Below are 83484 nucleotides of genomic sequence, written 5' to 3'. Positions count from 1 at the left end.
TTGATGAGCATGAAGATCTCGTCCTCGCGGGTGTGCATGTGGAACGGCGGCGCCTCGCCCTTGGCGACGTCGAACCTTCCCACGGTGAGCCGGCCTTCCGTGGCCTTGCTGTCGAGGAGGACGGAGAACGTGCCGCCGTCCAGCCATTCGAGGGTCTGCTGCTGTTCGCGCTGGGCCAGGAAAGCCATGGACATGACGCGGATCCTTACGTAAGTGGGTGCCCTGGAAGAGCAATTCCGGTACGTGGGGGCATGACGAAGCGGCAGTGGAAGAGCCCGCTGACGCCGAGGCTGCTCGGGGCGGAGGCGGGCATGAAGGAAGGGGACAATGCCGCCGATGTCGTGCCCGACCAGGCGGACCGGGCCCGTCAGCCCCAGGACCTGGAGCAGCTCGTGCGCGTCGCGCGCCTGGTTGTCCTTGTCGTAGCCGGTCTCCGTGATCGCCGAACCACCTTTACCACGCAGGTGGTTCGCCGGTGTACACGCGGTCGGCGAGGGGGCGCGACGTGTACCGCTCCTGCTGGTGCCGGGTGACATGGGCACTGGGCAGTCCAGGGCGCCGGGCGGGGCGCAGGCCAGCCTCCAGCTCCACTCCCCGCCCGGCCGTCATGTCGGGTGGTGGCGGCGACTGGTTCAGCTCTGGGGGAGTAGTTCCATGACGATGCCGATCATCTTGCCGCCCTTGTCGGTGGTCCAGTTCTCGGCGAGTTCGGCGAGGAGCTGGTTGGTGGAGGTGATGGTGGCGCCGGCCTTGTCCATGCGGCGGACGGCGATGTCATCGGCGATCTTGGACGGGGAGCCTCCGGCGTCGGCGACGACCTGGACGGGGTGTCCCGCCTCAAGGGCGGTGAGGGTGGGGAACACGGTGCAGACGTCGTTGGTGACGCCGGCGATGATCAGGTTCGTGCGGCCGGTGGCCTTGACGGCGGCGGCGAAGTTCTTGTCGTCGAAGGCGTTGACGACGCCCTGGCGCTGGACGCGGGCGGCGAACTCCTTGGGTGCTATCTCGGCGAGCTCGGCCAGCAGGGGGCCCTGGGCGTACTCCTCCATGGACGAGGTCAGCACCAGCGGCATGTCGAGGGCCTTGGCGGCCTTGGCCAGCGCGAGGGCGTTGGCCTTCATCTCCTCGAAGGCGATGGAGCCGACCCAGCTCATGGTGCCGACCTGGTGGTCGATGAGCAGCATGGCGGTGTTCTCGGTGGTGAACGCCTCACCGGTCTCTACGGACATGACAGGCCTCTTTCGGGAGTGTGGTGCTGTGCTGGATGTGGGAGTGGTGGGAGCGGATCAGTCGATGGCCCCACAGGTGATTCCGGCGATCGGCGGGATTGCCCGGCCGATCGGTCTCCATTCGCTGGCGTACGCCCTTGGAGCTGTTTTCCACCGGTTTCACAACCCGGCTCCGGCCTGGCCGGGTGCCCTTCCGCCAGCCATCGTGCTCTTCGCACTCGCTCCTCGCACCTCGGGAAGGGACTGTCGCGGGAGGCGGGGTTGGAACGCGCAGGCTCCGTCCGGTGTCTCAAGGGGGCGCTGGATGTAGGCGTGTTGGCCGGTTAGCCACGCTCCGTTCGGCTGTTGCGACGAGGAGGCGAGGCTTGGTCTTCTGGTACTGGGTCCGGTTGCCGGGCTGGGCATGCGACCGCCTCCTGTCGAGGCGACCACTCCTGTCGTATTCATGATCGTATGAGTCCGCTGTTGGCGATGAGTGTCTGGCCGGTGATGAATGCGGCGTCGTCGGAGACGCGGAAGGAGAGCATTGCCGGTGAGGTCCTCGGAGACCTGCGGTCGCCGGATGGCCTGCATCTGGGGGGACGGCCTTGAACAGGTCGGCCGGTCCGGCTTCGGTCGTGGCTGGTTGTGTGGACCATGCCGGGGGTGATGACGATCCGGTCCCAGCCCTGCTCGCGCATGCCCGGGGTGAGGTCGGTCTGCACGGCGACGGCCCGGCCGCCCATGTCGTGGATCTCCTTGACGGCCGGGGTGGCGTTGGCCCGGTCCGGTACCGCGACGGCTGCGATCTGGCGGCCAGTCCGAGGACGTAGGCGCGACCGATCCCGCCGACGGCTCCGGTGATCACGGTGGTCCGCCTCTCATGCCGCCCAGTCACCGGTCGCCTCCGGCAGCAGTACGGCCGGCTCCGCGACGAACGCGACAGACCACGGCGCCGCACAGGTAGTTTCGATGCTCGCGGGGCAGACCTTGATCGAATCGGACATGGTGACTCCTTGGGGGATCAAGCCCGCGTCGCCCTCCACGGCGCGGGATGCGGCGGCCACTCGGTCGGCACTCGCGTCCTCGGGGCGGGCGCGCCCCCGTCGGAACCGTGCCGGGAGGCGACCGGTGTCGCGGCAACCGCGGTGCCAGGGAAAGCAGCATCTGCAAGCACGGCCGGGAGCTGTGCCCGGTCCGCATCCATGGCATCGCCTCGTTCCATCGGGCCTGCGGACAACTGCGCATGTCGGCTTCGCATGACCCTTACTGTGAATACACACTACGCTCATGCGTGTGCTTCTGGCCATCTATCCGAGTGGCATGAGGAGCGCAGTACGGCACCCCCGAAGTGCTATCTCACCAGGTGCCACCTGCGAGATTGGCCAATATTGACACCCGCATGGCGAGCGAGCGAAAAGGCGTCTAGCTTAGCAAAGTGTGTGCATTCTGAGCTGAGCTTCCAAGGCTTCAGCTCCGTGACGCTTCGGAAGCCCCCAGGGCCTCTACAAGAAGCACCACTGACTTATGCGCGGAGCCACCCTCTACTCGCTCCACCTGCTGCTGGACAAGCACGCCGGAGACGTCCTTGAGCTGGTCGACGAAGTCGCCGAGCGCGTCCAGCTCTAGGCGGGGTGGCGGTCGGCGACCCTCGGCACATCGAGGAGATCACGGTGATTCCGCGAGCTCCCGGCGGTGTCCAGGAAGTGCCCGCCATGCTGTCGCGCCTGCTGGAAGCCGACACGGTGATCGTGTCCGATGCGCACGATGCGGTGTGCTGGGCGCTGTCCGAGCAGACCGACCTTCCCGCCTGCGCCCGCGGTCGCGCCACCTGTCCGTGTGAGACCTTGCCAACCGATGCGGCGGATCCACCGCACGCCCTCGCGGTGCCTCCGCGCTTGGCGACGAACGAAACGACCCCCTCCGGTCCGGGGATGCCGCGGCCCGATCGTGGTGAGCCGGGCGTACGGCACCTGCCCGCTGCCTGCCGCTGCTGGTGCGTGGCCGTGCCACGTTGCGTCTGCTCTCCTCGTCTGCTCTCCTCGTCCATCGGGCAGGTCATTCTCGCCTACCTGCCCGGGAGCCTCACGGACGAGGTGCTGGGGGAGGGGCTTCGAGGCACCTACATTCGCTTCTTCGCTGTGAACGACCCCCCGTCTCCGCGTGCCCCTTCGCGAGCGCCTCCAGCTTCGCGATCCGGCTGATCACGCCCGGATCGCGGAGCTGAAGGCGTAGGTGTCCGGCAACCTCATCGGCTCCGCCGCCCTCCACGTCGGCTGGGCGGATCGGCGATCAAGATCCTGCAGAGCTGAACGGAGCGGTCAGCCCCCGTACGACCAGCCCAGACTCAGGCCACCGTCGATGACGAGCGACGCCCCCTGCAGGTAGCGGGCATCCTCGCTCGCCAGGTAGACGGCAGCGGCGGCGACCTCGTCACTGGCTCCGATCCTCCCGGCCGGGATGCCCGTGACAGCGTGCGCGAGCATCGCGGGATTCGTCGTGATCGGTTCCGTCGCCGGGGTGTCGATCAGTCCAGGCCTGATCTCGTTGAAGGTGATGCCCGACCTCCCGTACTCCAGCGCCCAGGTGGTGGTCAGAGCGCTGATGGCCGCGTTCGCGGCGCGGTAGGCGGCCGCGCCGGGATACGGCTTGGGATTGGCCGACACGGTGATGACCCGTCCCCAGCCCGCCTCGCGCATCGACGGAATCGCTGCGGCCGTACAGAAGAACGCGCCTTTCAGCTTCGTCGAGACCACGGCGTCCCATCGCTCCTCAGAGAATTCCTCCGAGGGGCCGACGTCGAAGATCCCGGCCGTGTTCACCAGGATGCCGACCCGCCCGAACCGGTCGACGACCTGCTCGATCAGCCGACGGCCTTCGTCGACGTCGCTGACGTCGGCCCGGACGAACTCGGCTCCGATCGCTTCGGCGGCCGCTGTTCCCCTGCTCTCGTCACGCGCACCGATGACGACGCGGGCTCCCCGCGAGGCAAGGGCCCGGGCGATCGAGAGCCCGATGCCCGAGCTCCCTCCGGTGACGACCGCGGTACGGCCGGCCAGTGCCCCCTCCCGGTCCGACAGTGTGCTCTCCACGGCGGCTCCTTCCGTCGTCTCGCCGTCAGACCAGTGCGCCATTGACCCGTACCGTCTGACCGCTGACCCACTGGCCGTCGGGCCCCGCCAGGAAGGCGACGGCCGCGGCGATCTCCTCGGGCCGGCCGAGCCGGCCGAAGGGCGACGAGGCCTCCATGGCGCCGCGCATGTGCCCCGACGTCGCCCGGAAGCCCTCGGTGTCGGTCGCCCCGGCGGCGATCGCGTTGACGGTGATCCCGAGCGGTCCGAACTCCTTCGCGGCGATGGCTGTGAGGGCCTCCCCCGCGAGCTTCGCGGGAGTGCCGAGTGCCGTGCCCGGCAGCAGCAGCGACGTCAGGCTGGTGGAGATCGCGATGATCCGGCCGCCCGGCTTCATCGACTTCGCCGCCTCCTGCATCATCACGAACGGCGTCACGAAGTTGATGGTGACGTTCTGCCGGATCTCCTCCGTCGTGATGTCCGCGAGAGGCCGCGCCTCCCCCGCGCCCGCGTTGTTCACGAGCACGGCGATGGGGCCGAGGGTGTCGATGACGGTTTGCACGACCCCCCTCATCCGGTCGGGGTCGGCCGCGTCCACCTGGAGGGCGAGGGCGCGGCGCCCGCTCGCTGTGACGGAGGCGGTCGCCTCCTCGGCCGCGGCGGTGTTCCCCTTGAACGTGAAGGCGATGTCGAAGCCGTCCTCGGCCAGACGCTCCACGACGGCGCGGCCGATACCGCGCGAGCCGCCCGTGACGAGTGCGACGCTCATCTCGTGCCTGCCTCGGTGCCGGGGTCGGCGGGCGACTCCCAGAACGCGTCCCACGCGGACACGTCGGCGAAGTGATCCCAGATCTCGACCGCACGGCCGTCGACGAACCGCCAGATCACGCAGATCATCTGCGCCTGATCGAGGCCGGCTACACAGACGCGCGCCAGCCGGCATGCACGCAGTGCGGCCGTCTGCGCTTCCTGGCCCACCTCGTTCCCGGCGGTCGGATCTGTGAAAGCTGCGGGGCCTCGGCCCTCGGCTGTTGGCCAGGCGGGAGGTGACTGTTCCCAGTTGTTGGTGAAGGGTGACACTCCAGGATTCAGCGTCTGCACCGAGGCGCCGGTGCCCCGTGGTGTGAAGCTCACGGCCAAGCCGTCCCTCCGCCTCGAGGTCGTCGCCCAGCGCATACGTGATGTCGATGCTGCGCTCTACGCCGGCATCAGGTGACGCCAGGACAGCTGAAGTCGGCCTGGGGAGCACGGGAAACCGGCTCCCTGGGTGCGCGAGGTAAAGCGCGTCTGTGAGTGTCGTCTTGCCCGCGCCGTTCGCACCGATCAGCACACTGAACCTGCCGGGAAGGTGACAGCTCATTGGAGTCTCTGCGCTCGCGCGCAGACCGCTCACTTCGACGCGGCTCAGATGCATGGCTGATCCCCCGATCGGCTCGGTCACTCTGCGAACATCATCGCTCAGAAATGTGCTACACAGGGCCTCCTTTGATCGTGGTGCTATCTCGGTGGCTGCTGGAGGTCACCTGCTCCGACCGCACACGGCAGCGACCAGGTCTGGAGGCGCAGCATCAACTCCTGGGACCGCTCCTTCGCGGCCACCCAGGATCGCGCGCGCCGTCTGGACGGGCTGCCCGAGGCCTGAGCGATGTGGTGGCCACCCTGCTCGGCGAGCTAACGTGACCTTTGCGCGCGCGTTCTGGCAGGCGGCCAACTCCTGGGTAAGGGACGCCTGTTCCGCCTCAACGGCGGCGAGCTGCCAGTACATCTTTTTCGTCACACAGTCTGTGAGGTAGGTGCACCGGTCGCCTGGGAACGAGGGCAGCCACTGGGCCGGGTCTCGGTTCCCCCTCGATCTATTTGTCGCCGCCGATACCACCCGCAGGGACCGCGGATCACCGACTCGTTCGCGTAGCGCTCCCGCCCAGCCGCAGACCACGTCGAAGTGCCGGAGTTCCAGGCTTCGGCCATCGGCACGACGCGGTGGATGTCTAGCTTGTGCGCGTCGTCCGGGCAGGGGGCGACGGGGCCGTTTGGTCCGCTACTGGTCCGGGAGTATTCGCTTGAGACGCCAATCGTGGCGGGAGGTTGTGAGGTGATCGCGGAGAGTAGCGCAGGTGCAGAGGTTGCCTGGAGCGGAACGGAGTCTCCAGGCAACCGTGAGCGATCTTCGCGGAGCGGACGCCTACCTCTCTGCCGCCCGCAGGCGCTGGGCCGCCGTGTCTCCGCGCCGACCGACCGGTACGACACCTGTCGCGGCGCCGAGGCCGTATGCGGGCATGTCGACGTACACCGATTCGTAGGAGCCCGCCGGGACGATGAACGTCTCGTGCCAGATACCCACATGACCTTTTCCGGCGCGTGCTCGCCGGTTGAACTCCGTCCACGCGGGCCGGTGTTCCTTGTCCTGCTGGTGGGCGTAGGCGAGGAGCCGCTCCTTGTCGGTCCAGTACTGGACGACGTAGAAGTCCCGGAGGCTGCCGTAGAGCACCTTGTAGCCGAGAAGCCCGCTGCCCTTCTCCTCCGACAGCTCGCGCAGCATGCGTGGCATCGACATGAATGCCGGAAACCAGCTGGAGAATGCTCGCAGCCGGTTGATCCGTAGCCCTATGTGGAAGACGACGATGTCGCCTTCGGCGGCGGCGGTGTTGCGCCCCGAGACCACTTTCTCGGACATGAATCTCCTCCTTTCTCCCTCGCGTTGGCTCAGTTCATTGCCGGACCAGTGAGCGGGACTTCGCACGGATCACCCAGAAGTGGATCACCAGCCCGACACCCCAGCCGAGAATCGACCACAAGGGCCAGAAGAATCGGTCAGGGGTGAGGATGCCCCACAGCACCACCTGGGCCAGATTGGCGACGACGTACCAGAAGAGATGGATCCGCAGACCCCACCTCATGGCCTTTTCGCTCTTGTGCATGTTCCCTCCCATGGATCATCGGACTGTTACTGCGTGAGCGTCTGCTCCTGCACGGCTGTCTCGATGAGGCCCACCGTCGCGCCCGGCCGCGAGACGAACACCATGTGCGAGGCACCCTCGACCACCTGGGTCTTCGCGCCGGAGCGCTGGGCCATGAACTCCTGCGTCGCCGGTGGGATGATCCGGTCGGCGCCGCTGATCAGGTTGTAGCTCGGGATGGTGTGCCAGGCCTGCGGACCGGCGGCGGGCTCGCCCAAGGCGGCGCCGGTGGCCGGGCGCTGGGTGATCGAGTAGAGGGCGGCTTCCTCTGCCGACACGTCGGCGGCGAAATGGGGATGGAAGACCTTCGGGTCGATGTAGAGGTCGACCTGGCCGTCGGGCAGCGGCACAGGCTTGAGGGACTCGCCCACGGTGCTGCCCGGGAACTTCTCGACCAGTGCTTGCGCGCTCTCGCCCGTCTCCGGCACGAACGCCGCCAGGTAGACCAGTGCCTTCACGTTCGCGTTTCCCTCGGCGGCAGTGGAGATGACTGCACCGCCGTACGAGTGCCCGACCAGCACGATCGGTTCCTCGATGCTGTCCAGCAGTGCTTTGACGTGTGCCGCGTCAAAGGCGAGCCCTCGAAGTGGATTCGGCGCGGCGATCACTGAATAGCCGTCGGCGACAAGCCGTTTGGTGACGGTGGTGAAGCCGCTGCTGTCGGCAAAGGCTCCGTGTACGAGCACGATCGTCGGTTTCCCGTTCAGCATGGACCAGCCTCTCCTCGGGCGTGCGGATCGACGCAAAGCTATGGCGTCGCACTGGACGGGGATTGAATGAGGCCGGCACCTGGTTCCGGGTGGGCTTCACTGATCATTCAGTCGACGTCAAGCCGGTCCGGCCAATCTGAGCGCCTCGGAGGACAGCTGACTGGGGGGTGCCGATGGTGTCGGACGAGGAAGCCGATGTCGTGGTGATCGGGTCGGGTATGGGCGGCCTCTCGGCGGCGCGCGCGATCGCGCAGTTCGGCGGGAAGCGGGTTCTCGTCCTCGAACAGCACTACACGCTCGGCGGGATGACGCACGAGTTCTCCCGCGCCGGGCGATACCGCTTCGGCACCGGGCTGCACTACATGAGCGCGGACGCCGGCCCGTTCCTCGGGTTCATGACGGACGGACGGGCGCAGCTCTGGCCGCTGCCGGACGAGTACGACGCGCTGCACTTCCCGGGGTTCGACTTCGCCGTACCCGCCACGAAGGAACGGCTCCGGGCGCGTCTGAAGGAACGGTTCCCCGACGAGGCCGACGCGATCGACGGCTTCTTCCGGACCACACGCCGGGCCATGGCCGGGCTGACCGCGCGCAATGTCCTCGCGTCGTTCCCCGCCGGCGTACGGAAAGCGGGTACGCCCGTCGTCGAGCGGCTCTTCCCGTCGGCGTACCGGTCGTTGCGGGACCAGGTTGCCCGCAGTGTCCGCGATCCGGAGCTGCGGGCCGTGCTGGCCGCGCGATGGGGGCTCTACGGCACTCCGCCGGCGTCGAGCGCGTTCGGCTACCACGCGGCGGTCCCGCTGACCTTCTTCATGGAGGGCACCGCGCATCCCGTGGGCGGTCCGCAGGAGCTCAACCGGGTCGTTCTGGAGATCCTCGCGCGGTACGGCGTGGTGCTGCGCTCCCGGCAGCGGGTCCATGAGGTCGTGGTCGAGGGGGGCAGGGTGGCCGGTGTCGACGTCGAGGACACCGCCAACGGCCGCCGGTACCGGGTGCGGACGGACACCGTCGTCTCGGCGGCCGGAGTGCGCAACACGTACGCCCTGATCGGGAAGAGCCACGAACTGGCGGAGCTGCCCGCGGAACGGTCGGCGGTCATGCTGTTTCTCGGGCTGGACCGGTCGCCGGCCGAGTTCGGGCTGCGCGGCGAGAACCACTGGTTCATGCCGGATCTCGACGAGCACGACAGCGTTCATCGCCCTTTGGGGCAAGGCACGCTGTACGTCTCGTTCGCGTCGCTCAACAACCCCGCCGCCCGGTTCCACACCGTGGAGCTGCTGGAGATCGTCGACCCCAAGGTGGTCGACCAGTGGCGCGGGACCCCCGAGCACGAACGGCCGGACAGCTACCGGAAGTTCAAGGACGAGCTGACCGAACGGCTGATCGCCCGCCTGGAGGAACGCTGGCCCGGCTTCCGGGAGACGATCGCCTTCGCGGAACTGGCGACGCCGCTGTCCTTCGAGACCTACCAGCACAGCGTGCTGGGTTCCTTCTACGGGCTCGCGGCGACTCCCCAGCGGCTGCGCTCCGCGCGGGCGGGATGCCGTACGCCCGTCAAGGGGCTCTTCGTCGCCGGGCAGGACGCCTGGGGCTCCGGTGTGGTCGGGGCGCTGGCAGGCGGGCTGATGGCGGCGAACGCGGTCCTCAAGCCCCGGCAGCTCGGGACGATGTGGCGGGCCATCCGTTCCGGCGGGGTGACCCGGGACCCGGCCCCGCCCGGGGAAGGTCCCTGGGAGGGCTATCTGCGCGTGGCCGGTGTCGAGGCGCTGACCCCGACGGTCCGGCGGATCCGCCTGGAACCCCTGGCCGGGGGCACTATGCCGTTCTCGTTCGCCGCCGGACAGTACCTGAAGGTCGAACTGCCTGTCGCCGTCGAACCGATCGAACGCTCGTACTCGATCTGCAGCGGCCCCGGGGAGAACGGCTTCGTGGAGATCGCGGTCAAGCACGAGCCGGACGGGCTCGGTTCGGGTTTCCTGCACGAGGAGCTGGAGGTCGGGCTCGCGCTGCGGGTGAGCGGTCCGCACGGCGAGTTCACCTGGCGGCCGGGCACCGGGGAGAAGGGCACCGGCGAGGACGGCACGCTCCTGCTCATCGCCGGGGGCGTCGGCATCACCCCGCTGATGAGCGTGCTGTACGCGGCGGCCGACGCCGGTCACCCGGGGCGGATCGTGCTGCTGGCGAGCCACCGGACCCGGGACGAGGTGCTGTTCGAGGCGGAGATCTCGGCGCTGCGGGCCCGGCTGCCGGGGCTGACGGTGTCGGTCTTCACGACGGACCGGCAGGGACGGATCGGCCTCGACGAGCTGCGGCCCCATGCCGGTCCGACGACCCGGGTGCACCTGTGCGGGCCCGCGTCGATGATGAGCGACCTGATCGGCCGTCTGACGGAACTGGGGGTGCCGCGCGAGGCCGTCCGCACCGAGGCGTTCGTGTCGGGCCGGAGCAGGGAGACCCGCCGGGAGAAGGCCCACGCCATCGCCGTCGCCGCCGCGGCGGCCGGTGTCACCGAGTTCGTGATCGGCACGGCCGACGGCACCCCGGCGTTCGTCTGCGGCCCCGGGCAGTCCGTCCTCGACGCCGCCAACGCCGTCGGCGTCCCGTTTCCCCAGTCGTGCGGCGAAGGCGCCTGCGGCACCTGCCGGGTGCGGGTGCTCTCCGGCGCCTACGAGACCGACACTCGGGGGATGTTCTCCGCCGACGAACTGGCGGCTGGCTGGCGGCTGGCCTGCCAGACACTGCCCACCGAGGACCTGGTGATCGGTCAGTAGGACGGGCCGGCCGCAACCAAAACGGCGGGCGAGGCCGACGCGGCGCTCGACCGGGCGGACCCGGTCATCGAAACGTACGCCGAGAGCCTGCCGTTTCTGCTGCGGGCACGGGTGTCGCGGGCACGCGGTGAACCGGTCGCCACCCTCCGCGCCGTCGCCGAGCGGGCGCACGCACCGTCCGAGCCACGTCGAGAACCCGGCCCGCGCTCATCCGCCATCACGTCGGAGAGCAGTTCGTCCAAAGGGCGCCGGGCGGGACGGGTTCACGTCCTGCTGAATTGGCGTCGCCCAGCGGTCGCCTCAGCGCATGGACCCAGGCTGCGAAGCAACCGTAAAATGAATATGCCGCAGCCGATCGTGGTCGGGCCGTGAGTGGGGGGTAGGGGTGGGCATGGCTTCATCCGGCGGACATCTGCGTCTGCAGATTCTCGGTCCGTTGCGGATCTGGCGGGACGGCGTCGAACTGGACCCCGGGCCTCGGCAGCAGTCGCATCTGCTCGCGGTGCTGCTTGCCCGCGCGGGCAAACCGATCAGTACGAGCGAGTTGGTCGACCTGATCTGGGCCGAGGACGTCCCGGCGTCGGCGGTGAACATTCTCCAGAAGTACGTCGGCGCGTTGCGACGGCTGCTCGAGCCGCTGCTGCCCGTCCGCGAAGCCGGATCGTTTCTCCACCGTCGCGGCAATTCCTACCTTTTCGCCGCCGGCCCTGCCACGCTGGACCTCGTCGCCTTCCGAGAACTCGTCGATGCCGCCGGGGCCGCGCTGACTCGGCACGATCACGAAGTGGCCCTCGATCACTACGTCGGAGCGCTCGGGCTGTGGCACGGCTCGGCGGGCGACGGCATCGCCGACGGGACAATCGCCACGACGGTCTTCGCCGCACTCGACAACGAGTTCTACGACGCGTGCACGACGGCGGCTGAGCTTGCCGTGTCGATGGGACAACCGGAGCGGGTGCTCGCGGCTCTGCAACTGGCCGCGTCGATGGCACCGTTCAACGAACCCGTGCTGGCCGGTCTCGTCGGCGCTCTCGGCGCCGCCGGACGCCAGGCGGAGGCGCTGGCGGTGTTCCGGCAGGTCCGCGACCGGCTCGCCGACGAACTCGGCATCGACCCGGGTCCGGCACTGGAGGACGCACAGCGGCGGATACTCACCCAGCTCCCGGCGCCGCCGCCGGTGCGGGAAGCGGACGAGGAAGTCGGGCGGACCACGGCGGCCACCTTGATCGGTCGGACCGAGGAACTCGCCATGCTGCGGCGCATCGTGGAGCGCGCACTCGCCGGCGACACCGCGATCGGCGTCGTCGAAGGCGAACCGGGCGCGGGCAAGACCCGGCTGCTGGAGGAGGCCGCCGCCGTGGCGGGCCGGCTGGGAGCACTCACCGTCTGGGGCTCCTGTCTGGAGGGCGACGGGACACCGGCGATGTGGCCGTGGGAGCAGGCACTGAGCCAGGTCGTCCACAGCCTGCCCGTTCCGGCGAGCGAACAGTGGCTCACCGGCGGGCTGGGCAGCCTCCTCGCGGCGCGGGACGACGCGACCCGGGAACTTCCCGACGGCAACGCCCAGTTCCGGCTGTTCGAACAGGTCGTCGCCCTCGTCGGACAAGCCTCGGCGCGGCGGCCGACACTGCTGATACTCGACGATCTCCAATGGGCCGACGCCACCTCCCTCCAGTTGTTGCAGCACCTGGCGGGACGGCTGCCCCACGGCACCGCGCTCATCGGCGCGTTACGCGACCGCGCACCCACACTCGGCTCGGACCTCTCCCGGGTGCTGGCCGCCGCCAGCCGGCTGCCCGGTCACCGGAGGTTCCGGCTCGGTCCGCTCGGTCCGGCCGACGTGGCCGAACTCGTCCGTCACGAGGCCGGCCAGGATCCCGGCGACGCCGTCGCCCGCGCCATCCATGCCCGTACCTCCGGCAATCCGTTCTTCGTCCGTGAACTGTCCCGGCTTCTCAGCGGGAACGGCGCGATCGGCGACGGCGACACGTCCGCCTCGGCCGGGGTCCCGTCCACCGTCCATGACGTCGTCCGCGACCGGATGGCCGGGCTCGACGATCGCGCCCGCGACCTGCTGCGTGTGGCCGCGCTCATCGGTCGCGACGTCGACCTCAGGCTGCTGTCCCGTGCCACCGGTGTGGACGTCGCGGACTGTCTCCACCGTCTGGAACCGCTGCATACTCTCGGGCTGCTCGAACCCGGGCCGAATGACCCGTCCTCGCTCCGCTTCGCGCACGACCTGGTGCGCGAGTCGGTCTCCGAGACCGCGTCCAAAGTGCAGGTCACGCAGCTGCATCTGCGTGTCGCGGACGCGCTCGAACAGATCCATGCCGACGACGAGGACGTTGCCGAACGCCTCGCGTACCACCTGTGGGCCGCCGGCCCCCTCGCCGAGCCCGTGCGCGTTGCGGAGGCGCTGATCCGCGCCGGGCGCCGCGCGGCAGCCAAACTCGCCTTCGAGTCCGCCAACCGACAGCTGCGCTCCGCCGTACAGGTCACCCGGGCTTCCGGACTCATGGAACTGGAGTTCTCCGCCCTCACGCTGCTCGCCATCGTCGTCAGACGACACGCGGGGTACGACGCCTCCACGTTCGATCTGCTGGAGCGGGCCGAGTACCTGGCCACCGCCCTCGGCCGGGAGGCGGAGGCCGCCGACTTCCTCTTCATCCGCATGATGGGTGCCTACACCTCCATCGAGAAGGGCCGTGGGGAGTTGGCCCGCCGACTGCACGAGCTGGGTCAGGTGTCCTCCGATCCGGCCGTCCGACGCTACGGCCGGCACGCCTGGGGCCTGCATCAGTGGGACATCGGCAACATCGGCGAGGCGTACCGGTCCTTCACCAAGGAGGATGTCGCCGCCGTCGGCGGCACCGTGGCCCCGGACGAGGAGACACCGCTCCGGCGGGACGGCAGCATTCCGGGGGAAGGGCCCGGCTGGCGGGCGGTCATGACTGCGCTGCACGGTGATGTCGACGTGGCGCTGGCTTTCGTCGACACCTGGGACACCCCGGGGGACCCGTACGCGGCCTCGGTCTGGGTCTACTACACGACCATGATCACTTCCATGGCAGGGGACGCCGAAGCGGCACGGCGAGCCGGCGAGCGGTGGGCTGCCGTCGGCTTCGTGCGTCTCCGCTCCCACATCGACCTCTACATCCGGCAGTTCTGGTGCTGGGCACGCGCCCTCACCGGCGAGAATCCGGCCGGCGCCGCGACCGAGGCCGAGGAACTCCTGACCGCCCACCTGCTCGACCCGCCGCAATGGGGCATCGCCTACCACTACGCGCTGATCGCCGAGATGTGGCTGGCAGCCGGATCGCCCGATCGGGCCGGAGCCGCTCTCGACCGAGCCGACCAGGCGATATGGGACTTCGGCCAGCGTTACGCCGAAGGGCTCCTCCTGCTGCTGAAGGCGCGTCTGCTGCAGGCCCGCGGCGCACCGCACCCCGCTGTCCGGGCCGCCGTCGAACGGGCCCGCACGCACTCCACCGCACGCGAGGCGCACCTGTTCGCACGGCGGGCCGAACAACTCTCCCAGGACCTGGAGGCACCGCATGACCGCAGATCCTGACGTGGAGCAGAGCGGGCTGACGGCCCTGGCCCGTGGGCTCTCGGCGCCGAAGGGCTTCGTCGACGCCAGCTTTGCCGCACCCGCCCCCGGAACGATTCGCCTGCTGGGCGGCATCCCCGCGCCCGAGGCTCTGCCGGTCGAGGAGATCGGCAAGGCATCGGCCCAGCTGTGGCAGGCCCCCGACGCCGCGACGGCGAGCCTGCAGTACACACCGGCGCGCGGATCCGCCGCGCTGTGCGACTGGATCGCGCGACGGGAGGGCGTCGACCCGAGCCGGATCGTGGTGACGAACGGTGGCATGCACGGCCTCTCCCTGGCGGTGCTGACCGTGGTCGAGCGCGGTGCCACCGTCGCGGTGGACGATCCGGTGTTCCCGGGTTTCCTGTGGGCCTTGGAGGTGTCGACGACACGGATCCTGCCGGTACCGGTCGTGGCCGACGGCTTTGATGTCGAACACCTCGCCCGGCGGCTCGCCACCGGCGCCCGGATCGCCGCCGCCTACACCGTGCCCGACTTCCACAACCCCGCCCAGGTCAGTCTCTCCGCGCCGAAGCGGCAGGCACTGATCGAGCTCGCCGAGCGGTACGGCTTCTACGTGATCGTCGACAATCCGTACCGCGAACTGCGCTTCGGCGGCCAGGACCAGGGCGTCGCGGCCTTCAACCAGTCGGATCGGGCGATCCACGTCAACACCTTCACCAAGACCCTCGGCCCCGGCTGGCGCGTGGGCTGGCTGGTGCTGCCCGACCATCTCGTGGACCCGGTGACCCGGCTGCGCAACCGCCTCGACGTCCACACATCCTCGGTGACCCAGGCGATCATCGAACGACTGCTCACCGACGACGTCCGGTTGTTCGACCGGATCGTGAGCGGCGCGACCGCGCTGTACCGGGAGCGCGCCGGCGTGCTGGTCGACGCCCTGCGGGAACAACTCCCGGGCGCCCTCCACGTCGTAGCCCCCGAAGGCGGGTTGTTCCTCTGGCCGCGGCTCACCGACGACTCCGTGGACCCCGCGGCGCTGTTCCGGCGGGCGGCTGCCCACGGCGTGGTCTACCAGCCGGGCGAGTACTTCGCGGCGGACCCCCGGCAGCGATCCTCGGCCCGGCATCTGCGGCTGTCCTACAGCGACCGCACCCCGGAGGAACTGCGGGAGGCCGTACGCCGGTTGGCCCTGGCTTTCTGAAGACACCCCTACCGCGGATCTCCTGGAGGCGTTCATGACCGACGTTCGGCTTCCCCTGCGCGCACTCGTCCCGTTCGCCGCCGGTTCGGTCGGCATGGGCATCTGGGTCACCGTGCCGGGCATCTTCCTGCTGTACTTCCTGACCGACGTCCTGGCCGTGCCACCGTCCGTGGCCGGTATCGCGCTCCTGCTGCCGAATGTCGCCGACATCGTGACGCACCCGTCGGTGGGCCGGCTCTCCGACGCCGACTTGGCTCGCACCGGCCACCGCCGGAGACCGATGCTGGTCGGCTGTGTCGTGGTGCTCGCCTTCGTGGCCCTGTTCGCCGTGCCGTCGGATCTGCACGGGACGACCGCCGCGATCTGGGTCTCCGTGGCGTTGGTCGTCGGCAACCTGCTCTACTCGCTCTACCAGGTCTCCTACCTCGCCACACCGGCCGACCTGGGTATCGGCTACCACGAGCGGACCCGCCTCATGGGCTACCGCGGTGTCGTGATCATCGTGAGCGTCCTGCTCGCCGGAGTGGCCGCGCCGCTGGTCGCCGGGGACGATCCGAGCGTCGGCGACTACACGAGAATGGCCCTGCTGCTCGGCGCGGTCATGCTTGCGGCGATGCTGGTCGGTATCACCGGTGTCGCCCGCCTCAACCGGGCTGCGCCCGGCACTCCGACCCCGCCGGGGCACCGCGGCGGGCTGCTGGTGGCGCTGCGCGACCGGCAGTTCCGTGCGCTGACCGCGTCCTATCTGACCGTCGCGATCACGATGAACCTGGTACTGGCCGGCATGCCGTACTTCGCCGAGTACGAGCTGGGCCGCTCCTCCCTCACGTCCGTGCTCATCGCGGCGTTCATGGCGCCGGCGGTCCTGACCACGCCCCTGTGGGTATTGGTGGCCCGGCGTCTCGGCAAGCAGCGCAGCCTGCTCGTCGCCCAGGCCGCGTTCGTGGCCGGCTCGTTGGTGCTGGCCCTGGGCGCCGCGGCCGGCCTGCCCCTGCTGATCGCGGCCGTGGCGGTGCTGGGCGTCGCGTTCGCCGCGATGCAACTGATGCCGCTGTCGATGGTGCCCGACGTCATCGCCGCCGCCGGGCCGGCCGGTAGCGCCAGTGCGGGCAGTTACACCGGCGTGTGGACCGCCGCCGAGGCCACCGGCGGCGCGTTGGGGCCGTATGTGTACTCGGCCTGCCTGGCCGTGGGCGGGTTCGTGGCCAGTAGCGCGGGCGAGCACACCACGCAGTCCTCCGGCGCGCTGGCGGCCGTCCGCTACGGCTTCACCCTGGTGCCGGCCGTGCTCATGACGATCGCCGTTGTGCTGCAACGCCGATACACCCTGGACGAGCACGCCCATACGGAACTGATAGTGAAGCAGCCCCTGTAGGGCGCCCGGAATTCTGTTCAGTGCCCGTCAAGTAACCGGCTCTACGTTCATCAGCGAGAACACCGGATACCGAAGGGCATACATCGATGACGACAACTCGCCGGGGGCTGTTGGCCGGATCCGCCGCCGTCGTGGTGGGCGCCGCGCTCGACGCACCCGCCGCGCAGGCACACACCACGAGCAAGCCCACCGTGGTCCTCGTACACGGCGCGTTCGCCGACGCGTCGGGCTGGAACGGGGTCGCCTCCCGGCTCATCCGCGACGGCTATCCGGTCGTCGCACCGCCCAACCCGCTGCGTGGCGTGGCCTCCGACTCCGCCTATCTGGCCGGCATCCTCGCGACTCTCAGCGGCCCGCTCGTCCTCGTCGCGCACTCCTACGGCGGCATCGTCGTCACGAACGCCGCGACCGGCAACCCGAACGTGAAGGCCCTGGTCTACGTGGCCGCGTTCGTGCCCGATCAGGGGGAGACGCTGCTGGGCCTGCAGACGAAGTACCCGGGAAGCAGACTCAGCGAGGCGGCGCTGGACTTCCGTCCCTACGGTGAGGGCCTCGTCGACGGCTACATCAAGAAGGAGTTCTTCCACGATGTGTTCGCCGGGGACCTGCCCAAGGCGACGACCGAGCTGATGTGGGCGGGCCAGCGGCCGGCGGACGTGCGCACCCTCGGGGAGCCGTCCGGCGCCCCGGCCTGGAAGACCGTTCCGTCCTGGTACCTCGTGGGCCGCGACGACCAGGTGCTGCCCCCGGCGGCGCAGCGGTTCATGGCGCGCCGGGCCGGCGCACACACCTTCGAGGCCGACACCTCACATGTCGCGATGATCGCGCGGCCCGCGGCGACGGCCGCCCTCATCAAGCGCGCCGCGCGCTGACACCAGGAGGGGGCTGAGATGTCGATGTTCGAGAGGCTGGGGCGGACGATGGTCCGCCGACGGTGGTGGGTGATCGGCCTGGCCGCGGCCTTCCTGGTGTTCGGCGGCATCTGGGGCACGCGGGTCTTCGGCTCGCTGACCACCGGAGGGTTCGACGACCCGGCTGGCCAGAGCTCGCGCGCGGCCGCACGTGCCGAGGCGACCCTGGGCCGGACCGGCAACGACGCGGTGGTCCTGTACACCAGCCCCGGTACGACAGTTGACGACCCGGCGTTCCGGCGAGCCGTCACGGAGACGCTCCAAGCGCTTCCCCACGACGTGGTGACCCGGACCGTCACCTATTGGAGCACCGGCAGCCCGGCCCTGGTCAGCCACGACCGGCACGCCACCTACGCGGTGCTGACCCTGGCCGGCGACGACGAGGCGCAGCGCGGCGAAGAGCTGGACGAGATCGAGAACGAACTGGCCGCGCCCGGCCTGCGGACCCAGGTCGGCGGCGCCACCACGGTCGACCGCGACATCCGCGAGCGGGTCGCGGCCGACATCGCTCTCGCCGAGACGATCTCCATACCGGTGCTGCTCGTGCTCCTGGTCGTCGTCTTCGGCAGCGTGGCCGCGGCGAGCCTGCCGCTCGCCCTCGGCGCTCTGGCCATCCTCGGAGCGTTCACCGCGCTGCGCGGGATGACCTATCTGACCGACGTCTCGGTCTTCTCGGTCAACGTGGTGACGATTCTCGGGCTGGGCCTGGCGATCGACTACGGCCTGTTCATGGTCGGGCGGTTCCGGGAGGAGAGCGCCCGCGGGCTCGGCGTCGAGGACGCCGTCGCCCGCACGATGGCCACCGCCGGCCGTACGGTCGCGGTCTCCGGCGTCACCGTCGCCGTCTCGTTGGCCGGACTGCTGATCTTCCCGATGGCCTTCCTCCGCTCGATGGGCCTCGGCGGTCTGTCCGCGGTCGTGGTGGCGATGGTGGCGGCACTGACCGTGTTGCCCGCCCTGCTCGCCGTCCTCGGCCCCCGGGTCGAGGCACTCGCGGTACGACGGCTGCTGCGCCGTCCGCCGCCGGCTCTCCCGCGGGACGAGGTCGCGCACGGGTTCTGGTACCGCCTCGCGCACAGCATCATGCGCCGCCCGGTCGTCTACGCGACCGGGGTGCTCACGGTCCTGCTGCTGGCCGCCGCGCCGTTCCTGCGCGTCGAGTTCGGCGGCATCGACCCGAGGGTGCTGCCGACAGGTACCGAGAGCCGTGTGGTCTCGGAAGCCATCGACCGGGACTTCGTCCAGAACGGTCAGGTGCCGATCGAGGCGATCGTGACCTCGTCGGACCGGGCCGCTCTGGAGCGCTACGTCGACGCCGTCCAGGCTGTCGACGGGGTGTCCGGAGCCGAGGTCACGGGTCGGTCCGGCGACGTCGCGAGGGTCACGGTCAGGTACCGGGGCGACCCCATGTCGCCCGAGTCGCGGGATCTCGTGAGCCGGATCCGGGCCGTACCGGCACCACCGGGAGGTGAGGCGCTGGTGGGTGGCCAGACCGCGCAGTTGGCCGACCAACTCCACGCCGTGGGGCGTCTGTTGCCCTGGATGGCGCTGATCATCGGCGGCGCCGGCTTCGTCCTGCTGTTCCTCGCCTTCGGCTCCGTCGTGCTGCCGGTCAAGGCGATCGTGATGAACATCCTGTCGCTCGGCGCGTCGTTCGGCGCACTGGTCCTGATCTTCCAGGACGGCCATCTGTCGGGTCTGTTGAACTTCACCTCCACCGGGACGCTGGAGGCGACCCAGCCGATCCTGGTACTCGCGGTCGTGTTCGGGCTGTCGATGGACTACGAGGTCTTCCTGATGTCCCGGATCCGCGAGGAGTACGACCGGACCGGCGACAACACCGCGGCGGTCGCGGTCGGGCTGCAGCGCAGCGGCCGGATCATCACCAGCGCCGCGCTGCTCATCCTGGTCGTGATCGGGCTGTTCTCCATCTCCGGAATCACGTTCATCAAGCTGATCGGGGTGGCGATGCTCATCGCCGTCCTGGTGGACGCGACGATCATCCGGGCGCTGCTGGTACCGGCCACGATGCGTCTGCTCGGAAACGCGAACTGGTGGGCGCCGGCGCCCCTGCGGCGCTTCTACGCCCGCCACGGCCTCCGGGAGGGCGACGACCCGCCCCCCACGCCTGATCCCCGTCCCGCACCGGCCCGTACGCCGTCCGACTGACCCTCCTGCCAAGGACGAGACGAGGCGAGACGATGCATCAGCGCGCATACGACAGCCAGTGCACTGCCGCGGAGCAGCGGCACACCTCCGCGAAGTCGCCCATCAGGAATCCGAAGCCGACGTTGTTCGCCCTGGCGTTGGGGACCTTCGCGATCGGCGCCGGCGAGTTCGGCAGCAACGGCATCATCCAGCTGTTCGCGTCCGATCTCGATGTGTCCGTTCCGGTCGCGACCTACGCGATCACCGCGTATGCCTTCGGGGTGATGATCGGCTCTCCGGCGATCACCCTGCTCGCCGCCCGGGTCAACCGGCGCACTCTGCTGCTCGGCCTGATCGGACTGTTCCTGGTCGGCAACGGACTCTCCGCCCTGGCATCGGACATCGCGTCGTTCGTCGTCTTCCGGTTCGTCGCGGGCAGCGTGCAGGGCGCGTTCTTCGGCGCCGGGGCAGTCGTCGCCGCGTACGTGTACGGGCCGGGCAAGGGCGGCAAGGCGTTCGCCACCGTGATGGGAGGACTTACCGTCGCTACCATCGCCGGGTCGCCGCTCGGCACCTTCATCGGCCAGCACGCCGGCTGGCGCGTCATGTACGGGACCGTGGTCGCCGTCGGCCTGCTCGCCGGAGCCGCCCTGATGGCCTGGCTGCCGCGCACCGATGACCTGCGCGGCAGCTCCCTCACGGGCGAACTGGGCGCCCTCCGGCGGCGGGGCGTCTGGCTGATGGTCACCGTCGCGGCGTTCGGCATCTCCAGCATCTTCGCCGTCTACACGTTCATCGGCCCGTTCGTCACCGACGCGGCGCGGCGGGACGCCTCGCTCATCCCGATCGCGCTCGCCGTCTTCGGCCTCGGCATGGCGGTCGGCAACCACGTCGGCGGACGTGTCGCCGACCGGTACGAGAACCGCGGTCTGATCTCGGGCTATGGCGGTGCTCTGGTGTTCCTGGTGCTGATCGGTGTGGCAGGCGGCAACCTGGTGATTCTGCTGCCCTGCCTGTTCGGCGTCGGCGCGACCATGATGTTCGCCATCCCCACCATCCAGGTCCGGTTGACCAGCTTCGCACCGGACGCCCCGACCCTGATGGGAACGCTCAACCTGGCCGCCCTCAACCTGGCCAACTGCCTCGGCGCGATCGGCGGCGCGGTCGCCCTCGACGCCGGCTGGGGGACCCTGTCCACCGTGTGGGCCGGCTTCGTCCTCACCACCGCGGGTCTGCTCCTGTACGTCATGACCGTCGCCCGGGTGAAGCCGGCGCCCGTTCCGGTTCGCGTCTGAACAACTTGACTCGTCCGGTCGATCTCGTCGTGGTGGGCGCCGGCCCGGCCGCCAAGAGCGCCCGCATCGGGAACCATCGGGGCTTCCCGCACGGAGTCAGCGGCGAAAGGCTGAACCGTCTGGCGATGGTCCAGGCGCTCACGTTCGGTGTACGGATCCACTCGCCCTGCGCGGTGGCCCGCCTGGACCTCTCAGGGGAGCAACGGCCGGCCGTCCCGCTGGGGGACGGCGCACGCATTCGGTGCCGTGCGGTGATCGCCGCGAACTGGGCGCACTACCGGCACCTCGACCTGCCGCGACGGACGACTTTCGAGAGGTCCGGTTGCGTCCGGAACGCCACGACCGAGCTGGACGTCCGAGGCCTTGAGTTTGGTCCGCTCCTGGTCCGGGACGGATCCGTTTGGAGCTCTGACAGCAGCGCTAGGTGTTGAGTTGATGACGGAGAGTGGCATCTGTGTCCGGTTGCCTGGAGCGCAACGACGCCTCCAGGCAACCGACTTCAGACTCTAGAAGAACCCAAGTTTCTTCGGGCTGTATGAAACAAGGAGGTTCTTCGTCTGCTGGTGGTACAGGCGGTACAGCCTTCTGACCAGCAAGGATGTCGGTCCGACGGGTTCAATGTGGGGAGTTGGCCCGCGTATGGTCCGGATCTTGGTGGTAGTGAGGCGTGTTGTACCGCGGTGGTTCGGTTGGTAGCAGGGGACAGACGGCGAGCGAGATGAGGCGTGATACCTCGGCGCGCATGGCCGTCTTGGACGGGCCGAAGGGGTGTTGGGGGCCGCTGACCCGGCGAAACCTGGGGATGATTACTGGGCGGGTGGCTGCGATGCGGTGGTTCTGGAAGAAGGCGATCGTCGCGATGGCCTGCTGGAGTGTTTTCTTGCCGGGCGATGCTCAGGCGTCGGTGATTGGTTGTGAGGTGGGGGCGGGTGCTGGGATCTCTGGAGCGCTTTGTGGCCTCCCGCGGTCGGGACGCGGTCTGGAAGGTCGGCGGCGGTGGCCCACTGCTGATCGTGGACCGGACCACTCTGGGCGATGGCGCGATCCGGTCCCACATGGCACACGTAGGCAAAGCCCGTCTCAGGGCGTCCAGCCAGTCCAACCCGAGTATTTGCGTCCAGTTCGGGACCGTTGGGCGGGAGGGTGTCTATGGGGTTGGTGATTCGCCCGTGACACGAGGACCTCGTCCGTTGAGCGCGACGGATCGGTGGCCTAGCGCTGGTGTTCGACCAGTTGGCCGAAGAAGTCGTGGAGCATCGCCGGAGCTGCGCTGAGGCCAAGCTCATGGCCGCCGAAGCGGTAGACCTGGTACCCCTTGAGTCGTAGAGATCGGTCCTCGGACACCATCTTTGAGTAGAGCCGTGGCGATGCCATGTCCCCTTCGGAATAGTGTTGCTGGCCGTCTACCTCCACGACGATCCGCACTCCGCGGGGGAGGAGGAGCAGGAAGTCCATGCGTTCACGGCCGAGGACGCTGTCTCTGCCTCCGCGTTCCAGGCGGGTTCGCGGGTCCAGGTGCAGGTACACCTGCGGGATCAGCGCGGGGTAGTGGGCTCCGGTCCCGTCGATCGGGTAGCGCCGACAATAGGCGCGGAACACCTTCCGCTCTGGGGACACCCATTCGGGCCGCTTTGGATCGCGGTGAAGCGACGCCGACAGCCGCTTGTAGAGTGCGCGGCCTACGTCCTGATCGGTTGCGTCCTCCGCGAAGGGCGCATGAGTGCGCCACCAAGTGATCAAGTCGCCCCAGGTCAGGCCGGCGGCTCCGAGGGCCTGGTCGTACTGGAGGCAGAACTCGCCGTTCTTCACCAACAGGACGTCGTTGTTGATGGCGTCACCGAGAACGAACTCCGGCTTGGGGCCATCCGCGGCGAAGAAGAGGTTCTTCATGGCCCCGGACACCCCGGCGCCGACCGAACGGGCGGTGAAGACCTGTGCGTTGCTGATGGTGTCCACGGCGGTGAGCTCGTAGCCGTCGTGGGCCAGGGTCTCGTTCATCCAGGCGCGGAGCCTTTCGACCTCGTCGGCGTCGGTGCGCACCGCCGGGTGCAGCATCTCGGCCAAAAAGCGCAGGAGTTCGTCGTCGCCGTCGGCGAGAGCGAAACGCTCGTCGCGCCAGATCCAGTCGGCCTCCCAATCGTCCGGATCGAGGATGCAATGGTGGCCAATGTCCTCGGCGGCGGTGACGTGCTTCGGGTCGAGGCTAGGCAGGTTGTTGAGGTCGTACAAACGCTCTAGGAACTGCAGTTCGTCAAGGGTCCCCCACCAGGCGGTCGGAAGGCCCTCGCGCAGTCGCCGGCGGGTGACCTCGGTAATGCGGTGCGAGGACACCCGGCCCGGTGCGAGATGAGGGTGGTAGGCGTCCAGCTTCTTCAGCACGGGCTCGAAAATGCGGCCTAGGTAGCTGCGACGGGCTTCGTAGCTGTCGCTCATCCCCTGCTGCTTCCAGAAGCTCTTGAAGCTCTTGAAGTCGCGGAACGGAAGCTCTAGGGGCGTCTTCAGGCGCCGGAGGACTCCGGTGAGGGACCTGAGGAGGAGGGCGATCTCGTCGTCATCAAGCCGCTGGCCCCCGCTGGTACCGAACGCTTCGAGTTCGGTCCAGGCGATGCGGGCCAAGGCGTATGCGGCGTCCAGATCGGTCACGTCGTCCAGCGCGGTGGTGCGAAGGCGCTCGATCCGCACCGTAGCCAGGCCGGTCCTCGTGAAGCTGAAAGGCGCTGTGCCGACTGGCCGTTCGACGAGGAACTGAAGATTCACCACATCGCCATTCTCCGATGAGGGCGGCGACGAGGAGGCCCAGTGGGCAAATTCGACGCGCCAATAGTCCAGATCTGTTGGTTTTCGGTACCGACCGGATGTTGATCGAGGAGTCAGCTGGGGCGGCTTGTCAGCAGCCTGTCGCCCAACGCATCTCTTCTAGGTACTCCTGCTGGAGGTCGCCGAACTCCTGGAGGGCACCGGAGTAACCCGCTTGGAGCAGCCAGGCCAGGTCGTGGACCTTGCGGATCTCGTCGTAGAAGTTGATATTCGTCTGGACAGGGCGTGCAGGTCTGCTAGCCGTACCTGCGCCGATGTGGGCGTAGCGGAAGGTCTCCCCGGTCTGGTCCATGTCGTCGAGCCACTGGAGTGTCGCGAAGGACTCCGGGTCGATCTTGTTGTTCGGCGCTTCAAGGTCAGCGATCAGGCCAAGGTAGCGGTTCAGCCGTTCGGTCAACTTCCTGATGCTGTGGCTGTCCTCGCGCAGTTTTTCGTCGATCCGGTCGGGTCGAAGATTCTCACCACGGGTGTCGTACTCGCCGCGACGGATGATGATGGCGGCCTCCCGGATCAGCCCCTTCAGGCTCAACTCCACGCTGTGCCGGTAGTTGTAGTAGATCGGGATCGGGAGGGAGTCGTCGGGGCCGTTCTGGCTCCACTCCGTTGCCGAGAGCTCGGCTACACGCAGGTATCCGCCAGCGATGACGAGGTCATCCTCGTGCCGACCGCCGATGACTGCGATCTCGTGAGCGGGCCACTTGGGCCTGGGGAGGTCCATCTCATGAGCATGGACCTCCCCAGGTCGGGATACCACCGGATTCCGTCTCCGGTCAGATGCCGGGTGACCAGGCTGCGTGGCAAGTGGGCTCGGGTTTGAGCCACGCCTCGATCTCGTCCGCCTTGGTGGTGCTGTTGCCTCGACTGTCGAGCACCTTCGATGTGATGAAGGAGGTGGCATACTGCGACGTGATTCGGACGTTGTCGATGATCGAACCGTTGGTCGGTGCAGCGGAGATGCGGATGAAGGCACCTCTGAGCCGCTCGAAGTAGCTGTCGAGCAGGGCCTAGCCCTTCTTGCGGTAGGGGGCAGGCAGGCGAACCACTGGCAGACTCGTTTGCCCCGCGCGAAGTCGCATCACAACGTCATCGGTCAGCACGCTGGCACCCGTGCCGGGATACATGTGCTGCTCTCGACCATCGGTGGCCATGCCACCTAGGCCAAGGACTAGAGCGGGAAAGCGCTGCCGCGATCGCATTCTTACCCGCGGTCTCCCTCGATTCGGGGACATCTCGTGCGGTCAGAGGGATGATGGATGGGATCGCGAGGCTCTGAGCCTCGGCCTCTTGCCGCGAAGTGTTGGGAGTCCAGCCCAGATGGTCCACGATGCCGCGTATCACTGGCCTCCGGAGCTCATGGCGCTGCTGACCGACACCATCCCTCTGCTCTGCCGGAGCAAGGACGACGTTGTTAACTTCCTGCGCGGTGCGGGAACCAGCGAGGCTCTCCTTGGCCGCATTCGTGAACAACTCGCGCTCGATCGTGGCGTCGTGAGCAAATACAAGATCACGCGTGACGTCATCGGCCAGCTGAATGAGCAAGGCGATCAAGGTCTCGGCGTGCGCAGAGCGCTGCTGCGTAGAGTCACTGAGTTCGACGACTTCTCCACCTGTTGGCCCGACGACCAACTCAAGGCCCGCGGTCTCGTTGCGCAGATCCGCGACGTCGTCGGCGTAAAGGACTCTTTCACGCGCATGCAGCAGGAACGCGATCAAGAGCGCGAGGCCCACGTGGCCGCTCGCCGCGCTACCGAGGACAAGCTGCGACGTCGAGGCGCACTCTATGCAGACCTGCGGACACAGATCTCCAACCTCTTCGGCATGGAGGACACGCACAAGCGTGGCCTGGAACTGGAAAGCCTCCTCAACCGCATCTTCTCTCTGGACGGTATCGGCATCAGGGAGGCGTTCACGCTGCGACTAGAAGACGGCGAGGCAGCCGAGCAGATCGACGGAGTGGTTGAACTGGACGGCCAGATCTACCTAGTTGAAGTGAAGTGGTGGGCCAAGCCGCTGGACATTAACCCAATTAGCCGCCACCTGGTTCGGGTCATCAACCGAGCCGGTGTCAGCGGCCTCATGATCTCGGCGTCCGGGTACAGTTCGCCCGCGGTACAGGAGTGTGAACGCTTCCTCGTTCACGGGGTCATGGTGCTGGGTGAGCTCCGCGAGCTAGTGCTGCTCCTTGAGCGTGAGGAAAGTCTCGGATCCTGGCTGCGTCAGAAGACCCGGATGGCGAAACTCGAGCGGCGCCCCTACGCAGTCCTCGACGTCGACTTTTAAGGTGGCCGTTCCAGGGCGGCCGCGCCGAGTCTGAGCGTCCATGTGCGTCGCGAGTTTTCCTGTGGGCGCGTCACGGGGCGGGTGCCGGAGTGCGTTGGCCTCAAGGACGCCCTAGTCCCGGGCCGGGGACTGTCCTGATTTTCGCGTGTGCACCGGTCTGAGCCCTGGGTATCAGCTGGGGTTACGTCCACTGGGACAGGGTCAGCCAGCGTGCTTGAGCGTGGTGGACTGAGGGGAGGCCCCTGCCGTCATCTGTTCGCGCGTACCGGAAGGGAGTGTCTGACGTCAGACACTCTTTTGCGCGTTGGAGGCCGTCGAATTGCAGGCAGCTCACTGCGCCTGTGGCGGGTTCCGTGTGGGCTAGTAGCCACGGAGCCAAGGACAGCAGGGTGCCTTCACGGGACGCGAGGATCGGCTGTCCCGTGATCACCGGCGTAGGGGTCGATACCGTGTTGGGGGCTGGCCTTCCGACCCCTTGCAGAGTGAGTACCTCAAGGGTGTATCGGTCGCCGTCGTAGGTCATGGAGGTGGGCACTACGAGATCGGCGCACCAGGAGGATGCTGCGCGGTGCGCGAATCGGCGCAGCAGTTGGTCGAGTTGGTCAGCCTGGTCCGGCGTGGGTGTGTCCCGGCCGTGTGCCAGGGCATTGCGTACGGAGATGAGTCTCTGGACCGGCTGGTGATCAGCTCGCTCCGGGGTGATCCAGGAATGTACCCGCCGGAATTCGCTGCCCGTATCGGGCCGGATTGCGAGAGCGGTGCAGATGTCGAACCAGGTGCCCATACTCGGGGCCGCCAGCCGGTCCGGCGTGATCCCCCGGAGCGGTGCGGGCGGGGTACTGCTGAGCCCCAGAATGGCGGCGAAGCGCAGTATCGACTCCAGCGTATGCAGGCCCTCGCGGATCTTCTTGTCCGGATCGGTGGCTCGGGCATACTTGGCAAAGCGCTGAGCCAGGGGGGTCGGCAGGCGGTGGGTGGCGAGCTCTAGGGATTCGCCTAAGCGATCGGCGACGGTCGCTGCGCATCGGTCCAGCAGTTCTTCTCCGGCGGTGTCCTTGACGACCCAGTCGACGGCATCGAGGCGGAGCGCCTCGATGACCTGCTGCTTCGAGCCTTCGCCGGACAGTACGAGGTTGGGAATGCGGCATTTCCGTTCTTTGAGCTGCCGGAGCAGCCACAGGCCACCCCATTCCTCGGGCGGCATCTTCATATCGATCAGCAGGAGGTCGAACGGGTGGGTGTCGATCTCCTGCAGAGCGGTGTGCCCGTCTGCGGCGAAGCGTAGGCGGGCACCTTCCTTGTGCAGCGGTCGGCACAGCGTGCGGGCCACGTCCACCTGGTCGTCGGCAACGAGGATGCGCAGGTTGGCCAGTCGCTGGGTCATGTGGACTCCGTTGGCGTAGGGGTAGCGAGTGGCAGGGTGGTGAGCCACGCGGTGCCGGAGGGCGTGGCGATGAGGCTGAGTTGTCCGCCGACCTTGGCGAGGAGCGAGCGGACTCCGAGCAGGCCCAGGCCGTTGCCTCCGGGTTTTGTGCTGCGGATTCGCTTGCCCGCGTTCAGGGCGGCGGCGATGTCGGAGGGAAGTCCGGGGCCGTCGTCCGAGATTTCGACGGCGGCTTCGTAGTCATCGGCGGTCCAGTCCAGGGTGATCGCCCCACCGTTGCGCAGCGCTTCGATCGCGTTGCCGATCAGGTTGTCGAAGATAGCGGTCAGGGCTCGTGCACCCAGCGCGACGTGGACGGTGCTCCTGGCCGTGGGAACCGACAGCGAGATGCTGGCAGGAAGTCGGGTGAGAACTGCTCCGGCATAGTGGCGCAGGAAGGCTCCGAGCTCGACGCTCTCGGTGTCGGCTGACGTGAGCATCGACGTTGCTGCGCGCAAGCGCAGCGCGAGGGTGTGCGCCTCGTCGAGGTGCCGGCTCGCGGCGAGTTGTTGCTGCAGCCGGGCCGTACGGCTCTCAGCGGGTTGGGAGTCGGCGAGGCGGGCGGCGACAAGTTGATTCTTCAGATCGTGCAGAAGGTCCGCCACGGCCGCCCGGTACGGCTCGGGGACCGGTTGGAGTGCGGCGATGACGGCTTGAGTGATCGGCCCCGGTTGGGGCGGGGCCTCCGTCATGGCGACGATCACGTCGATGCCCTGTTCGGTCGCCTCTACGGTGATCGCTTTGCTCACCGCAGACCAGAGCGAGCACACGTCCTCCAGGATGGTCAGTGACGGAGGTTTAGCCGACCTGAATCCCAGTCGCAACGGCCGCTCGGCGAGGACTTCGACGGAGGTTTCTCCGCCACCTGAGGCGAGGGCGGAGAGCGCGGCGTCGAGCACTGCTCGCGCCCGACCGGAGATTGGGACAGGAGGAAGCGACGGCAGGGTCTCCATCCGGCCCCGGTGAAGGATCCGCCAGTCGTCGGCGAGATCGGGCAGAATGATGTCGGGATCGTCGGAGCCGAGACATCGGTAGACATCGCACAACTGCACCAGGTGACGTACATGCACCGTGGTGATGTTTTCGGGACTCTCGATCCGCTCCAGGGTGTCTATCGCTCGCGCCAGGACGGTGTTGAGGGGGTCTCCTCTTCCTTGGCGCCGTCAAAGGACCGGGCCGGGGATCCGTCGGCGAGTCTGTCGGTGCTGGGCCGGCGGAGCGTGTCCCGATAGACATCTCGGGATCTGAAGGAGTCAAGCAGCAGCTGCCGTTGATGAGGGCACGGGCGGATTGAAGGCACGTTCTTCGTCGAAGAGAACTCGCTTTTGGAGGCAGTGGAACAGCTGTCCGAGCAGGCGGTTGGACAGGTGTCGCTGAGCTTGTGCGTGCCAGTCGCCGACATCGCGTCGGTGACGCTAGTGGGCTTGGGCTCCAGGGGATGAGCGCAGGGAGGAGAAGGCCCATAGATAGCCGGCGTGGTGGAGTCGGTTGTTCTTGACCATGCGGCGTCCCACGTAGTGTTTCTTGCCGGAGGCGCGGGTGATCGGTGCGGATCCGGCGTATGCCTTGAGTCCGCGGGCGTCGGTGAAGCGGTTGCGGTCGTCGCGGTCTCGGCGAGAACACGTGCGGCGAGTGGCCGCGGGGCTGGTGAAGCGCCACGGCGCGGTGCGGACGGACTCCACTCATGTGCTGGCAGCGGTGCGGACGCTGAACCGGAGGGAACTGGTCACCGAGACCCTGCGGGCCGCGCTGGAGCAACTCGTCCTGGCGGACGAGAGTTGGCTGGCGCCGGTGATCGGGGCAGGCTGGGCCGACCGCTATGGGCGTCCGGCGTATCACCACCGGCTGCCCAAGGGCAAGGCTGCACTGGAGGAGTACGCCCTGCAGGTCGGCGAGGACGGGATGAGGCTACTGACGGCCGTCCACCGTTGCGATGCCCCACCACGGCTGCGTACTTTGCCGCAGGTCCAGGTGCTGCGACAGGTATGGGTGCAACAGTACTGGTACGACGCTACGGGCCGTTTGCGGTGGCGGGACCCGAAGTCCACCAGGGACCGGTTGAGCCGGCGCAAGATGCCTCGCAGGGCGGCTTTGTCCCCGCTGGCGGAGGGACGGCCGGACCCCGCCACGGCCTGTGTTCCGTGGGCCGGCCTGGAGATCGTTTCTCCCTATGACCCGCAGGCTTGGTACAGCCAGAAACTCACCGCAGCAGGGCAGAAGTCCTGGATCGGCTGCCGCGATCATCAGACGGAAACCTGCGGGGAGGCCGGGCCGAACTTCATCGTGCAGCTCATCACCCAGGCCGCCCCGGAGCAGGACATCGGCGTGCTCGACGACATCCACCAGGGCCTGGCCAGTCAGGGCTTCGCAGATCTGGAGCACTTCGTGGACGCCGGATACGTCACGCCGGAGTCCATCGACCAGGCCGCCCGCGCCCACGGCTTCACGCTGACCGGCCCGGTTCGCCCCGATCCCCGGGCCCGCGACCATCCCGGCTTCACGAAGGCGGACTTCACCCCGGACTGGGACGCCCGCACCCTCACCTGTCCGCGCGGCGTGACCGGCCGCCCCTGGAAACCCACACTCGGCGACGGACACGAGCGGCTGTCCGTCATGTTCCCTCGTACTGCCTGCCGGGCCTGCGAAGACCGAGTGGAGTGCACGGGCAATGCCGACGGACGGGGTCGCCACATCATCCTCCTGTCTGAGCCTCTGCAGGAGATCCAGACCAGGGTCCGCCGCGAGCAGAACACTCGGGAGTGGCAGGAGCACTACGCGATCCGCGCCGGCTGCGAAGCGAGGGTCTCCGAGACTGTCCACACCCACGGACTCCGCCACTGCCGCTACCACGGAATCGCGAAGACCCACGTCCAGCACATCCTCACCGCCGCCGGAACCAACATCATCCGACTCAGCGGATGCCATCCGCCCGGCACCACACCACCGCGTCAGCCCAGACCCGCTACCCGATTCCGGCAGTTATGCCAGGCCCTGACCACTTGAAGATCGCCAACAGCATCCGGAACTGCGGACAGAGCCGTTGGCTGGACGGACCCGACCGTCGCATCGATCCGACCGACTGACGGGACCGGCCCTCCGGTACCGGGGCTTGTGGCCTGTGTCGGTCGGTAGAGGTCAGGATCCGTCGATGCAGGACCAGTTCGAGATTCTCATGGTGCGGAGATCGAAATCGACCTCGATCGATTCCTGTGAGCTGCTGCTCGTCACGCGTGCGCGGACGGTGTCGGCCCCGGTGCTGCGGGGGTCTCCGACGGTGAAGGTGGTTGTGGCATCCACATGACCACACGTGGCCGCCAGGTCGTCGGCTCCGCTGCCTTCGAGAATAACTTCTCGCTTCAATGCCGTGTCCGTGAAATGCGCGGTCATCAGCTTCCACAGCCTGGACGGCGAATCCCGCGAGGAAAAGGCATCCGGCAGAACCGAGTAGTAGGCCTGCAATTCCTCCTGGGCCGCTGATATTTGGGAAACCTCCCCGCGGCGGGCAGGATCTTCCGCCGATGGGTTTACGCCCATGGCGTTCCAGTAGGCGCCCGCACCGAGGGCTGTCGCGGCAATCGCCACAATGGAGGCAGAACGGTTACGGCGTTGACGGCGTCGGAAGCTTTGACGACGCAACTCCTTTGCGGACGCCGGCCCATCTACCCGAATGTTCTCCAACTGGGCGATGCTCTCGGCAAGCCAGGCAGGACGCTCGTACTCATCCGACATGGTCCACCTCCTGGTCCGGCAGGGGGGCGAAGTAGCGGGCGAGTGACAGGCGCCCACGGACCAGCCAAACCCTGATGCTGCCGGCCGGCCAGCCCGTCTCGGTACTTATCTGCTCGACGCTGAGGTCGCACAAGTGGTGGAGGACAACCACGCTTCTCTGCTTCCTCGGAAGAGTGCGAAGTGCCTCGACGAGAGCGACGCGTTCGGGGGACGGCCCCTCGGCATGGCGCTGTTCGTGATGACGCTGCATGAGCTGCACACCGCGCCGCACACGCCGGAAGCGCGATATGGCAAGCCGCCAGGCCGTGGTGCGGATCCACGCCTCCTGGGAACCGTCGTTCGTGAATATCCCACGTCGGCCCCAGGCCCTTATGAACGCCTCCTGGACGACATCCTGGGCCTCCGGCAGATCGCCGGTCATCGCGTAAAGCTGCCGAACGAGCCTGGGGTAGGCCAGTGCATAGAATTCATCGAACTCCTCCTCCGCCGCGCCTTTCGCCACTCTTCCGCCATTCATATCCGTCCGCAGAACGACCAGGGGGCCTCCGTACGGGAGGTACGCACCGGCATCTGTCGCCCGCAACAGAGGCCCCCCGTGATCTGCATCACTGACTCTGGGTGTCGCGTACGGGCCCATGCCCTGCGTAGTCCAGCTGTCCAAGTCGAACCGACACCAGAGGAACTCCCATGCGCCATGCCGCCCCCCGTAAGTCAAGCAGGATGTCAACGACGTTCAGGACCGCCGCGGTGAGCGCCTTCGCGCTCGGCAGTCTGGCTGTGGCGGCGGGATCGCAGGTTCACGCGGCCACCGCGGCCTCGCACTCCGCGACGGACGACGACTCCGCGAACACCCAGAAGCAGAAGACGAAGGCGGTCGCCGCCGCGGCCGCGGAGAGGGCTTCTCACACCGCAGCCGAGAGCGCCCTGAAGGCGAAGACGGCCGCCGCGGCCAACGGACAGGGGCAGGCTCCCCGGCCTGTGACGGACCCCGCAGAGGTGCGCATCCTGAAGATGAAGACGATCGCGATGGCCCGCCCGCCGAAGGGCTGATCAACACCGGCTCTCAAAGCCCGGTGAGCGTTCGTCCAGCTCGGAATTTGAGTGGGGCTTGATGGGAGCGAGTCGATCGGGCCCCTGGGGGCGCTGAGGGTCTCTTGGCGGTGACGCAAGGATCGAGGCTGGCTGAAGTGCCGGTCGTCCCGGGTGGCGGTGGTACAGCCGCCGCCACCTTGATCAGTCCCGATGAGGCGCTGGGTCACGATTCACGCGTCGCTGACAAATCGCGGTCCCGACGTCAGAGTCTTCCGGAGTGGGGTAGACAGGGCACACTGTTCGTCGGACAGCCGCGTGGTGCCGGTGGCTGCGTCTCGGCCATCGAGGTGGAGCGGGTGAAACCCTTCGATGACGGTGGCGATCTGGGTGAGACACCGAGGAGAAGGTCTCTCCCAGCTGCCCGGCACTGTGCGGCTTTCGGCTTCTGGAGGCCGCCTGCGGAAGGAAACCACACCCTTGATCAGTGAACACCGTTGCCGAGACGGCCTCGTGGATGCTGCTCCACGGCGGGCGCTCGGCCTCAGATGCTCTGCTCATGCAGTGGTTTGGCCAGCACCCCGCCAACCTTCATGAACAGGGACTTGCAGATCGTCTCGTGCCTGATCCGCACCCCGAGCCCGGCGGACAGTTCCTGAGCGGGTAGCCGGCGTTTCCGGCATCCAGTCCTCCGCCAGCTTCTCTGCCACGAGTGCCCTGTCCCTCACTGTTGGTTCGTGACCGGCAGACACCGTCTGGGACATCGCGCGCGGCCCTGAGCCCAGTCCTCGGTCTAAGCGGCTCGGTAGCGCCGGGCTCCGCAGTGGCGAGAGAGCTCTTTGGCGAAAGTCTGTGAGGAGCGCCCCAGGCTGTGCGTAATCTCCTGTACTTCGCCAGCCCAGGACCGACCGCGCGAGATCTGTTCGCGTCCCCCCTGACTGGCTCGCCCCCTCCAGCGGTCCTACAGCTCCCGCTTCTGCGCATCCGATGTGCCCGAACGCCCAACTGCGCCGCCCAACACCTCGGGCATGTTCTCTGCCTGGAGTGTTGCGTTGGTCAGTTGAGTTCGCCCTGGCCGGTTTTCGCGAGGGCGAAGGCCCGGTGCTCGCGAATCGCGCCGTGGTGGGTGGAGGCCCATTGGACAAGCGACGTAGCCACCTCGAGGAAGCTTTCCCCGAGAGGGGTCAGTGAGTACTCGACGCGGGGCGGCACCTCGGCATACGCGGTCCGCGCGACCAGCCCGTCCTCGCCGAGTTGGCGCAGCGTGAGGGTGAGCATGCGCTGCGAGATGCCCGACACAGTCTGTTGCAGGTAGCTGTAGCGGCGTGGACCGTCATGCAGATTGGCGATCACGAGGAGGGACCACTTGTCGCCGACCCGGTCCAGGGTCTGGCGCACGAACTCGCCGTGTTCGACCGGAAGGCGCCCACACGCTTCCGCACCGGGCGTGACGGGACGGGTTATTTCGCTGGTCATGGGACGCACCCCTTCGGTGCAGGCGGATCGGCCGGTCGTACGGAAAGGCAGTACCAAATCATACGGCTACGAACAAAGAGTAAGCGTACCTCGGAGCGTGAATTGGCCGAATCAGGTCACCGGCGACCCGGTCGTTGGCCGCGACGAACATGACGTTTCGGCACGCACATGAATGTGCCTTTTGCGGGCTATCTGATGTTGATGCACCATGGCGCTGCGCACTAGCCGTAAGTGTGCCGGTGAGTCACCACGGAATCGCGCGTGTGGCATATCGGCACTGAGTGAATCGAGTGTCATGTCGTATCTACTGCACATCGATGCCACGTCGTTCGACGCCGAGTCGATCTCGCGCCGGGTCGCCCGTTCCTTCCTGAATGTCTGGCCGGGGAGAGTGGTGCATCGTGACCTCGCCGCCACCCCGGTCCCGCACCTGACCGCAGCGGGGATCTCCGCGCGGCTGACCGACCCCGCCGAGCACACCCCAGAGGAAGCAGCTGCCGCGGCGGTGCAGGACGAATTGGTCGAGGAGTTCCTCGGCGCGGCCGGCTACCTGTTCACCGTGCCTCTGTACAACTACGGGATGCCGTCGTCGTTCAAGGCATGGCTGGACCAGGTCGTCATCTTCGGACGCACCTACTCCCTGCCTGACGGCCCCCCGCCGGCCGCCGACCGCACCGCGGTGGTGATCTCTTCGCGCGGTGGCGCCTACGGGCCCGGCGCCCCGCACGAGGGCCGAGACCACCTCCTGCCGCATATTCAGGAGAGCATGGGTCGTGAACTTGGCCTCGAACTCGAATTCATCACCATTGAGTTTGGCCTGGCCCCCACAGTTCCTATCTTGAACCAATTCATCGGCATGCACGAAGAGTCGCTGGCCAATGCCCACGAGCAGGCTCGCCAACACGCCGAGGCATTCGCTCTCCAGCAGAACGCCACCACAACATGAACTCATCGGCTTTACGGCTCCAGCCGGTACCACGCGTCTGGGCGACACCGGGATTCTGAACGTCGCTACGTCTTCCGCAACGGATACGGGGAAATCCGAGCAGGAAGCACCGATGACCAGGGGGCCAAACTGGCGCAACGTAACCCTTGTACTTGTTCAATGGCCCAAGCGACCTGGCAAAGGAGACCATCAATGAGCAAGCCGTTCAGCGAGACCGGTGGCATTCCCGTCAACGAATCCGCCCCGGTCAGCACCTTCAGCCCTGTGGTGCTGACCGTACCGGGCCGGGCCGTGGATCTGCAGGTCAAGGTGTCGGCACCCGCAACCGGCACCGACCTGCCAGTGATCCTGCTGTCGCACGGTCATGGCCCCTCCAACTTCGTATCATCCCTGCACGGTTACGGCCCCGTCGTGGACTTCTGGGCGGCACACGGCTTCGCCGTCATCCAGCCGACGCACCAGGACTCCACGACCCTGGGCCTGCGCGACGTCGGCGACCCGGACGCGCCGCTCTACTGGCGATCCAGGGCCACCGACATGCACTCCATCCTCGACCACCTCGACGACATCGAGGCGACCGTCCCAGGGCTGGTCGGCCGACTGGACCACACCCGCGTCGCCGCGGTCGGGCACTCCATGGGCGGACACACCGTCGGCATGCTCTGCGGCCAGACCGTCACTGACCCGACCGACGGATCCGCTGTACAACTGGCCGACGACCGTATCAAAGTAGGCGTTTTGATGGCCCCACCCGGCCGGGGCGAAGACCTCGCCGCGTTTGCCTCCGAGCACTACCCCATCTTGGGCACCACCAGCTTCACCACGATGACGACACCTGCACTGGTCATCGTCGGTGAGAACGACTGGCACCCCGCGTTCTCCGACCGCAAGGACTGGCGCTCCGACGCCTACTTCCTCAGCGTTGGCCCCAAGACGCGGCTGACGCTGTTCGGCGCCGAGCACAGCCTCGGCGGCGTGTCGACGTACGATGCCGCGGAAACCACCGACGAGAACCCCGAGCGCGTGGCCACATTGCGAGCACTCACCTGGGCTTACCTGCGCACTGGGCTATACCCCGGTGACACCGCCTGGGCCGACGCCGCCGCCGCATTGAATTGCATGTCCGAACCGATGGGCACGATCGAAGCCAGGTGAAGCAACCGCCAGAGTGCCGAACTCCTGGTTCGGCACTATCGGCACCCACCGATCCCGCAAGCCGGCGTTGTCGGCGGCAAGGGCGCCTGGCCGTGTCACCATCCGTCCGCCAGTTCGCGCGTCCACTCCCCGGCGACGTGTTTGGAGCCGCTGCAGGCTCTTCGGGCCTGTCGCGTCGGAGCCTCACCACAGTCGATTTCCCGCACACCGAGTTGTCGATCTTTCCGCAGGTGCCAGGTTCTGCCGGGACAGCACGGGTGATGCGTTCTCAGGCTGTGAGCCAGAGCATGGCGATCGCGTGCTGGGGGCGTGACCGTTAGTGACCGGCTGCCGCGGCGATGTTGGTCCAACCTGCTTGGCGAGAGTGATCACTACCGCGAGGCCAGGACGTCGTCGGGTAGTTTCCCCGGTTGGTCCATCGCTACGCTGATCACGTCGCACCGGCGGCCATCGCCACGAGCTCGCCCAGCACCTCGCGCTCGATGTCGAGGAACGACCGCTCCTCACCCTCGGCGATCCACTTCCCGAAGGCCACGCCGAACACGGTCACCCCGGATTCCGCGGCGAGCGTGGCTGTCGCTTCGGGAACCTCCCGCGATCGGAGGGCGGCAGCGACCGCCGTGGCTAGCCCCGCCAACTTCAACAACTCCCGTTCCTGCAGCGCGGGATTCTCGGAGATGATCCTCTGCCGCCGCCTGGAGTGGTCGCGGCGCTCGGTCGAGAAGAACGGCGCCGCGGCCGACAGGGCGGACTCGACCATCTTGAGCGGTGACGCGTCCGGTGCAGCCGCAGCTACGCCGTCCAGGAACGCCTGCTCCAGCAGTTCCTGGCCGCTGAAAAGCACCTCACGCTTGTCGGCGAAGTGGCGGAAGAACGTCCGCTCCGTGAGACCGACGGCCTGGGCGATGTCGGCCGCGGTCGTCCTGTCGTAGCCGCGACTGATGTAGAGGTCCATCGCCGCTGCCTGTAGTCGTTCCCGCGCCCCGGGCTCCCATCGCACCATGCCCACCACTCTAGTGATGACAGCAGCTGACACGGCAGCTACAGTGACGGCAGTCACTGACGTCAGTGGCTGACATCGCTTGCCTCGTTCACCAGGCTTGAGTATCGAAGGAGATCATTCACATGCGCGTCTTCGTCACCGGAGCATCCGGGTGGATCGGTTCGGCCACAGTCGACGAGTTGCTCGCCGCCGGCCACAAGGTGGTCGGGCTCGCCCGCTCCGATACCGCGGCCGCATCCCTCGACGCGAAGGGTGCCCAGGTCCGCCGCGGCGACCTCGACGACCTCGACAGCATCCGGGAGGGCGCCGCGACCGCTGACGCCGTCCTTCACCTCGCCAACAAGCACGACTTCAACAACCCTGCCGTCTCCAATCAGGCCGAACGGGCCGCCGTGCAGGCGATCGGCGACGTCCTGACCGGATCAGGCCGTCCGTTCCTACTGGCGTCCGGCGTCGCAGGCCCGGCGCAGGGTCGGCTGGCGACCGAGGACGACAGGTCACCGTTCCACGGCCTGGAGTCCCCCCGAGGCGGCAGCGAGAACCTCGCGCTGGAGTACGTCGATCGCCGCGTGAACACGGTCAGCTTGCGGTTCGCCCCGACCGTGCACGGCGACGGCGACCACGGGTTCATCGCGACCCTGGTCGCGATTGCCCGTGAGAAAGGGGTCGCGGGCTACGTCGGCGATGGCACGAACCGCTGGCCGGCGGTCCACCGGTCGGATGCCGCGCAGATCACCCGCCTGGGACTGGAGAAGGCCCCGGCGGGAACGGTCCTGCACGCGGTGAGCGAGGAAGGAGTCCCCGCACGGGAGATCGCAGAGGCCATCGGACGAGGACTCGACGTTCCCGTGACTTCGATCGCACCGCAGGACGCACACAAGCACTTCGGCTGGATCGGCCGCTTCTTCGCTATGGACATCCCAGCCTCCAGCACTCGTACACAGGAACTCCTCGGCTGGGCACCAAGTGGGCCCAGCCTCATCCAGGACTTGGACGCCGGGTCCTACTTCCGCAACTGACGCACCTGAGGGTCGACGCGCCAAGCGGTGTCGGTCTCGACAAGGACGACATGTGGTGGCGAGGACATGGAATCGACAGGGTTCGCCTGAACGGACGAAGGGCCAGCACGGTTCTGAGGGAGGCCGGTGCAGTACTGCGCCGGGACTACCAGGCTGGCCTGCGGCTGCGGGAACGCAGGCGATCAGCTCATCTTTACGGAGGTTACTCACATGGGACAGCTTGAAGGCAAGACTGCCGTTGTCACCGGCGGCGGCACCGGAATCGGTCTGGCCACCGCCATACGGCTGGCTGCTGAGGGCGCGTACGTGTTCATCACCGGTCGGCGCAAGACCCAGCTGGATGCTGCTGTCGAGACCATCGGAACAGACAAGGCCACGGCGGTGGCGGGTGACATTTCAAACATGGCTGACCTGGACCGGCTCTACGACGCGGTCCGGACCCGGGGCCAGGGTCTCGACGTGCTTTTCGCGAACGCGGCGACCGGTGCCTTCGTGCCATTGGAGCAGACCACCGAAGAGCACTTCGACCAGACCTTCGGCGTCAACGTACGGGGCACGCTGTTCACCGTACAGAAGGCGCTTCCGCTGTTCAACGAAGGTGCTTCGGTAATCCTGAACGCCTCCACCGCCGCCGACAACGGTATGGAGGCGTTCGGCGCGTACGCGGCGTCCAAGGCCGCCGTCCGGTCCTTCGCACGGACGTGGGCCAACGAACTCAAGGGCCGTCGTATCCGGGTCAACTCGGTCTCGCCGGGCGGGATCGACACTCCCGGGCTCACGGACATCTTCGGTGGTGAGGAAGCGGTGGCCGCCGTCAAGGAGCACGTCGCTGCGACCGTGGCGATAGGCCGTCTGGGTCGCCCGGAGGAGATCGCCGCGGTCGTGGCGTTCCTCGCCTCCGAACAGAGCAGCTACGTCCTTGGCGCCAACTGGTACGTCGACGGCGGCGAGAACCAGATCTGAGAAGCCCGCCACTCACTACTTCGGTTGTGCGGTTTGGAGGAGGACGTTCGTACGGCGCTCAGCACGCCGCCGTTGGAGGGGGAGAGACACTGCAAGCCGGCGGTTGAGTAGGTCGACGGCCTTGCCGAGCCGCTCACCTCATCGAGCCAGCGGCGACGTGGCGGGGAGGTTTGGTGATCGCCGAGGGTCGGTCTTCCTGGCTCAGAGGCCCGAGCCTGCGGTGGCCGGACTCCATGTGTGCGGCCAGACCGGGGCTGGTCAGGCAGTGGCCGCTTCGCTTGCGTGTGCCTGCCGCGGCAGAAGAGTCTTCTGAACCATCTCAAGGCCGACCCGAAGCAGGTCGACCTGTCGACCTCGTGCCGGGCTTAACTCGGGACGTGACGGGGCTCCGCTACCACGCCACGGGTGTGACAGAGCTGGAACCGCGTACGGAGCGGGCCCAGGCCCTGTTCCGCCTCAGCTAAACCCGCGGCGTCGGCCGAGCCGAATTGCCGCAGAGTTCCTGCAGATGTCGTGGGGAGGGGCGCGGTCGGTCGTGTCGCGTGTTGGTGGTCGTCGTCGCGGGGGAGACGACGACGCCGATGCCAGCTCGGCCCCAGGCGAGTTCCTGGCCCACATACGCACAGGTCAGAAAGAGCGCGGCGCATCGGCCGTTCAGATGTCCAGGAAGAGAGACTCCGGAGCGTGAACGCCCTGGACTTCTCCCGGGCGGTGGTCGACGTCTCCCACCTCAGGGCGTCAAGGGGAGCCAGTAGGGCAGTAAACGTCACCTGATCGCCGACGCTATCGGCATCCGCCCCGCCGCTGCCTTGACTGGCGGCAACCGCGACGAGGTCGCTCAACTGCTCCTGCTCCTCCAAGCCGTGCTGCCCGTGACGGCTAGCACGGCCCGCCGTGGCACGTCCATATGCTGCGCGCCCTACGCCAAGCTGCCCTCGACTACGACCTGTTGGATGGAACCCCCGCGGAATGCGACCGGGCCGGCCTACTTCCACTGAGTCGCGGTAACTGCTGCGCACCGACCCGTACGGCTGCCCGCAAATCGGGCAGACCGTGGTGGTGTTCCGCCGGGTACAAGGACGGAGTCCGAACGTTCGGCAGGTTGTGAGACGGCGCATCTGTGCTTTGAACCTGGGTGCCCGCCGCCCGGTCAACTACCAAGCGCTGCCAGGGCAGTCGAAGTGGAATATATTCCTCTTTTGGCTATTTGAGGATGCTACCGCCGTCGACTACGGCCACGTTCCCGGTGACGTAGTCCTGTTCCATCAGGCTGACATAGACCTTCGCGACGTCCTCCGGGTCGGCCACCCGGCCCAGTAGGGTGTCGCCTCCGGCACGGTCGAAGAGCAACTTCTGCGCCTGTTCCGGCATGTTCGACCACAACGGCGTGCGCACTACGCCAGGGGCAACGACGTTGACCCGGAGCGGGGCGAGTTCGGCGGCGAGCGAGCGGGCGGCGGCGATGACAGCCGCGCTGACCGTGGACCCGAGCAACTTGCCGGTTCCGCCGTGGAATGCGGCGGCACCGCTGGTCAGCGTCACCGAACCGGAGCCGTGGAGAGTCGCAAGCGCGCGACGCACGGTGTCCAGAGCGCGGAAGAGGCGGATATCGAAGAAGTCATGAGCCTGCTGGGGGTCGTAGTCAGTGATCACGCCGCGGACAAGAGCGTCCCCTGCGGTGTAGACGAGATGGTCGAACGCCCCTACCTGGGCGAAGAACGACTCCAACGACACGGCCGAGGTGACGTCGACCGGCAGCCCGTCTGCGTGGCCGGGGAGCAAGCTGAGCGCCCGCTTCACGGACTGCTCGGAGCGGGATCCGACGATCACCTGTGCCCCAGCCTTGGCCGCCGCCTGGGCGACGGCCAAGCCGATGCCGCTGGTACCACCGATGACAACGACACGAGTTGAGGGCGAGAGAGACACGAAGAACTACCTTTCGACGGGGTCTCTTTCAGCCTCCCCTCTGCCGCGCCGGCTCGTCCAAGACCGGTTAGTTACCAACTGATGCCGGGCCGGCATGAGCAATTGCCGAAGGCTCGGCAAGTAGCGTTGACCGGGCGGTCTCCACCAACTCGCGTAGAACAGCGGATCGTCGGCGCGATTCGACCACCAGACAGACCCTCGCCTCGGGCAGGTCTGTCACACGTACAAAAGCCAGGTCCGGGCGGTGGTAGTAGCGCGTAGCGGACTCCGGGATGACGACGACGCCTCGTCCCGCGGCGACAAGCTCGAACTTCTCCTCCACGGTGGGGGAGACGGCGATAGCACGGTCGCGCTCCAGCCCTGGGGGAGCCGCCGCTCCGCGCCACCCCGGAACAGCCTTGACCGGCTGCAGCAACACATCGCTGGCAAGATCCGCGAGGCGGAGTCCGCTCATGCCGGCTCGCGGATCGTCGATCGGCAACGCGACCGCGCGACCCTCGGAGTGCAAGTCCACGACTGTCAGGCCCTCATCGTCGAACGGCCGGTGCGCGAAACTGGCATCGAAGCGACCATCACGCACAGCGGTGATTTGTTCGCTCCACGAGCTCCTCACGACGTCCACCCGTAGACCTGGGAAATGCTCCTCCAAATGGCGCACCACCGGAGTGAGGACAAGGCCGGGCATGAAACCGATCGTGACACTGCGGCCCTCGCGCTGCGCGCCCCGAACGCGCCGCTGGAGCACTTCGGCCGAGCGCAGCAGCTCCCGCGCGTCCTCACGGAGAAGCTCGCCGGCGGGCGTCAGGCACGTTCCCCTCCGTGAACGCTGGAAGAGTGTCACTTCCAGTTCTCGTTCCAGGGCGGCGATCGAACGGCTCAGCGCCGGCTGCGCGATGTGCAGTATCTCGGCGGCCCGACCATAGTTCAGCTCGTCGGAGAGGGTGAGAAAATACCGCAGTCGACGAAGATCCAGATCAGCCATACGCTTCATTGAAGCAGCCAAACCCCGGCGTTTGCCAGAGGGGGGGTTGGCGGTGCATGGGGTTCCTCTCCGGTACCGCAGCACGTGCGTGTCGTACGGGGAGGCCACAGGTAGTTGAGCGTTTGGTGCTGCCGAACAATTGATGGTCCCGGGTCAGTGGTCCACGATCTCATCGCTGCTCCCTGCCGAACCAGCATGAAGCGGACGCCCAGCGGGCTCGGCGTGATGGAACCCGGCGCGCACCTGACGCCACAGCCTGGCCCTCAACCCGCCCCGCGCCGAAAAGACCGACCTGGCCTATTCGTTGTGCTCAGCGGTGCCCGTACCGGTTGCGACGATGCAGTTCAGGGTGCACATGGTTTTTCGCAACGGACATTGATGTGCCTTTTGTGTGCGATTCATTGGTGATGCATGATGGCTCTGTTTACAGGTTGTAAGCGTGTCGGTGTGTTACCGGTTCCTTTTCGGCCCGGGGCGGTTTCGGGCTGTGTGGTGATGTGCCGATGTCGAATGGAATGAGAGTCATGTCGTATCTGTTGCACATTGATGCCACGTCGTTTGACGTCGAGTCGATCTCGCGTCGGGTCGCGCGTTCGTTCCTGGATGGCTGGACGGGTGAGGTGGTGCATCGTGATCTGGCCGCTGCTCCGATCCCTCACTTGACTGCGGCGGGTATTTCGGCGCGCCTGAATGATCCTGCTCGGTATACGCCCGCTGAGGCTGAGGCTGCGGCTCTGCAGGATGAGCTGGTTGAGGAGTTCCTGGGTGCGTCCGGATTTCTTTTCACGGTGCCGTTGTACAACTATGGGATGCCGTCGTCGTTCAAGGCGTGGTTGGACCAGACTGTTATCTTTGGGCGGACGTATTCGATGCCGGAGGGGCCCCCGCCGGCTGCGGGGCGCCCGGCTCTGGTGATTTCGTCGCGGGGTGGTTCGTACGGGCCGGGCGCGCCGCACGAGGGCCGGGATCACCTGATACCGAACCTGCGGGAGAGCATGGAGCGTGAGCTCGGTCTCGATCTGAAGTTCGTCACTGTCGAGTTCGGCCTGGCACCGGTTGTGCCGGTACTGGCCCAGTTCCAAGGCCTGCACGACGAATCACTGGCGCAGGCTCACGCACAGGCGCGCCAACACGGTGAGAACTTCACGCTGCGACAGAGCGCGGCCATGACGTGAGGCCGTCCGCCGGGACGGCTCGTACCGGTATCACGCGTCCGGGAGGCGCCGGTCCCCTGGGCAGTCGTCATGTCTCCCGTATCGGATACGGCGCGATGCAGCTGGACACCGCGCAGTTCTACGGCAACGGATTCGTCAACGAACTCATCCGTGACGTGCTGCGACCCGGAGATGGAGTGACGGTTGTCAGCAGGGTGGGAGCCGTACCCGACCCCAACACCCTCTACCCCCGGCTGGCATCGTCTGCGTGCAGAACGCCTACAGCCTCGTGACTCGCGCCAACGAGGACATGCCGCGCCTGTGCGCCGACGAGCAGATCGCCTGGGTGCCGTACGTCCCACTGGGCGGTGCTGTTGTCGGTTTGCCGAAGGTGGCCGAGGAATCCGCCGTCGTCGCAGTGGCCGAGGCGCTCGGCACCACACCGGCGCAAGTCGGCCTTGCCTGGCTGCTGCACCACGCCCCGAACGTACTACTCATCGTCGGCACTGCCGATGCCGTTCACCTTGAGGAGAACACGGCTGCGGGGGCGATCGCACTCGATGAAGCGAGTCGCGAGATCCTCGGCGCCGTTCCGTCACGTTCGCTGGACTTCCCCCGGGACTGACGCGTCCGCCGACGCGACGATCCATGGATTCCCACAAGCCTGGGGGCGCCTGCCCCGCCCCCAGGCTCCCATCAACGTTCACATGAGAATTCTCCAGCACTCACCGGGAGATCCACATGACCGACAGGGTTGTACCGAGCTACTCTCCGGCGGAGCGCGATCGCCGCTGGAACCTGGCGCGCACCTTCATGGACGAGGAAGGTCTCGATGCGCTGATCGTCTACGGCGAGCACGAGGACAACGGACCCGCGCCGTACTATTTCGACACCTGGTTCACGAATGACCGTCCCGGGCAGACCATCGTATTCCCGCGTAACGGCGATCCGATCGCGCTCGCATCGGTTCCGAGCTTCGTCTTCGACCACCTGGAGGGCGTGCGTCGCGGTGACGCCCTGTGGATCGCGGCGGACAACGTGCGCGTGGGCCGTGGCGCCGGCACGATCGCGGAAGTGCTCAATGAGTACGGGCTCGCCAAGGCGTCCATCGGGGTCGCTGGCCTGGAGCCGTACATCCCTGCGCATCCGGAGGGGATCATGCCCTCCGCACTCTGGGACGCCGTTGTGTCGGATTTTCCCGATGCCACGTTCAAGCGCGTCGGCGGGGGTCTCGCGCGGCTGATGATGCCGCTCAGCGAAGAGGAAGTTGCGGTCGTCCGCCATTCGGCGAGCATCGGCGACGCGATGGTACGGGCGATGGTCGACGCCGCACGGCCCGGGATCGGCGAGAACGAGGTGTATGCGGCAGGAATGTCCGCGGCCTACATGCGGGGGACGGCCGTTCCGCAGATGCACTTCTATTCCGGTCCGGAGCCGGTGGTCTGGGGACCGCCGCAGTGGGCCTACCGCCCGCAGGCTCCGCGCATCCTGCAGGAGGGCGACGTGATCACCTCAGAGATCTTCTGCCAGTTCGGCATGCGCGCCACGCAGCATCAAGTCGCCATCGCGGTCGGAGAGGTACACGAGGACATCGAGCGCGCCGCGCGGGTGGCTCGCGATTGCTACCAGGCAGGACTGGAAACGATGCGCGCCAAGCGACGTTTCGGTGACGTTGCCGAAGCGATGCTCGCGCCTCTCGAAGAGGCCGGCGGTTGGGTGAAGGGGCCGCAGATCCACGGCCTCAACCCGATCGCTGCTCTGTGCCGTGTCCCGATCGACTTCAGCCAGGTCGACGGTATCGATCGCTATCCTGAGGTCCCGGGAATTCCCACGCTGCTCGCCGATCTGGAGCTCCAGCCCGGAATGACTTTCGCATTCGAACCCAGCTGCGGATTCGGACGTAGGTTGGTCACCCTCGGCGGCACTGTAATCGTAGGCGACGACGAGGCGATCGAACTCAATCCGTACACGGCACAACTGCTGCAGGCCACGTGACAGACGGGCTCGGCGGATCGCGAATTCCCTCTGAGGGCGGGGCCTGCTTCTCAAGGGTACTGAGCTTGGCCGTGGGACGGGAGCGCAGCCCGGCCATGTGGCGGGGAATCGAATCGCTGTTGTGACAGTGGCGCACCCGTCCTGACGACAGGCTTGGCGACCCGAGTCGCTGGCGCGGTCCACCACGCCTTCCGGAGCGGGTGAGAAGCCTGTAGTTCCGAGTTCCGCATTACCTCCCGATCGAGTTTGTCTCCGAAGTTTGCCGACCGAATGAGAGAACGTGAAGAGCATCCTGATCCGCGGTGGTCACGTTCTGACGATGGACGCCGATCTGGGCGATCTGGCCGATGCCGATGTGTTCGTCCGCGACGGCCGGATCGTCGATGTCGGCTCGAATCTTCCTGCTCGAGGCGCAGACGTCGTCGAGGCCACGGGGAAGATCGTGGCCCCTGGCTTTGTCGACGGCCACCGGCACGCGTGGCAGAGCCTGCTGCACGGTCTCGCGACCGACTGGAGCTTCCCGAAGTACATGCGTTGGGTACGGGGCGGCTACGGCGGATGTTTTGATGCCGAGGACGCTTACCTCGCCAACTACCTGGGTGGCCTGGAAGCGGTGTCTGCGGGTACCACGACCGTTGTCGACCACAGCCACCTGCAGACGTCGGTCGAGATCGGCGAAGCGCTCGTGCGGGGGACGTGGGACAGCGGCGTCGGCGGCTATTTCGCCTACGCGTTCCAGAACTCCCCCGACTGGCTCGGCGACGGATACGAAGATGCCGACGCGCTCAACGACATGCTCACCCGCGCTCCGGACACATGGCACGACGAGAGCTTCCGCAAGGTTCGCAGGACGTTGGAAACGCTGGATGTCACCGGATCCGGCCGACTCGAACTCGGCGCCGCGCTACCGGAGATCGCCCCTTACCTGCCCGTCGACACAGTCCGCCCGCTCCTCGAACGGATCCGCGCACTCAACCCGGCGATGATCACCTCGCATTGGAACGCCGCTGTCCAGGACGGCCAGTACCTCTCCACCATGGGCACGCTGGTCGACGAAGGACACTTCGATGGCACGACCGTTCTGGCCCACTGCAACCAACTCAACAGAGACGACCTCGCCACGATGGCCCGCGCGGGTATCGGGCTGGCCACCACCCCCGGCACCGAGAGCGGGATGGGGCTCGGGCCGCTCATGGGCCGCCGACTCGTCGAGCGCGGAGGCCATGCCGTGCTCGGAGTCGACACAACCTGCTACGGCCAATCCGATCTGCTCGGCCAGGCGCGCATGCTGCTCGAAGCCGAACGTCGGGACGCCGCGGCCGCGGCCGGCTCCGTGCCTCAGGAACTGGTGTGGTCCGCTCGGGGTGCCCTCGAACTGGCGACCATCACCGGCGCTCGAGCCGTGGGGCTGGGTGACGTGGTCGGCAGCCTGACACCGGGCAAGCGGGCCGACGTGGTCGTCGTGTCGCCGGACGGCATCCGCAGCCGCCCCGGTGCCGACCCGGTGGCCACGCTGATCTCCTACAGTGGCCCGGGGGATATCGACACCGTCGTGATCGATGGCGAGTTCCGTAAGCGCGGCGGCGCCCTCCTCGGCGTCGACACCGCGGCCCTCGCACGGCGCTGTGCTCGCTCCGCAACGGTCATTCGCGAACGCGCCGCGGCTTTGCCACCTGTCGTGATCGACGGTGCGTGGAGGGGGATGTTCTGACGCAGCGGACTCGTATGCCAACGGATAGTCCTTCTTTCGATGAAGTCCAGCGCCGCACCCGAACGCGTATGGCCAAGCCCCGCACCCCCGCGACCGGCACCCTGCCGACGCCAGCACCTGCACCGTCACGGTCTCCCACCCGCGCGCCAGCCACCTGCGCCCCACGCCGCTCTACCCCGTCACCGCCGACGCGACCGCGACCTGGTACACCGCCGAGGTGCAGCTCACCGTCTCCCTGCCCCGCCCCGGCACCGCCGTCCTACTCGGCCTCGACGTGGCGCCACCGGCAGAGGGCTGCGAGGCGTGACGAGGCGGGGGTGCTTCTGCTCGTGCGGAGGAGGGGGCCGGCCGCAGGCGAACATGCTGTTGCTGTGACAGCCCGGCAATATCGGCAAGAGGATGTACGACGACCTGCGCCGGGCGCGGCCTTCGAGAGCGAGTCGGAGGGGTGGCCGTGGCGCGGACGGTAGCGCGTCACCGGGTCAAGACGCAGGTCAGGCGCCTGGGAAAATAGTCACTTCATGGCTGTAGAGGACGAACGAGCGGGATGGGTCGTAGAAGCCGCCGGACTCGACGGAATGCTCCCGCAGTGACCTCTCGTAGGTGGGGAAGTGAGTCAGCGCCTCGTCCGGGGAGGCGTAGTACGCGGCGGCGACCCCTTCGTATACGTGCTTGCCTCGACCGCCGAAGTGACGCAGCACCTTTTCGGCTCCGGGGACCTGCCGGTGCTGGATGTATCCGCGCAACGCTCTGGCCTGTGGCTCGTCCTCGGCCAGTACTTTCCCGTGCGTGGTCTGCCACAGCTCTGTGAAGCTGTCCAGGTCCAGCCCTTCTGACATGCGGATGAAGTGCAGCACCTTCACCCGGCCCTCCTCCGACGACAGCGGGCGCATGAGTACCGAGGGGCGGGCCAGCAAGGCCAGGGCGCTCGACATGTCGTTGAAGTGGGCGCCGTCGGGGCCGATGACCTCGCGGGTGTACGGGTCGGCCATCGTGGCAGCCAGTGCTTCCATGTTCTCGAAGTGCAGCTCGGTGACGGAGTCCCGGCCGAAGTCGGTCAGGTGCGTCGGGTCCTCCTCACTGCCGAATGACGCATCGAACACGTGGTTCTGGACGTAGCGTCGAACCTGGAGGGGATTCGCGGCGGCCAGGGATCCGTGCCCGTGCTGGAGGTAGTGCAGGAATGCCTGGTGTGTCATTCCCGGCTTGCGGCGGATGGCGGCGATCAGGTTCAGCATGATTCTCCAGCACGGGGGGCGGCGTCTCGGCCGTACAAGGTGCCATCGGCACCGACGACTGCCGTGGCGTCGCGCAGGTCCGGCTCGCCCGGGGCCTGCGCCGACCTGGCAGCGTGCGGGGGAGCTCCGGTGCCGGGTTGAGACGACTATGGGCTACCGGGCAGGGCGTGCCTAGCCCCCGTCCGATCGAGATCGACGATGCGGATCATGCACCTTTTGGATTCCGCAGGCAGAACGCGGGGCTCTCTCCATCAGCGGGGGGGCCTGCACCGGGGTTCGCCGCTGCGGCGATACAGCCGGGCGTGGACGTGGTCAGCTCCGCTCCCGCGCGGGTGACGGTCTCACGCAGCCTGATGTGGGCCGCGTCGTGGATGTGGACCACCGGGACCCCGACGGTGATCTGCGCCTCTGGCTCGCCACTTCGACGCGATTACCGCGACCGCTACCCACTGTGTGCCGACGTTGTCACCGCTCCCTGCTGAACCTCCCGGACCAGCTCGCGGCGTCGGCATGCGGCCGGTACCGCTACCTGGACGCAGCCTCGCTCGTCACTCTCTCCAAGCCGGGCGCTCCCTCCGGCAGACGGGCAAGGGCGAGGCGTAGGAACGCCTGAGCGGCGGGTGAGGTAGGGGCCGGGTCGCGGTGGGCCAGGGCCAGAGGCTGGAGTGCCTGCGGATCGTCGAGGCGCAGGACGCAGTCGGCGTGGTCGGCGGGAACGATGGCGTCGGCCACAGGCCGGGGCACGACGGTCACCCCGATGCCCTCGAACGCCAGCTTGGCGAGGTCTCCCGCACTCCGCAACGCACAGACCCCCCGGCGGCGTGCTCGCGCGCGGTCGAAGGCGGCATCCACCTGCGCGCGCAGTCCGGTGTCCGGACCGCATTCCAGGAAGCGTTCGTCGGCCAGCTTTCCCAGGTCCGTGACGCCGGTCCCGCGTAGGCGGTGCCGGCGGCCCACGACGGCCACGAGCGGCACCAGACGGAGCAGGTGGTACTTGATGCCCTGGGGCAGCTGGTGCTCGTGCAGGGCGATGACGGCGACCTCGAGTTCGCCGGTCAGGAGCTGGGCGGCGGCCTCCACCCCGTCGGTGTCGGAGAGGGTGACCTCGACCGCGGGGTACGCCTCTTGGTACTCCCGCAGCAGACCGAGCTGGTCGATGCTTCCGGCCGTGAGCGTGACCGAGCCGATGCGCAGACGACCGCGCACGGGTCCGTCGAGCGAGGCGATCTCGGCGTGCATCTCCTGCACGGACCTGAGCACCCGTCGCGCGCAGGCGACGAAGGTCTGGCCGGCCTGAGTGAGCCGAACGTTGCGGCTGGTCCGTTCGAAGAGGCGGGTGCCGACCTCGCGTTCGAGCTGGGTGATCTGGTGGCTGAGCCCGGACTGCCCGATGCGGCAGCGCGCCGCGGCCCGCGTGAAGTTGAGTTCGTCGGCGATGGCCACCGCGTACTCCATCTGCCGCAGATCCATCGAAGACTCCGATCATTTCATGCATGTTTCGCTGTTGGACGCCGAGGATGCGGCAGGAGCATCATGGTCGATACGAGCTGATCAGCTCACTTTCATGAGGCCCGAGCCCGCACGCGGCCGCTGCTATCACCGGGCATCGATCATGTTCTTCGCTTGATCCAAGCTTGCCATAGGAGAGAGAGCCATGGCCACCACTGCAACGACGCAGCCGAGCGGGACGCCCGGGCAGCAGCCCGTGGGCACCCAGCCGCCGCCGGAGACCATGCAGTACCCGGACACCCCGAAGTTCCGGGGGTTCTTCGCTCCGTCCCGGATCGAGGCGGACGTCTACGACCTGGAGGTCGAGGGCCGCATTCCGCCCGAGCTGTCCGGCGCCTTCTACCGCGCGGCCGCAGACACCCAGTACCCCCCGCGGTTCGCGAACGATGTCTATATCAACGGCGACGGCATGATCCACATGGTGCGGTTCGAGAACGGCCACGCCGATCTGAAGACCAAGTTCGTCCGCACCAAGCGTTTCGAGATCGAACGCAAGGCCCGCCAGGCCCTCTTCGGCGCCTACCGCAACCCCTACACCGACGACCCGTCCGCGGCCGGCATCGACGACGGCAACGCCAACACGTCGATCATCTGGCACGCGGGCAAGCTGCTCGCGCTCAAGGAGGCGGCCCTCCCGTACGAGCTGGACCCGGTGACGCTGGAGACGAAGGGCGTCTACGACTTCTCCGGTCAGATCCCCGGGCGTACCTTCACCGCGCACCCCAAGCACGATCCGCGCACCGGCGAACTGATCGCTTTCGCGTACAACGCCAGCGGTCTGCCGGACAAGCAGATCCATATCTACGAGATCTCCGCCGCGGGCAAGGTCACCCGCTCCCAGACCTTCGAGGTCCCTTACTCCTCGATGGTGCACGACTGGCTGGTCACCCGGGACCACTTCGTCTTCACCATCTCGCCCATGGTCGCCGACCCCGAGCAGCTGAAAAGGGAGGCCCAGTACTTCGTCTGGGACCCTAACCAGGAGACCTACGTCGCGATCATCCCCCGCGACGAGGGAGTGAGCGGCATCAAGTGGTTCCGCAGCGAACAGCTGATGGAGACGCACTCCCTCAACGCCTGGACCGACGGCGACACCCTGGTCGCCGACCACTTCACCACCAAGTCCGGCTGGTTCTCCCAGTTCCCGATCACGACCGTCGGCCCGCTGCCCGAGAAGCCCCCGTTCCTGCACCGGTGGACTTTCGACCTCAAGGGCGGCGCGAAGCACTGGGACGACGCCTCCGACACCTACCGCAGCGAGCAGCTCATCTCCTCGCCCGGCGACATGCCGCGGGTCGACCCCCGGATACTCATGGAGAAGAACCGGCACGCATGGGTCGGCGGCATGCACCCAGACGTGCCCAAGTGCGAGGTCGGCCCGATGGGCCCGCCCTTCAACTCCCTCATCCACCGCGACGACCACACCGGCGAGACGACCTTCTGGGCCCCCGGCGAGCACGCCGCACCCGAGGAGCCGGTCTTCGTCCCGAAGACGGCGGACGCCGCCGAGGGCGAGGGCTACCTGCTCGCGCTGATCGGCCGACGTGACCAGAACCGGCACGACCTGGTGATCCTCGACGCCCTTGACATCGCCGCCGGCCCCGTCGCCACCGTGAAGGTCCCGTTCCGGCTCCGCTACGGCTTCCACGGCACCTGGGTCCCCGACAGCGAGCTGCGGAAGTGACCGGGCCGATGCGCCTGACGCGGTATGGCCACGCATGCGTTCGGCTGGAGCGGGACGGCATCGTCATCGTCGTCGATCCCGGTGTGTACTCCGATCCGCGGGCGCTCGACGGCGCCCACGCGGTGCTCGTCACCCACGAACACGTGGACCACTTCGCCGAACCGGTACTGCGCGCGGCGGCCGCGGCCGACCCCGCCCTGCGGATCTGGGCCGACCGCTCCGTGGCGGACCGGCTCGGCGGCCTCGGTGGCCAGGTCTCGGTCGTCGGTCACGGGGACGCCTTCGACATCGCCGGCGTCGGCGTCGAGGTACACGGCGAGCTGCACGCGCCAACCCACCCGGACCTGCCCCGGGTCACCAACGTCGGCTTCCTCGTGGGAGACACGGAAAGCACGATCTTCCATCCCGGCGACGCGTTCACCGTGCCCACGCGCCCGGTCGAGACGCTCCTCGTGCCGGTCCACGGCCCGTGGTCCAAGACCGGCGAGGTCATCGACTACGTCCGGGAGATCAAGCCTCGCCACGCCCTGTCGATCCACGACAGCGGTCTCAGCGAGGGCGGAAACATGCTGGTGGACGGCTTGCTCGACGCCGGTGTACGCGACTCCGCCATCGGCTACGTGCGGGTGGCCGCCGGAGCTGGAATCGAGCTCTCGTGATGGTTCCTTCGACAGAAGCCGCGGAAGCCGCAGAGGCTTCAGAAGACCGGAGGCCCGCGATGGGATGGTTGGGGCTCGCGGAGCGCCGCGCGCTCGTCATCGGGGCCGGAGGACTGGGCACCGCCTGTGCACGTGCGTTGGCGGAGGCCGGTGCCAAGCTGGTGATCGTCGATGCGGACTCGGCTCGGCTCAAGGTCCTGCACGACGATCCGGCCTTCGCGGCTGCCGACGTGCGGACCCTCACTGTCGACCTGACCTCGTCCGGCGCGTGCGAGTGGGCGGTCACGGCGGCAGCCCGCGAACTGGGCGGCCTCGACCTGCTGGTGCACGCCGTGGGAACGAACGACCGCCGCCCTGTCGTGGACACTCCGGACGAGGTGTGGGACCGCATCGTGACCCTCAACCTGTCCAGCGCATTCTGGACCGGCCGCGCGGCCGGCCGGCTGATGTGCGAGGCCGGTCACGGCAGCATGGTGTTCTTCTCCTCCGTCTCCTCCCGGCTCGCGCACCGTCACCACGCCCCGTACGCGGCGTCGAAGGGCGGCCTGGACCAACTGGTGAAGGTGATGGCCCGCGAATGGGCCGCCGACGGCGTCACCGTCAACGCTGTGGCCCCGGGCTACACCGAGACCGAGCTGACCAGCGCCTACCTGGCCAAGCCCGGAATGCGCGAGGAGATGACGAGCCTGGTCCCCGCCGGGCGCCTGGGCACACCTCAGGACGTGGTCGGCGCCGTGCTGTTTCTCTCCTCGTCCCGCGCGTCCTTCGTGACCGGTCAGGTGCTCTACGTGGACGGTGGCCGCACGCTCGTCTGACCGTTCCTTGAGTCACGCAACCGTTGAAGGAAGGGAGCACACATGACCGCCCGACTGGCCGGACTGCTGCCCGCCGAGCTCGGCGACGAGCAAACCGAGGTCTACCGGGCCATCACCGGCGGCCCCCGAGCAACGGGACCGCAGGTGTTCGCGCTCACCGACGAGGAGGGCCGGCTGCGGGGCCCGTTCAACGCCATGCTGCTCAGCCCGCCCGTCGGGCTCGCCGTCCAGGAGGTCGGGGCGGCGGTGCGCTACGAGTCGGTCCTGACCGACCGCGTGCGGGAGATGGCCATCCTGGTCGTCGCCGCGCACTGGGGAAGCGCCTTCGAGAAGGATGCCCACGAGGCGGTGGGCCGGGCGTGCGGCCTCAGCGAACCCGAGATGGGCACGCTGCGCGCCGGCGGTCTGCCGGACCTTCCGAACCCGGCCGAGCGGGCCGCGCTGCGGGCGACCGCCACGCTGGCCCGCTCCGGCGTACTGAGCGACCAGGAGTACTACGACACGGTGGCCGCGTGGGGAGAGCGAGGCCTGTTCGAACTCACCACGCTGGTCGGCTATTACGCCCTGTTGGCCCTCCAGTTGCGTGTCTTCGCCGGAGAAGGGCCGCCTCCGGCGCAGGGCGCCACCGCGGTCACTCACCACCTCGAATCCGAAAGTGGAACATCATGAAGCTGATCACCTTCGACGACGGACGCGTCGGCAGACTGGAGCTGGAAGAGCGGCTTGTCCTCCCGCTGGAGGTCGGCTCGACACGCGAGTACTTCGAGCGCGATGGCCGGGTCACCGAGAGCGGGGAGCGCCTGGCCCTGGACGACGTACGACTGCGGGCCCCGATCGTGCCGAAGAAGTTTTTCCACACCTCCGGAAACTTCCGTGAGCACGAGGACGAGTCGAAGAACGTCGACTGGTCGCACCCCATGCACAAGGGCATCGTCTTCTTCCAGAACGTCGACGCGATCGTCGGCCCCGACGAGCCGGTGATCTACCCGGAGCATCTCACCAGTGAGCTGGACTATGAGCTGGAGATCGCCGTCGTCATGGGCAAGCCCGGCAAGTTCTTCGGCGTGGACGACGCGCCCGACTACATCGCCGGATACGTCGTCTTCAATGACATCACGGCCCGCGACATCCAGCGCCGCGAGATGGAATCGGGCGTCTTCTCCTTCTGCAAGGCCATCGACACGTTCTGCCCTGTCGGCCCCTACATCGTCACCGCCGACGAGATCCCGGATCCGCAGAACCTCGACATGGAGCTGCGCGTCAACGGAGTGGTCCGGCAGAAGTCCAACACCAGCCGCATGTCGGTGTCCATCCCGCATCTGGTCGCCTACCACTCCCCGCAGGGCTACAGCCCCGGCGATCTGATCACCACCGGCACCGTCCAAGGGGTCGCCGGCTTCAGCGGCGACCCCGACATGTACCTCAAGCCCGGCGACGTCGTCGAGGCCGAGGTCGAACGGCTCGGCGTCCTGCGCACGCCCATCGTCGGCTGGGAAGACGGCCACGGCATCCCTGTACCGAAGAAGGTGGACTGGTGAGGCTCGGCGTCCTCCGGGGCCGTGCCGTCCTGATCCGCGGCAACCGGGCCGCGGACGCGCGCTGGGCCGCACAGGGCCGGCTGCCCACCGATCCGATGGCCCTGCTGGAGCAGTGGGAACGGCTCCGCGACTTCGCCGCTGCCGTGCCCGACGAGGCCTACGACATCAAGGTGGACCCGGACGCCCTCCAAGCCCCGGTCCCCCTGCCCCGGCAGATCTTCGCCGTCGCGCTCAACTACCCTCCGCACGCCGCCGAAGCCGGGTACACCCCGCCCGACGAGCCGTTGGTCTTCACCAAGTTCCCGACGTGCCTCACGGGCCCCCGCACCAAGGTCGAGCTGCCCGCGGGCAAGGTCGACTGGGAGGTCGAGCTGGTCGCGGTGATCGGCCGACCCGCCCACCGGGTGTCCGAGAACCGCGCCTGGGAGTCGGTCGCCGGGCTTACCATCGGGCAGGACCTGTCCGAGCGCGTCAGCCAACTCCGGGGAAAGCCAGCGCAGTTCAGCCTCGGAAAGTCCTTCCCGGGCTTTGGTCCGACCGGCCCGGTACTCGTCACACCGGACGAGTTCGACGATCCCGACGACCTGGAGATCACCGGACTGCTCAACGACGAGGTCGTCCAGCACGACCGCACCAAGTCCATGATCTTCCCGGTCCCCGAGCTCATCGCACGGCTCTCCGCCGTCGTACCCCTGCTCCCCGGCGACCTCGTCTTCACCGGCACGCCTGCGGGCGTGGGCAACCGGATGGACCCTCCGCGCTACCTCACCGAGGGCGACGAACTGGTCAGCCGGATCCAGGGGATCGGCGAACTCCGCCAGCACTTCTCAGGACCCGTCGCCCCCGTCTCCTGATCACCTCGAGGACAGGACTCTCTCCCGTGTCTGAGCACACCCCGTCCACCCCTGCGCTGCCCCGCCGTTTCGAAGGCCGCACCGTTCTGGTCACCGGAGCCGGCACCGGCTACGGCGCCGAGATCGCCGTCCGCGCCGCCCAGGAGGGCGCCCGCGTCGCCGTCCACTACCGCAGTTCCGCCGCCGGAGCCGACAAGACCGTCGCCCGCATCAAGGACGTGGGCGGCGAGGCGTTCACCGTCCAGGCCGACATCGCCGTCCATCAGGATGTGATCCGCATGGCCGAGGAGGTCTTCAGCCGCTTCGGCGGTCTGGACGTCCTGGTCAACAACGTCGGTGACGTGGCGGCCGACCAGATGTCCTGGCGGGAGGTCACCGAGGAATCCATCGACCACGTCCTCGCCGTGGACATCAAGGGAACCATGCTGTGCGTGCACGAGTTCGGTTCACGAATGCTCGAGCAGGGCCACGGTTCGATCGTCAATATCGGCTCCACCGTGATCGTGCGCGGCAGTGCGCGGGCCCCGCAGTACGCCGCCGCCAAGTACGGCCTCCTGGGCATCACCAAGTCCTACGCCCAGGCCTTCGCACCCACGGTACGGGTCAACACGTTCGCGCCCGGTTTCATCGAGACCGAGAGGCTCCTCACTCGTGAGGACTGGAAGTCCGGCCGTCGCGAAGAGTTGATCGCCAAGACCCCGCTGGGCCGCATCCCCGGTCCCGCGGAACTGGCCGGCACGGCCCTCTTCCTGGCCACCGACGACGCGGCCCATATGACCGGCGCGTACCTGAACGCGGACGGCGGCTTCAACATGATCGGCGCCTGACCCCCAGCCAACCGGACCCCTGAGCACAAAGGCCGATGACGCCATGTCACTTCACCGGAACCTCCTGATCGGCGGCAAGGAGACTCCCGCCGCCTCGGGCCGCATCACCGCCGACATCAACCCATGGACCGGCGAGCCGTACGCCACGGTCGCCGCCGCCGGACCCGAGGACGTACAGGCCGCGGTGGACGCGGCGGACGCCGCCTTCGCCGCGTGGGCCGCTCTCGCGCCCTTCGCCAGACGGAAGATCCTTCTGGACGCGGCGGACCTGATGGAGCGGCGCGGCGAGCAGGCCGTGGAACTGATGGCCGGGGAGGCGGGCGGGACCCGGGGATGGGCGCTGTTCAACGTCGCCCTGGCCACGAACATACTGCGCGAGGGCGCCGCCGCGGTCACCGCGCCGCGCGGGGACGTGCTGGCCACCCAGGAACCGGGCGGTCTCAGCCTCGCCGTCCGCGAACCCCTCGGCGTCGTGGCAGCATTCGCACCGTGGAACGCGCCGATCATCCTCGGCACCCGAGCGGTCACCGCAGCGCTCGCGGCGGGCAACACGGTCGTGGTCAAGGCGAGTGAGGACGCCCCTCTCGCGTGCAGCCTGTTCATCGCCGACGTTCTGCGCGACGCCGGACTGCCCGACGGCGTCCTCAACGTCATCACCAACGACAAGGCGGACGCCGCGGCGATTGCGGAGAAGCTGATCGCGAACCCGCGCGTCCGTGGCATCAACTTCACCGGCTCGACCGGCGTCGGGCAGGTCATCGGCACCCTCGCCGCCCAGTACCTCAAGCCGGCCGTGCTCGAACTCGGCGGCAAGAACTCTGTGATCGTGCTGGAGGACGCTGACCTGGACCACGCCGTGAACGCTGCTACGTTCGCGTCGTTCATGAACTCCGGCCAGATCTGTATGTGCGCCGACCGCATCCTGGTGCACACGTCCCTGGTTGAGGAGTTCACCCGACGGTTCACCGCGAAGGTCGCCGAACTGCCGAGCGGTGACCCGGGCCTGCCCACCACCGTCATCGGTCCACTCGTCAACGAGGACGCCGCCCATCGCGTCGCTGCCCTGGTCCTGGACGCGGTACGCAAGGGCGCGCGCGTGCTCACCGGCGGTGGGACTCCGCAGGGGACCCTCTATCCGGCGACCGTGCTGACCGACGTCCCCGAGGACGCGTCACTGCACCACACCGAGGCCTTCGGTCCTGTCGTCGTCATCAGGTCCTTCGCGGACGACGACGAGGCCGTGGCTTTGGCCAACGACACTGAGCACGGGCTCAGTTGCGGCATCCTCACCGAGAACGGCACCCACGGCCTGAAGGTGGCCCGCCGGATCCACACCGGCATCGTGCACGTCAACGACCAGTCCGTGGCGGACGAACCCCAGGCCCCGTTCGGAGGCTTCGCCGCCTCCGGCTACGGCCGCTTCGGCGGCCGCTGGGGCCTCGAGTCCTTCTCCCACACCCGCTGGGTCACCCTCTCCACCGAGCAGGCGCATTACCCCTTCTGATCCGCTCGATCGAGGGCCAGGTCAACGACCTTGGCTGAGAGGGTGGCTGAAGCCCTGTGCGGAGATGAGCGTGGCCGCTTCCGCGAGGTCGGCGACGAAGCGTTCCACTGCCTCGTACGGGAAGCGCTGACTGGGTCCGCTGATGGACAGGGAGGCGATGACCCTGCCGAAGCCGGCGGTGACCGGTACGGCGACGGCGGTCAGGCCCTCGTCCCACTCGCTGCTGCTGACTGCGTAGCCGCGCTGCGCGGCGTCTTCGGTCCAGGCGCGCAACTGACTCAGGTCCTCCACACCGTCCGGAGAGGCGTCGCGGAGCAGGATCTTGGAGGAGGTGCCCGCCCACAAGTGAAAGCAGCTGTTTTCACGGCGCCGGGTCGGATCCAGACGGTCGACGACTGGGCCGAGCCCGATCACGGTGCGCCCGACGTCGTCGTGGAGGTGGACGGCGTCGGCCTGTGCGGCAGCGACCTCGCCGTCTTCCACGGCAGGCGCCGACCGCCCGCGATGCTCTGGATCATGGGGCACGAGGGGCTCGGGCGGATCGCCGCCGTCGGCAGCGCTGTGCAGGACCGCTCTGTGGGCCAGAAGTCGTCATCGAGCCCAACTACGCCTGCCTGCAGTGTGCGGACTGCCTCACCGGTCTCACTTCGGCCTGCCCGCACTGGGACATCGTCGGCCTGAACGCCCCGGGCGTCCTGGCCGAACGCGAGGCTCTTCCCGCGCACTTCACCCACCCCGTCCCCGAACGGGCCACCGGTGCCGATCTCGCCGCCACCGAGCAGTACGCCGTGGCCCGGGCCGCCGTACGCAAATGCGTAAGTCCATCGCGACCGTCTGCCTCAGCGGTTCACTGACCGAGAAACTCACCGCCGCCGACCGCGCGGGCTTCGACGGCGTCGAGATCTTCGAGAACGACCTCCTCGCCAGCCCGCTGTCTCCGGAGGAGATTCGTGCCCGCGCCGTCGACCTCGAGCTCACGATCGACCTCTACCAGCCGATGCGGGACGTGGAGGCCGTGCCCGAGGAGGAGTTCGTACGGAACCTGCGCCGCACGGAGCGCAAGTTCGACGTCATGCGCAGGCTGGGGGGCGGCACCCTCCTGGTGTGCTCCAACGTCTCAGCGCACGCCGTGGACGACGACGCGCTCGCCGCCGGGCAACTCGTCCGACTGGCCGGCCTGGCTGAGGAGTCCGGCATCCGGGTCGCCTAGAGGCGCTCGCCTGGGGGCGGCACGTCAGTACGTACGACCACGCCTGGCGCATCGTCGAACAGGCCGGGCACCCCGCGCTCGGCGTCTGTCTGGACAGCTTCCACATCCTCTCCCACGGCTCGGACCCCAAGGGCGTCGAGGACATCCCCGGAGAGAAGATCTTCTTCCTGCAACTCGCCGACGCCCCGCCGATGGCCATGGACGTCCTTCAGTGGAGCCGCCACTACCGTTGTTTCCCGGGCCAGGGCGGCCTCGACGTGACCTCTCTCGTCTGCCTCGGGCAACACCGCCGTCGATGCGCTGCGCTCGCTGATCGCCCTGGAGGAGAGCGCGGGCATCTCCCCGCTCCCGGCCCCGGTCGTGCCGTCGGGCATAGCCTTCGCCGAACTCGCCACCGCCGACCCGCAGCCCGTGACCGAGCTGCTGACCGGACTCGGCTTCCGGCGAACCGGACGCCACCCGGGAAAACCGGTGGAGCTGTGGGAACAGGGCGATGCCCGCATCCTGCTGAACCACGGCGCCCGCACCGGCACCCGCGGCGACGCCACGGCCCTCACCGCCCTCGGCCTGGAGATCCCCGACCCGCGCGCTGCCGCCCACCGTGCGGAGTCCCTGCTCGCCCCTGTCTTGCCCCGACGCTGCAGCGCTCAGGACGTCCCACTGGACGGGGTCGCCGCACCCGACGGCACCGAACTGTTCTTCTGCGCCACCCGACGCCCCGAACACCCCGACTGGACAAGCGACTTCAAGACGACCGCACACCCCCCACAGATCGGCTCGGCGGACGGGAACATCACGGGCGTCGACCACGCCTGCGACAGGGACTACCGCGGAGGAGAGTTCCGGCACTGCTACACCGCCACCGTGGGGCGCGTCTTCTTCGAGATCGTCCAACGCACCGCCGCCTACGCCGGCTACGGCGCGGCCAACGCTCCCGTCCGCCTCGCCGCACAGCGACGATGACGACCGGGGGAGGGGTGCCAGTCTGTGCTGGCCCCGAGTTGCCAGGTGAAGAGGGCGTCGACGGCCGCGTGCCAGCCTCGGTGATCGTGGCGAGGGCGGCGCCACGGAGGCGAGGCGCGAGTACCTTCCGCGCGATGGGCTCACTGCTCGCCCGCCGCACGTCCTTGTCATCGCCCTCGTCTCGGCCGCGCTGTTCACCTGTACGCGCATCGGCCAGGCGGTGGGCGGGGCGGCTCCGAGTGCGGCGTCCGCGCTCCTGGGCGGCCTGCGGTTCTTGTCGGGGCCTCGCGTGGCGAGGGACTGTTCGGCACGGACAGTTCCTTGCCGATGGCACTGATCATGCTGTTCGCCCTGGCCGCGGCGAGGCTCGCTCTCGTCGGGCTCGCCCGGCCCTGGCAGGGGCAAGATTCGACAGCTGGGGGCCAGCTCCCCAGTTCAGGGCGTTCGGGCAGGTCACGCGCTCCTCGGGCGATCCACAGGATGGATGAACGCGATCGGAGACTTCGTTCACGCGGGGGCTAGGCACCAGGAGGGCCCTGCCACATAGTCGTGCCAGTTACCTGACGCCCGCTTCCTCGGGCTCATTCCCCGCGGGTGCAGCGACGCCCCCGCCGTGGCACGGCCACGACGGCGGCACGGTCGCGCACCCCTGCCACCGTCCGTGGAGGCTCCGCATGCCCGGATACGTTTCCCCGCCGTCATCCGCGCCCGCTGATGGCGCGGACGCGAGTACCAAGGCCGTTCCCGACGGCGTGGGTCCCCTGCTGGTGACACTTCTGATGGCCGGCAGCTGTCTGCCGATCCTCGGCGCCGTTCTGCTGGCTCCGGTGCTGCCGAAGATGCAGGACCACTTCGAGGGCGTGGCCGGAGCCAAGGCGCTGGTTCCGGTCGTCCTGTCGATCCCGGCGCTCGCGCTCGCCCTGCTTGCGCCCTTCGCGGGAGTCGTCATAGACCGGCTGGGACGCAAACGCCTGCTGGTCGTCGCTGCCGTCCTGTACTCGCTGTTCGGCACCGCACCGCTGTGGCTGGACTCGCTCGGTGCCATCGTGGCGAGCCGCGCCCTCGTCGGCGTCTGCGAGGCGGCCATCATGACGTGCTGCACCACCCTGATCGGCGATTACTTCACGGGCCGTGCCCGGGACCGCTTTCTCGCCCTGCAGACGGTGTGCGCCTCCGCCTCCGCGACCGCCTTCTTCGTGCTCGGTGGTGCCATCGGTTCGGCGGGCTGGCGCGCCCCGTTCTGGCTCTACGCCGTCGGCCTGCTCCTGGCCCCCGCGATGGCCGCGTTCCTGCCCCGGCCCCGATCGGTCGACGCCCCTGAGCTGCACGCGGCAACCCGCCCCGAAGCACGACCGTTCCCCGTGCGGAAGATGGCGGGCATCTGCACGCTGTCGGTGTTCGGCGGCATCGTGTTCTACGCCGTCCCGGTGGAGACGGCGTACCTCCTGGACGACCTGGGCGTCGAGTCGAGCGGCGTCATCGGCCTGGCGACCGCGCTGGCCAGCGCCGCCACTGTGGCCGGCTGCATCGTCTTCGCCAGGCTGTCCGGCCGACCGGAGCGCAGGCTGCCCGCGATCCTCGTCCTGTGCGCTGCCGGATTCGCGGTGATGGCGCTGGCCGGCACCCCCGCGGTTCTGATCGCCGGCGCGGTCCTCAACTGCGTCGGCACCGGCCTCCTGCTGCCCTCGCTGCTCACCTGGGGCATGTCCAAGCTGGAGTATGCCGACCGCGGCCGCGGCACCGGCCTGTGGACGGCGGCCTTCTTCTTCGGACAGTTCGTCTGCCCGCTCGTCCTCATTGCCGTCGCATCCGTCATCGGAAGTCTCGCCGCAGCCATCGGCCTCCTCGGCCTCGCCACGGCGGTGGTGGCGTCGGGGCTGTTGCTCGCCCTTCGCGGGGCGGTGGCCGTGGCGGAGAGTCCGCGGCTGTGAGCACCGCTCCGCCAGGGCCCGCAGCTCTTCGTATCCCCCTGACACCTCGCGACCAAGGAGGCCTTGTGGTAACTCTTCGTTTCGACACCCAGGTGAAGCAGGACCCTGACCAGGTCTGGGCCGTGCTTACCGACGTGAGCACGATTCCGGAGTGGTTCCCGGCCGTACAGGAGGCACACTTCGACGGCGTGCACCGCCACCTGCGCACATCCGAGGGGACGCTGAAAGCAGTCGTCGTGACGAAGATCGACGAACTGCGGCGCTTCCAGTATCGCTTCGTCGAGGGCCTGCCCCTGCCCATCGACTTCCACCTCGGGACCATCGATGTGCTCCCAGACGGAGACGGCTCGCGCGTGGTCTACAGCCAGGAGATCTTTCCAGAGGGCCTGGCGCCCATAGTCGAGCGGGCAGTCAGCGAAGGAATCGCGGGCATCGCCCGGTACTTCGCCACACACCCTTGAGACGGACGCACGCCGGCTTGACGCTGTCGGCGAGGCGGTGCCCTGGGCGCTGAGGCAGCCAGCGTCACAGAGGTCGAAGGCTGCTGAGCGACGTACGGACTCGGCGGCGTGGCGGGAGCCGGACGAGGGCGGAGAGGAGGAGCGGTCATGTGGTGGATCGCGCCAGGGGGCCATGCCGACCGCTGGACTGATCTCCCAGGTCTGAAGATTCCGCCGTTGTCGGTGTCTGACGCCCAGCGGGCTGTGCGCAGCCGCGCCCGGTCCGGCAGCACGGACGGCGCACCCCTTCTCCGGTTCGTCCTCAACCTGGCCCCCAGTCCGGCCACCGACATCCGGACCGGGACGCAGCACATCGCCCTCACCACCGACGACATCACCGCCGCCGCCCGCCACGACTTCGCCCCCGGCGAACTGGACACGTACCGGGAACTCGGCATCCTCTGCGACCGCGACGAGGACGGCGGCGAGTTCCACCACTTCTACACGGCCACGGTCGGCCGCATCTTCTTCGAAGTCGTCCAACGCACCGGCGGTTACGGCGGCTACGGCGCGGCCAACGCTCCCGTCCGTCTCGCCGCACAACGGTGACAGCGGCGCGTGAAACCCGGCGTTTCCGCCGTGGGGGCGTCGATCCTGCCCAGCCGTTCTGATTGGTACGAGCTCCTGCGTAGGCGGCTACGGGAGGGCGCGGGCCACGGACTCGTGGACCTGTTGGCGCCGCCCCTCTTCCCGTTGCCGGCGACGGCGGCCGGCGGTTCAGCCGGTGAGTGCGGTCAATCCGTTGGCAGTCATGGTCAGGGCGAGGGCGGTCACGACAGCGGCGGAAACGAGGGGCAGGCGGGCGACGAGCGGGCTGATGCCCGGGTGCCGGAATCTGTCGAGTGCCGAGCGCGCGCTGACCAGGACCAGGCCGAGACCGACGAGTACCGCTGCCAGGCCGATGCTGAAGGCGACGACCATGGCCAGGCCCAGGACGGGGCGGTGGAGGGCGACGGCGAGGAGGAGGACACTCAGCGCTTCGGGGCAGGGGATGATTCCGCCGGAGACACCCATGGTGGCAATTCCGCGGAAGGTGGTGGGCATGACCGGTGTCTCGTGCCGGTGCTCGACCACGGTGGCGACGAGCGTTCTGCCGGGGGCGCCGGCGGCGGGAGTGTCGTGATCGGCTAGGGCGTGGTCGTTGTGTGTGTGGTGGTGTCCGTGATGGTGATGGTGGTGGTGAGGGTTGTGGCGCTGTCGCCAACGGCGGATCAGGAGCCGTACTCCGACGATGAGCACGGCGATGCCCGAGACGACCTCCAGGGCGGGGACGAGGACGCCGGGGACGACGTAGTGGCCCGCGGCCAGCGCCACGACGCCGATCGCCACGACGGCGGCCGTGTGCGTGACGGTGATGACGGCGCCGAGGCTGACGGCCTGGCGGGGCGTGCTGCGGGCACCGACCAGGTAGGAGGCGAGGAGGGCCTTGCCGTGGCCGGGGGTGAGAGCGTGCAACGCGCCGAGCAGGGCGCAGGTGCTGATCAGAGCGAGGAGGGCCCAGGGGGAGGCCAGCGGCGTGCGCAGCGCGCGGAGCATGGTCGTGCCGTTGGACGTCTCCACACTGGTGGGGGCGGAGCGGGCAGGTGTCGGACGGCCGGTCGGCGTGCCTGCCTGTTCGAGTGCGAGGGTGATCTCACGTCCCCCGTCCGCGTGCGTGATGCCGCCCAGGGTCGCGGGATCCGCGTCGGCGACCAGGACGTCCATCTGGACCGTGGTCCGTCCTGGAGGGGCGTACTCGTCGGTGAAGACGACGTCTCGGCTGCCCTCCGGCAGCACGGCCGCGAGCTCGACGGTCACGGTGCCGCCGGCGGCGGCCAGCAGCTCGTAGGCGGGATGGGCGCTCCCGGTCACCGTGAGGGGAACGGTTCGGCCGTTCACGCGCAGCCGCAGAGCCGACGCCACCAGTTCGACCTGTGCGGTCTTCTCGTCGGCGCTGAGCTGTCGGTCGCCGTTCGTGTCCACGGCCCGGGCGAAGGCGGGCGCCACCAGCACGCCCGGTGTGAGGTCGAGCTGTACCGAGAGGCCCGAGGCGGTGGGCGTCAGATACGCCTGCTGAACGGTCTCGTCGGTGGGGTGCGCCTGCGCGGGCGACGCCAGAAGGGCCAGCCCGGTGGCCGACAGCGTGAGTGCTGCCGCCCACCGGGCCAGGTGCCGTGTGCACCTCACGAAGTCAGTCCCGCGCCGTAGTCGTTGCCGGGCTCGCGGTAGATCGAGTGGATGTGGGTGATGCCGCCCGCGTTGGCGCCCTGGCCCTGCTGGTGGGCGAACTCGATGGTGAAGGTCGGGCCCTGCACCCGGTAGTAGATCGGGTTTCCGATCTCGGTCGACCCATACCAGGCGAAAGTGGTGTCGGCCAGGTTCTTCTTCACCGCCGCCAGCTTCGCGGCGGCCTGCTCCTCGTTCAGCGGAGTGATCCATTCGTCGACCAGGTCGAGCAGCAGGGTCTTCTGCTCGGCCGTGAAGGTGGACGCCTTGACGCCCTCTGCGGCCAGGGTCTTCCCGTCCTGTCCCGCGCCCAGCACGATCTCCGTGACGGCCGTGGGCAGAACAGCTGCCTTGAGCTGCGTCGCGTCCAGGGAGTCGACCAGGGCGAATGCCTTCTTGGTCTCCCCGCTCAGGGGCTCGGTCTCGCTGCTGCCCTTGGTGTACGACGCCGGCTGCGCGCCCCAGAAGGTGGGCGCCAGCGTCATCTGCTTTCCGGCCATGGTGACGTTGACGGCCAGATGATGGCCGCCGTACTGAAGCGTCCACTTGCCGGTGGCGGACGGCGTCCCCAGGATCCGGACGTGGTAGTGGTCGGCTCCGAAGTCCAGGTCAATGCCACCCTGGTCCTTCAGAACGCCGTCGCCGTAGGTGATCCGGGTGACCTGTTCGTACCCCTCTTCACTGAGCGCAGCCTTGAGGATCTTCAGCACCGCGGCCTGCTGGGCCGAGCTGAGGGTGTCCATCCGCAGACCCGCACGCTGGAACAGCTGGTCGGGCAGATTCGACCACTGGGACAGGTTGGCCTGGGTCCACTCACCCGTGACCGACGTCTTCTGCGCCGAGCTCAACGTGGTGAGGAACGCCTTGGTCGCCGACAGGACCGCCGCTGACGCCTTGCCGCTCGTCGTCGCGTCGTAATTCGCGTCGCCCGCCGAGGTGGAGTCGGACGGGGTGGTGGCAGACGACGCACTGGAGCCGGCCGACCCCGTCGCGCTCTGAGAGTCGGTGCCGGAGGACGAGCATGCCGTCCCGAACACGAGCACGGCCGCGATACTCGCGGCGAGGCGGGCCTTATGCGCGGCGCCGGAGCGGACATGAGGAAGGTGACGCAAGGACAAGGCCGTTCTCCAATAGTGAGGGCATGCCGCGCACAGCGGCACAGAAACGGGGAAAGGGACGTCACGCCGGACGCGTGCCCATGCGGCCGGAACCCGTCCGGCCGGTCCGGGGTCCCGGACGCCGACCAAGGTCACGTAGCGGCGACGCTAGCCGGTTCGCATTCTTGTGGGCAAGATTTGAGCCAAAAGTGTTAACAATCGCGAGTGGTGCGACCGTTGCCTGCCCTCGGCCGCCGACGCTTAACTTGACGAGCTGGTGGGCCAGTTCGGTAAGCCGTCGGCGGTGGCGCCGGTGCGGTGTGATGTGGTGCTGCTCAGGCCGCCTGTAGTGGCGAAGGCCAACAGGGTCTGTCGATGTGGGCCCTCTGGGGGAATCATTTCCGACGTGCCACCTCTGTGTGCCGAGCCTGTGTGGCACGGCGCGGGCGCGCGCCGAGGGTGTTGGTCACCGTGACCGGCTTCCCGGCTCCCAACTCGAGCTCGAGGCGAACTTCGTCGCCAGGGCGGGGGAAGCGGCGCATCTCCAGCCCACAGCAGCCCGGCAGGGTGCCGCTGGACAGGACCTCGCCGGGGCCGACGGACTCGCCGCGTGCGGCATAGGCGACGGCTGCCCCCAGGTCATGCAGGGGTGAGGCGGTGCTGCTCTGCGCCCACACCTCCCCGTTGACCAGCACTCGGCCGGTCAGCTCGCGCCACCGAGGCAGTACCTCGTCGGCCGTCACCACAACCGCCGACATGGCGCCGGCGAACGTCTTGGCCTTCACCACGCCGCCGAACGTGCCGCGCCGGGTGTCGTTCCACTGGATGTCGCGGGCGGTCCAGTCGTTCATGACGACGAAGCCGCCGATGGCCGCCAGTCCCTCGGCCGGCGTGCAGTCCCTGACCTCGTGGGCGATGACGACGCCCAACTCCAGCTCGAAGTCGAGGACCTGGGTGAACGACGGCCATGCCACCTCGGCTTCGTCCGGCAGCACCGAGCGGTGATTGCCCATGTAGAACTGCGGTTCGCTGTAGTAGTTGGCCCTGGGCCTCAAGGGGGGCGGAACGCGACCGGTCACCGCTTCGAAGCCCCGCACCAGTCGACGGATGCCCGGGGAGCCGAACGCGGCGACCATGCCCTTCGCTCCATTGATCATGTGGGACTCCCACAGGGCGAACGCGCGCAGGGAAGCCGGAGTGAACGGCAGCCCGCTCGGCGCCCGGCCCGGGACTCGCTCCGGATTGGTGAACGTGCGCTCGGCATTCCGCACCGCTTCTTCGCCGTCAGCCAGGAAGGCCGGCAGGTCGTGATTCCACGGTTCGCCGACAACGACCCACTCCTCGCTGTCGGGGTCCCACGCGACCAGCGACCCCCGGTCGATGCCCAGTTTCATGCGAGACTCCCAGTGCAGCCAGGTTACGATGTGTAACTTGCGGCTCGTAAGTTACGTTTCGTAAGTTGAATTTGTCAATGAGCCCGCCCAGGCACGGAAGCATTCGGAGGACACGTGGCCGTCGCAGCACGCCGACGTCTCACCGGCAAGCAGCGGGAACAGCAGCTGCTCGACGTCGCCGAGAATCTGTTCACCGAGCGCGGCTACGAAGGCGTCTCCGTCGAGGACATCGCCCGTGCCGCCGGCGTCAGCCGCCCGGTCGTGTATCAACACCACGGATCACAAGAGGGCATTTTCGTGGCGTGCGTGCGACGAGCCCGGCAGGAGTTCGAGGACACCCTTGCCGCGGCGATCTCGACGGCCGGTGGCGACATGGACGAGTTGATCACCGCCGGAGGGCGCGTCTTTCTCGAGCTCGTCGCCAATAACCCGCGGCGGTGGGCGCTGCTGTTCACCTCCTCCTCCGGTCTCGGCGGCGACATGGCCGAGCAGCTGATCAAGCTCCGCCGGCACACCGTCGAGCGCATCGCCGACGTTGCCTCGCCCCATGCCGTGGGGCTCGATCGGCCAAGCCTCCTGGCGTCCGCTCACGTCATCTCGGGTATCGGCGAGCAGCTCGGCCACTGGTGGCTGACCCACCCGGATGAGGACCTCGACCACGTCCTGCGGATGTACGTCGCTGCTGTCGGCGGCGCGGTGCGCGGCTTGCTCACCGTGTACGAGGACCTCAACCGCCCCTGAGGCGGACCGTCCGCGTCGCGCACGTCGAGGCCCCACAGCTGTGGAAGAGCGGTGGGGCCTCACCTTCCAAGCCGCCGCCGCGCCGTCGTGGGGGCGTCCTAAGAGATGGACGGCTGCTCCTGACGGGCTACTTCTTGTGGCCGGTGACCTTGGCGACCCACGTGATGAAGTCGCCGGGGTCGACGTTGGTGGCGTGACCCTGGTCCCAGTAGTACGAGTGGTTGACGTCGTCGCCGAGGTTGTCCACAGCGGCGGCGAGGTTGGCGGCGATGACGTGCGAGGTGTCGGTGTCGCTGGTGCCCAGGCGGATCCACCAGTGCTTCGAGCGGTTCTGGTTGCGCTTCTCGAGCAGGTGGTACATCGGGTTCATCAGGTTCAGCAGGTCGGGGATGTCGCTCGCGACCCGCTTGGTGCTGAGACCCGTGCTGTCGTTCTTGGCGCTGTACGCGGTGAAGTGGCGGGACTCGGTCGTGCCGGTGCCGAACTCGTTGTTCTCGCCCGCGGACAGGTCGAAGGCGTCGAAGGCCGGGGTGGTCTTCTTCCGGGCGCCGACGTGGGTGAGGTAGTCCTCCCAGGTGAAGGTCGCCTTGCCGCCGGACCAGGTGATGAAGGTGTTCTTGGCCAGGTAGGTCTCGCGCTCGGAGTCCGACAAGTCGGTGAGGTACTTGGTCGCGGACGCCTGGAGGTAGGTGGTGAGCAGGTAGTCGTCGTAGTTGCGGGCCGTCAGGGCGCCGTAGCCGTTCAGGCCGCGCAGCTTGAGGGACGCCTGGTACTCGGCGAACTGCGACTGGAGTTCCTTCGACACCGCCTGGTCGACGACCTTGCCGGTGGACTGGGTGACGTTGGTGCCCCAGTTCCACTCGTAGGCGCCGTCGGCGTGCTCCAGGTCGGTGATCGGGCACCAGGCGCCGGTCGCGAAGATCGCGTCGGAGGCGTCGGCGGCGCCCGCTTCCTTGAGGTACTTGGCGTAGATCTTGCTGTCGCCGGACGCGCCCAGCAGGGCGGAGACGGCACCGCCGGCGCTCGTTCCGGTGGAGACTATCCGGTCGGTGTTGCCCGGGATGCGGCCCTTGTTGAACTTCACGTACCGCACGGCGGCCTTCAGGTCGACGATGACCGCCGGGGCCGTGCCGTAGTAGGTGCCGTCCGAGTCGGTGAGGCTGCGGCCCCGCGTGCCGGGCTCCACGGCGACGTAACCCGCCACCAGGGCCAGCTTTGCGAGATTGACCATGCCATTGATGGCCCCCGTGCCGCCCGCGCCCGGGCCGCCTGACGGCATTCCGCTGGGCATTCCGGAGGGCGCTCCGCCGCTCCCGCCGCCGATGGAGCCCATCTCCAGCGCGGCCTGGCCCACGCCGGTGGCCGTCGCGACGCTCGACGGCATGTAGGCGCCCACCGCGTTCGCCAGGACGATCGGCGCCTTGGAAGCGTCGACCGCCTTGCCGTCGATCTTGACGGGGACGCTGACCACCAGGCTCTGGTGGTCGGAGTCGCTCGGGTTGGTGACGTAGTTGCGGGGCTTGTAGAAGTGGTACGTCACCGAGTGGTCGGTGCCGGCAGCGTCGGCGATCGTCTCCGTTAGCTCCGTGTAGTCGTCCTTGTCGAAGACCAGGGCGTCCGAGGACGTCGTGGAGTCCTTCTTCTCGTCCGACGCCTGCGCCGTCATCGCGATGCCGCCGACTGCCGCGACACCGGCGGTCGCGCCGATCCCGATGACGACGTTCCTTCGCTTGATTGCCCTGTGCTGCACGGTCTCTCTCCTCATCACGCGGTTTCTTCTGCCCGTTGTGTTGGCATTCAGGAACCTAATGACGCTTCGGGAAGATCGTCAACAATTTACCTGACTTTACAGGAAATGCTCAGCTTTTCCATGGTTTCCACAGGAAATTCCCAGGTGGGCCGAGGTGTGGACCGGTCCGGCGAGTATATTTTTCAGAGCCTGAAAAATTTTGTTCCACCGTACCAGAGCAGATCAGGGACAATCGCTACGTGAACCGCCCTGCCGACTCCGCCGATGTGCGCCGCGCCAATCTGTCCCTCGTGCTCCGGCACATCGAGGCGCACGGTCCCTGTGCGCGCACCGAGATCGCCGCCGCCACCGGACTGGTACACGCCTCGGTGACGGCGCTGGTCGCGGATCTCGTCGAGCGGCGGCTGGTGGAGGAGGCCGGCGCCGCGGTCTCGGCCGGCCGGGGGCGCCCGCGCCGTCTGCTGCGGCTCGTTCCCGAGCGGGTGTGGACGGTGGCCGTGCAGGTGAACCGGTGGGACATCCGGCTGAGGGTCGCGGACCTCGCGGGCTCGGCCGTCCTCACCGAACGCGCCTCGCACCAGGCCCCTCCCGGCGAGCCCGAACTGGTGGCCGAGGCGATCGCCCAGGTCGTCGCACGCGCCATCGCCCAGGTCGACGGCGTGCACCTGGGCCGGGTGGTGATCGCCGTGCCCGGGCCGGTGGTCGGGGGCTTGGTCGCCGCCGCCATCCCCTTCGGCTGGGGCACGACGGACCTGGCGGCCCTCGTCACCGGACGCCTGCCCGACCTCCAGTGCCCGGTCGAGGTGGTAAACGACGCCAACATGGCAGCGCTGGCTGAGTACCACGCCCTGGCCGCCACGGGATCCGCCCACCCCGACACCGTCGCCTACGTCAGGGCCGACGTCGGAGTCGGCGGCGGCCTGCTGATCGGGGGCCGCATCCATGCCGGCAGCCACGGCATGGCCGGCGAGATAGGACACATCCCGGTGTCCCTCGACGGACCCCCCTGCAAGTGCGGCTCAAGCGGCTGCCTGGTGACCTACCTCGGCCTCGGATCCCTGACCACCGCTGCCGGGCTGGGTGGATTCACCCCAGGTCAGGACGCCGCTGCCGTCCGTGCCGAACTGGACCGCCGGCTCCGGTCCGGGGAGCCGCGCTCGGTTGCGGCCCTCCACGATGCCGGACACGCCCTGGGCGCCGCGATGCTGGCCGTCGCCAGCGCGGCCGACGCCGGCGCGGCCATCCTCGGCGGTTACCTCGCGGACTGGGCGCCCTGGCTGGCTCCGGGTATCGACGCCCGGCTCACCGGGCGCCGTACCGCCATGTCGGCCGTGGGGTTTGATGTTTCCGTCGGCGTCCTCGGGGCCGATGCCACGCTCCACGGGGCCGTCCAGGTGGGCCGAGACCGGATCTTTGACGATCCGACCACCGTGCCGACCGGAGGTGGCGCCGTGCCGGCCACGGCTGTGCACTGCCTGTGACTGTCGGCCACTGACCACCGGCCGCTGATTATTGGCCAATGCATTGGTTGACAGAATTGTTGACGAAATATCTGGCATACTCGCACTGCCGCTGTTGACATGCTCGCCTCAAATGCGGCGTGGTCGTGCGCGCCCACGCCGTCCCCCACATTGGAGACCACGTTGTCACTGCGTCACATCGAGTACCGCCTCGCCACGGCCGTCGCAGCCACGGCCCTGGTCGTGACCTGCGCCTCCGGCGCCGCCGCGCCGTCCGCCGCCGCGCCGACGTCCAGCACGTCCAGCACGGACGCGGCCGCCACGGCGGCCTCGCAGGTCCTCACCGCGGTCAATACCTTCCTGGGCACCCTGAGTTCGTCGCAGAAGACGGCCGTCCAGGCGACCCGCACCCAGGCCAACCTCTCGAAATGGTCGAACCTGCCCGACGCCCTGTACACGCGCGCGGGCCTGCGGATGGACTCGCTGACCTCCGCCCAGCAGACCGCCGTACTGAACATCCTGGCGGCCGCGCTCAGCCCGGCGGGCTTCGAACAGGTCACCGGCATCACCTACGGCGACGGCGTCCTGAAGGCACAGGGCGGCATCGACCTCGACTTCGGCGCGGACCACTACTGGATCCGCATCCTGGGCACCCCGTCCGCGACCGGCAAGTGGACCCTCCAGTACGGCGGCCACCACCTCGCCGTCAACATCACCCTGTCCGGCGACACCATGACCCTGGGCCCCACCCTGTGGGGAGCACAGCCGGCGTACTACACGAAGTCCGGTGCGACCGTCGAACCGCTGGTGGGTGAGACCGACAAGGCGTACACGGTCCTCCAGTCGCTCAACTCCACACAGCTGGCCGCCGCCATCCTGGACACGCCGGTGAAGGAGATCGTCCTCGGCGCCGGCCAGGACGGAAAGACCCTCGCCTACGACGGCGTCCAGGCGTCCACCTTCACCAGCGCCCAGAAGACACTGCTGCTCAACCTCATCAACGAGTGGATCACGCCGCTCAACACCGAACAGGCCGCGGCGAAACTGGCAGACGCACAAGCCGGCCTCGACCAGACCTACTTCGCCTGGTCCGGCTCCACGGCCGCCAACCAGCCGGTCTACTACCGCGTCCAGAGCCCCGACTTCACCATCGAGTTCGCCCACCAGCAGGGCTCGGGCGCCAACGCGGGCGGCATCACCCACATCCACTCCATCTACCGCGAGAACGGCAACGACTACGGCGCCGAGGACTGACCGGTGACCCTCGCACGCCGCCTGGCCCGGTGGACGGCAGCCCTCGTGCTGGCCGCCGCCGGGTCGGGCCTCGCCGCCGCGCCCGCCGCGGCCCACCCGACCGACGAAGTGCTGCAACAGGCTTACCTGACACCGACCGCGTCGCGCCTGGAGGTGCAACTCGACCTCACACCCGGCGTGTTGGTGGCCCCCGCCTTCGCCCGGACCGTCGACACCGACGGGAACGGGGAGTTCGGCTCCGCCGAGACGGCCGCACACATGCGGCGCGTCACCTCGGCACTCGAGGTCCACGTGGACGGGCGGGCCGTCGCGCTGAAGGTGACGGGGAGTACGTATCCGCCGTACGAACTGCTGGCGGCGGCCGGGGGCGCTGTGAGCGTCGAGGCGGTGGCCGATCTTCCGGCCGGCGCCCGCGCCGTCACCTTCACCAACGCGTACGACCCCGGCGCCCGCACGACCGTGCAGGAAGACGTGCTGGTCGCGGCCCGCCATCCGGTGCACCCGGCGGGCATCGAACGCGGGGACGGGGGACGCACGATCACGATGACACTCGCCGGGCTCGCCGGGTCACCGAGCCCGGGGAGTCCGGACAAGGCATCGGTACAGACGGCGGCGGACTCCGGCGGGGGCGCCATGCTCAGCGCCCTTCGCTCGCCCCAGTCGTCCCCCTGGACCCTGCTCGCCCTGCTCGGCACCTGCGCCCTGCTCGGCGCCTTCCATGCCCTGACTCCCGGCCACGGCAAGACCCTCCTCGCCTCCTATCTGGTCGGCGCCCACAGCACGTCGAAGCAGGCGGTGATCCTCGGAGCGGTCATCACCTTCACGCACACGGCCTCCGTGATCGCACTCGGTACGGCGGTACTTCTCGCGGGGCACTTCGTGGTGCCGGAGGTATTGGTGCCGGTGCTGGAAGTCGTCAGCGGGACCGTAGTGCTGATCCTCGGGGCACGACTGCTGCGGCGTCGCTGGAGGCAGCACACCGACCAGCAGCACGCAGACGGCCACAGCCATGACCACAGCCACGGCCAAGGCCACAGCCATGACCACAGCCACAGCCACAGCCACGCCGATGAACACGCCTCGCCTCACCACCCGCCCACCCTGCCCACCACCTTCCGCTCCATCGCCACCATGGGTGTGTCCGGCGGGATCATCCCGTGCCCCGAGGCGCTGAGTGTCCTCCTGCTGGCCATCGGTCTGGGCCGCACGGCACTCGGCCTGACCATGATCGTCTCCTTCAGTGCAGGTCTGGCCGGGGTCCTCGTCGGACTGGGCCTGGTGCTGGTGAGCGCCCGTACCAGGGTGGAGCGCTTCCGACGCTCCGGCGACAGCCCGCTCGTTCAGTGGCTGCCGGTCGTCTCCGCCGCCGTCGTGACCACCCTCGGCCTGACCATCGCCGCGGGCGGCGTGACGGCACTCGTGGAGTGAGCCCCCGTCTGCTTGGCAGAGCGCCGGCCCGGAAGGGGTATTTCCGCAGGTCAGATGGGGCCTGTGGCTGACGCTTCTGCAGGTTTCCGCGGAGGCCGTACCCGTTAGCGGGCGGCAATTCAACCGTGCACGTCCGTTGACACGGTGACGGCGACCACTCACGATCCATGTAGCACAGTACGCACACCGAAGTGCGTTATTTACACACGGAGAAGTGATGGGGTCCACGAAGAACGAGACGGTCCGCCCCGGACCGTCCAATACCAATGAGCTGCGACGGGTGATCCTGGCCAGCTATCTCGGCAGCATGGTCGAGTACTACGACTTCCTGCTCTACGTCACGGCGGCCAGCCTGGTCTTCGGCGAGCTCTTCTTCAGCAACCTCTCCCCGGTCGCCGGCACGATCGCCTCGCTGGGCACTCTGGCCGTCGGCTACGTCAGCCGCCCGCTCGGTGCGCTGATCTTCGGACACTTCGGCGACAAGGTCGGCCGCAAGTCGGTCCTCGTGGTCACGCTGATATTGATGGGCGCTTCCACCACGTTCATCGGCCTGCTTCCCACGAGCAACCAAGCGGGCATGCTGGCCCCGATCCTGCTGATCACCCTGCGTGTGATGCAGGGCATCTCGGTCGGTGGCGAGTGGGGAGGAGCGTCACTCATGGCCTACGAGCACGCGCCGACGCACCGTCGGGGCCTGGCGTCGAGCTTCGCGAACGCCGGCGGGCCGACCGGTACGGCGCTGGCGGCCGGCGTACTCGGACTCTTCTCCCTGCTTCCCGAAGAGCAGTTCATGGCCTGGGGATGGCGCATCCCCTTCCTGCTGAGTGCCGTTCTGGTGGCCATCGGTCTCTGGACCCGGTTGCGGATCTCGGAGTCCCCGCTGTTCGTCGAGGAGCAGCGCCGGCAGAAGGAGAGCGGTGAGGCGCCGAAGGTCCCGCTGTGGGAGGTGATCCGCGCCCCCCGGTCCCTCCTCCTGGCCTTCTTCGCACTCCTCGCCCCGTTCACCTTCAACAGCGTCGTCGGCTCGTTCGGCCTCACTTACGCCCGGGACAACGGACTCGACGTCTCCTCCGTCCTCGGGATCCAGGTCGCCGGTGCCGTCGTCTGTGTCGCGGCCGAGATCGCGGCGGGAGCCCTCTCCGACACGTACGGCCGCAGGGCGACCCTGATCTTCGGCATGGTCGCCGGCGCCCTCTTCACCTACCCGTTCCTGCGGCTCATCGGCACAGGCAGCACCGCGTTGACGATGCTCGGCTTCGTGCTCATGTACGGGCTGGTCATCGCGCCGATGTTCGGCCCGTGCGGAGCGTTTCTCAGCGAGCAGTTCAGCACCGGTTCCCGCTACACGGGCGCATCACTGGGGTACCAGGGCGCCTCGACGATCGGCGGCGGCTTCGCTCCCGTCATCCTCGCCTCGCTGCTGGCCGCGCAGCGCGGCGGTCTCGGTCTGATCCTGCTGCTCGTGATCGGTGTCGGCGTGCTCAGCGCCCTCGCCGTCGCCGCGTCCACGGAACGCAGCCCCACGGCGGCCGCCTCGGAGAAGGCCGGCGCGTCTCCCGAGTCGCCCGTGTCCAGCAGCACGGTCTGAGCTTGCGGCCGGCCATCAGTGCGTTGCTGCGGGCACCACGAGGCCGACGAAGAACGGGGCGGGCTCGGGAGCCGGGATCCCGCGAGAGGATCATCGCGACGAACGTCACCCGGGTCCGACCCGGGGGACCGTCCGCCCCGCCCGCCCCGTCCATCGCGTCCTGGAGCGAGGAGAGGTCGCGGACGGCGCCCCCTCCGCCCAGCCGCCGCGCCGCGGTCATACCGATCCCGGTCGCACGGCAGGGCGATCGCCTGGCTGTCGAGGCGAGCGGGGAGACGTTGGCGGCCCCCGCGCGCGAACGTCGCGCGCAGGCGCGTTGCTCAGCCCACCGGTCGAGCCCGGGATCGCGACCGCACGGCCGTCGAGTGCGTAACGCGAGTTGAAAACGTCAGGCGAGCTCCTGCCGGTCGGCGACCGGTACGTGGCGTCCCAGGAACGCGAGCTGGTCGGCCACGACGTGCTCGAACGGCGCTCCGACGTAGATGTCGAAGTGCCCGTAGGGATAGGTGACGACTTCGCCCTTCGGTGCCTTGCGCGCGTCCTTCTCCGCCGCCTTCGCCGGCGCGACGCTGTCGCTCTCACACAGCTGGAACAGCGCCGGGCAGCCCAGGTTCACCGCCTGCCTGCCGGGGCGATGGAACCCGACGTGAAGCGCGAAGCGGGCTGCGACCTCGTTGCGAAACGGTGCCCCGTCGGGGGCGATGGCCAGATAGCCGGGCTCGGCGTCGGGCGTCGCCATCAGCGCGGCCGAGCCCGGTGGCCCAGCTGTCGCCACCATCGTCGGCCCGCGCCCGAGCAGTGCCCCTGCGGCGTCGCGAAGCGCAAGCCCGGTGGCCTTGGCCAGGCCCAGCGGGTTCGCCGCCCGAACCGACGCCTGACCGTCCGTGAACGGGCACTGCGAGATGATCGCGGCGACGCGCCGATCGCGGGCGCCGGCGACGATCACATGGCCTCCGCCGAACGAGGTTCCCCAGAGCACGACCCGCTCGGGATCGACGCCATCCACGGTCCGCGCGTAGCCGATCGCGGCCGCCCAGTCGTCCAGCTGGCGCTTGATGTCGAGCAGCTGGCGCGGCTCGCCGCCGCTCGAGCCGAAGTTGCGGTAGTCGAACACGAGGCAGGCGTAGCCTGCGTCGGCGAAGCGCTGGGCGAACGCGTCGAGCCGCATCTCACGGATCGCGCCGAGGCCGTGGCCAAGGACCACGATCGGGCTCGAAGGGCTCTTGGCGGGATAAAGCCAGGCCGCACACCTCTCACCGCCCGACTCGAAGGTGACGTCCTCCCGGTCGCTCATTGCTTCTCCTTGTTGTTCGTCGTTCGTTTGCAGTCACGACCGCGACCTTGCCCCGAAGCCCGGCGCCGGCGCCCGTAGGACGCCGGCGCCGTCGTCGACCGACCGAACTCGCCCAACTCCACGGGTGGTGTGTCAGGGCCGGACCGGCGGGCCTGTCCTGATGACCGGCTCGGTGTGCTCGACGGTGAATGCGTGGACGGCTGTCATGACCGTGTGCTGATCGGCGACGAGACCGGCGACGGGCTTGGACGTCAGGATCTCCTCCATGGCGGCGCGGCTGTCGGCTCCGAGGACGACACATCCGTGGTAGCGGCGGAAGGTCGGATTGTCGTGCGAGATGCCGGGCGTGGGGTGTGGAAGCGAGGTCCAGGGCAGGAACGTGTACGTGCGCAGGTCGTGCGCGCCCGCCTCGTGGAGCGCGGGGCCGATGCGGTCGTGGACGTACCTGCGGAACGGGCGGCGGCTCACTCCCCGACGTCGGCGCAGCAGAAGGACGGTGCGGTGGCCGACGCCGGCGTCGTGGCCGTCGGTCCACCAGCGGCCTGCTCGTGGTCCGGTCAGGTTTCCGAGAACCCGGTCGAAGACGTTCTGCTCGTCGAGGTACACCTCCCGCATGTGGACCGGGATGGTGAGCGCGCCGGCCATGCTCACCATCCGGACCTCGGCGATGCCGTCGCAGCGCCAGCTCGGGGGTACGGCGGTGCCCACCGTGGGAGACGCGGGCCAGTAGCCGTGATCGGTGGGGGAGAAGTGATGCTGGAGGTACTCGGCGATGCTGGGCAGCCGCGCGACGATCTGCGCGTGCGGTCCCTTCCAGTACTGGAGGGCGGCCTCTCGCGTCAGGTCCTCGCGGAGCCACACCGGGAAGATTCCCGAGGTGGTCGGCACAGGAGAGGTCCTACTCCCGGTGATCGGGCTGCCCGGGCGGGTGCCAAGGGGCTCGTGGTCGCTCGGGATGTGGTTCACGCCTGCTCCGTCCGTTGCAGCATGTGGTTCTTCTGGATGCGGATCGGCTCGACGTAGCAGTCGATCGGCTTGCCGCCGAAACGGGCGATGCATCCGTTGCGGTACTCGCACACCGGCCGGCCCGGCATGGGGTCCTGCATGTTCTTGAACAGGAAGGGGTCGGCGATCATGGCACGGGCCGCCGAGACGGCATCGCAGCGCCCGCCGTCGATGGCCGACTCCATCCCTTCCCTCGTGTGGAACCCCCCGACGCAGATCACCGGGATGCCCAACTGCGCGGTGAACCGCTCGGCCTGGGGGAGGTTGAAGCCCTCGCCGCCGGGTGCGAGACGTTCCGCGACGCGTTCGATGACGGGGGCCGCGGCGAGCATCGCCAGGCGTCGCCGACGAGTCATCGACATCCCCGAGCCCTCGGTGATCTGCCCGCGGATGAACCCTTTGTAGTGCCCCAGGATCATGCCCGGCCACGACTCGTAGTGCGCCCTGGAGATCTCCACCGCGTCGACGCCTTCGCCTTCCAGCACCTTGGCGACGCGCACGAGCTCGGCGGTCGTCGCCCCCCGGCGCAGCGGCAGCATGTCCGTGCCGTTCAGCTTGAGCAGTACGGGGAAGTCGTCGCCGACGCGGGTACGTATCGCGCGGAACACCTCGAGCAGCAGGCGCATCCGGTTGTCGAGGCTGCCGCCGTACTCGTCGGTGCGGCGGTTGGTGTGCGGGGTGAGGAACTGGCTGAGCAGGTAGCCGTGGGCGGCGTGGATCTGCACCCCGTCGAAGCCCACCTCCTGGGCCCGCTCCGCGGCGGCCGCGAAGGTCTCCACCACGGCCGGGATCTCGTCCCGGCGCAGTGGCCGCGGTTTCGTCCCGTACAACGGTTCACGCACCGTGGACGCGGACACCGGTGCCTTGCCCGGGTCCGCCGACCTGACCATCTGGCGGCCACCGTGGTTGAGCTGGGCGATCAGGAGGCTGCCGCCGCTGTGCGCCAGGTCGACCCAGTCCCGCAGGCCGGCCTTCTTGCCGTCGTCGTCGATGCCGGCCTGACGTCCCGCGGACTTGGACTGCAGGGAGACGTAGAGGTTCCCGGTCACGATGAGCGGGGTCCCGGCCCGCGCCATGGGTTCGTAGAACTCGAGCAGCTCGTCCGTCACGTACCCGTCGTCGGTGGCACGCGTCTCGCTGGTCGCCGACTTGTAGAGCCGCCCCGGCACGGTGAGCGTGCCGATCTGCAAGGGACGCAGGAGCGGACTGGTCGGAGGGGTGGGCATCGGCGGCTCTCCTCTACCTCATGGATGCTGTGATGTTCGGGCGCGTCGTGTCCGAGTTGTCCGCGTCGGTCGGTCGGTGGTGCTGCCGGTCGCTGGTGCCGCGGAAGCGCTCGTGCCGCGAGGGCCGTCGGTGCTCGGTCATCCCGGCGTCCAGAGCCCGCTCCCGAAGAGCGCGCGACAGCGGGTTGCCGACCGGCGGTCACTTTCGTTGTCCGTCGTGCTCTGTCCGTTCCGGCTCGGGCGGCTCCGAGGTTGGGCTGGACAAGCCTGGCAAATAATCGACTTACCGGATTATTCGGATACCTCCCTGTCGTCTAGCCGAGCAGGACGTATTCCTTGGTGAAGAAGTACGAGGACCGCGGCAGGTCGATGAAGTTCCTCTCATCCTCAGCGAGCCGGAGGTTGGCCTGCTCCCCTTCAGGCGAGGCGAGCGCCTTGACCAGCGCCTCGCGCGAGGGGAACCAGACTTCGGTGACACCGTCGAGAGCCCGGCCTACCTGGCCGCGCGACGTGGCGATGACGTTACTGAGGGCCGCGTTGTTCGTGTGGCTCTGGACGTAGCGGTTACCCCCCAGCTTCTTGACCTGCTTTCTGGCGAGCGGCCCGTGGTTGTACAGCCAGTAGTGGTAGAACTCGGCGGGCGACAGGTCCGGCCGACGTCGGATGGCGCACACGAGCTTGACCGGATCCGAGGTGGCCGCTGCCGCCTGGGGGACGTGGGACACCAGGATGGCGCTGAGGCCGGCCGCGGTCGCGCCGGCGACGAAGGCCCGCCGCGAGTGTGCATGCTGGGGGGTGTTTGCTGTCGACATCGCATCCTCACGTGGTTTCTGCCGGCGGATCATGTGACTGCCCGGTGTTCGGGTCGTCGTGCTCGGCAATGGGGAGGGGTGATCTGACGAATGAGGCGTGGGCCCGGCTGGCTCCGCATCTACCGAAGGATGGGCAACGAGGCGGACGTGATGACGGCAACCCTGTCTGCGAATGCGTTCACGCGGCTCGATGCCTTCCATGGGGGCGGACGGGGCCGCAGGTCGATGGCGGGTAGGCGCGGCACAGCAGCCCGACTGAAGTCGGGCGGTCACCCTGCCCTGTCCGCGACGCGTCCCGGCGGCCGGACCTGGCACGTGACCCACTGGCCGGCGAGCCCGTCCCTGGGCTCGCAGAGGCGCGTCCGCTACCTGAAGTAACTGGCGCCAGCAGTGAGTGTGGCGCGGCACACCCTGGGTTTGCTTGACAGCAGGCGACAGAATTTTTACCTTGCGCGACATGGAACCACTGGTGCGGGCCGCAACCCTGCGGGGCTGGGCGAGTCTGGTCCGCGAACTCGGCGGGGACGCGGATGCCCTGCTCGCGTCGGCGCGCCTTCCCGGGCACGCCCTGGAGGACGAGGACGCCCTGGTTCCCGCGCGCGCCGCGATGCACCTGCTGGAGGCATCGGCGGTAGGTCTGCGCTGCCCGGACTTCGGTCTGCGCATGGCGCACGCGCAGGATCCGACCGCACTCGGTCCGCTGGCCCTGGTCCTGCAGAACACACCGACCGTGCGGGAGATGATCCAGACCGCGGCGCAGTACCTGTTCGTGCACAGCCCGTCGCTCACGCTGGCGCTGATTCCCGCGGGGCCGGAGTTCCAAGGTCACGTCGCGATGCGGTTCGACATAGTGCTCGACCCTTGCCCACCCGCCCGCCAGACGTGGGATCTCAGCCTCGCCACGGCCCACCGACTCCTCGGCCTCGTCATCAGGAGCGGATACCGGCCCCGGGCCGTGCTGCTGCCGCACTCGCCCGCCGCCCCGCTGTCGAGCTACGTGCGGTTCTTCGGAGCCGAAGTGCGACCCGAACGTGCGCACGGCGCCCTGATCATCGACGAGCGTCTGATGGACATCCCTCTCCAGGACGTCGACGAGACGATCCGCCGGATCGCGACCAGCTATCTCGACACGAACTACCCGGCCCCCGGCTCGTCCACGGCCGACCTCGTCCGCACCGCGATGGCTCGAACTCCCGGCGGGCGCGCGGGAGCGAGCCTGGAGCAGGTGGCGAGGCTGCTGGCACTCCATCCCAGGACGCTGCAGCGTCGCCTGGCCGAGGAGGGAACCGGTTTCGATCACTTGCGCGACGAGGCGCTGAGGGACCTCGCGCACCAGTACCTCACGGAGTCCTCCCTCTCGATGTCGCACGTGGCACTCGCCCTGGGCTTCTCCGAACAGTCGGCACTGACGCGCGCTTGCAGGCGCTGGTTCGGGCAGACGCCGACGGCGCTTCGTCGCGGCAACCGGTAACCCCTCGCTCAGCGGTGGCGGCCGCCACCGTCGACCACGAGGGTGTGGCCCGTCACGAAACGCGAGGCGTCGGAGAGCAGGAACAGGACGGTGTCGGAAACCTCGCCCGGGGTGCCGATCCGGCGCAGCGGTACGGCCTCCACCGCTGACTGCGGCATCCCGGGTTCCCCGGTGAGCGAGGAGAGCATGCCGGTGTCGATCATGCCGGGGGCCACGGCGTTCACGCGGATGCCCCGGGGGCCGAGCTCCACGGCTTGGAACTTGGTGAGGTGCTCCACGGCGGCCTTGGAGGCCGAGTAGGCGCCCGACCGGGCGCGCACGACGTACGCCGCGATCGAGGCCACGTTGACGATCGCGCCGCCCGATTTCCCCATCGCGGGCACGGCGGCCTGGACGCCGAACGATGCCCCGAGGACATGGACCTCGTGCATGCGGGTGAACTCGGCGCCGGAGGTCTCCAGTACACCGTTGAGGCCGTAGACGCCCGCGTTGTTGATCCATCCGTCGAGGGTTCCGAACCGTTGGAATGCACGCTCGGCGAGTGCGTGATGATCCTTGGCGCGGGTGACGTCCATGCCCATCGGCACAATGGTGGCGCCGTGTCGGCACTGCTCGCCCAGTCGCTCAGCGGTGGCTCCCACCGCGCTCTCGTCGAGGTCTCCGGCGAGGACGTTCACTCCGTTGCGGACCAGAGCCAGCACGTGCGCCTCGCCGATCCCCCGGGCTGCGCCGGTCACGGCGACGGTTCTCCCCTTCAGGTCGGCGAAGGCGGCGGGCTCGTAGGTCATCTCGTTCTCCTGCCTTGAGGGCTCTCACGCCGTCGACCAGCTGAGGTGTATATATTGATCTGACTAGTTCATAATCTGCACGTTTCAGGTGAAGGTGATGAGGAGCGGGATGATTGACGACACCCATCGCGATGGGCGGGACGAGGCCCGGGACCGGGCCCTGGACGCTGCGGCGCGTGACGCCGCGTACGACCTGAAGGCGCGCTACTTCTTCTATGTCGACAGCCAGCAGTGGGAAAGGCTGCGCGGGCTTTTCACCGACGACGCCCGCTTCGAGGGCTTCGCATTCGGCGGCGAGGGGCCCGACGCGTTCGTGCGCGGAGTGGACGGACTGCTCACCGGCGCACGCAGCGTGCACCAAGGGTCGCTGCCCCGATTTCGGGCACAGCCCGACTCCCTGGTGCGAGCGCGCTGGTCGATGCAGGACTACCTCACCTGGCCCCCGGGCTCGCGATCCTTCCGGGGCAACTCCTCTCCCGATCTCTCGGGCATCCGGGGGTACGGCTACTACGACGAGGAGTACCGGCGCACGCCCGAGGGGTGGCGGATCGCCTTCCTGCGCCTGACACGGCTGCGGATCGACCTGCTCCACGGCCCGCACACGGAGGACATCTCCGGGGCGCTGCCTCCTGACCTCGACTGGCTACCCTGATCGCCAGGGCCTGCCCTCGGCGACGTTGCGGTCGCCGAGGCGCGTTCTCAGTAACCGACGAATTCAGTAACCGACGAACCAGTAGGGATCCAGCCGCACGCTTTCGAACCTCCACCCCTCGGGAAGGCGGCGGTACCGGTCGAAGTAGCGCCCCACGAAGCGCACCGGTTGCGTGTCGCCTTCGCGCGGCTGGTGGTAGACCGTGACGTACCAACTGCCCGTCGCGGTGTCGCCGTCGACGGTGATACGCGGCGTGGTCACGGAGTGAACGGTGGCAGGGAGCGGGTCGGGAGCGACCGTCTGCGCGGCGATGCCGGCCTCGATCTCTTCTCGCGTGCGGAAGACCCCCCAGTCGCCGAGGGCGCATACCCCGTCGGGTGTGAAGAGCTGGGCGAACGCATGGGCGTCGGCCGAGTCATAGGCCCATGAGTACTCCGAGCGGAGTCGCGTGATCCGGGCGACGTCGTCGCCGTACGAGTCGGTCATCGGGTGGTCCCTTTCGTTGCTGTGGAGCACGTCTCACTTGGCCAGGTAACCGCCGTCGACCGTGAGCGCCGAACCGGTCATGAACGTCGAGGCGTCGGAGGCGAGCCAGAGCGCCGCCGCCGCGACCTCCTGGGGGTCACCCATACGGCCCAGCAGGTGAGCGTCTCCGACCTCCTTGACGGCGGCCGCGGGATCGGGGGCCTTGTTGGTGTAGTCCGACACCATGCGGGTGTCTATGTAGCCGGGGACGAGGACATTCGCCCGGATGCCGTCGGCCGCGTAGTCGAAGGCGATGCTGCGCGTCATCGACAGCACGCCGCCCTTCGCGGAGATGTAGGAAACGGAACCGGGGATGGCGACCTGGGCGTTGATGCTGGCCACGTTGATGATCGACCCGCCGGTGCCCTGCATGAGGGGAATGGTCTCGCGGGACATGGCGAAGACCGACCACAGGTTCAGTTGGATCGTCTTCTCGAAGATCTCGTACGGCGTCTCGTGCACCCGGAGCAGGCCCTCGGCGAGTGCTCCCACTCCCGCGTTGTTGTAGAGCGCGTCCACGCGACCGTGCGTCTCCTGCGTGGTCGCGACGACGCTTCGCACGCCCTCGATCGTCCCCATGTCGGCGACGACAGTGGTGACGGCGTTGCCGTACTCCTTCTTGACCTGGTCCAGCGCCTCGGCATCGATGTCGCTCGTGACCACGAGGGCACCCGCTTCGATGAACATGCCGACGGCGACGCGGCCGATGCCGTTTCCGCCGCCGGTGATGACGGCGATCTTCCCGTCCAGCAGG

General features: G+C 68.2%; 67 protein-coding genes and 6 pseudogenes (1 of these 73 only partly in view). 39 read left to right on the top strand and 34 right to left on the bottom strand.

The window, feature by feature from the left end; translation table 11 throughout:
* The 3 genes and pseudogenes from ACWD4O_RS12365 to ACWD4O_RS12355 all read right to left on the bottom strand — a co-directional run.
* A pseudogene (locus tag ACWD4O_RS12365) lies at positions 1 to 194 on the bottom strand (cupin domain-containing protein); the annotation flags it as partial.
* A 438-nt stretch (positions 195 to 632) separates the two neighbouring features.
* A complete protein-coding gene (locus tag ACWD4O_RS12360; protein ID WP_451279653.1) occupies positions 633 to 1229 on the bottom strand; it encodes an isochorismatase family protein in 597 nt (198 codons plus the stop codon).
* Positions 1230 to 2089: 860 nt separating this feature from the next.
* A complete protein-coding gene (locus ACWD4O_RS12355) occupies positions 2090 to 2215 on the bottom strand; it encodes a hypothetical protein (protein WP_451279652.1) in 126 nt (41 codons plus the stop codon).
* A gap of 493 nt (positions 2216 to 2708) precedes the next feature.
* On the opposite strand from ACWD4O_RS12355, the pseudogene ACWD4O_RS12350 reads away from it, so the two are divergent.
* A pseudogene (locus ACWD4O_RS12350) lies at positions 2709 to 2980 on the top strand (Dps family protein); the annotation flags it as partial.
* Between the two features lie 549 nt (positions 2981 to 3529).
* Here the strand turns inward: ACWD4O_RS12350 and ACWD4O_RS12345 are convergent.
* The 6 genes from ACWD4O_RS12345 to ACWD4O_RS12320 form a co-directional block, all read right to left on the bottom strand.
* Complete coding sequence (locus tag ACWD4O_RS12345; protein ID WP_451279651.1) at positions 3530 to 4300, bottom strand: SDR family NAD(P)-dependent oxidoreductase; 771 nt, start codon at positions 4298 to 4300, stop codon at positions 3530 to 3532.
* 25 nt (positions 4301 to 4325) lie between these two features.
* Positions 4326 to 5048 carry an SDR family oxidoreductase gene (locus ACWD4O_RS12340; protein WP_451279650.1) on the bottom strand — a complete coding sequence of 241 codons (723 nt, stop codon included), beginning with the start codon at positions 5046 to 5048 and terminating at the stop codon, positions 4326 to 4328.
* Positions 5045 to 5257, bottom strand: a complete 213-nt coding sequence (locus ACWD4O_RS12335; protein WP_451279649.1) for a hypothetical protein — start codon at positions 5255 to 5257, stop codon at positions 5045 to 5047. Before ACWD4O_RS12335 ends, ACWD4O_RS12340 begins: the two co-directional genes overlap by 4 nt.
* 1204 nt (positions 5258 to 6461) lie before the next feature.
* Positions 6462 to 6953 (bottom strand): DUF4188 domain-containing protein, encoded by a 492-nt coding sequence (locus ACWD4O_RS12330; RefSeq protein WP_451279648.1) that lies wholly within the window; start codon positions 6951 to 6953, stop codon positions 6462 to 6464.
* Between the two features lie 34 nt (positions 6954 to 6987).
* On the bottom strand, positions 6988 to 7197 hold the full coding sequence (locus ACWD4O_RS12325) for a 2TM domain-containing protein (protein WP_451279647.1): 210 nt from the start codon (positions 7195 to 7197) through the stop codon (positions 6988 to 6990).
* Between the two features lie 26 nt (positions 7198 to 7223).
* Entirely contained in the window at positions 7224 to 7946 is a 723-nt protein-coding gene (locus ACWD4O_RS12320; RefSeq protein WP_451279646.1) for an alpha/beta fold hydrolase, read from the bottom strand.
* Positions 7947 to 8119: 173 nt separating this feature from the next.
* Here ACWD4O_RS12320 and ACWD4O_RS12315 point away from each other — a divergent pair, with 173 nt between their 5' ends.
* The 7 genes from ACWD4O_RS12315 to ACWD4O_RS12285 all read left to right on the top strand — a co-directional run bounded on the left by ACWD4O_RS12315 (position 8120) and on the right by ACWD4O_RS12285 (position 21200).
* Positions 8120 to 10717, top strand: a complete 2598-nt coding sequence (locus tag ACWD4O_RS12315; protein ID WP_451279645.1) for an FAD-dependent oxidoreductase — start codon at positions 8120 to 8122, stop codon at positions 10715 to 10717.
* 391 nt (positions 10718 to 11108) lie between these two features.
* Positions 11109 to 14288 carry a BTAD domain-containing putative transcriptional regulator gene (locus tag ACWD4O_RS12310; protein WP_451279644.1) on the top strand — a complete coding sequence of 1060 codons (3180 nt, stop codon included), beginning with the start codon at positions 11109 to 11111 and terminating at the stop codon, positions 14286 to 14288.
* Positions 14272 to 15471 carry an aminotransferase-like domain-containing protein gene (locus ACWD4O_RS12305; protein WP_451279643.1) on the top strand — a complete coding sequence of 400 codons (1200 nt, stop codon included), beginning with the start codon at positions 14272 to 14274 and terminating at the stop codon, positions 15469 to 15471. The genes ACWD4O_RS12310 and ACWD4O_RS12305 overlap by 17 nt, the downstream gene beginning before the upstream one ends.
* A 34-nt stretch (positions 15472 to 15505) precedes the next feature.
* Positions 15506 to 16846 (top strand): MFS transporter, encoded by a 1341-nt coding sequence (locus ACWD4O_RS12300; RefSeq protein WP_451279642.1) that lies wholly within the window; start codon positions 15506 to 15508, stop codon positions 16844 to 16846.
* An 86-nt stretch (positions 16847 to 16932) separates the two neighbouring features.
* Positions 16933 to 17718: an alpha/beta fold hydrolase gene (locus ACWD4O_RS12295; protein ID WP_451279641.1), complete on the top strand. Its 786-nt coding sequence runs from the start codon at positions 16933 to 16935 to the stop codon at positions 17716 to 17718.
* A gap of 18 nt (positions 17719 to 17736) precedes the next feature.
* Positions 17737 to 19926: an MMPL family transporter gene (locus ACWD4O_RS12290; protein WP_451279640.1), complete on the top strand. Its 2190-nt coding sequence runs from the start codon at positions 17737 to 17739 to the stop codon at positions 19924 to 19926.
* Positions 19927 to 19958: 32 nt separating this feature from the next.
* A complete protein-coding gene (locus ACWD4O_RS12285; RefSeq protein ID WP_451279639.1) occupies positions 19959 to 21200 on the top strand; it encodes an MFS transporter in 1242 nt (413 codons plus the stop codon).
* A 1212-nt stretch (positions 21201 to 22412) separates the two neighbouring features.
* Here ACWD4O_RS12285 and ACWD4O_RS12280 read toward each other — a convergent pair.
* Positions 22413 to 23960: an AbiJ-related protein gene (locus ACWD4O_RS12280; RefSeq protein WP_451279638.1), complete on the bottom strand. Its 1548-nt coding sequence runs from the start codon at positions 23958 to 23960 to the stop codon at positions 22413 to 22415.
* A gap of 127 nt (positions 23961 to 24087) precedes the next feature.
* Entirely contained in the window at positions 24088 to 24735 is a 648-nt protein-coding gene (locus ACWD4O_RS12275) for a hypothetical protein (protein ID WP_351902274.1), read from the bottom strand.
* A gap of 635 nt (positions 24736 to 25370) precedes the next feature.
* Between ACWD4O_RS12275 and ACWD4O_RS12270 the strand changes: the two genes are divergently transcribed.
* Entirely contained in the window at positions 25371 to 26297 is a 927-nt protein-coding gene (locus tag ACWD4O_RS12270; RefSeq protein WP_351902277.1) for a restriction endonuclease, read from the top strand.
* A 181-nt stretch (positions 26298 to 26478) separates the two neighbouring features.
* Here ACWD4O_RS12270 and ACWD4O_RS12265 read toward each other — a convergent pair whose 3' ends face one another.
* The 3 genes and pseudogenes from ACWD4O_RS12265 to ACWD4O_RS12255 all read right to left on the bottom strand — a co-directional run.
* The gene (locus ACWD4O_RS12265; RefSeq protein ID WP_398426579.1) at positions 26479 to 27681 is read right to left on the bottom strand and encodes a PleD family two-component system response regulator; all 1203 of its coding nucleotides are present in this window, start codon (positions 27679 to 27681) and stop codon (positions 26479 to 26481) included.
* On the bottom strand, positions 27678 to 28790 hold the full coding sequence (locus ACWD4O_RS12260; RefSeq protein WP_398426580.1) for a sensor histidine kinase: 1113 nt from the start codon (positions 28788 to 28790) through the stop codon (positions 27678 to 27680). The genes ACWD4O_RS12265 and ACWD4O_RS12260 overlap by 4 nt, the downstream gene beginning before the upstream one ends.
* 183 nt (positions 28791 to 28973) lie before the next feature.
* Positions 28974 to 29353, bottom strand: a pseudogene (locus ACWD4O_RS12255) (transposase); the annotation flags it as partial.
* Between the two features lie 269 nt (positions 29354 to 29622).
* Between ACWD4O_RS12255 and ACWD4O_RS12250 the strand changes: the two are divergent.
* Positions 29623 to 30723: a transposase gene (locus ACWD4O_RS12250; RefSeq protein WP_451279664.1), complete on the top strand. Its 1101-nt coding sequence runs from the start codon at positions 29623 to 29625 to the stop codon at positions 30721 to 30723.
* A 132-nt stretch (positions 30724 to 30855) separates the two neighbouring features.
* Here ACWD4O_RS12250 and ACWD4O_RS12245 read toward each other — a convergent pair whose 3' ends face one another.
* Both ACWD4O_RS12245 and ACWD4O_RS12240 read right to left on the bottom strand, forming a co-directional pair.
* Complete coding sequence (locus tag ACWD4O_RS12245; RefSeq protein WP_398426581.1) at positions 30856 to 31449, bottom strand: hypothetical protein; 594 nt, start codon at positions 31447 to 31449, stop codon at positions 30856 to 30858.
* A complete protein-coding gene (locus ACWD4O_RS12240) occupies positions 31439 to 31966 on the bottom strand; it encodes a SigE family RNA polymerase sigma factor (RefSeq protein ID WP_351902298.1) in 528 nt (175 codons plus the stop codon). The genes ACWD4O_RS12245 and ACWD4O_RS12240 overlap by 11 nt, the downstream gene beginning before the upstream one ends.
* Positions 31967 to 32169: 203 nt before the next feature.
* Here ACWD4O_RS12240 and ACWD4O_RS12235 point away from each other — a divergent pair, with 203 nt between their 5' ends.
* The gene (locus ACWD4O_RS12235) at positions 32170 to 32499 is read left to right on the top strand and encodes a hypothetical protein (RefSeq protein ID WP_398426582.1); all 330 of its coding nucleotides are present in this window, start codon (positions 32170 to 32172) and stop codon (positions 32497 to 32499) included.
* A gap of 1035 nt (positions 32500 to 33534) precedes the next feature.
* Here the strand turns inward: ACWD4O_RS12235 and ACWD4O_RS12230 are convergent.
* Positions 33535 to 33954: a winged helix-turn-helix transcriptional regulator gene (locus ACWD4O_RS12230; protein WP_351902303.1), complete on the bottom strand. Its 420-nt coding sequence runs from the start codon at positions 33952 to 33954 to the stop codon at positions 33535 to 33537.
* Between the two features lie 295 nt (positions 33955 to 34249).
* Here ACWD4O_RS12230 and ACWD4O_RS12225 point away from each other — a divergent pair, with 295 nt between their 5' ends.
* Both ACWD4O_RS12225 and ACWD4O_RS12220 read left to right on the top strand, forming a co-directional pair.
* Complete coding sequence (locus tag ACWD4O_RS12225; RefSeq protein ID WP_351902305.1) at positions 34250 to 34900, top strand: FMN-dependent NADH-azoreductase; 651 nt, start codon at positions 34250 to 34252, stop codon at positions 34898 to 34900.
* A gap of 192 nt (positions 34901 to 35092) precedes the next feature.
* Positions 35093 to 36055, top strand: a complete 963-nt coding sequence (locus ACWD4O_RS12220) for an alpha/beta hydrolase family protein (RefSeq protein WP_398426583.1) — start codon at positions 35093 to 35095, stop codon at positions 36053 to 36055.
* A 430-nt stretch (positions 36056 to 36485) separates the two neighbouring features.
* Here the strand turns inward: ACWD4O_RS12220 and ACWD4O_RS12215 are convergent, their stop codons facing one another.
* Positions 36486 to 37058, bottom strand: a complete 573-nt coding sequence (locus tag ACWD4O_RS12215; RefSeq protein WP_451279637.1) for a TetR/AcrR family transcriptional regulator — start codon at positions 37056 to 37058, stop codon at positions 36486 to 36488.
* A gap of 122 nt (positions 37059 to 37180) precedes the next feature.
* Between ACWD4O_RS12215 and ACWD4O_RS12210 the strand changes: the two genes are divergently transcribed.
* Positions 37181 to 38077 (top strand): SDR family oxidoreductase, encoded by an 897-nt coding sequence (locus ACWD4O_RS12210; RefSeq protein ID WP_451279636.1) that lies wholly within the window; start codon positions 37181 to 37183, stop codon positions 38075 to 38077.
* A 210-nt stretch (positions 38078 to 38287) separates the two neighbouring features.
* Positions 38288 to 39040, top strand: a complete 753-nt coding sequence (locus tag ACWD4O_RS12205) for an SDR family NAD(P)-dependent oxidoreductase (protein ID WP_351902317.1) — start codon at positions 38288 to 38290, stop codon at positions 39038 to 39040.
* A gap of 1203 nt (positions 39041 to 40243) precedes the next feature.
* On the opposite strand, the gene ACWD4O_RS12200 is transcribed toward ACWD4O_RS12205, so the two are convergent.
* Both ACWD4O_RS12200 and ACWD4O_RS12195 read right to left on the bottom strand, forming a co-directional pair.
* Positions 40244 to 40966, bottom strand: coding sequence for an SDR family oxidoreductase (locus tag ACWD4O_RS12200; RefSeq protein WP_398426585.1), 723 nt, complete (start codon positions 40964 to 40966; stop codon positions 40244 to 40246).
* A gap of 67 nt (positions 40967 to 41033) precedes the next feature.
* Positions 41034 to 41948, bottom strand: coding sequence for a LysR family transcriptional regulator (locus ACWD4O_RS12195; protein ID WP_398426586.1), 915 nt, complete (start codon positions 41946 to 41948; stop codon positions 41034 to 41036).
* A 524-nt stretch (positions 41949 to 42472) separates the two neighbouring features.
* Here ACWD4O_RS12195 and ACWD4O_RS12190 point away from each other — a divergent pair.
* The 4 genes and pseudogenes from ACWD4O_RS12190 (at position 42473) to ACWD4O_RS12175 (ending at position 46808) form a co-directional block, all read left to right on the top strand.
* Positions 42473 to 43123 (top strand): FMN-dependent NADH-azoreductase, encoded by a 651-nt coding sequence (locus ACWD4O_RS12190; protein WP_451279635.1) that lies wholly within the window; start codon positions 42473 to 42475, stop codon positions 43121 to 43123.
* 95 nt (positions 43124 to 43218) lie between these two features.
* Positions 43219 to 43727 (top strand): annotated as a pseudogene (locus tag ACWD4O_RS12185) (aldo/keto reductase).
* A 116-nt stretch (positions 43728 to 43843) separates the two neighbouring features.
* Positions 43844 to 45097 (top strand): M24 family metallopeptidase, encoded by a 1254-nt coding sequence (locus ACWD4O_RS12180; protein WP_351902329.1) that lies wholly within the window; start codon positions 43844 to 43846, stop codon positions 45095 to 45097.
* Positions 45098 to 45377: 280 nt separating this feature from the next.
* Positions 45378 to 46808 carry an amidohydrolase family protein gene (locus tag ACWD4O_RS12175; protein WP_451279634.1) on the top strand — a complete coding sequence of 477 codons (1431 nt, stop codon included), beginning with the start codon at positions 45378 to 45380 and terminating at the stop codon, positions 46806 to 46808.
* Between the two features lie 494 nt (positions 46809 to 47302).
* Here the strand turns inward: ACWD4O_RS12175 and ACWD4O_RS12170 are convergent, their stop codons facing one another.
* Both ACWD4O_RS12170 and ACWD4O_RS12165 read right to left on the bottom strand, forming a co-directional pair.
* Positions 47303 to 48046, bottom strand: a complete 744-nt coding sequence (locus tag ACWD4O_RS12170) for an EthD domain-containing protein (protein WP_351902334.1) — start codon at positions 48044 to 48046, stop codon at positions 47303 to 47305.
* Between the two features lie 525 nt (positions 48047 to 48571).
* Positions 48572 to 49516, bottom strand: coding sequence for a LysR family transcriptional regulator (locus ACWD4O_RS12165; protein WP_351902337.1), 945 nt, complete (start codon positions 49514 to 49516; stop codon positions 48572 to 48574).
* A gap of 184 nt (positions 49517 to 49700) precedes the next feature.
* Between ACWD4O_RS12165 and ACWD4O_RS12160 the strand changes: the two genes are divergently transcribed.
* Genes ACWD4O_RS12160 through ACWD4O_RS12125 form a run of 8 tightly spaced genes read left to right on the top strand, consistent with a single transcriptional unit; the run spans position 49701 to position 57436 of the window.
* On the top strand, positions 49701 to 51239 hold the full coding sequence (locus ACWD4O_RS12160; RefSeq protein WP_351902340.1) for a carotenoid oxygenase family protein: 1539 nt from the start codon (positions 49701 to 49703) through the stop codon (positions 51237 to 51239).
* 8 nt (positions 51240 to 51247) lie between these two features.
* Positions 51248 to 51898: an MBL fold metallo-hydrolase gene (locus tag ACWD4O_RS12155; RefSeq protein WP_351902343.1), complete on the top strand. Its 651-nt coding sequence runs from the start codon at positions 51248 to 51250 to the stop codon at positions 51896 to 51898.
* A gap of 59 nt (positions 51899 to 51957) precedes the next feature.
* Positions 51958 to 52713 carry an SDR family NAD(P)-dependent oxidoreductase gene (locus ACWD4O_RS12150; RefSeq protein WP_351902346.1) on the top strand — a complete coding sequence of 252 codons (756 nt, stop codon included), beginning with the start codon at positions 51958 to 51960 and terminating at the stop codon, positions 52711 to 52713.
* Positions 52714 to 52755: 42 nt separating this feature from the next.
* On the top strand, positions 52756 to 53382 hold the full coding sequence (locus ACWD4O_RS12145) for a carboxymuconolactone decarboxylase family protein (protein ID WP_351902349.1): 627 nt from the start codon (positions 52756 to 52758) through the stop codon (positions 53380 to 53382).
* Complete coding sequence (locus tag ACWD4O_RS12140) at positions 53379 to 54251, top strand: fumarylacetoacetate hydrolase family protein (RefSeq protein ID WP_351902353.1); 873 nt, start codon at positions 53379 to 53381, stop codon at positions 54249 to 54251. The genes ACWD4O_RS12145 and ACWD4O_RS12140 overlap by 4 nt, the downstream gene beginning before the upstream one ends.
* Complete coding sequence (locus ACWD4O_RS12135; RefSeq protein WP_351902356.1) at positions 54248 to 55105, top strand: fumarylacetoacetate hydrolase family protein; 858 nt, start codon at positions 54248 to 54250, stop codon at positions 55103 to 55105. The genes ACWD4O_RS12140 and ACWD4O_RS12135 overlap by 4 nt, the downstream gene beginning before the upstream one ends.
* Positions 55106 to 55131: 26 nt before the next feature.
* Entirely contained in the window at positions 55132 to 55932 is an 801-nt protein-coding gene (locus ACWD4O_RS12130) for an SDR family NAD(P)-dependent oxidoreductase (RefSeq protein ID WP_351902359.1), read from the top strand.
* Between the two features lie 43 nt (positions 55933 to 55975).
* Entirely contained in the window at positions 55976 to 57436 is a 1461-nt protein-coding gene (locus ACWD4O_RS12125) for an aldehyde dehydrogenase family protein (RefSeq protein WP_351902362.1), read from the top strand.
* 21 nt (positions 57437 to 57457) lie between these two features.
* On the opposite strand, the gene ACWD4O_RS12120 is transcribed toward ACWD4O_RS12125, so the two are convergent.
* Entirely contained in the window at positions 57458 to 57919 is a 462-nt protein-coding gene (locus ACWD4O_RS12120) for an IclR family transcriptional regulator domain-containing protein (protein ID WP_351902365.1), read from the bottom strand.
* Between ACWD4O_RS12120 and ACWD4O_RS12115 the strand changes: the two are divergent.
* The 5 genes and pseudogenes from ACWD4O_RS12115 to ACWD4O_RS12095 all read left to right on the top strand — a co-directional run bounded on the left by ACWD4O_RS12115 (position 57869) and on the right by ACWD4O_RS12095 (position 62589).
* Positions 57869 to 58290, top strand: a pseudogene (locus ACWD4O_RS12115) (alcohol dehydrogenase catalytic domain-containing protein). The gene ACWD4O_RS12120 and the pseudogene ACWD4O_RS12115 sit on opposite strands and share 51 nt — an antisense overlap.
* A pseudogene (locus ACWD4O_RS12110) lies at positions 58248 to 59609 on the top strand (TIM barrel protein). Before ACWD4O_RS12115 ends, ACWD4O_RS12110 begins: the two co-directional pseudogenes overlap by 43 nt.
* 674 nt (positions 59610 to 60283) lie before the next feature.
* Positions 60284 to 61540: an MFS transporter gene (locus ACWD4O_RS12105; RefSeq protein WP_351902368.1), complete on the top strand. Its 1257-nt coding sequence runs from the start codon at positions 60284 to 60286 to the stop codon at positions 61538 to 61540.
* Between the two features lie 65 nt (positions 61541 to 61605).
* Positions 61606 to 62001, top strand: coding sequence for an SRPBCC family protein (locus ACWD4O_RS12100; protein ID WP_351902371.1), 396 nt, complete (start codon positions 61606 to 61608; stop codon positions 61999 to 62001).
* Between the two features lie 216 nt (positions 62002 to 62217).
* Positions 62218 to 62589 carry a hypothetical protein gene (locus tag ACWD4O_RS12095; protein WP_398426592.1) on the top strand — a complete coding sequence of 124 codons (372 nt, stop codon included), beginning with the start codon at positions 62218 to 62220 and terminating at the stop codon, positions 62587 to 62589.
* 168 nt (positions 62590 to 62757) lie between these two features.
* Here the strand turns inward: ACWD4O_RS12095 and ACWD4O_RS12090 are convergent, their stop codons facing one another.
* From ACWD4O_RS12090 to ACWD4O_RS12080, 3 genes are all read right to left on the bottom strand, one after another.
* Positions 62758 to 64206 (bottom strand): HoxN/HupN/NixA family nickel/cobalt transporter, encoded by a 1449-nt coding sequence (locus tag ACWD4O_RS12090; RefSeq protein WP_451279633.1) that lies wholly within the window; start codon positions 64204 to 64206, stop codon positions 62758 to 62760.
* Complete coding sequence (locus tag ACWD4O_RS12085; protein ID WP_451279632.1) at positions 64203 to 65288, bottom strand: DUF3500 domain-containing protein; 1086 nt, start codon at positions 65286 to 65288, stop codon at positions 64203 to 64205. The genes ACWD4O_RS12090 and ACWD4O_RS12085 overlap by 4 nt, the downstream gene beginning before the upstream one ends.
* Before the next feature lie 449 nt (positions 65289 to 65737).
* The gene (locus ACWD4O_RS12080; protein ID WP_451279631.1) at positions 65738 to 66736 is read right to left on the bottom strand and encodes a fumarylacetoacetate hydrolase family protein; all 999 of its coding nucleotides are present in this window, start codon (positions 66734 to 66736) and stop codon (positions 65738 to 65740) included.
* 114 nt (positions 66737 to 66850) lie between these two features.
* On the opposite strand from ACWD4O_RS12080, the gene ACWD4O_RS12075 reads away from it, so the two are divergent.
* Complete coding sequence (locus tag ACWD4O_RS12075) at positions 66851 to 67477, top strand: TetR/AcrR family transcriptional regulator (protein WP_351902383.1); 627 nt, start codon at positions 66851 to 66853, stop codon at positions 67475 to 67477.
* A gap of 127 nt (positions 67478 to 67604) precedes the next feature.
* Here the strand turns inward: ACWD4O_RS12075 and ACWD4O_RS12070 are convergent, their stop codons facing one another.
* The gene (locus ACWD4O_RS12070; RefSeq protein WP_451279630.1) at positions 67605 to 69242 is read right to left on the bottom strand and encodes a subtype B tannase; all 1638 of its coding nucleotides are present in this window, start codon (positions 69240 to 69242) and stop codon (positions 67605 to 67607) included.
* Positions 69243 to 69466: 224 nt separating this feature from the next.
* Here ACWD4O_RS12070 and ACWD4O_RS12065 point away from each other — a divergent pair, with 224 nt between their 5' ends.
* From ACWD4O_RS12065 to ACWD4O_RS12050, 4 genes are all read left to right on the top strand, one after another.
* Entirely contained in the window at positions 69467 to 70708 is a 1242-nt protein-coding gene (locus tag ACWD4O_RS12065; protein WP_351902389.1) for an ROK family transcriptional regulator, read from the top strand.
* Between the two features lie 162 nt (positions 70709 to 70870).
* On the top strand, positions 70871 to 71941 hold the full coding sequence (locus ACWD4O_RS12060; protein WP_451279629.1) for a DUF3500 domain-containing protein: 1071 nt from the start codon (positions 70871 to 70873) through the stop codon (positions 71939 to 71941).
* A gap of 3 nt (positions 71942 to 71944) precedes the next feature.
* Entirely contained in the window at positions 71945 to 73369 is a 1425-nt protein-coding gene (locus tag ACWD4O_RS12055; protein WP_451279628.1) for a nickel/cobalt transporter, read from the top strand.
* Positions 73370 to 73586: 217 nt separating this feature from the next.
* A complete protein-coding gene (locus ACWD4O_RS12050; protein WP_451279627.1) occupies positions 73587 to 74957 on the top strand; it encodes an MFS transporter in 1371 nt (456 codons plus the stop codon).
* A 388-nt stretch (positions 74958 to 75345) separates the two neighbouring features.
* Here ACWD4O_RS12050 and ACWD4O_RS12045 read toward each other — a convergent pair whose 3' ends face one another.
* From ACWD4O_RS12045 to ACWD4O_RS12030, 4 genes are all read right to left on the bottom strand, one after another.
* Positions 75346 to 76251 (bottom strand): alpha/beta hydrolase, encoded by a 906-nt coding sequence (locus tag ACWD4O_RS12045; protein WP_351902401.1) that lies wholly within the window; start codon positions 76249 to 76251, stop codon positions 75346 to 75348.
* A gap of 132 nt (positions 76252 to 76383) precedes the next feature.
* On the bottom strand, positions 76384 to 77139 hold the full coding sequence (locus ACWD4O_RS12040) for an EthD domain-containing protein (RefSeq protein ID WP_351902404.1): 756 nt from the start codon (positions 77137 to 77139) through the stop codon (positions 76384 to 76386).
* Between the two features lie 74 nt (positions 77140 to 77213).
* Positions 77214 to 78482, bottom strand: a complete 1269-nt coding sequence (locus ACWD4O_RS12035; protein ID WP_451279626.1) for an NADH:flavin oxidoreductase — start codon at positions 78480 to 78482, stop codon at positions 77214 to 77216.
* Between the two features lie 314 nt (positions 78483 to 78796).
* Positions 78797 to 79327, bottom strand: coding sequence for an EthD domain-containing protein (locus ACWD4O_RS12030; RefSeq protein ID WP_451279625.1), 531 nt, complete (start codon positions 79325 to 79327; stop codon positions 78797 to 78799).
* 424 nt (positions 79328 to 79751) lie between these two features.
* On the opposite strand from ACWD4O_RS12030, the gene ACWD4O_RS12025 reads away from it, so the two are divergent.
* Positions 79752 to 80765 carry an AraC family transcriptional regulator gene (locus ACWD4O_RS12025; protein WP_451279624.1) on the top strand — a complete coding sequence of 338 codons (1014 nt, stop codon included), beginning with the start codon at positions 79752 to 79754 and terminating at the stop codon, positions 80763 to 80765.
* An 8-nt stretch (positions 80766 to 80773) separates the two neighbouring features.
* Here ACWD4O_RS12025 and ACWD4O_RS12020 read toward each other — a convergent pair whose 3' ends face one another.
* Positions 80774 to 81553 (bottom strand): SDR family NAD(P)-dependent oxidoreductase, encoded by a 780-nt coding sequence (locus ACWD4O_RS12020; protein ID WP_451279623.1) that lies wholly within the window; start codon positions 81551 to 81553, stop codon positions 80774 to 80776.
* A gap of 109 nt (positions 81554 to 81662) precedes the next feature.
* Here ACWD4O_RS12020 and ACWD4O_RS12015 point away from each other — a divergent pair, with 109 nt between their 5' ends.
* On the top strand, positions 81663 to 82205 hold the full coding sequence (locus ACWD4O_RS12015; protein ID WP_351902419.1) for a nuclear transport factor 2 family protein: 543 nt from the start codon (positions 81663 to 81665) through the stop codon (positions 82203 to 82205).
* A 63-nt stretch (positions 82206 to 82268) separates the two neighbouring features.
* On the opposite strand, the gene ACWD4O_RS12010 is transcribed toward ACWD4O_RS12015, so the two are convergent.
* A complete protein-coding gene (locus ACWD4O_RS12010) occupies positions 82269 to 82691 on the bottom strand; it encodes a nuclear transport factor 2 family protein (RefSeq protein WP_351902421.1) in 423 nt (140 codons plus the stop codon).
* A 33-nt stretch (positions 82692 to 82724) separates the two neighbouring features.
* On the bottom strand, positions 82725 to 83484 hold the 3' portion of the coding sequence (locus ACWD4O_RS12005; protein ID WP_351902424.1) for an SDR family NAD(P)-dependent oxidoreductase. 38 nt of this gene lie beyond the right edge of the window; 760 of the gene's 798 nt are visible here — the last part of the coding sequence; the start codon falls outside the window, past its right edge — the gene reads right to left on this strand; the stop codon is at positions 82725 to 82727.

Source organism: Streptomyces sp. NPDC002623 (genome assembly GCF_053592635.1).
This window is presented reverse-complemented; position numbering and strand designations above follow the sequence as displayed.

What these genes read in the sequence shown, in the direction of transcription:
- ACWD4O_RS12360 (WP_451279653.1), bottom strand. Translation starts at nt 1,229, where the DNA reads ATGTCCGTAGAGACCGGTGAGGCGTTCACCACCGAGAACACCGCCATG.
- ACWD4O_RS12355 (WP_451279652.1), bottom strand. Translation starts at nt 2,215, where the DNA reads ATGTCCGATTCGATCAAGGTCTGCCCCGCGAGCATCGAAACTACCTGT.
- ACWD4O_RS12340 (WP_451279650.1), bottom strand. Translation starts at nt 5,048, where the DNA reads ATGAGCGTCGCACTCGTCACGGGCGGCTCGCGCGGTATCGGCCGCGCC.
- ACWD4O_RS12330 (WP_451279648.1), bottom strand. Translation starts at nt 6,953, where the DNA reads ATGTCCGAGAAAGTGGTCTCGGGGCGCAACACCGCCGCCGCCGAAGGC.
- ACWD4O_RS12325 (WP_451279647.1), bottom strand. Translation starts at nt 7,197, where the DNA reads ATGCACAAGAGCGAAAAGGCCATGAGGTGGGGTCTGCGGATCCATCTC.
- ACWD4O_RS12320 (WP_451279646.1), bottom strand. Translation starts at nt 7,946, where the DNA reads ATGCTGAACGGGAAACCGACGATCGTGCTCGTACACGGAGCCTTTGCC.
- ACWD4O_RS12315 (WP_451279645.1), top strand. Translation starts at nt 8,120, where the DNA reads ATGGTGTCGGACGAGGAAGCCGATGTCGTGGTGATCGGGTCGGGTATG.
- ACWD4O_RS12310 (WP_451279644.1), top strand. Translation starts at nt 11,109, where the DNA reads ATGGCTTCATCCGGCGGACATCTGCGTCTGCAGATTCTCGGTCCGTTG.
- ACWD4O_RS12305 (WP_451279643.1), top strand. Translation starts at nt 14,272, where the DNA reads ATGACCGCAGATCCTGACGTGGAGCAGAGCGGGCTGACGGCCCTGGCC.
- ACWD4O_RS12300 (WP_451279642.1), top strand. Translation starts at nt 15,506, where the DNA reads ATGACCGACGTTCGGCTTCCCCTGCGCGCACTCGTCCCGTTCGCCGCC.
- ACWD4O_RS12295 (WP_451279641.1), top strand. Translation starts at nt 16,933, where the DNA reads ATGACGACAACTCGCCGGGGGCTGTTGGCCGGATCCGCCGCCGTCGTG.
- ACWD4O_RS12290 (WP_451279640.1), top strand. Translation starts at nt 17,737, where the DNA reads ATGTCGATGTTCGAGAGGCTGGGGCGGACGATGGTCCGCCGACGGTGG.
- ACWD4O_RS12285 (WP_451279639.1), top strand. Translation starts at nt 19,959, where the DNA reads ATGCATCAGCGCGCATACGACAGCCAGTGCACTGCCGCGGAGCAGCGG.
- ACWD4O_RS12275 (WP_351902274.1), bottom strand. Translation starts at nt 24,735, where the DNA reads ATGGACCTCCCCAGGCCCAAGTGGCCCGCTCACGAGATCGCAGTCATC.
- ACWD4O_RS12270 (WP_351902277.1), top strand. Translation starts at nt 25,371, where the DNA reads ATGGCGCTGCTGACCGACACCATCCCTCTGCTCTGCCGGAGCAAGGAC.
- ACWD4O_RS12265 (WP_398426579.1), bottom strand. Translation starts at nt 27,681, where the DNA reads ATGACCCAGCGACTGGCCAACCTGCGCATCCTCGTTGCCGACGACCAG.
- ACWD4O_RS12250 (WP_451279664.1), top strand. Translation starts at nt 29,623, where the DNA reads ATGAGGCTACTGACGGCCGTCCACCGTTGCGATGCCCCACCACGGCTG.
- ACWD4O_RS12245 (WP_398426581.1), bottom strand. Translation starts at nt 31,449, where the DNA reads ATGTCGGATGAGTACGAGCGTCCTGCCTGGCTTGCCGAGAGCATCGCC.
- ACWD4O_RS12240 (WP_351902298.1), bottom strand. Translation starts at nt 31,966, where the DNA reads ATGAATGGCGGAAGAGTGGCGAAAGGCGCGGCGGAGGAGGAGTTCGAT.
- ACWD4O_RS12235 (WP_398426582.1), top strand. Translation starts at nt 32,170, where the DNA reads ATGTCAACGACGTTCAGGACCGCCGCGGTGAGCGCCTTCGCGCTCGGC.
- ACWD4O_RS12230 (WP_351902303.1), bottom strand. Translation starts at nt 33,954, where the DNA reads ATGACCAGCGAAATAACCCGTCCCGTCACGCCCGGTGCGGAAGCGTGT.
- ACWD4O_RS12225 (WP_351902305.1), top strand. Translation starts at nt 34,250, where the DNA reads ATGTCGTATCTACTGCACATCGATGCCACGTCGTTCGACGCCGAGTCG.
- ACWD4O_RS12220 (WP_398426583.1), top strand. Translation starts at nt 35,093, where the DNA reads ATGAGCAAGCCGTTCAGCGAGACCGGTGGCATTCCCGTCAACGAATCC.
- ACWD4O_RS12215 (WP_451279637.1), bottom strand. Translation starts at nt 37,058, where the DNA reads ATGGTGCGATGGGAGCCCGGGGCGCGGGAACGACTACAGGCAGCGGCG.
- ACWD4O_RS12210 (WP_451279636.1), top strand. Translation starts at nt 37,181, where the DNA reads ATGCGCGTCTTCGTCACCGGAGCATCCGGGTGGATCGGTTCGGCCACA.
- ACWD4O_RS12205 (WP_351902317.1), top strand. Translation starts at nt 38,288, where the DNA reads ATGGGACAGCTTGAAGGCAAGACTGCCGTTGTCACCGGCGGCGGCACC.
- ACWD4O_RS12195 (WP_398426586.1), bottom strand. Translation starts at nt 41,948, where the DNA reads ATGGCTGATCTGGATCTTCGTCGACTGCGGTATTTTCTCACCCTCTCC.
- ACWD4O_RS12190 (WP_451279635.1), top strand. Translation starts at nt 42,473, where the DNA reads ATGTCGTATCTGTTGCACATTGATGCCACGTCGTTTGACGTCGAGTCG.
- ACWD4O_RS12180 (WP_351902329.1), top strand. Translation starts at nt 43,844, where the DNA reads ATGACCGACAGGGTTGTACCGAGCTACTCTCCGGCGGAGCGCGATCGC.
- ACWD4O_RS12170 (WP_351902334.1), bottom strand. Translation starts at nt 48,046, where the DNA reads ATGCTGAACCTGATCGCCGCCATCCGCCGCAAGCCGGGAATGACACAC.
- ACWD4O_RS12165 (WP_351902337.1), bottom strand. Translation starts at nt 49,516, where the DNA reads ATGGATCTGCGGCAGATGGAGTACGCGGTGGCCATCGCCGACGAACTC.
- ACWD4O_RS12160 (WP_351902340.1), top strand. Translation starts at nt 49,701, where the DNA reads ATGGCCACCACTGCAACGACGCAGCCGAGCGGGACGCCCGGGCAGCAG.
- ACWD4O_RS12155 (WP_351902343.1), top strand. Translation starts at nt 51,248, where the DNA reads ATGCGCCTGACGCGGTATGGCCACGCATGCGTTCGGCTGGAGCGGGAC.
- ACWD4O_RS12150 (WP_351902346.1), top strand. Translation starts at nt 51,958, where the DNA reads ATGGGATGGTTGGGGCTCGCGGAGCGCCGCGCGCTCGTCATCGGGGCC.
- ACWD4O_RS12145 (WP_351902349.1), top strand. Translation starts at nt 52,756, where the DNA reads ATGACCGCCCGACTGGCCGGACTGCTGCCCGCCGAGCTCGGCGACGAG.
- ACWD4O_RS12140 (WP_351902353.1), top strand. Translation starts at nt 53,379, where the DNA reads ATGAAGCTGATCACCTTCGACGACGGACGCGTCGGCAGACTGGAGCTG.
- ACWD4O_RS12125 (WP_351902362.1), top strand. Translation starts at nt 55,976, where the DNA reads ATGTCACTTCACCGGAACCTCCTGATCGGCGGCAAGGAGACTCCCGCC.
- ACWD4O_RS12105 (WP_351902368.1), top strand. Translation starts at nt 60,284, where the DNA reads ATGCCCGGATACGTTTCCCCGCCGTCATCCGCGCCCGCTGATGGCGCG.
- ACWD4O_RS12080 (WP_451279631.1), bottom strand. Translation starts at nt 66,736, where the DNA reads ATGAAACTGGGCATCGACCGGGGGTCGCTGGTCGCGTGGGACCCCGAC.
- ACWD4O_RS12070 (WP_451279630.1), bottom strand. Translation starts at nt 69,242, where the DNA reads ATGAGGAGAGAGACCGTGCAGCACAGGGCAATCAAGCGAAGGAACGTC.
- ACWD4O_RS12050 (WP_451279627.1), top strand. Translation starts at nt 73,587, where the DNA reads ATGGGGTCCACGAAGAACGAGACGGTCCGCCCCGGACCGTCCAATACC.
- ACWD4O_RS12045 (WP_351902401.1), bottom strand. Translation starts at nt 76,251, where the DNA reads ATGAGCGACCGGGAGGACGTCACCTTCGAGTCGGGCGGTGAGAGGTGT.
- ACWD4O_RS12035 (WP_451279626.1), bottom strand. Translation starts at nt 78,482, where the DNA reads ATGCCCACCCCTCCGACCAGTCCGCTCCTGCGTCCCTTGCAGATCGGC.
- ACWD4O_RS12030 (WP_451279625.1), bottom strand. Translation starts at nt 79,327, where the DNA reads ATGATCCGCCGGCAGAAACCACGTGAGGATGCGATGTCGACAGCAAAC.
- ACWD4O_RS12025 (WP_451279624.1), top strand. Translation starts at nt 79,752, where the DNA reads ATGGAACCACTGGTGCGGGCCGCAACCCTGCGGGGCTGGGCGAGTCTG.
- ACWD4O_RS12020 (WP_451279623.1), bottom strand. Translation starts at nt 81,553, where the DNA reads ATGACCTACGAGCCCGCCGCCTTCGCCGACCTGAAGGGGAGAACCGTC.
- ACWD4O_RS12015 (WP_351902419.1), top strand. Translation starts at nt 81,663, where the DNA reads ATGATTGACGACACCCATCGCGATGGGCGGGACGAGGCCCGGGACCGG.
- ACWD4O_RS12010 (WP_351902421.1), bottom strand. Translation starts at nt 82,691, where the DNA reads ATGACCGACTCGTACGGCGACGACGTCGCCCGGATCACGCGACTCCGC.